The organism is Cupriavidus malaysiensis (genome assembly GCF_001854325.1).
GTDB lineage: Bacteria > Pseudomonadota > Gammaproteobacteria > Burkholderiales > Burkholderiaceae > Cupriavidus > Cupriavidus malaysiensis.
Map to the genome: position 1 here is coordinate 2,378,212 of NZ_CP017755.1, position 115,343 is coordinate 2,493,554.

Consider the following 115,343-nt stretch of genomic DNA (forward strand, 5'->3'; position numbering starts at 1 on the left):
TCATGGGTCAATGGCAAGAAGCAAGTCGAGCGAGCCGGCGGACAGCCGGCCGTCCTTCAGCGCGGGGAGGTAGTTCCAGCGCGACGCTGCCGTCGCGACGTTCCGGTCGACCCTGTGCGAGCCGCTGGTGCGTATGACGGCCACGCGGCTGGGCTCGCCCAAGCGGTCCAGCGTCATGCGCAGCTCAACCGATTTCCCATGCTCCGGACGCTCTGCGACGAGGCGTATCCAGGGAGAGAGACGCTCCATCGACGCAATCTCGACGCTGGCGGCCCTGGCCTGGAACTCCTGGGCCGTATCGATCGCCCGCACCAGGCTTTCCGCCGCCACGCCAAGCGTTTGCCAGCGCCCGTGCGGAAGCAGCGCCTCGCTGGCGGCCGGGGCGATCGGCAGGACCGAGGTTGCCTCGCGCGTGGGCCTCGAAGCGGCCTCGAATCGCGATGCGACGGCGTAATAGACGAGCGCCGCCGCCTCTCCTTCCGTGTTCCAGGCCGCCGCGGCCATGCCGTACCACGCCCGGTGGTCCAGCGGGCGTGCCCAGATGGCCTGTGTGAAGAACGCGCTTGCCGCCTGCGGCTCTCCGTGCGCGAGGTGGTACTTCCCGAGCGCCAGCGCGGCGTAGTGCGCGCGCGGCGCTCTCACCAGGCGGTCACGATACCGGTCGATCTCCGGATCGATCGATGCCGCGGCAGTGCCGGCGGTCCGCCCTTGCACCTTGCGGAGGTCGCGCGAATCCATGAAATCGGCGATATCGGCGGCATACCCCGCGACGTAGGCAGCGCTGTTCTCGCCTCCCGACAGCGCCTCGCCTTCATGCAGGCGCCGCAGGATCAGCTTCACGTCTTCATAGCGGCCACTGCTTGCCGCAGCGGCCACAGCGCGCACGTCCGCCCTCGCGGTAGCGAGTGCAATACCAGAAGTGAACTCGGCCTCGGACACATCGCGGCGCCACAGTACCTCCGGCTCGCGCGCATTCGCTCCCACCACCTGCGACGGGCCGTCGCTACGCTCGCTGTCGTCATGGGGCCACGCCAGCATCACCAGGACGATCGATGCGATGACCGCGACCGCTGCGAAGAAGATGTGCGTGACATTGTGCTGGGCTGCGGGCAACGGCAGGGATACCGGAGGCGGCAGCCTGGGCGACGGCGCGCTGCCGCCCGGCGCTGCTGACGCCTGTTTGCGAGCCCCCTTGCGTGCATTCCCCTTCCCAGTCATTGCTGCTGCTTTGGCGATCAAGGCCGCGCGCGCGCAGGCAGCGCAGGGAAAGCCCGCAAAATGCTGATGGGAGGCATCGGCGGCACAGGCCTGCAGCCCACCCGCGTCGCGCAGTGCGTAGCCGCGCAGCGCTTGTGCCCACTCCACCGCAGTGGGCCGTGCCTCCCCGGGACCGGCAAAGGCCCGGTCGAACATGCGCCGCAACTCGGCCGGCATCATGGTGTGCCCGCTGGTCGGATTGGGCGCGATACGCGGATTCGGCTGCACGCCGTACGCATAGCAGCCCTCGCGGATACGCCCGGCCAGCTCGGTCGGCACCTTGCCATCGACCGGCTTGCCGCTGAAAGGATGGATACCGAAATTCAGCAATTGGAAGACCACCACGGCGAGCGCGAAGCGGTCCTGGATCTCCTCGCCCGCTGCGACCGGGGCGCGCCCCTGCAATTCCGGGGCTAGGTAGTCGACCGTGAACTGCTGGGCGGGGAAGCGCTCGGCTTCGCCCTGGATGCTGAAACCGTCGCAATCCAGCATGGCGATGTAGAGCGAGTCGCGGTAGAAGCGCAGATTGACTGGCTTCAGATCGACGACATAGTGTCGCTGACGGTGCAAGGCGGCGATCACGGCGCTCAGATTCGCCGCCAGCGTGATCTTGGCGCCCAGCCCCGTCGGCAGCCCGGCGGCTCGCGCCTGCCGCTCGAGCAGGATCTCCTCGAGCTCGGCCGTGCGCTGTATGTCCAGCACCGGCATGACGAAGCCGATGAAATTGCCGCGCGCATCCCGGAGCGGCGCCTGCGGCCAGGCGATCTGCACATAGCGCTTGCCCTGCTCGACCTGGTCCGGAAGTTCGGGGCTCAGGCGCAGCATGGCATCGATCTTGCGCTGGCAGAGGCCCCGGTCCAGGTGCGCGTGGTAGAGCTTGGCGACCTGCTGCCGGGCATCGCTCAGCAGATATACGCTGCCGGCACCTCCGCTCTTGACCAGCCGGGCGAGCGTAAGGCTTTGCCCCGGGCCCAGCCACACTTTGCGTGCGCCACCGGATCGCCTCATTCGCGGTGTGCGATCAGCAGCGTCTTGTCGTCACCGGTGATGGCATGCGTACGGGGATCCGCCAGCGTGGCCGCGAGCGCCTGGCATCCCGCATGGCCGCTCGGCGCCTGGCGCAGGAAGCGCTCCACCGGCTCGATGAAGGGACCGTAAAGGCCGGAATTTCCCTTGCACATCGCAAAGGGCATGCTGCCATCGGACATCAGCAGCACGCTGGACGGATCCTGGCGGATCGCCGTGGTCCTGAGTCGACGACGCCAATCCGGCCCCGTGACGAAGAATGTCTCGTTGGCGTACTCGCCATTCAGCGGCAACGAAATATCCGGCCCCGCCGCAGCCAGCCGCGAGCAGGCCACGCCCACGCCATCGCCGATATGGAAGAAGCCGCCGCCGCGCGGATCCGCCACCACGCCGACCACTGTCGTCGCATAGTCATCGAGGCCCGCTCCCGCCGCGATGGCGATCTCCTGCAGCGCCTCGCGCACCCGGCCGATCACGGCCGCGATGGCCTGCTCGAACAAGGCCGGCTCCAGTTCGGGAAGCTCTTCGCCTTGCCTCAGCCGTGTAGCCAGCGCATGCACGGTGGATCGGGCAAAAAACTCGGCGCCCGCCTGGCTGTAGCGCGCGGAACCGGCGCCATCGCATACCGCGGCAACCAGGATCTCCCCGACCACCGCATGCGCGGACGCGTCCTGGCAAGGCAGCCCTTGGTCCAGGTGCGTCTTACCGGTCGCCGAAGCGGAGAATACTCGCCAGCCCATGCTCAAACCGCCACGGTCGACCAACTGTCCGTCGAAGGTAGCTGAGCCTGCGTACCCGGCGTCGACTGGGACACGGCCTGCATGCTGGCGCTGAGCCACAGGAAAAGCTCACGGAACTGCAAACCCTTGAGCTGCTTCACGCCCGGAGTCCCCTTGCTGCTGAATCTTCCCAGCACATCGACGCTGGCGCTCTCGCCCACCGCGATGGGAAACATCGCGACCTTGTTGGTCCGCTCGGCGTGACATGCCTGGCTGGCACTGGCGTCCCACGCGTCGGTCGGCACGCCGTCGGACATCAGGAAGAGCCATGGGCGCGTATACGCCACGCCTGCCTGCCGGAAGCGCTGCTTCTCCCGTTCGATTTCATCGAGCGCCAGGGCGACCGCCTGGCCCGTCGGCGTCGTCCCGCTGGCGACCAGGTCCGGTGCGCGGAAGTCCATCGCGTCGCACCACTCGCCAGCCACCTCGGCATCGTCGTTGCCACCGAGGCGGATCACCAGGATGCGGACCCGCTTGCTGGCGATGACGTCAGCTTTCAGTTCCTTCTCCAGCAATGCCAACCCCGCATTGAGTTCCTGCATCGGCCGCCCGGCCATGCTGCCGGAGCAGTCCAGCACCAGCGCCAACGGCGTACGCTGCTCGGTGTTGTCGACCAGTGCGACATCCGGTATCCCATTCGACGTCATGAAGATCCTGTGAAGAGTCGGCTCGGGACGCGGCACCTCGCCCCCCATGGGCTGTGGCGTCCCACCACGCCGTATGGCGCGTCGCATCCAAGCCCGTGGGTCATGGAGCGGCCCAGTCTAGCGGCAAGGACGAAGGGCGTGACACACGCCACGCCAAATCAGAATCCTCTCCCCTTCGGCAAGAAGCTCCCTGAAGAATCATCCGAATCCACGCCGTGACCGATGCTCGTCGAGCACTGCATCCTCTTGTCGGCGGCGGCAGGCCCGCCGTCAGCGCATCACGAAGGATTTCACCAGGGTCAACTCGCCAGGCTTGCGCATCGGCACGCGGAATACCTGCTGCCTTTCGTCGAGCGTGTTCTCGTCGGTGATCACGGCGACCTGGGCCACCGTGATGGCTTCGCGGCGGGCACCGCTGCCGTAGTAGTTCACGTAGACCAGGTAGGTGCCTGCCGGCGGGGTCGGATTGGAATAGATCTCCGGCCCGTAGCCGGTGGTGACATCCACGTCGAGCGCGCCGCCGTCCGCCACCACGCGATTGGCGTAGAAAGTGTGCTGCCCGTCGGGCGCCACCACGTGCAGGTCGAGGTCGGTACCGTCGCTGTCCCACGACAGCACCACGCGCAGGCGCGGGCGTGCCCTGCCCGGATAAGCCTCGTAGAACTGCACGCGCTTGGCGCTCCCCTGCGGCGTGCGCAGCTCCACGCCGTTGCTGCCGGCCGAGAAGGCGTAGGGACGGGAGAAGCGCCCGTCCTCCTCCACCCGCTGCGGCATCGCCACACCGTTGACCACCAGGGTGGCGACCCCGCCGGTGACGCCATCCGCCTGCCCGGCCGGTGCCGGCGCGCCGTTCGCCGCCTTGGGCGCGCCGCGGATGCGCCCGGCGATCAGCGCGCTGCCGGGCTGCCCCGGGCGCGTCGACACGGCTACCGCGGGATAGTGCACCTCCTGCGTATAGTCTGCCGCGTCGCGCCCGGCATGGCGCCAGCCGTTCAGCGGCGCGTCGAACGTCACGGCATCCGCGGCCCGCGCCTTGCTGCTGGCCGCGGGCAGCGCGGCCAGCAGCAAGGCGGGCAGCAGCGCCGTCAGCGCGGCGGCGCTGCTGCCAGGCAGGCGCGCGCGCCCGTCGCCGTTCGAGGCTTGCCTGTGGTTTCTCTGTGTTTCCATTCCAGCTCCCGCTCCAGGCCCGCCATCAGAGGCGCACCGATTTCATCAGGGCCAGTTCGCCCAGCTTGCGCAGCGGCATCACCAGCGTCTCCCGCTTTTCATTGAGCGTGTTCTCGTTGTAGATCAAGGTCAGCCTGGCGGTGATCAGGTCGCGCTCGTGCGCGCCGCCGTCGAAGTTGTAGCCGCTGGCGTCGAAGTTGCCCCAGTAATTGACGTAGAACAGCCATACCCCCGGGCGCGGCGCGGCGCTGGAGAAGATCTCCGGCCCTGCGCCGTCCACGCTGTCCACGTCGAGACCGCCGCCCTCGGGCAGCAGCGGACTGGCAAAGAAGGCGTGGCCGCCATCGGGCGAGATCACATGCAGGTCGACCTCGGCCTTGGGATCGTCCCAGGTCAACACGGCACGCAGCTTGGCCTGCACCTTGGTGGCATCGGCCTCGTAGAACTGCAGGCGCTGGCGCGTCCCGCCGTCCGCCGACACGATCTCGACGCTGTTGGAGCCGCGCCCGAAGGCCCACGGCCGCGCGAAGCGCCCCTGTTCGTCGGCGTACAAGGGCATGGCATTGCCGTTGACCACCAGCGTGGCCGGCTTGCGCCCGGCCTTTCCGGCCTGGCGCAGGCGGCCTTCGATCAGCGTGCGGTACTTCTGCGCGCCGCGCTCCACCGGCGGCTTGGGGTAGGCGGCCGTGTACTGCTCGAGCTCGCTGCTCAGCCCGCTGTGGCGCCATCCGCCCGCCGGGCCGTCGAGATCCGCGACCGGGCCGGCCATGGCAGCCAGCGGCGCCATGGCGCAGGCCAGCGCCAGCGCCAGCGCGTTGCGATAGCGGCGCCGGCACGGCACCGCGACGATGGATTCCTGACTCATCATGGGAATGGCGTGCGCACGAGCTTACGCGCCTGGGCTTCGATAAAGGACTCATCCTGCCCGCGCGGATGATGCGCAAAGGCGAGATGCAGGTACTCGTGGGCCAGCGCGATCTGGTCATCCTCGCTGGCCAGCCGGTGGATGTAGAGCCGGTTGCGGCGCGCGTCGGCGTAAGGCCGGCCCTCGCGCACCGCGCACACGGCGGGCAGCGGCGGCGTCTCGTAGCCGGATTCGGCGGCCAGCCGCCCCTGCCATTGCTTCGCGCGGCCGGCCAGCCACTGCCTCGCTCCGGCGATCTCCAGGCAATCGCCAGCCACCGGGCTCTGGAAGGAGGTCAGCGTGGCCTGCGGCCACCAGCGCGCCAGGATGGCGTCGAAGGCCAGGCCCTGGCCTGCCGCGCGCTTCGCTTCGGTCCAGTCCATGCGGCCCTTGCCGCCGGCATCGTGGTGATAGCGCACGGCCACGCCGCTCAGCACCAGCCCGTCGGTCTGGTCGGCGGCGTGCCGCGCCGCGGCGGCAGGAGCATGCGGCAGCACGCGTTGCGTGCGGCTGCTGTCCGCGATGCGGAAACAGCCCTGCGCGCGGGTGGCCTGCTGCACGAGGTAGCTGCGCGCGGCCACGGCCAGCGCGCGCGCCGCCTCCGGCTCGGCGGTGTCGCCCTCGCGCTCCACCACGCGCGCCACGTAGTCGTTCAGGCCGAAGCGGCCCACGATCCGGGCCGGTGCGCCGGGCGGCCGCAGCAGGCTCAGTTCGCCGCGGCTCTGCAGCCGCACGCTGTTGCCATTGGCAAAGACTGCCACGAAGCTGCCATCGAGCCGCCCCGCCGGCACCGCCCCTCCTGCCGGCACGGCCGTCGTTACCTCCCGCAGCGGATAGCGCTCGAACATGTCGACCAGCACGCAGGCGCCATCGTCCGGCACCGGCACGGTGGCGAGCATGGGGCGCAGCAGCGGTGCGGCGCGGCGCAGCACGTCCGCGCTGCCCCCCTGCCCGCCCAGCCAGGCCGGGCTGCCATCGGCCAGCCAGCCGGCGGCGCCGCCGATGGAAGCGCCTGGGCGCGCCGGGTCGGGCATGGTCCAGGTCTTGGCGCGCAGCAGGCTGCCATAGCTGGCCAGCGTGCCTTCGCCGCGGCCCACCGTCAGCACGGAAACCAGCGTGGCGGAGGCGGCCTGCTGCGCCGCGGGCGGCACGGCCTGCAGCGCAGCCAGCAATTCCGCCACCGGCACGGTGCGCTCCGCGCGCACGGCCTGCATGTCCTGCAGCCAGGCGGGCGCGCCCGCCGCCTGCCAGAAGCGGCGCCAGTCGGCGCCCGACAGGCCGAGCCGGCGCGGCTCGAAATAGCGTCCGCACGACTGCACCAGGGCGCGCTCTCGGTCGATCCGCCGGCCTGCCGCGCAGCAGTACGCCTCTTCCGGATCTCCTCCGCGGCAGGTGTAGTCCTGGCTGGCGGCATCGGTGCCCACCAGATAGCTGTAGACGAAGAGCTTCCACACACTGCCCAGCGGCGCGCGCAGGCCCGGCGGCAAGGGCGTCGCCACCGGCGCGCCGGGACCGAGCCGGTAGAGCCTGGCCTCGCCGTCGGCCAACCGGGCGAAGCGCACCGGCTCAGCCCCGCCAGGTTGCGCGGCGGCCGCTGCCGCCGCCGTGCCGGCGCCGCCGGGTGCCAGCGCCGACACCATGACTGACGCCAGCACCAGCAGGACGCCGCCTGCGCGCCGCATCGCGCCGAGGGTGGCAGGCACACCCATCGCCGCCTCACTCCACCGTCAGCGGGTAGGCCGCGGTCTTGCCGTCGCCCTGGAGCGCCTTGGCCTCGGGCTGGTACATGCGGAAGAAACGCGCCGGCGGCAAGCGGAATCGGCCGGGCAACGAGAAGCGCACCAGTTGCCGCAGCACCGCCGGATGCTCAAGCGCAATCACGGGCTGGTGGTAGGAGAGCATGCCCATCTCATAGGTGGTCGCGCGCTGGAAGGCCTGCAGTCCGCTCGCCTTGTTTTCCGGATCGGGAAGCCCGTCGATACGCAGGCCCCAGGTGGTGCCTTCCACCTCGCCACCCGGCGGCAGCGGCACCTCGAGCAGGCCATAGCGGTACGCACCCTGGCGCGGCGTCAGCACGATCTCGTCGACGTAGAGCGTATTGCTGTCGAGCTTGTCACCGGCCTTGACCGGCCTGGCCACGAAATCCAGGCCGGCCGTGCCGGGTGCGCTCCCGCCCGCTTCCTTGTCGTCCTTGGTACCCGCCACCGGCACCAGGCGGTAGAGCCTGCGCTCGATGCCGATGGGCAGGCTCGCCGCCTCGGCCATACGGCTGCGATAAGAGACCACTGCATTGATGTCGGTGGACCGCGAGGCCGCCTCGGCACGCTGCGGCACGCCCAGGGACAGGGTCGCCGGAGGTTGGGCGCCGGTCCAGCGCCACTCCGGCAGGCCCAGCGCGCCGCGCCCGGCCCGCCAGCCGCCTTGCGGCGGCCGCGGCACCGCCTGGGCCTGCGCGGCCAGGCCGCGGCTCAGCCCGCCACCCAGCGCCTTGTCGAGCCAGATCAGGGCCACGGCACGGTCGATGGTGGGGCTCGCAGCACTGGCGCGCGCCAGCAGTGCCTGCACATCCGCCGCGGCGGCACCCTTGCCGTCCATCCGCAGCAGGCTCTGCACCAGCGGCGCCGGGTCGGCCGCCAACGCCTCGCGCGCGGCGTCGGCCGCGCTGGACAGGCCTTCGGGCAAGGGCTGGCCGATCTGCCGGTAGAGCTGGGCGGCCAGCACCGTCGCCACGCGCCGGCCCTGCGGCGAATCGGGGGCGGCGAACACCAGGCTCTCGCCCGCTGCCGCGACTGCGGCAGCGGCCCCGCCGGCGGGACGGCTTAGCTCGGCGGCCACGCCACCGAGCTGGGTCGCCACCGGCAGTTCCATCTCGTGAATGAACCACAGCGCCAGCATGCGATGCAGCAGCGGCTCATTGTGCGCCTGCCGATAGGCGTCCAAGGTACGCTTCCAGTGCTCGGGAGGCAGGCTGATGCCGACGGCGCGGCTGGCCAGCCAATCGGCATAGTAGGCATAGGCGGTCAGCAGCGCGCTGTCGCCCACCTGGTCGCCCCACCAGCCGAACTGCCCGTTGACACCGGCCAGCAAAGCCAGGCGCTGGCGCTGCGTGCGCAGCAGCGCGTCGAGCCCCTGCGTCGTGTTGCCGGTGTCGGCACCGGCGGCGGCCAGGCTGCGCCGGGCCAGGGCCAGCGGGATCAGCCGGCTCGCGGTCTGCTCGGCACAGCCGTAGGGGTAGTCCAGCAGGTCGTCGGCGACACGGGCGAACTGGCTGGCGGCACTGTCGACCAGGCGCAGCCGCACGTCCTGGGCGTCGGCCGGCAGGTTCAGTGCCGCCTCCGCACCCGTCAGCGGCAGCACCAGTTCGCGCGGCGACAGCCAGCCGCTCGGCTCGACCCGCAGCGTGGTCTGCAGGCGGTCCACCGTACGGCCCTGCTGCTTCAGCTCGGCGCTGATCACGCCGCCCCGCAGGGCGCCGCCGGCCACCGGCAGGCGCAGGTAATTGGCACCGCGCTTGAGCGTGACACCCTGGCTGAGGTTGAGGCCCGCGCCCGTCACCACGAGATCGGCGACGGCGTCCCGGGCGCCCTGGTTGAACACGACCATGTCGATGCGGGGCGCATCCTCGCCGCGGTAGTGCCGCGGGCCGGTCCACTTGAGGTAGAGATCCTTGTCCGAGCGGATGCTCGCCGTGCGCTGGCCGACCATGCCATCGCCCGCCATCGCGCGCACGGTGATGCGCCAGCGCGTCAGCGAGTCCGGCATGGTGAAGGTCACGCGCGCGCGGCCGCTGGCATCGGTGCGCAGATCGGCCACCCAGGCCGCGGTGTCCTGTTCATCGCGGCGCGGGCGTTCCAGCACCTTGACGCCGCGTTCGTTGTAGCGGCCGCGCTCGGGACCTCCTGCCCCGGACAGGCCTGACGCGGCCAGATCGTAGCCGATGAAATTGAGGCTCGAGGTGGTGCGCACATTGTTGCGGCGCGGATGGTAGAAGAAGTCCACGATGCTGGGCGCGATCTCGGGCTGCAGCACATAGACCATCTCATCGACCACGCTGACGGTCAGGTTGGCCGGCACCGGCTTGCCGTCGAAGGCGCTGCCGAGGTCCAGCGTGACGGTCTCGCCCGGGGCGTAGACCGCCTTGTCGCTCTTGACGGTCAGCGCGATGGCGGGCTGAGCCACCGCGATGCCCGCATTCTGGAACACGTAGTCGCCGTCCTTCACGTACAGCACCGAGAAGGTCATGTTCGGGCTGAAGTCCCTGCCCACCTGGATGCGGGCGCGCCACTGCCGGTCCGTGACCTTCTGCAGCGAGAGCCAGTCGCCGCCCTTGGACAGCAGGCCGCGGCGCTCGACGCGGTCGCGCTCCAGCGTCAGCAGCGCATCCTCCACCGGCAACGGGAAGGTCACCAGCGCCTCGGCGGTATCGCCGACGTTGTAGCGGTCGCGGTCGAACACGATCTCGATATTCCCGGGCACGGTCTGCAGGCCGTCGCCGGCCACCCAGTGGCTGGCCGCGGCCAGCAGGTTGCCCGCGGCATCCTTGACGGAGAGCGTGTAGGAGCCCGGCTGTTCGAAGCGCACGGGGAAGGACAGCACGCCATTGGCAGCGGCCCCCAGCTTGCCCTCGGTGCGGCTGCGCGACTCCAGCCGCAGCAGTTCCCATTTGGCCGGCACCTGGGCCGGTCCCTGCGCCGCCCCGGTCGAGGCTGCCAGGGCCGCCAGTTCGAAGGTCACGCTCTGTCCGGCATTGGTGAAGTTGGCCGGCGCAGTGAGCTTGTAAGGCGTGGCGCCGCGTGCGATCAGCAGTTCGCGCGTGACCTTGACGCGATAGGCCGCGCCGTCGTTGGCGAACACCGTCAAGACATAGCGGCTCGGGTCCTTGGCCGGCGGCAGGGTCAGCGCGGCGTTGCCGCTGCCGTCGGTGACCAGTTCCTGCTGTTCCAGCTTGAGCGGGAACATGCCGGCATAGCGCAGTTCGCCCTCGACCATGGTCACCTGCTGCGCGCGCAGCGTGACAGACAAGCGCGCCGCCTTGACGGGCTTGCCATCGGGATAGCGCAGCTGGATCTTGCCCCTGACCGTCTCGCCGGTGGCGTAGTCAGCCTTGTCCAGTGCCAGGTTGATGTCGAAATGCGGCTTGATGTACTCGGCCACGCGGAAGGCGCCGCCATAGGTATTGCCGCCGTAGTCGAAGCGCAGCGTATAGCCGCCGGCCAGCGCATTGTCGGGCAGGGCGAAGCGCACATCGGCACCGCCGTCGCCGGTCAGGCGGGCGCCGAGCGTGGCGATCGGGGCGCCGTTGGGATCTAGCACCGCCAGCTTGATGTCGCCGGCCGCGGCCGGCGCCGACTCGTTCGCGCTGCGGAAATCGCGCCCCATGAACTTGACACGCACCTCGTCGCCCGGGCGATACAGCGGCCGGTCGGTGAAGGCGTACAGCTTGGTGTTGTAGATCTCGCTGTCGTAGTAAAAATTCTCCGAGATGAAAACGCCGCCATCGGCGTCCTGGCCCAGCAGGTAGCTGCGTTCGGGACTGGCGTGCTTGAGCTCGGCGATGCCGTCGGCCCCCGTGCCGGCGCTCTGCAGTACGCCCAGGCCATCGGACCAGGCCACGCTGGCACCGGCCACCGGGCGTCCGCTGCGGCGATCGGCGGCCCACACCAGCATGCCGCCGGCCGTGCTCTTGATGACGGCCACGGTGTCGGAAATGAACAGCAGGGTATGCGCGCGGTAGCTGCCGATGATGCCCTCGACGATGTACAGTCCGGGCTTGAGCCTGCCCAGCGGCACCATCACATTGCCGGCGTCGCGCGGCAGGAACTCGCTGCTGCTGCCCTCCAGCCTGGCACCCTTGGGCGGCTCGATCTCCTTGGCATCCCAGATCGGATAGCGGAAGCGCGACACCAGCGGGTATCCCTTGAGCGGCGCGAACTGCGGGTTGCTCTCGAAGCGGGTCGGCTGGGCGATCTGGTCGCCCATGCTGAACTGCGGCGCGTCTTCCACCGCCTGGCTGCGCGTGGCGAAGGACAGCACGCGCTGCCAGGCGCGCCGCGCCTTCTTGTACCAGTTGTCCCACAGGTAGGACAGCGTGTTGGCCATGCCCTCGCCGCGGTAATCGGCCTTGACGTCGAGGCGGTGCAGGTTCTTCTGCGCCTTCAGGAAGGCGAGCGGATTCTCCACGCGGTAGACCAGGATGTCCGCGCCACCGTATTGCTGCAGCTCAGCCTTGTACTCGCGGCCCGGCGCCTCCAGGCGCACCTGCGCCACCTGGTCGCTGCCGAAGCTGGCATCGGACAACAGGAAGAAGGACTGACCGCGCAGCGCCGTGTAGTTGCTCGACGGCACGGTCTCCAGCGTGGCGCCGCCGGCGGCAAAGGCTGACGGGCCGCCCGCCGCCACCGACAGCATCAGCAGCAGGCAGGCGAATCGGGCCCAGGCACGGGCAGCCGTGGCAAAGGCACCCGTGCGGGCGGAATCGGTGCGCTCTAGCGGTGCACGCGTGCGGAGCTTCACGACTGGCATCGTCGCTTACCTCGACAAGAAGGCGAATCGGAATACGCCGATGAAGTTGGGATTGGCATCCTGGGGCTGCCAGCGCGAATCGCTCCACTCCATCAGGCGTGCAAGGGTGACGGCGCGCAGGCCATTGTCCGACGGCGTCACCGTGCCGGTGTGATAGGCCACGTACCGGCCCATCCAGATCATCAGGTGCTGCTCGTCGCCCTGGTCGAAGAAGAGCAGGTCGCCCGGCTGCGCCTGGTTGACGCTACGCGCCACGAAGCGGCTGTTGCCCTGCACCAGCGCGAGCGCCGAGGCATAGGCGCCGGTACTGCCGTCGGCGCGCGTCCAGCGCTGGCCGAGCGTGCGCTGCGCCGGGCTCAGGCTCAGTTCCGGCGGCAGGCGACGCGCCGCGGCACCATCCTGCATGCCGTTGGCGCGCAGCCAGCGCGCATCGTGCACCTTGAGCGCCTCGCCTACGGCGAAGCGCACCAGGCCCGCGCAATCGCGCTGGTACCAGCGCGGCGTCGGGCCCTGGCGCAATTGCTCATCGACGATGCGCACGAACCAGGCACGGAAGGCGGCCGACTGCGCCGGGTCCAGGTCGTCCACGCTGGCGGCATCCGCCACCGGCGCCGACAAGGCCAGGGCCGGTGCGGTGCCGGCCAGCGGGAGGCCCGCGGCCAGTGCCGCCAGCACGATGCGGCGCCGGCCGATCACTGCTCGCCTTCCTGACCCGGCGGCCCGACCGGCGCGGCGGCCCCGGCCGGCGACGGGCCGGCCTGCCGCCACGCCACCGGCACCCAGCCGCGCTGCGCGGGCAGGCCGTCCGGCAGCACCAGCGATACGGCCGGATAGGCTGAAAGCATCTTGAGCTTGGGAAACAGGTGCGCGCGCGCCGCGTTCAGGAACACGGCCTCCTGCTCGGCGGGCAGCGCGTCGGTCGCCTCGCGGCGCGCCAGCGACGCCAGCGTCGATGGCGTGAATCCCAGCACGGTACGTGCCAGCAGTTCGCGCGGCATGCTGTCGGCGGCCGCCGGGAAGCGCTTGGCCGCCACCGCCAGCGCATCCTCGACCAGGGTTGCATCGGGCGAGAACAGCACGGTATCGCCGGCCAGTGCGAGCGTCACGGGAAAGTAGGCGCCGGCCGCGAGCTGGGTGGCAAAGGGGGATCCCTTGGTGCGTTGTGTGCCGTAGGGTGAGCTGACCGGGCGGGTCCACACGCTGGCGCCGGCCTCTTCGCGATGCTGCACCGGCAGCCGCCGGTAAGTGCCGTCGCCGCCGTCGGCCTTGGGTTCGTGGGCACCGATGACTTGCGCGAACAGCGCACCCAGCAACGGGCGCAGCGCGGCGGCCGCCTGCGGCGACTTCAGGCGTGCCGCGAACAGCGGCGCCGCAAGGCCCGACTTGCCGTACCAGCAGACCGCCGCCGGCCCCGAGAATGCCTCGCCTATCCGCGTAGCCAGCCCTTTTTCCTGGTTCTCCTCGCCGCGCTGCGCAGCCAGCCCCGCCTCACCGCCGATGGCCTGCAGCATCTTGCCTGCCGCCGGCCAATCGACCGGCAAGGTCGCACAGGCAGCGGGGTCGGCCGGCAGCGCCTGCCACAGCGCCGCCGTGTTCCAGCGCTCCGGCAGCCTGGCGCCATCGACCAGCGCCGCGCTATGCCAGTCGGCCCTGCCGCCCGGCTTGTTGTCCGCGCCGCCCGGGAAATCGAAGCGCAGGGCCTCGATGGCCGGAAAGAAGGTCTGGTAGCCGAAGGACAGGTAGTTCGTGCCGACCACCAGCCGGTGCCCGGAGAAGCGCGCCCCGGCTGGCTCCAGCGCGAAGGTGCGCGCGGGCGTCTCGCGCGCCCCGGCATCGTCGCCCAGCCAGGCTGCCACGGCGCCCGCGCGGGCACCGATCGGCTGGCTTTCCGCGTCCAGCAGCATGCCGGCCTCGGACAGCACTACCAGGCGCTCGCCCTTGCCCGCCACCAGCAGGCTGCGCGCGGCATTCAGGCGCAGCGCATACAGCGGCGCGCCGCCCACCTCGCCGACGCGGCTGAGCTGGCTGTCGCCCGGCGCCACCGTCGCCAGCGCCTGCAGCACCTTGGCCAGGCCGTTGCGCTGCATGGCCAGCGCCCAGTAGCGCAGCGTGCCATCCGGCCCGCGCCACAGCATCACCCGCGCGGGTTCGTCGAACGCGCGCTGGAGCAGCGCCTCGGTCCAGTCGAGATCATGTTCGAAGGCAATGCGCCGCAGCGCCCCGGCTACCGACAGCCGCCCCTCGTTGTCTTCGTAGTAGTTGACGAAGTCCTCGCTCAGCACGTCGCGCAGCAAGGGCACGCGCAACATGTCGCGTGGCAGGCGGGACAGGCTTTCGCTGTCGATCAGCGCGTCCGGCGCAGCGAAATCCAACGCCACCTGATGGGCCTGCCCCCTCCAGGGCCGCCCGCCGAATGGATGCCAGACCCATTGCACCACCGCCCCGGTGGCCACTACGAGGGCGGCCGCGCCAAGCACGACCTTCCTGCGCGTCAGTTTCATCGTTCCCGCCATCGAACATCTTCACAACGAAGCGGCTGCCTCTCACCGGGACTTCATTCCTCCCTGTGGCGGCATGCCGGCCGCATGCATCTTGCAAGAGGCGAGATGATCCACCGTTGCAGGCCCTCCGTTGCTCGGCCCCCACGCAATCCGCATGACGAATTGTCCGCAATTCCAGCCCAGGAAGAGAAGCGGACGACACACGACCACGCCCGGATCGTATCCCCGGCCATCCGCTGATCCGGCTGAATCTTGGGAACCCCCGCACAGGAACGGGCGGACGGGAACGCTGTCCGCCACGCCGGCCTCAGTCCAGCCGCGTGCAGCAGTAGGCCTCGGTCCGGTAGGGGAAGGCGACGGTCTCGCGCCCGGCCAGCTCGGGCGAGGTGGCGATCACCGCCTCGAGCTGCGCGCGCACCGCGTCCTGCCCGGCCGGCGGCAGCGAGGCGATGAAGCTCACCGACATCACGCGGTCGACGATGACCTGCTGCGGCGGCCCGACGTGCTCGTAGGGCAGGCTGGACAGTTCCAGCGGCCCGAAGCCCTCGGCCGGGAAGACGCGCTTCCAGTCGCCCTTGTAGAAGCGCGGCGCGTCCCCCTCGTGCGGGGTCATGATGGCGGTCAGGCGCGCCACCCAGTCGACCGCTTCGTCGCGCACGTTCCACACCAGGCCCAGCTTGCCGCCGGGGCGCAGCACGCGGCGGAACTCGGCCACCGCGGCCGGGTTGGCGAACCAGTGGAAGGCCTGGGCGCATACCACCGCGTCGACGCTGGCGTCGGCCAGCGGCAGCGCCTCGGCGGTGCCCTCGCGCGCCTCGGCCGACGGTACCGCCGCCACCAGCTGGGCGCGCATGGCGGCCACCGGCTCGACGGCGATCACATGGGCGCCGGTACGCGCCAGCAGGCGGCTGAACTTGCCGGTGCCCGCGCCGACGTCGGCGACGGTCTTGCCCGGCCCGAGGCCGAGCTGCGTGCGCAGCCAGCCGTCGAGCGCGGCGGGATAGTCGGGACGGCCCCGTGCATAGGTATCGGCCTGGCTGGCGAAGCCCTGGGCGGCGGCGTGGTGGATGCTGGACATGGCGGCAGGAGGAGAGGAAGTTGGCGGGTGGTTGGCTGGCAACGGCGCCGCGCGGCCAGCGGCCGGGACCGGCGCCGCGCTACCTTAGCCTGCCCGGCGGCGTCCCGCAAGCTGCCGCACGGCGGGTGCAGGCCAGCCCGGCTCTGCCCGCGGGACCGGCGCGCCGTCCCGCCGGCGGGTCCTCAGTGCTGCATGCCCCAGCGCCCGACCGTCAGGCGCTCCAGCGTGCGGAACACCAGGTTCTCGACCAGCAGGCCGATCAGGATCACCAGCGCAAGACCGGCGAACACGCGGTCCGTGTAAAGCTCGTTGCGGTTCTGGAAGATGAACCAGCCCAGCCCGCCCTGCCCCGACGAGGCGCCGAACACCAGTTCGGCGGCGATCAGCGTGCGCCAGGCGAAGGCCCAGCCGATCTTCAGCCCCGACAGGATGGCGGGCAGCGCCGCCGGCACCAGGATGTGCAGCACGTAGCGCAGGCCGCGCAGGCCATAGTTGCGGCCCGCCATGCGCAGGGTCTCCGGCACGCCGCGGAAGCCGGCGTAGGTATTGAGCGACAGCGGCCACAGCACCGAGTGGATCAGCACGAAGACCAGGCTCCTGGAGCCCAGCCCGAACCACAGCAGCGCCAGCGGCAGCAGCGCGATGGCCGGCAGCGGGTTGAACATCGCCGTCAGCGTTTCCAGCAGGTCGCGCCCGATCTCGGTGGACACCGCCAGCGTGGTCAGAGCGAAGGCCAGCAGGATGCCGGCCAGGTAGCCCTGCAGCAGCACCGCCAGCGATACCGCGGCCTTGGCCGGCAGCTCACCGCTGGCCATGCCGTCGAGGAAGGCGCGCGCGGTGGCGCTGAAGGTCGGCAACAGCAGCTCGTTGTCCTGCACGCGCGCCAGCACTTCCCACAGGCAGGCCAGCACCACCAGGATCAGCGTCTTGCGCAGCCAGCCCTGTTGCCACAGGCGGCGGTGCCAGGCGAGCGGGCGTGCCAGCGGCGCCGCGGTGAAAGGTGCGAGGGTCCGCTCGTACTCGGGGCGGACCGGGGGCGCGGCGGACACCGCGCCGGGGGATGGGAAAGACATGATGAGATCCTGTTGCGGCCGGTACCATCCCGGCCCTGCGCGGCGGTGCGCGACCCGCCGCGATGCCGCGCGCGGCGCTCAGCGCGCCTGCGCGGTCCTGGCGCTGGCGGTGGTGCCCTCGGCCCCGCCCGCCGTCCCGGTTTCGAACAGCAGCCGGTGGATGCGCTGCGCGGTCGCCTGGAACTCGGCGCCGCCCTGGCTGGCCAGGTCGAACTGGTGACTGTTGAGCTCGGCGCGCACGCGCCCCGGATGCGGCGACAGCAGCAGGATGCGGTTACCCACCACCAGCGCCTCCTCGATGGAATGCGTGACGAACAGCAGCGTGAAGGCGGCATCCTCCCACAGCGCCAGCAACTCCTCCTGCATGCGGCGCCGGGTCAGTGCGTCGAGGGCGGCGAAGGGTTCGTCCATCAGCAGCACCTTGGGCCGCATCGCCAGCGCCCGCGCGATCGCCACGCGCTGCTTCATGCCGCCCGACAGGGTGTGCGGATAGGCATCGGCGAAGCCGGCCAGGCCGACCTTGTCGAGATAGTGCAGCGCGCATTCCGAGGCTTGCGCGCGCGACATGCCACGTGCCTGGCGCAGCGGGAACATGATGTTCTGCCGCACGGTCTTCCACGGCGGCAACTGGTCGAACTCCTGGAACACCACCACGCGGTCGGGGCCCGGCGCGGCCACGCGCCGGCCTTCGAGGCGGATCTCGCCCTCGCTGGGCGCGACGAAGCCGGCCACCGCCTTCAGCAGCGTCGACTTGCCGCAGCCCGAAGGGCCCAGCAGCACGAAGCGATCGGCCGCGTGCACGTCGAAGCTGACCTGGTGGGTGGCGCGCACCACGCGCTGCCGCGTGCGGTACTCCAGCGAGACGCCGTCGACCTGCAGCAGCGGCGCCGGCGCGACCACGCGCAACGATTGCGGCGCGCCCATCTCAGCTCCCCTGCGCGGTGGCGGGATCCGCGAAGAAGTAGTCCTGCCACGACTGCGGCCGGTTGCGGATGGCCCCCACGCGATGCATGAAGTCGGCCAGCACGAAGGTGTTCTGCGGCGCCACCTTGAACTGCACCTGCGGGTTCTTCAGCAGCTTGACCAGCAGCGCGCGGTCGGTCTTCGACTTGCTGGCGCGCAGGTAGATGTCGGCCGCGCCCTCCGGATTGGCGGTGGCGAACTTCGCCGCCTCGGCCAGCGCGTCGACGAAGGCCCGGTAGGTCTTGGGGTTGTCCTGGCGGAACTTCTCGGTGGCGTAGAGCACGGTGGCCGAGCTAGGGCCGCCGAGCACATCATAGGAATTCAGCACGATGCGCGCGTTCGGATTGCCGGCCAGCTCCTGCTCCTGGAACGGCGGGTTGCCGAAGTGCCCGGTGATCTCGGTACCGCCGGCAATGATGGCGGCGGCGGCGTCCGGGTGCGGCACCGCCACGGTCCACTTGTCGAGGCGGTTGTATTCCTTGTCGCCCCACTGCTTGGCTGCGGCCAGCTGCAGCACGCGCGACTGCACCGACACGGTCACCGCCGGCAGGGCGATGCGGTCCTTGTCGGTGAAGTCGGCGATGCTCTTGACCTTGGCATTGTTGCTGACCAGGTAATAGGGGAAGTTGCCCAGCGAAGCCACGCCCTTGACGTTCTGCCTGCCGTGGGTGCGGTCCCACAGTGTCAGCAGCGGCCCCACGCCCGCGCCGGCGATGTCGATGGCGCCCGACAGCAGCGCGTCGTTGACGGCGGCGCCACCCGACAGCTGGGTCCACTCGACCTTGATGTCGACGCCCTGCTGCTTGCCGTGCTTTTCGATCAATTGCTGGTCGCGCGCCACGTTGAGCAGCAGGTAGACCACGCCGAACTGCTCGGCGATGCGCAGGCGGCCCTCGGCCATGGCGGCACCGGGCAAGGCCAGCGCCGCGGCCAGGGTCACGGCGACGGCGCGGCGGCGGGACAGGAAACGGAAGGAAAAGGCAGGCATGGCGGCTCCGGAAGTCTCTGGGCGGAATCAGTCGGGGCGGCACCGGGCCGCGCCGCGCGGCAGGCGGCGTGGCAGGTGGCGCGACAGGCAGCGTGCGGCGACGCGCAGGCAGCAGTACATGGGGCCGGGGCACCCGGACCCCGGGCGCATCCCGTGCGGCGGACAGGCAGGCGTCAGGCCGGCAGGTCGCCTTCGATGGTGGTGCGGTACATCACCCGGCGCTGCGCGTCCGGACAGCCGGCGGCGAGGTGCAGCAGCGAACGGTTGTCCCAGAACAGCAGGTCGTGCGGCTGCCAGCGGTGGCGGTAGATATGCTCGGGCCGGGTGCTGTGCGCGAACAGCTGCTCCAGCAGGTCGCGGCTCTCGTCCTCGGGCAGGCCCTCGATGCGGGTGGTGAAGTGCTCGCTGACGAAGAGCGCCTTGCGGCCGGTCTCCGGATGGGTGCGCACCACCGGCTGCAGCACCGGGCGCACCTGCGCGATCTGTTCGGGGCTCAGGTTGGGGCGCCACGGGCTGCGCCGCTGCAGCTCGGCGTACTTGGCCAGGTAGGTGTGCTCGGCCTTGCGGCCTTCCACCGCCTGGCGCAGGTGGGCGGGCAGCGTGTCCCAGGCCAGGTGCATGTTGGCGAACAGGGTGTCGCCGCCTTCGGCGGGCAGCTCCTGCGCGTGCAGCAGCGAACCCAGGCTGGGCTTTTCCTTGTACGAGAGGTCGGAGTGCCAGAAGTGTCCGGCGTCGCCCAGGCCGATCGGCCGGCCGTTCTCGATCACGTTCGAGACGACCAGGATCTCCTCGTGTCCCGGCAACTGGAACTGGTGCAGCACGTGGATCTGCAGCGGACCGAAGCGGCGGCTGAAGGCCACCTGCTGCGCGGGCGTGATGCGCTGGTCACGGAACACCACCACATGATGGTCGAGGTGGGCACGGTGGATGCGCGCGAACTCCGCGTCGCCGAGCGGCGCGGACAGGTCCAGGCCGATCACCTCGGCGCCCAGCGGCGCGTCGAAGGGACGGATCTCGACGGGGACGGCAGCCCCGGTGGTGGCGGTGGCGGTGGCGGTGGCAGTCGCGGCGGGGGCCGGCTCAGGCCGGGCGGCGCGCGGCGCGGTCTGGAATGCAGTCGTCATGGCAGGCTCGGAAACGGGGGGAGGCGTGCGCGCCGGGACATGTCCCACGCGCACGACCGTTCAAGCCTTGCACTCTAAAGACGGGGCGATGCTCCGACAACGAATGAAATCGCTCGCCCTTATCCGTTCAGCGCATATGGGGTGGCGCAGCCTGCGCCACCGCGCGCGCCAGCCGCGCCACGCCCTCGCCGATCTGCGCCGGGTCGGCACCGGCGAACGACAAGCGGAAGGCCGCGCGCGGGCGCCGCTCGGCATAGAAGCCCGCGCCGGGCACGAACAGCACCTTCTCGGCGATGGCGTGCGGCAGCAGCGCCGCCGCGTCCTCGATGCCGTCGACCGCCGCCCACAGGAACATGCCGCCGGCCGGCAGCGCGAAGCGGATGCGCGCGCCGAAGGCCTGGCGCAGCGCGTCCGCCAGGCGGTCGCGCTTGTCGCGGTAGGCCGCCACCTCGCGCGCCACCTGCGCCGGCAGGCGGCCGTCGTCCAGGTACTGCGCCGCCGTCAGCTGCAGCCAGGGCGGCGTGCACAGGTCCGACACCTGCTTGGCGATCACGGCGCGCCGCACGATCTCCGCCGGCCCCGCCAGCCAGCCCAGCCGCAGCCCGGGCGCCAGCGTCTTCGACAGGCTGGCCAGGTGCACCACCCACGGCCGCGCGGCCGGCACCTGCGCGCACAGCGACAGCAGCGACGGCGGCGGCGCGCCGTCGAAACTCAGCGCGCCATAGGGATCGTCCTCGACCAGCACCACCTGGTGGCGCGCCACCAGCTCCAGCAGGCGCAGGCGGCGCGGCAGCGACAGCGTGGCGCCGGTCGGGTTGGCGAAGGTCGGCACCACATACAGCAGGCGCGGCCGCTCGCCGGCTGCCGCGGCGGCCTCCAGCACCGCCTCCAGCGCCTCCACGTCGATGCCCTCGTGGTCGGCCGGGATGCCGCGCAGCGCGGCGCCGGCCAGCCGCAGCGCCTGCAGCGTCGCCGAGTAGGTCGGCTCCTCCACCAGCACCAGGCTGCCCGGCTCGACCAGGGCCTTGACCAGGAAGTCGAAGCCCTGCTGCGAGCCGGTCGTCACCAGCAACTCCTCCGGCGCCACCGTGGCGCCACGCTCGGCCATCAAGGCCGTCAGCGCGCGCCGCAGCGCCGGCGCGCCTTCGGTGGCGCCGTACTGCAGGCACTCGGCCGGCCGCTGCGCCAGCACCTGCGCCGACGCCGCGCCGATGCCCGGCGCATCGAACAACGCCGCCGACGGGTAGCCGCCGGCGAAGGAGATCATCTGCGGATCCGACAGGTACTTGAACAGCTCGCGGATCGGCGAACCCTCCGGTTCACGCAGCGCGGGGACGAAGGGATAGGCAGTGTTCATGGCGCTTTCTCGCAGTTTCGGGGGCGATCGGGGGCAATCGGGAAGGCGCGCTCAGCAGGCCGCGGCGGTCATCTTGAAGATGCCTTGCGCATTGCCGGCATCGAAGCCGAGGTCGGTACGGGTCACCGCCTGCGCCTCGTCGACGAAGGTGTCGCGCGTGATGAACTCATAGAACGAGCCCGGCACCTCGCGCCGCACCTCGGCGCCATCGGCGCCGACGAAGGCACGCTGCACCGGATCGGCGCGGAAGGCGGTCTGCTTGACACGGCCGCTGCGCGACACCTCGACCTTCTCCTTCATCGGGCGGCCGATCGCCTTCTGCTGCTCCGACAGCGCGAACACGTCCTCGACGCGGTCGGTGGCATGGTTGAAGGCATTGCCTTCGGTGGCGATCCACGCCATCTCGGCCGACTCCTGCAACAGGCGCTCGTAGTCCTCCAGGCGCGGGGCGCCATGCTGGCGCTCGAAGCAGCGCGCCAGCACGCCGATCAGCTCGGCCGCCTCCGCCTGCGGCAGCGCGCCGTCGCGCTCCAGCTCCCACAACAGCGACTGCGCGCGCGGCGTCAGCGGATCGGCCGAAGCACCGACGACGCGGCTCACCGCCTGCTGGAAGCCCTCGCTGAAGCGCTCCGGATGGAACTCGCTGACGAAGAACTGTGCGATCTCCTCGGGCGCATCCTCATGCGCGTACGAACGGCCGGTCATGCCGATGCGGTCGAGCGGATAGGTGCCGTTCAGGCGGTAGCCGAGCGGACGCAGGATGCGCGTGAAGGCTGCCTCGCCGCCGGGCAGCGCGCCGTTGTCGGCCCAGCGCACGGTGCGGATCGCGCCATGGTCGAACACCACCTTGCCGCCGGCGGCGGCGACGTCCTCGGTGTAGGCCTTGCCGGTCGGCACGCGCTCCAGGATGCCGGAGAACAGCACCAGGTTCAGCGCGTGGGCGATCTCGGCGCGGGCCGGGCGGCCGGGTTCGCCTGCCGGCAGGCCGGCGGGGGTGGCGACCAGCGCGGCCAGGCGTTCGGCGGTGGCGGGGCCGAGGTTGAGGGAGACTAGGGAGAGGATGTTGGTGTTCATGGCGATTTATTGGGTGTTGCTGGGAAAGATCTGGGGGTGCTTGCCGGGGGGCGGTGGCTGGCAGGCGGTATTGGGGGATCGAGGTGAATTGGTGTTTGGTGCTTGGTGTTTGGTGTTTGGTGCTTGGTGCTTGGTGCTTGGTGCTTGGTGCTTGGTGCTTGGTGCTTGGTGCTTGGTGTTTGGTGCTTGGTGTTTGGTGCTTGGATTCGGGCGGTGTTGGTCTGCGAGGCAACGGCCTGTTTCGACTCCCCTGCGGGGAGCCGACTCACTTTCTTTGTCTCGCCAAAGAAAGTAAGCAAAGAAAGGCGACCCGGGTGCGGCGAACCCCCCCTCGCGAATTGGCCCCGGCCGCCGCGCCCGTCCGAACTCGCGGCCTGCGGCCGCTCAAACAGCGGACGGGCTTCATCGGCGGCCGGGGCCAATTCGCGAGGCGCCGCACACGGGAGGGAAAGGCCAAACCATCGGTACGCGAACGGGCTCGCTTTCGCGTAGCGGCCAAGCTCGCTAAGGCTTTGTGTTCGGCCAGCTCGCTGGCCGAACATCTATCTCCGAAGCGCTGGACAGAGTGCAAAAGCAAAAGCCAAGCCATCGGTCTGCCAACGAGTTCGATATAGCGTGAAGGCTTGGTCTGCTGAGCTTTCGTGTTCGGCCAGCTTGCTGGCCGAACACCCCCCACCCGAAGCGAAGCGAGGCGGGGCTTCTTTTCCCTGCCGTGTGCGGCGCCTCGCGTGCTGGGGCAAAGAGCGGAAAAGAGGGCCCCCTGTCTGAGGATCGCCTTAAGGCGATCCGAGTTGGGGCCCGGCCGCTCTTTGCCCCAGCACGCGAGGGGGTTTTAAGCCGCACCCGGCGCGCCTTCTTTGCCTACTTTCTTGGGCAAGACCAAGAAAGTAGGTCGGCTCCCCGCAGGGGAGTCGAAACAGGCTTTTGCCTGGCAGACCAACAGCGCCCGAAAACAGGCTCTTGCCCCGCAGACCGACACCCTGATTCCAAGCATCCAACCATCGTCAATCGACCGACGCCCCCGACATCTTCACAATCTCCCCCCACTTCACCCGATCCTGCTTCAACACCTCGGCAAACGCCTCCGGCGTGGTCGGCGCAGGCTCTGCCCCCAGTTCGCGCATCTTGGCCTGCACGCCCGGCTCCCCGAGCACCTTCGCCAGGTCCTGGCTGATCTTCTGCGCCACCGCCGACGGCGTGCCGCGCGGTGCCAGCAGGCCGAACCAGGGGCTGGCGTCGAAACCGGGCACCGGGCCGCCGGCGGCTACCGTCGGCACATTGGGCAGCGCGGACGAGCGTGCCGGCGTGGTCACCGCCAGGGCCTTGAGCTTGCCCGAGCGGATGAAAGGCAGCGAGGCCGGCAGGTTGTCGAACATCACGTCGACGCTGCCGCCCATCAGGTCGGAGATGGCCGGGCTGCTGCCCTTGTAGGCCACGTGGCTCATCTCCGTGCCGGTCATGCGCTGGAACAGCTCACCGGCCAGGTGGGTCGAGGTGCCGTTGCCGGCCGAGGCCATGTTGACCTGCTTCGGATGCGACTTGGCGTAGGCGATGAACTCGGCCAGCGTCTGCACGCGGGCGCGCTCGGCGAAGGCCGGCGACAGCACCACCACGTTGGGCACGCGCGCCACCAGGGAGACCGGCGCGAAGTCGGCCGCCGCATCGTACGGCAGCTTCTTGTACAGCGTCGGATTGATGCCGAACTCGCCGACCGAGCCCATCAGCAGCGTATAGCCGTCCGCCGGCGACTTGGCCGCGGCGCCGGTGCCGACGATGCCGCCCGCGCCGGGGCGGTTGTCGACCAGCACCGGCTGCTTCCACAGCGCGGTGAGCTGGTCGCCTACCAGGCGCGCCACCATGTCGGTGGTGCCGCCCGGCGGGTACGGCACGATGATGCGGACCGGCTTGCCGGGAAAGTCGGCGGCGATGGCCAGGCCGGATACGGCCATGCCGACCGCCAGGCCGGTGCTGGCGAGGACGCTGGTGAAACCCTTCATCTTGTCTCCCTGTCTTTGTGTCTGAGTATCGTGGATGTGACGAGAAATCTGTTTCTTGCGGCGGGGCAGCCGCGTGAGACCGAATGATTTCTCATCAAGTCCAGGGTTTCAAGCGAGATTTCGGTATAGGATGATGATCTTTAGTCATCAAGTCGCCCACCGGTGACATCCTCCCCCGATGCGGCAACGCCTCCCCAGCCTGAGCAGCCTGCGCGCCTTCGAGGCCGCCGCGCTGCACCTGAACCTGCGCCGCGCCGCGGCCGACCTGTTCATCACCGAAAGCGCCGTCTCGCGGCAGATCGCCGCACTCGAAAGCCTGCTCGGCGTGCAGCTGTTCCACCGCGCCAACCAGCGCATCACGCTGACCGCGGCCGGCGCGCTGTACAGCCGCCAGGTACGCGAGCTGCTGCGCCAGCTCCAGCGCGACACGCTCGACATCATGGCGCACGAGGGTGCCGGCGGCAGCGTGGAACTGGCCTGCGTGCCCACGCTGGCGGTCGAGTGGCTGATCCCGCGGCTGCCGGCGTTCTACGCGCGCCATCCGCAGGTGGTGGTCAATATCAGCGCGCAATCCGATGTGTTCCTGTTCGACGGCACGCCCTACGACGCCGCCATCCACTTCGGCGAGGCCGCCTACCCCGGCGCGCGCGCCGAGCGCATGTTCGGCGAGGAATCGGTCGCGGTCTGCCACCCCGGCTTCTTCGGCGGCAAGCGGCGCATCACCGCGCTGGACGTGGCCCAGGCCCCGCGCCTGCACCTGGCCACGCGCCGCTTCGACTGGCAGCACTGGCTCGAATCGGCCGGCCTCGACGAGGTCAACGCCATGCGCGGGGCGCGCTTCGAGCATCACAGCATGGTGATCAGCGCGGCGCGCGCGGGACTGGGGGTGGGACTGGTGCCGCGCTTCCTGGTCGAAGAATACCTGGCGCGCGACCTGCTGGTGATCCCGGTCGCCCATTCGCTGCGCTCGACCAGCGCCTACTACCTGGTTTCGCCGGATTCGCGGCCGATGAGCGACGCCATGCTGCGGCTGCGGGAGTGGCTGCTGGAGGCGGCGGGGGCATTCGCGGACGGCCAGGGTTGAGGTGCGCGCCTGCGCCAGTACAACGCCCGCCGATCCAGCCCGCGCCGGAGCCAGCACACCCCGCCGGCACCAGGACTCCCCCCGGCAACCTTGAAAATCAATTTTTACCCGGGTATTATCCAGCACCCCGAATCGCACCGACACCACCGTGGCATACCCCCCCTCCTACACCGCCTTCGCCGGCCACCGCCTGCTCGCCTCGGGCTCGCTGGCCAGCGTCGCCCTGGCCGTCAGGCAAGCCCCTGAAGGCGACCCCGTCCTGATCTTCGATGACGGCACCGGCCGCCCGATCGACATCGACACCCGCGGCAGCGAGGCCGAGGTGCGCGCGCGCTTCGCGCCGGCAACGGATGCCGAAGCGCCAGCCGACGCCGGCGACGACAGCGCCTCGTCCCGGCCCAAGGGCCGCGGCCGCCCCAAGCTGGGCGTGGTGGCCCGCGAGGTGACGCTGTTGCCGCGGCACTGGGAATGGCTGGCGTCGCAGCCCGGCGGCGCCTCGGTCGCGCTGCGCAAGCTGGTCGACGAAGCGCGCCGCGCCCACGGCGAGCACGACCGCCTGCGGCGCGCGCAGGAGCGCGCCTACCACTTCATGTCGGCACTCGCCGGCGACCTGCCCGGCTTCGAAGAAGCCGCGCGCGCCCTGTTCGCCCACGATGCGGCGCGCTTCGCCGCGCAGATCGCCGGCTGGCCGGCCGACGTGCGCGACCATGCCGCGCGCCTCGCCAGCGGCGAGCTGCCGGCCGCCGGGCCGGAGGACTGAACGCCGCACGCTGCGCGCTGCCTGGCGGCAGCGAGTCCGCCGCTATGCCGTGCCCCGGACTAGGGTCGGGAAGCCGGCACGGCGGCGGACGCCGCCGAGGCCGCCGAGGCCGCTGAGGCCGCCGATGATGCGCAAGCCCGGGCCGGGCGCGCAGGTCCGGCCGCTGGCAGCGCGGCAGCATCCGCGGCATACGCCCGCACCGCCGCCACGATGGCGGCCACCATGCGCCGCTGGTTGGCCTCGTCGCTGACATAGGCTTCGTCGCCGGCATCGACGATCACGCCGGCCTCCAGCAATACCGCCGGCATCTCCGTCTTGCGCAACACCACCAGGTCGTCGAAGCGATAGATGCCGCGCGCGCGGTCCAGCAGTTCGCGGTTCTCGCCCGGGATCGGCTCGGCATGATGCAGGGCCGGAGGGCGGCCGAGCCGGCCCAAGGCGTCGCCCAGGCGCTCGGCAAGGGCGTAACTGCGCGCGAAACGCGCATTGCGCCCGGAGACGAAGAGCGAATAGCCGGCGATCGGCTGGCGCGTGCGATAGGCTTCCAGCGTGCCGGCCTGGATCCTCTCCAGGTACTGCGGCTGGGCGGAATCGTGATGGATGGCGAGGAACAGGTCGGCATGCCAGGCGTTGGCCAGCGCGGCGCGCTCGTCCAGGCCGATTTCCTGGTCCGGCGCGCGCGTCAGCCGCGCACGGAAGCCGGCGGCCTCCAGCGCCGCGCAGAGCCTGGCGGCGAGCGCATCGTTGTAGCGCACCTCGCGCAGTCCGCGGATGCCCAGCGCGCCGCCCTGCGCGGGCGTGTGGCCGGGATCGATGACGATGCGCAGCGGCGGCATGGCGCCGGCCTCGCCGGCCTCGCCGGCGTGGGCCGCCACCAGTCCGCCCAGGGCCCCAAGGCTGCCCAGGCCCGCCAGGCAGCGCAGCATGCGCCGCCGGCCATGTCCGCTCAGTTCCACGACTTGCCGGCGATCATGTCGTCGCGGCAGGTACCGGCCTTGCATTCGCGCAGGCGGTCGCGCAGGTACTCGGTGCGCGCGCGGTTGACGCGGTAGTTGCAATCCACGTTGATCGAGCCGGACGACTCGCAGGAGGCATCGCGGTACTTGATCCAATCGAGCTGCGTGTCCTTCAGCTTCTGCTTCGGCCCCTCCTTGATGACGCCGCGCAGTTCGCCGTAGACCGCGTTCAGCTCCTTGTCGGACTCCACGAACAGCTTGGCGAAGCAATAGGTCTTGTCGTAGCTGGTGCGGTACTTGTCGCACTCCCCTTCGGCATGCGCCGCGGCGGAGGCCAGTCCGAGCAATGCCAGGGTCAGGGCGGGGAGGATGGCTTTCATGGGATTCCTGTCTGCGATGAATGTCGGGAAAGATGGCGCCGGCATGCGAGCACGCGGCGGCGCCGCTATTCTAGTCGGCGCAATGACGAATTCGTCGACGGACTCCGCTGATGCGCCAAGCGACGCGCCGACCCAGGGCACCGGACCTGCGGCGCCGCGCCAGGCAGCCAGCATGGCGCATGGGCCGAAGCACCCCGCTATAATCGCGCCCAGCGCCATCCTGCCCGCGCCCCGCCCGATACCACCTATCTTCATCCGCGCCCAACGCATGCTCAAGGACCAGACGGAAATCCGGCCGACGCGCCGCTACGTCGAGAAGCAGGAAGCGGTGCTGGCCGCCGCATCCCGGCTCTTCAACCACAAGGGCGTGCGCGGCACCACGCTGTCCGACGTGGCACAGGAAGTGGGGCTCAGCACCAACAGCATCACCTACTACTACCGCAAGAAGGAAGACCTGGTCGTCGCCTGCCTGCTGCGCGCGATCGGCGAGATGGTGGAGATGGCCGGGCTCGCCGCGCGCGAAGCCACGCCACCCGAGCGGGTGCGCGCCTTCGTCGCCCGCTACTTCGAGCGCCTGGCCCGCACGGCCAGCGGCGAGCGCCCCGAGATGATGAGTTTCCGCGAGATCCGCGCGCTGCCCGACAGCCATGCGGCGACCGCGTTCGATGCCTACAACGACATGTTCCGCGGCATCCGCCGCCTGCTGCGCGACGGCGAGGCGGCCCCGCGCGGTGCCGCGGAGCGTGCCGCCCTCGGCGCCGCCGCCCACTTGCTGCTGTCGCTGACCACCGGCGCCGCGGCCTGGGCGGACCGCTATGAGCCGCAGGACTACCCCAGGGCGGCCGACACCATGGTCGACCTGCTGCTCAACGGCTTCGCCGCCCCCGGCACGCGCTGGCATGCGCCCGGCGCGCTGGCGCTGCCCGCGCTCGACATGCCGGACGGGACCCAGGAAGCCTTCCTGCGCGCCGCCACCGAGCTGCTCAATGAACAGGGCTACCGCGGCGCCTCGGCCGACCGCATCTCGGCGCGGCTGAACCTGACCAAGGGCGCCTTCTACCACCACCACGAGAACAAGGACGACCTGATCTCCGCCTGCTTCGAGCGCATGTTCACGGTGATCCGCACCACGCAGTCGCGCGTGGAGGCCGGCCCGGGCAGCGGCTGGGACAAGCTGTGCGCGGTCTCGCGCGCGCTGGTGGACTACCAGTTCTCCAGCCGGGGGCCGCTGCTGCGCCTGTCCATCTACGGCGCGCTGCCGGAGGACATGCGCCAGTCCCGCATGCAGACCATGGCGCGGCTGTCGGCGCGCTTCGCGCGCTTCCTGGTGCAGGGCATGCAGGACGGCTCGATCCGCCCGCTCGACCAGTCCGTCGGCGCCTCACTGGTCAACGGCATGATCAATGCCGCGGTGGAACTGCGGCGCTGGGTCGAGGATGCCTCGGCCGACAACGCGCCCGAGCTGTTCATCCGTCCCTTGCTGCTCGGCCTGTTCGCGCACGACTGAGCGCCCCCAAGCGCCGCAGCGCAGCGGCACCTGCAGCCTAGGCGGACACCGTCTCCTGCAAGTGGCAGGCCACCATGCGTCCGCTGCCACCGCGCGGCAGCAGGGCCGGGTCCTCGCTGCGGCAGCGCGCCATGGCCGCCGGACAGCGCGGATGGAAGCGGCAGCCCGTGGGCGGGTTGAGCGGACTCGGCACCTCGCCCTGCAACACGATGCGCGTGCGCTGGCGCTCGGCCTCGACGCTGGCCACCGGCACCGCCGACAGCAGCGCCCGCGTGTAGGGGTGCTGCGGATCGTCGTACAGCTCGTCGCGGCCGGCGATCTCGACGATGCGGCCGAGGTACATCACGGCGATGCGGTCGCTGATATGGCGCACCACCGCCAGGTCGTGCGCGATGAAGACATAGGTCAGGCCGAGGCGGCGCTGCAGCGCCATGAAGATGTTCACCACCTGGGCCTGGATCGACACGTCCAGCGCCGACACGGGTTCGTCGCAGACGATCAGGCTGGGCCCCGCCGCCAGCGCCCGCGCGATGCCGACGCGCTGCCGCTGGCCACCGGAGAACTCGTGCGGATAACGGTCCGCCATATAGGGCAGCAGCCCCACCATCTCCAGCAATTCCGCCACGCGCGCACGGTAGGCCGCCTTGTCGCGCGCCAGCCCGTGCACCTCGAGCGGCTCGCCGACGATGTCGCGCACCCGCATGCGCGGGTTCAGCGAGCCGAAGGGGTCCTGGTAGACCATCTGCACGCTGCGCCGGAAGCGGCGCTCGTCGGCCTTGTCGAAGCTGGCGAAGTCGGTGCCGTCGAAGACGATGCGCCCGGAAGTGGCGGCCAGCATCTTGATCAGGGCCAGCCCGGTGGTCGACTTGCCGCAGCCGCTCTCGCCGACCAGCCCGAGCGTCTCGCCGCGGCGCAGCGAGAAGGACACGCCATCGACCGCCTTGACCGAGCCGGCCTGGCGCCGCCACAGCGCGCCGCGGCTGACGGGAAAATGCACCTTGAGGTCTTCGACGCGCAGGATCTCGTCGCCACCGGAAGCCATGGCTGCGGGCGCCTGCCGCTGGGAGGAAGCACTGTCAACGTAGGTCATCGCGGATGCATGCCTTGAAATGTTGCTCGCCGACGGCGCGCAGCATCGGCCGCGCCGCCCCGCAGTCTGCCACCGCGCTGCGGCAGCGCGGCTGGAACGCGCAACCCGGCGGCAGCGCGGTCAGGTCCGGCGGCTGGCCGTCGATCGGTACCAGCGGCTGGCCGGCATCGCCGTCCAGCCGCGGCACCGAGGCCATCAGCCCGCGCGTGTACGGATGGGCGGGCCGGCCATAGAGCGCCGACGCGCTCGCCGTCTCGACCATGCGCCCGCCGTACATCACGCCCACCCGGTCGGCATAGCGCGCCACCACGCCGAGATCGTGCGTGATCAGGATCAGCGCCGTGCCGGCGGTCTCGGCCAGCGACTTGAGCAGGTCGAGGATCTGCGCCTGCACGGTCACGTCCAGCGCCGTGGTCGGCTCGTCGGCGATGATCAAGCGCGGCTGGCAGGCCAGCGCCATCGCGATCATGGCGCGCTGGCGCATGCCGCCCGAGAACTGGTGCGGATAGGAGCCGAGGCGGCTGGCCGGCTCGGGGATCTGCACCTTGCCCAGCAGTTCTCCGGCGATGCCCAGCGCCTGCTTCCACGGCAGCCCCTGGTGCAGGTGGATCGGCTCGGCGATCTGCTTGCCCACCGTCAGCGCCGGATTCAGCGAGGACATCGGCTCCTGGAAGATCATGGCGATGCGGTTGCCGCGGATGGCCCGCATCTGTGCCGGCTTGAGGCGCAGCAGGTCCTGTCCCTCGAACAGGATCTCGCCCCCCTCGATGCGGCCGGCCGGCGCCGGGATCAGCCCGAGCACGGAAAGCGCGGTGACGCTCTTGCCCGAGCCCGACTCGCCGACGATGGCCAGCGTCTCGCCGGGCTCGACCGCGAACGACACGCCGTCCACCGCCGTCACCACGCCACGGTCGGTGCGGAAGCGCGTGGTCAGATTGTTCACCTGCAGGATGGGCTGCGCCATGCGGAGCTCCTCTCGCCACCATCACCATCATCATCGCCATCGGCAGGCGGGCCGCCGCGGCGGCCCGCCCTCGCTTGCTCCGCCCCTGCGGAGCGGTCATCCCGGCTCAGAACCCCATCTTCTTCTTCATCTCCTGGTCGATCCACAGCCGCGCATAGATCGGTCCGGGCCGCACCGCGCCGGCGCGCAGCTCGCCCTCGTAGTTCTTCACCCAGGGCCACCAGGCGGTGTACTGGTACGGCGTCGGCAGCCAGATGTACGGCGCGTCCTCCAGCACCTCGCGCGTCAGCGCGCGCAGCGCTTCCTGGCGGCGTCCGACGTCGCGCAGGCGGAAGGCATCGTTGACACGCTGCTCGAACTTCGGGTTGCCCCACTGCGAGGCGTTCCACACCTGGCCGACCACGAAGCTCTTGCGGATCGTGGTGGTCGGATTGGTGTGGCCGTTGCTCATCAGGTAGCCCGGGGCATTGGTGCGCGTGGTCATCGCCGACAGGAAGGCACCGTACTCCATGGGCTGGATCTCGATGCGCACGCCCACCTGCTCCAGGTAGGCGCCAATCAGCGGCAGCAGCTCCATGTGGTTCGGATCGCAGGCGCAGACCTGCACCTTGAACGAGAAGCCCTTCGGGTAGCCGGCCTCGGCCAGCAGCTTGCGCGCCTTGTCGGGGTTGTAGGTGAACAGCTCCTTGACAGGCTCCGGCATGGCGCTGAGCGGCTCGAAGTAGCCGACGTAGTCCGGGTGCTGCGGGTAGGCGAACAGCTCCGCGTTGCCGCCGTAGAACTGCTTGACGATCTCCTGCTTGTTGACCGCCATATTGAGCGCGCGGCGCACGCGCAGGTCATTGAAGGGCTTGGCGTCGACGCGCATCGCCAGGTACTGGCCGTTGGTCGACAGCCAGCGCGACCACTTCAGCGCCGGCGCGCTCTTCTTCAGTTCCTCCACCGCGGTCCAGCGCACGTTCTCGGCGATGTCCAGCTTGCCGGTGCGCAGCATGGTGTTGCGCGTGGCCTCGTCCTTCACCGTGCGGATCACCAGCTTGTCGACAAAGGGCAGCTTGTAGTCCTTGCCGCCGATGCGCTCGCTGTCCCAGTACAGCGTGTTCTTCGTGTAGGTGCCGGCATTGCCCTGCACAAAGCTGCTCAGCACGAAGGGGCCGCTGCCGTTGACGTTCTTCCAGTTGCCGGCGCCGGCGGTCGCCACCTCCTTGGGCATGATGCCGGAGTAGTAGCCCCAGCCGAAGCGGTAGTCCCACTCGGCATTGAACTCCTTGAAGCGGAACAGCACCGTGTGCTTGTCGAGCGCCTCGACCTTGGCCACGTGGTCGAAGTAGGTGGGGATGCGCTTGGCGCTGCCGTTCTGGCGCTCGTAGCTGAACACCACATCCTCGGCCACCAGCTCACGCTCCGGCATCACCCCGGGCTTGGCCGGGAAGCGCACGCCCTTGCGCAGCTTGACTTCCAGCGTGAGCGGATCCAGCCATTTCCAGCTCTCGGCCAGTTCGCCGCGGATGGCGTCCTCGGGCAGCCAGGCGTCGGCCACGAAGGGGTACTTGCCGCCGTTGCGCCGGGCCTTGGACAGGTCGGCGACGAACAGCTGCTCGTAGACCTGGCCGGTATCGTAGTTCTGCTTCCAGTTCCAGTCCGCCAGGTCCCAGGAGAGCGCGGACACGGTCGGGTACATCGACCCCACCTCCACGCTGCCGCCGTACTTCGGCGCCTCGGCCTGCGCGCAGGCCGGGCCCGCCGCCCCTGCCAGCGCCAGCCCCGCCAGCGCCACCGATGCGATCCTCGCTGATGTGATCCAGTTCAAGCCGCGTCCCTCCTTCGTTGTCATGACTTCAAGGCGCCCGGCGCCGCGGCGCATGCCGCGGGACTAGCGCGAACCGCGCATGCGCGGATCGATCAGGTCGCGCAGGGCATCGCCGAACACATTGATGGCGTACACGACCACGGTCAGGCAGATGCCCGGCGCCAGCGCCAGCCACGGCCCCTCGAACATGAAGGTGCGGCCGTTGCCGGACAGCATGCCGCCCCAGGTCGGTGCCGGCGGCGGCACGCCCAGGCCGAGGAAGGACAGCCCGGACTCGGCCAGGATGGCGGTACCGACGCGCGTGGTGAACAGCACGATGACCGGCGGCATCACGTTGGGCAGCACGTGGCGCCACAGGATGCGGGGGGTCGACGCGCCCATCGACTGCGCCGCGTGCACGTACATGTTCTCGCGCACCGACACCACCGCGCTGCGGATGATGCGCGAGCCGCCGATGCCCAGCAGCAGCCCCATGGTCAGGATGATCTGCCAGCTCCCCGGCCCCAGCACCGAGACCACCACGATCAGGATCACCAGGTCCGGGAAACTCATCCACGCATCGACCATGCGCTGCACCACCAGGTCGAAGCGGCCGCCCAGGTAGCCGCTCAGGATGCCCAGCAGCACCGACACGGCGGTGGCCAGCGTGGCGGCCGACAGGCCGATCACCACCGACAGCCGCGCGCCGTACAGGCAGCGCGACAGCATGTCGCGGCCGAGGTTGTCGGTGCCGAAGGGATGGGCCCAGGAGGGTGGCTGCAGGCGCTGCATCATGTTGATCTGGTTGACGCCGTAGGGCGCCAGCCAGTCGGCGAAGACGCCGCAGAACAGGAACACGGCGCAGATCAGCGCGCCGGCGGCGCCCAGCGGCTTCTCGCGGCAGAGCCGGTGCAGCGGCGCGAAGGCCGCCACGGCTCGGTCGAAGGCGGCGGGCGCGTGGCGCGCGGCCGCCGGCATGGTGGCGTGGTTGGCTGCATGGGTGGCGGCCTGCGGAGCGGTATTGGCGGAACGGTCCATCAGCGGTGCCTCACTTTCGGATCGAACAGCCCGTAGCTCAGGTCCACGAGCAGGTTGATGAGCATCACGGCCGCGCCGACCACCAGGAACACGCCGGTGATGACGGGATAGTCGCGCTGGTTGACCGCCTCCAGCAGCAGCAGGCCCATGCCCGGCAGCGCGAAGATCTGCTCGATCACCACCGCGCCGCCGATCAGCAGCGGCGCCTGCAGGCCGACCAGCGTCACCACGGGAATCAAGGCATTGCGCAGCGCGTGGCGCAGGATCACCAGGCGCTCGTCCAGGCCCTTGGCCCAGGCGGTGCGGATATAGTCCTGGCGCAGCACCTCCAGCATCATGGTGCGCGTCATGCGCATGGTGATGGCCGACAGCGCCATGCCCAGGATGACGGCCGGCACCAGCATGTTCAGCACGTGGCGCAGCGGATCCTCCGAGAACGGCACGTAGCGGACCTCCGGCGACCAGCCCCACCACACTGACGGGAACACCATCACCATGGTGCCCATCCAGAAGCTGGGCACGGCCAGCATCAGCAGCGAGAAGGAACGCGCCGCATAGTCGGCCGCGGTGTCCTGCCGGATCGCCGACAGCACGCCGATCGGCAGCGCCACGCTGAGCGCGACCACCAGCGCCATCAGTCCCAGCGAGAAGGTGGCCGGCATGCGCGCCAGCACCATGCGCGCTACCGGCTCGCCTTGCCACAGCGAGTCGCCGAGGTCCCCGTGCAGCACGATATTGCCGATCCAGTGCAGGTACTGCCGCCACATCGGCTGGTCCAGGCCCAGCGCGCGGACCAGGTCGTCGCGGCTCTTGCTGTCGGCGCTGATGTCGTTCTGGCTCAGCATCAGGTCGACCACATCGCCCGGCACCATGCGCACGATGGCGAACACGATGACGCTGGCGAACAGCAGCGTCGGAACCAGCGCCAGCAGGCGGCGCAGCGCGTAGGCACCCATCGCGCTCACCCTGCCGACGCCCGGCGCGGCGCCCGGTCGTTCGATACCGAAAACACGATTACGGAAAATCCCCGACTCATGCTGCGCCTCCTGTCCCGTGCATCCACGCCAGGCCATGTTCTCCCTGCTTGCGCACAGGAGCATGAAATCAAGGCGAAATTCTCTGGAATCGAGCCGGCATGCAGGCGCATCGCGAGCGGCGCCAGCTGCCTCGAACAGCTTGCCGGGCCAGCATACCAATCTCACGAATTCAAGACAATCAGGAGGCGCCCCGAATGTCCTAGTGGTTTACCTTGGAAGCAGCGCGGCAACGCAGCGCATGCATGCGCTGCGCGTCGTCGGCATGGCGGGCGCACCGCACGCACCGATGCGGTGGTGCGCCAAGGACGAAGGATGCGGGCAGCAAAGGCATGCCGGGACACGGCGGCCCCGGCACGATGCAGCGCGGCAACGCGCCGCGCTGCAGCCGATCGGCTGCCGATCGATTGCCGATCGGTTGCCGATCGGAAGGAGCTCAGTAGCCGCGCAACGCCGCCCAGCGATCGGCATGGTAGTTGGCGTCGCCCAGCAGCACCTGCAGCGTGCGTGCGCGTTTCATGAAGAAGCCGATCTCGAAGGCGTCGGTCATGCCGATGCCGCCATGCATCTGCACGCCCTCCTGCACCGCCAGCGTGGCCGTGGTGCCGGCGCGCGCCTTGGCCGCGGCCACCAGCGCGCGCGGCGGCTCGGCATCCTCGTCCAGGCGCTGCTGGGTACGCAGCACCAGCGCGCGCGTGATCTCCAGGTCGGTGAACAGCTGCGCGGCGCGGTGCTGCAGCGCCTGGAACTCGCCGATCAGCTTGCCGAACTGGGGGCGCTCCTTCAGGTACTGCAAGGTCCGCGCGAAGGCCTCGTCGCCGACACCGAGCAGTTCCGAGGCCAGCGCCGCGCGCGCCAGGTCGAGCACCTCGCCGAGCGGCGCCGCGCCCTGGTCCACGCTGCCCAGCACGGCCTCCGCCGGCACCCGCACCCCGGCGAAGCGGATGCGCGCCGCATTGGTGGCGTCGGCCATCACGGTGCGCTCGACCTCCACGCCGGCGGCATCGCGCGGCACCAGGAACAGCGTGATGCCCTGCGCGTCGTCATCCGCGCCGGCCGTGCGCGCCACCACGATCAGGGTGTCGGCCACATGCCCGTCGACCACGAAGACCTTGCAGCCGTCGAGCACATAGCCGCCTTCGCCGGCGCTGGCGCGCAGCGACTGGCGCTCCGGCCGGTGGCTGCCGTGCTCGTCGATGGCGAGCGCGGTCAGGTGCCGCCCCTGCGCGATCGCCGGCAGCAGCCGCTCTTTCTGTGCCGCGCTGCCGAGGCGAGCCAGCAAGGCGGCGCCGACCAGCGCGGTGGAAAAGAAAGGCGATGGCGCCAGCGTGCGCCCGATCGCTTCCATGATGACGCCGGCCTCGACCGCGCCGAGGCCGCTGCCGCCGTACTGCTCGGGGACCAGCACGCCGGCGAAGCCGAGCTCGGCGAAGCCCGCCCACAGCTCGCGCGAGAAGCCCGTGGCGTCGCGCGCGTCGCGCAGCTTGCGCAGCGCGGCGATCGGCGCGCGCTCCTTCAGGAAGGCCAGCGCGCTGTCGCGCAGCATCTCCTGCGTTTCATTCAAGACGATTGCCATATGCGTTCCGATGTGCGTTCCGATGCGGAGAGCCGGCGCTTCAGGCGCCGGGCAGGCCGAGCAGCCGCTTGGCGACGATATTGAGCTGGACCTCGCTGGTGCCGCCCTCGATGGAGTTGGCCTTGCTGCGCAGCCAGGCCCGCGCGGCGGCGCCCTCCTGGCTGCGCTCGCTTTCCCATTCCAGCGCGTCGCTGCCGCCGACGGCCATCAGCAGCTCGTGGCGGCGCTTGTTGAGCTCCGCGCCGTAGTACTTGAGCACCGACGAGAAGGCGGCGATACCCTCGCCCTGGCGGGCCAGGTCCACCGCCCGCTCGCCGGCGCAGGCGAAGGCCGCCTCGTCGATCTCGAAGGCAGCGAGCTGGGCGCGCAGCACCGGCGCATCGAGCGCGCCGCGCGCGTCCACGCCGAGCGTCTCGGCGGCCAGCTGACCGAGCGGCTTGCGCGCGCCACGCCCGCCGATCGCGCTGATCATCTCGCGCTCGTGGGTCAGCAGGTACTTGGCGATCTCCCAACCGCCATTGGCTTCGCCGAGCAGATTGGCGCGCGGCACCTTGACGTCGTCGAAGAAGGTCTCGCAGAACGGCGACTTGCCCGAGATCAGCACGATCGGGCGGGTCGAGACCCCGGGCGTTTCCATGTCGAACAGCAGGAAGCTGATGCCGGTGTGCTTCTGCGCGGCGGCATCGGTACGCACCAGGCAGAAGATCCAGTCGGCCTTGTCGGCGTACGAGGTCCAGACCTTCTGGCCGTTGACCACGAAGTGGTCGTCGCGCTCCTCGGCGCGCGTCTGCAGCGCGGCCAGGTCGGAACCGGCATTGGGCTCCGAGTAGCCCTGGCACCAGCGGATCTCGCCGCGCGCGATGCGCGGCAGGTGCTCGCGCTTCTGCGCCTCGGTGCCGTACTTGAGCAGCGCCGGGCCCAGCATCGAGATGCCGAAGCTCTGCAGCGGCACGCGGCAGCCCAGCTCGGCCATCTGCTGGCGCAGCACCTTGGCCTGGGCGCGCGACAGGCCGCCGCCGCCGTAGGCCTGCGGCCACTCCGGCACGGTCCAGCCGCGCTCGGCCATGCGCGCCAGCCACTGGCGCTGTGCCTCGGACTGGAAGCGGAAGCGGCGCCCGCCCCAGCAGATGTCCTCTTCGCTGCGCATCGGTTGCCGCATCTCGGGCGGGCAATTGGCTTCCAGCCAGGCGCGCGTCGCCTGGCGAAAGGAATCGAGGTCTTCCACGCTTGTCTCCTGTCTTGTCCTGCGCTGCCTTGGCCGGCAGCCGGCGGCCACGCTCCGGCCCCGGATCCTTCTTTTTCGAAAACTCGGTATCGAGGGCACCGGCCTGTCGCGTTATACAAGCCGGCACTCGGCAGCGTCAATACCGCGCCGGCGCCCGGCTCGACGGCCGCAAAGCCCTTGGCGGCAGCCGGCGGCGCCCAGCCGATGCCAAGCAGGGCAAGGCGCATGACGAGAATTCATGAAGGCCAGAGGCAGGCTGCATGGCCGGCCGCCGGCCGCGCCATGCGCCGCCGGCGCGGAGCCGCGCCGCCTGCGCAGGACGAGCCGGCAAGCGGCCCTGCAGGCACCGCAGAAGCACAGCGGCCGCGCCGCCCGGCCCGCACGATGCAGTGCAATGTGATAGCATCGCCCGACAACATACCCGGTTTCCTAAAATGGCAGCCCAGGGCCGCCCGCACGGCGGTTTTGCACTGCAGTACGACAGAGAAGACAGGGAAGCCGGACAAGAGGAGGAGAGACAGTGAAGGCCGAAGCCACCAGCACGGCTTGCAGCGCCGGGAACGCCGGCGGCGCGGAGCACGCGACCGCGCCGGCGCGCCCGGCCGACCGCCCCACCTATCCCGGCGCACGGGCGCCGGACCGCCGCCGCAGCGTGGATGCCGGTGGCATCGGCCTCGCCGTCTACGAATGGGGCGCGCCCGACGCCACGCCCATCCTGCTGGTCCATGGCGCCCTCGACTTCGCCCGCACCTTCGACGGCTTCGCGCCGCTGCTGGCCGATGCCGGCTACCGCGTGGTCTCCTACGACCACCGCGGCCACGGCGATTCCGAGCATGCCGACCTGTACAGCTGGCTGGCCGACGAGCGCGACATGCTGGCGGTGGCCGATTCGATCACGCCCGAGCCCTGCATCGCCATCGGCCACAGCAAGGGCGGCTCGCTGCTGGTGCATGCCATCCAGGCCCTGCCGCACCGCTTCAGCCGTTTCGTCGCCATCGACGGCCTGCCCTTCCGCCGCCCCCAGACGGACAGCAGCACGCGCGAGAAGAAGACCATGAACGCCGAGTTCATCGTGCGCTGGCTGGATGCGCGCCGCACCTGCGGCGAGCGCGAGCGCAAGCCCGGCACGCTGGACGACCTGGCACGGCGGCGCGCGCGCATGAACCCGCGCCTGTCGCACGACTGGCTGTGCTACATCGCCTCGCACGGCGCGCGCCAGGATGCCGACGGCTGGCGCTGGAAGCTGGACCCCGCCATCGGCATGTCGGGCTTCGGCCCGATGCGCGCACGCTGGGTGCTGGAGCGCCTGCCCGGCTTCCCGGTGCCGATGCTCGCCATCTTCGGCACGGAAAAGGAGCCGATGGGCTGGGACGCCGGCGCGGACGACCTCGCGCCCTATTTCCCGCCATCGGCGCAGGTCCACGTGCTGCCCGACACCGGCCACTTCATCCACGTCGAGCGGCCGCGCGAAACCGCCGAGCGGATCCTGCCGTTCCTGCAACCGTGACGTCCAGCCCAGCGATGACCGCCCTGCCCCCACGCGCCGCCACGCCTCCCCTGCTGCTGCGCCACCACCGCCTGCACCTCGCCCTGCATACGCTCAAGCCCGGCCCCGGCCCGGCCCTGCTGCTGCTGCACGGCCTCGGCGAAGCCTCGCCCGGAGCCCTGCCGCCCGGGTACGCCGCCTGGCCCGGCGCCGTCCACGCACTGGACTTCACCGGACACGGAAAGTCCGACCTGCCGCGCGGCGGCGGCTACAGCTGCGAACACCTGATGGCCGACGCCGACATCGCACTGGCCCACCTGGGCAGCGCCACCCTGGCCGGGCGCGGCCTCGGCGGCTACGTCGGCCTGATGCTGGCCGGCGCGCGGCCGGCCCTGGTGCGCGGCGTCCTGGTACTCGACGGTCCCGGCCTGGCCGGCGGCGTGGCCGTCGACAGCAACCCGCACATCCCCGTGGTCGACACGGCGCGGCGCGGCGCCCCCGACCCCTACGCCATCGCCGACCTCGCCACCGAGATGCGCCCGCCGCGCTATGCCGTCAACTACGCCCGGCTGGCGGCACAACATGCGGCCCAGCAATCCGCACAGCAAGCCGCACCGGTACCGCCGCTGGCGGTCTGCTGCCGCGAGCATCCCGAATGGCTGCTTGCCGTGATGGCCGAACTCGGGCTGGCACCGACACCGCTGACCGAGGCGCTCGCCACCTATGCCACCTATGCCGTCCACGCCATGCAGCCGGCCGCACCCGGTAGCGTTGACGACGCGGGAGCGCGCGCATGAGCGCCAAGCTGGATGCCGGCGCGCTGCCCGGCACCGCCGCCCACGCGGAGCAGGCCGAGCACGGCTTCCTGGCCCATGTGCAGCAGCACCTGCCGCGCAACGCACGCGCCTTCCTGGTCCACGGCATGCTGGGCATGACCGGCTTCCGCCTGGTCACCGCACCCACCTTCGTGCCGGCCTACATCTACCTGTTGTCCGGCTCCAAGCTGGTGGTCGGCTGCGTGCTGTCGGCCCAGTATGCCGGCATGGCGCTGTCCTCGATCTGGGGCGCGACGCAGATCGAGCACCGGCAGCGCGTGATGCCGCTGATCTACCTGGTCGGCTGGATGGTACGCCTGCAGATCCTCGGGCTGGCGCTGTCTGCCTTCCTGCTGTCGGGCTTCCCGGCGCTGGCGGCGGCGGCCGCCTTCCTGCTGCTGTTCGGCCTGTTCAACGGCGTGCAGAACGTCACCTTCAACTACCTGACCTCGAAGATCATCCCGCTGGCCCGGCGTGGCGCGCTGACCGCGCGCCGCAACTTCCTCGGCGGCCTGACCGCCGCCGCGGTGGCCTGGCTCGGCGGCGAACTGCTGGTCGGCCGCAATGTGTTCGGCAACGGCTACGCCACCACCTTCCTGTGCGCGTTCATCCTGACCAGCCTGGGCATTTCGGCGCTGACGCGCATGCGCGAACCCGCGCTGCATGACGTGCATGCTCCCTCCGGCTTCGGCAAGCGGCTGCGCGAGCTGCCCGCCCTGCTGCGCCAGGACCCGGACTACGTGCGCTTCTTCCTGGCGCGCGCGCTGGTGGCCCTCAGCATGATGGCGGTGCCCTTCTACGCCATCTACGTCGGCACCCATATCCCGCTTTCGGGCGCCACCTTGGGCTACCTCAGCCTGGCCTACCTGATGGCCCAGACCACCAGCAACCTGGCCTGGGGCTGGCTGGCCGACCGGCGCGGCTACCGCGTGGTGTTCCTCGCCAGCATCGGCCTGTGGGCCGCCGCCACCGCCGCGCTGCTGCTGTGCGAGGCGCGCTGGGCCTTCCTGCTGGTGTTCTGCGGGCTGGGCGCCGGCTTCGGCGGCTACTTCCTCGCCTCGGACAATTTCGCGCTGGAATTCGGCCGGCGCAAGGACCGCCCGATGCTGCTCGCGGTGTCGGATACCGCGACCTACTCGATGATGGCGCTCGGCCCTGTGCTGGGCGGCCTGCTGGCGCAGCGCGCCGGGCTGCCGGCGGTGTTCCTGCTCGCCATCACCGTGCTGGGCGCGGCCTTCATGCTGGCGCGCCGGGTACGCGATCCGCGCCGGCGCGGGCAACCGCCCGGCGGCGACGGCGGCCTGCCGCGCGCGGCCTGACCTTCCCTCAGCTTCCCCCCAGAATCCCTGCACGCAGGCGCGGCAGGGCCGACCTCAGCAAGGAGACCACCCATGCGTGAAGCCGTCATCGTTTCGACCGCGCGCACCCCGATCGGCAAGGCGCACCGCGGCGCCTTCAACAACACGCAGGCGCAGGAGCTGGGCGCGCACGCCATCGCCCATGCGGTGCAGCGTGCCGGCATCGACCCTGCCCTGATCGAGGATGTGATCCTCGGCTGTGCCGTGCAGCAAGGCACCACCGGCGGCAACGTGGCGCGCCAGGCGCTGCTGCGCGCCGGCCTGCCGCAGACCATCGCCGGCATGTCGCTCGACCGCCAGTGCGCCTCCGGCCTGATGGCCATCGCCACCGCCGCCAAGCAGATCATCGTCGACGGCATGCAGGTGGCCGTGGGCGGCGGCCTCGAATCGATCTCCCTGGTGCAGAACGACAAGATCAACCGCTACCGCAGCCAGGATCCGCGGCTGGTGGAACAATTGCCCCAGATCTACATGACCATGCTGGAGACCGCCGAGATCGTGGCGCAACGCTACGGCGTCAGCCGCGAGGCGCAGGACGCCTACGCGCTGCAGTCGCAGCAGCGCACCGCCGCCGCCCAGCAGGCAGGGCGCCTCGACGCGGAGATCGTGCCGATCAGCACCACCATGCTGGTCACCGACAAGGCCACCGGCGCCGTCAGCGAGCAGCCGGTCACGCTGTCGCGCGACGAAGGCAACCGCCCGTCCACCACGCTGGCCGACCTGCAGGGCCTGAAGCCGGTCTTCAAGAACGGCCAGCGCGTGGCCGAGGGTGCCTACATCACCGCCGGCAATGCCTCGCAGCTCTCCGACGGCGCTTCGGCCATGGTGCTGATGGAGGCCAAGGAGGCCGAGCGCCGCGGCCTGCAGCCGCTCGGCGCCTACCGCGGCATGGCGGTGGCCGGCTGCGATCCGGACGAAATGGGCATCGGCCCGGTGTTCGCCATTCCCAAGCTGCTCAAGCAGCACGGCCTGAGCATCGGCGACATCGGCCTGTGGGAGCTGAACGAAGCCTTCGCCAGCCAGGTACTGCATTGCCGCGATACGCTCGGCATTCCCGACGAGCGCCTCAACGTCTCGGGCGGCGCGATCTCCATCGGCCATCCCTACGGCATGTCGGGCGCCCGCATGGCGGGCCACGTGCTGCTCGAAGGCAAGCGCCGCGGCGCCAGGTTCGGCGTGGTGACGATGTGCGTCGGCGGCGGCATGGGTGCCGCCGGCCTGTTCGAGATCTTCTGATCCCCGCCACATCCGTCCGCCAAGGCATCCGGCCACGACATCCAGGAGACAACGCATGACCGCCATCAACCCCGTCACCACCCTCGAGATCGAAGACGGCATCGCCGTGCTCACGCTCGATTCCCCGCCCGTCAACGCCCTCTCGGCCACGGTCCGCGCCGGCATCCGCGACGGCGTCGCGCAAGCCAGCGCCGACCCCGCCGTGCAGGGCATCGTGCTGATCTGCGCCGGCAAGACCTTCATCGCCGGCGCCGACATCACCGAGTTCGGCAAGCCCCCGGTCGGCCCGGCCCTGCAGGAAGTGCAGGCGCTGATCGAAGACGCGCCCAAGCCCGTGGTCGCCGCCATCCACGGCACCGCGCTGGGCGGCGGCCTGGAAGTGGCGCTGGTGTGCCACTACCGCGTGGCCACGCGCTCGGCCAAGTGCGGCCTGCCCGAGGTCAAGCTCGGCCTGCTGCCGGGCGCGGGCGGCACGCAGCGCCTGCCCCGCATCGTCGGTGCGGCGCGCGCGCTGGAGATGGTCACCTCGGGTGAGCACGTGCCGGCAGCGGCCGCCGCCGAAATGGGCCTGGTCGACGCCCTCACCGACGACGCCGCGCTGCGCGCCGACGCCATCGCCTTCACGCGCAAGGTGATCGCCGAAGGCCGCCCGCTGCGCAAGGTGCGCGACCTCAACGAGAAGGTGGAAGCCGCGCGCGGCCAGCCCGAACTGTTCGCCGAGTTCCGCCGCGCCAACGCGCGCCGCTTCCGCGGCTTCGACGCGCCCGAGTACAACATCCGCTGCATCGAGGCAGCGGTCAACCTGCCCTTCGACCAGGGCCTGGCCACCGAGCGCAAGCTGTTCCTGGAACTGATGCAGGGCACCCAGTCGGCCGCCCAGCGCTACTACTTCTTCGCCTCGCGCCAGGTGTGGAACCTGCCCGACGTGCCGGCCGACACGCCGCTGATCCCGGTCAAGCGCGTCGGCATCATCGGCGCCGGCACCATGGGCGGCGGCATCGCCATGAACTTCCTCAACGCAGGCATCCCGGTCACCATCGTCGAGACCGCGCAGCCCGCGCTCGAGCGCGGCGTGCGCACCATCCGCGCCAACTACGACAACACCGCCAGGAAGGGCCGCCTGAGCGCCGCCGCCGTCGAGCAGCGCATAGCCCTGCTCACGCCCACGCTGGACCTGGCGCAGCTCGCCGACGCCGACCTGGTGATCGAGGCTGTGTTCGAAGACATGGCGGTCAAGAAGGAAGTGTTCGGCAAGCTCGACAAGATCGCCAAGCCGGGCGCCATCCTCGCCACCAACACCTCCGCGCTCGACGTCAACGAGATCGCCGCCTCCACCTCGCGCCCGGAGTCGGTGATCGGCCTGCACTTCTTCTCGCCGGCCAACGTGATGAAGCTGCTGGAAGTGGTGCGCGGCGACCAGACCTCCAAGCCGGTGATCCGCACCTCGATGGAACTGGCGCGCAAGATCGGCAAGATCGCCGCGCTGGTAGGCGTGTGCCCCGGCTTCGTCGGCAACCGCATGCTGGCCCAGCGCCAGCGCGAGGCGCAGAAGCTGGTGCTGGAAGGCGCCCTGCCCTGGGACGTGGACCGCGTGCTGTACCAGTTCGGCTTCCCCATGGGCCCGTTCGCCATGAGCGACCTGGCCGGCCTGGACCTGGGCTGGACGCGCGAGAAATCCAGCAGCTCCACGCTGCGCGAGATCCTGTGCGAGATGGATCGCCGCGGCCAGAAGACCGGCGCCGGCTACTACGACTACGACGAAAAGCGCAACGCCAAGCCCTCGCCGGTGGTGGAACAGATCATCCGCGACTTCGCCGCCAGGCAGGGCAAGAGCAGCCGCACCGTGTCGGACCAGGAGATCCTGGAGCGCTGCATCTACCCGATGATCAACGAAGGCGCCAGGATCCTGCAGGAAGGCAAGGCCATCCGCGCCTCCGACATCGACGTGGTGTGGGTCAACGGCTACGGCTGGCCGGTCTACCGCGGCGGCCCGATGTGCTACGCCGACACCATCGGCCTGGACAAGGTGCTGGCCACGATGAAGCGCTTCGAGGCAGAGCTGGGCGCGGACTTCAAGCCGGCCAGGTTGCTGGAGGACCTGGTGGCGCAGGGCAAGCGGTTTGCGGACTTGAAGTAAAGACCGAGCGAGCACGCTCCCGTGCCTCTCGGCGCGGGAGCGCGGGCCATTCAATGCGCGCCGCGATGCGCCTCGGGCCGGCGTCCATCGTGGTAGTACCCCCGCCCTTTTTGCACCATCCACGCGCCATCTTCACGCTCTGCGCGGCGCTGCCGCGCGGACCCGCCCTTCGCCCAGATCCGACGGTATTGCCTGCCGCTCGAGAAGGACTGCCGGCCAGCCGCTGCTAGCGGCAAGCTTCCGATTTTTATGACGAATTTAAACCAACAAGAATAGGATTCGTCCAATATCCTGCGCTCGCTCGATGCGTGATTATCTTCCGTCGAATGCTGTCTTTTCGATAACGGAGATCACCGCATGGGCAACCGATCCGCACACTCCCCACCCAACGTCAAGGTATCCGGCCCCGCCTTACCGGAATTGCTCGGCCAGCCTACGCTGGTGTTCTCCCGCCTGAGCGGCACGGACAATCTCAATGCCTTGTTCGAGTATGAGCTGGAGTTGCGCACCCCGGACGAGCGCAGCCCGGTATTCGGCCCCGCGGCAAACCTGGACAAGAAGGCCCTGCAAGGCACTGCAGTCACCGTCGAAATCGCCCTGGACGGCGCTGGCGTCGGCCTGCAAGGCGGCATCGGGGCAGGCAAGCGCGAGATCACCGGACTGGTCACGCAAGTCCGCGGCCCCTACCCGGTTGGGCGGCAGATCGCATACCAGCTGACACTGCGGCCCTGGCTGTGGCTTGCAACGCTGCGCTCCGACTACAAGATCTTCCAGCACAAGACGGTCGTCGAGATTCTTGACGAACTGCTCGGCAACTACATCTTTCCCGTGGAAAAGCGCCTCGACGCGGGCCGGTACCCGAAGCGGGTGTTCCAGCAGCAATACGGGGAAACCGATTTCGACTTCTTCCAGCGGCTCACCCAGGAATGGGGGATATCTTGGTTCATCGATCACGCCAATGGCCGCCAGCGCCTGGTACTGACGGACGGCAACGGCGCATTCCAGCGCATCCCCAGCGCCGCTTACCACACAATCCGCTGGCAGCCGGCCGCCGACCGGATCGACGAAGAACATATCCACGAATTCGAACTCATCGACCGGCTCGTCTCAGGCGAATGGCGTGCGGGCGACTATGACTTCGTCAAGCCACGCGGCGATCTTTCCGTCTCCAGCGCCGATCCGCGCGACACCGCGCACGCAACGCAATCCATCTACGAATATCCTGGCGACCATGCCCAGCCCACCACCGGCAACGATCCCTGGGACGAGGGCCGCTTCATCGCCCGCATCCGCATGGAGGAGCTGCGCCAGCGTGGCGTCCGCGCCAAGGCTAAGGGCAACCTGCGAGCCATCGCACCCGGCCGCATCTTTACCCTGAAGAACTACATCGGCCGGGAAGCCAATCGTGACTACTTGATTTTCGCCACCAGACTGCGCCTCGAAGACGTTGGCGAAGCGAGCGGCACCGCGCTGCGGTGGCAATGCGAAGTGGAGTTCGAGGTGCAGCCGGCCAACGAGATATTCCGCCCGGTCCGCACACAGCCGAAGCCGATCATGCACGGACCGCTACAAGCGCGCGTCACAGGTCCGGCGGGCCACCCGATCCATACAGACGAGTACGGACGGATCAAGGTACAGATGCCGTATGACCTGTACGGCAGCAATGACGAGAACAGCTCCTGCTACCTGCGCGTATCGGACGCCTGGGGCGGGCATCGCTACGGCTCGACCCATCTGCCGCGTGTGGGAAGCGAAGTCCTGGTAGAAGCGCTGAACGGCGATCCGGACTCTCTGATCGTCACCTGCCGCGTCAATAACAGGCAGAACCTGCCGCCGTGGAACCTGCCCGACCAGCAGGCGATCTCCGGATTCCGCAGCGAGGAGCTGCCTGCTGCGGACGGCACGCCGGGCGCGCGCCACAACAAGATGCTGGCCGACGACACGGCGGGCGAACCGCAGGTACAGATCGGCTCCGACTACCGGCATTCGGAATTGGCGCTCGGCCATATCGTCGCGATTCCCGGCTGGGAAGGCCGCAAGGAGAAGCGCGGCGAGGGCTTCGAACTGCGCACCGATGCCTGGGGTGCCGTCCGCGCCGAATCCGGCCTGCTGATTTCCACCTGCAAGCGCGCTGGCGGCCATGCCCTGAGCATGGCTGAGATGGTGGACGATCTGCAGCGGGCCGAACAGCAGACCGCGCAGCTGGCCGACGCCGCGCGGAAGGTGGACGCGCAGGATGGCGAGCAGAAGGACGTGGCCGATGCCATCGGCCGCCAGCACGCTGCGCTCAAGGGCGACGGACCGCTCAAGGAACTTGCCGCGCCCCATCTGGCGCTCGCCAGCCCTGCCGGCATCGTGACGTCCACCCCCGGCCTCACCCACCTGCAAAGCGGCACCCACCTGGCGGTGACCACCGGCGAACACATGTCAGTGACCACCCATGGCGGGTTCTTCGCCAGCATCCGCAAGGCATGGCGCGTGTTCGTCTACGAGGCCGGCATGCGCTTCGTCGCCGCCGCCGGCAACATCGACATCCAGGCACTCAAGGACTCCATCAACCTGTTGGCGAAGCTCGAGATAACCGCCACTGCCGAACGCATCCGGATCAAGGCGAAGACGGAGCTGCTGCTGGACGGCGGCACCAGCTATCTCAAGCTGACCGAAGGTGGCATCGAGCACGGCACCAATGGCGCGTGGACCGTTCACGCCGCCAGCAAGAGCCTGACCGGACCCAGCAGCCTGCCGGTGGAACTCCAGCCTAAGCAAGTGTGCCTGGAATGCCTGCTGAAAGCCGCGCTGCGCAATGCCGCGGTGGTGCCGCGCTGATCGGCACACAGAACCATGCACGCACGGCGAGACACCTACTGAGACACTAGCTGAGGCCCACAAGGATCATGAAGGAAGACGAACAACCCGTTTCCATCTATGTGCTGGCGGACGGCGCGGCACACCCGGGCCGCATCGGCTCGCTGCTGCGCGAAGCCCACGTGGAATTCCGCAACGTATTCGCCGGCCTGCCCGAAGCCGACGCAGGCGATGCCAGCCTGCTCCTGGCCCGGGTGGACGACACTAAGGCGCCATGGCTGGCGCAGGTGGACGCGATGGATATGCAGGCGCCCTGCCTCACACTCATCTGGAGCCGTGTGGAGATCGACGCGCTCGCGCGGCACCTGCATCAGTTCCTTATCGCCGACATCGGCGAGGGCATGACGGCGCTGATCCGCTATTACGATCCGCGCAACCTGGTGGTGGCGATGGAAGTATGGGGCGACGACATAGCCGAGCGCCTCATGCAACCGATCGAACAATGGAAATACCGCGGCTACCACGAGGCGTGGCAGCGTCTCGAAGGGCCGATGGGAGGCACGCGCACCCAGGACACCGCGCTTGCCATCTCGCTCAGCCAGCAACAACTGGACCGCCTGACCGAACATTGCGAGCCGGACCAATTGCTGGCCACGCTTGTCGAGAACGGCACGGTCGCGCCGAGCGAGCCCTACCTGGAACGCTTCATGGCCTTCCTGCCGCGCTACCAGCGCGCCGCCGCCTGGGGGCTGACCGAACCCGCCGACCGGCTGAGATTCTGCGAGCTCAGCTACCAGTTTGGCGAAGCCTTCGACCAACACGAGCACGTCACAGCCGCACTGCGCCAACGTCAAGAGACCGGGACATCGATGGCTGCCTGCGAGCAGGCGATTCACCCCTCGGTATGGGAACAGCTTCAGGCTCGCCAGAAAGCGGCAGAGGGCAAGGCATGACCTCCCGACTTTTGGCAGCCGTCCTGCTGGCGGGCCTTGGCCTGCTGGCCGGCTGCGACGACCGGACCGGAACGGAGTCGAGAGACTCGGTGGAGAGCATCGATCCCGATGCCATGCGCGGGGGGGGCGTCAGCGGTCTGAACTACACCCCCTACTACATCGACTCGTTCGGCATCACGGGCGATAACGGCATCACCGGCGGCGGTCCCAATATCTTTCCCGCCACCCCGGAGCGCACGCCTTCCGGGGGGGGAAAGGAGTCCTGTTGCGCCTCCTTTCCAGCGAAATGGCGCCCGGGGTTGAAGGTGAAAATCCGTTGGCTGGTAGACAAGAAGCAGGATGGCGTGACCTATGGCTCCTGGTACCAGGCCGAAGCCGAACTTCCCCCCTACGGAAGAGCCACCTACGGCTTGTGGGCGATCTTCCTGCCGGGGGATCGCGTCAAGGTCATGGTCTGGGGTTCGCCAGAGGCGGGCTATACCAATGTCTGGACCAGACCGAGCGATGACGATCCTTACGTGGTGGTCGGCACCTTGGATGAGGCCGCCAACCGCGAAGCGGAGGCCAGGCGTGAAGTGCAACGGCAAAGGAAGGAGGCCTACGCCGTCGAAGTCGCCAACCGGGAGAAGACGCTACTGAGGCAACAGGAGAACGAACGATGAATCACGTCTTGCGTTGGCCGACCCAGATGCCGGACGGCGGGTTGCCGCCGATGGGAAAGAGAACCTATGACGACCACCCAGGCAAGGTGGCCGATCACGATGCGGCCGGTGCTGCGGCCCGGTACCGCCCCTCCCAGGCGGAACGCCACGGCCTGCCCGCGCGGCTTTTGGCAACCGTCCTGCTGGCAGGCCTTGGCCTGCTGGCCGGCTGCGACGACCGGACCGGAACGGAGTCGAGAGACTCGGTGGAGAGCATCGACCCCGATGCCATGCTCGGAGGAAGCGTCAGCGGTCTGAACTACACCCCCTACTACATCCACTCGTTCGGCATCACGGGAGAGAACGGCATCGCAGGCGGCGGCCCCAACATCTTTCCCGCCACCCCGGAGCGCACGCCTTCCGGGGGGGGGAAGGAGTCCTGCTGCGCCTCCTTCCCAGCGAAATGGCGACCGGGGTTGAAGGTGAACGTCCGTTGGCTGGTAGACAAGAAACAAGATGGCGTGACCTATGGCTCCTGGTACCAGGCGGAGACCGAACTCCCCCCCTACGGAAAAGCCACCTACGGCTTGTGGGCGATCTTCCTGCCGGGGGATCGCGTCAAGGTCATGGTCCGGGGCTCCGTTGAGGCGGGCTATACCAATGTCTGGACCAGACCGAGCGATGACGATCCCTACGTCGTGGTCGGCACCTTGGATGAGGCCGCCAACCGCGAAGCGGAGGCCAGGCGTGAAGTGCAACGGCAAAGGAAGGAGGCCTACGCCGTCGAAGTCGCCAACCGGGAGAAGAAGCTACTGAGGCAACAGGAGAACGAACGATGAATCACGTCTTGCGTTGGCCAACCCAGATGCCGGATGGCGGGCTGCTGCCGATGGGGAAGAGTATCTACGACACCCACAAAGGCAAGGTGGCCGATCACGATGCCGGCTGCGAACAGACCCTGCACATCAGCCTCTTCTTCGACGGCACCAACAATAACGATGACAAGAACAACCCCTTCCGCGATTCGTTGAGCCAGGCGCACACGAACGTGGCTCGCCTGTACAAGGCCGCAAGAGAAGAGCCCGAGAATGGCATCTACCCACACTATATGCCGGGGGTCGGCACGCCGTTCCCGGAGATCGGCGAATCGGTGTACTCGTCCATCGGCAAGGCCTTCGCCAAAGGCTATGGGCGGCGCTGCGTGTGGGGTTATACCCGTGTCCTCAATTCGATCTATGCCGCCATTGCCGGCCCCCAGGCCGGCAGGTTGATTGAAGACGACGAAGCAGACCGCCTGTGCAGAGCCAGTGCCGACGGCTACCGCCCCTTCGCCACCCTCTTCGACATGAAGCACAGACGGCTGGCCGGCATGCAGCGGGACCGCAAGCGCGACTGCCAGCGCAACAAGATGGTCAAGCAGGTCTGGATCAATGTGTTCGGCTTCTCGCGCGGCGCCGCCACCGCCCGTTCCTTCGTCGGCAAGCTGATGCGGGACTGGCCCCCCGGCGGCAGGATCGCCGGCGAGATCCCCTACCAGGTCAACTTCATGGGCCTGTTCGATACCGTGGCATCGGTGGGACCGCCCGATTCGGTGCGCGCGGCGCTCGATATCAGCACCTTCGACGGCCACTTCGCCTGGTCGAACAGCGGCCTGATGGACATCCCCAAGGAGGTGAAGCGCTGCGCGCACTTCTTCTCCATCCATGAGCAGCGCATGAGCTTTCCCCTCGATACCATCCGCGAGGGCAGCGTCTATCCCGGTGGCGCCGGCCAGCGGCTGGAGGTCGCGTATCCGGGCGTGCATTCCGATATCGGCGGCGGCTATCCCCCCGGCGACCAGGGCAAGGCGCGCGGTGGCGAGGACGACAAACTCAGCCAGATCCCGCTGCACCATATGTACATCGAGGCCCTGAAGCAAGGCGTTCCCCTGTTCGTCGGTGACGAGATTAAGAAGCGCCCCGCGATGCAGGACGACTTCGCCCTCGCCAAGCCGGTGATCGATGCCTTCAACCGTTGGCTGGACCGCACCATCCCGATCGAGCGCGTCGAGGATGCCTTGCGCTTCGGCATGCGGCAGAACCTGGCCTGGCGCGCCTTGCGCGCGCGCTGGCACACCGGCGACTACGTCTGCAACCAGCCCTTCTTCAAGGCCGCGCAGGAAGACGAACTGACGCCGCGCCAGCTGGAGCTGCGTGTCCAGAAGCAGATGGAATCCGATGCGGAAGTCCGCAGGCTCCGGGGCCGCATCGCGGAGCTGGCCGCGGCCCGCACGAATCTCGGGCTGGCCGGCGCCGCAGGCGGATACGTCAGCGCCGCCGACCGTGCGGCGCAGATGAAGGAGGCGCAAGCGCTGGACAAGCAGAGCCAGCAGGCCGCGGACGCGCTGCGCCGCCGCCGCGAGCAGTTGTACCAGCAGGCGGCGAAGAAGAAGGGCCCGACGCGGCCGGGCGAAGGCGCCGATGAAACCGTGACCAATGACCAGCACGACCTGCGCGAGGCGGCGGAAGAATTCCGCTTGCTGCTCGGCTTCCTGCACCCCGACCGGCAAACGGCGCTGGGCGTCGAGCAATCGCCCTTCACCGTCCGTCCGCCCGCGGCGGGCAGCTATCTCGTCAGTCCGATCGGTGTTGTCCTGGCCGCATATGCGACGTACCAGAATTCGGGCCGCCGGTTGTCCGTGCGGAGAGAGCGCAATGCGGACAGCGAGCGCGTGCAGCTGGTGCAGCGCGATGCGTACGTGCAGACCGCCGCGCTGGCGGACTTCGATGCGGAGAAATTCGACGTGCTGGTGCTGCCCCCGCGCGAAATGCTCGATCCGTTGCAGGCCTGGACCACGGCCGAGGTAGTGGACCGGTTCGCCCGGCAAGAGCTGGCCGCCGTCATCCTGTTCGATGACTACATCCACGACAGCCGCGCCTGGTTCCGCGTGCCCTCCTTTCATGAATACGCCCCGGGCGGCTACGGATGGGGACGCGCCTTCTTCATCGGCAAGGATCACTGCGTGCGCCACCTGGGCTTCGGCACCGATGCCATGGTCAAGAGCATCACCACGGCGCCCAGGCCCACCCCGGCCGAGATGGCGATGGGGGACTGACCCTGCCGCCGCCGGCTTCGTGCCGCGTCCGGCCCGGGAGCGGCGCTAGCCATCCGTGTCCAGGATGCGTCGATCGCTATTGTTTACAAGGAGAGCCCTATGTCCAGATCCATTATCGTCGTCGGTGATACCAATTCGAGCAGCGGAATCGTCATCACCGGCTCCTTCTCCGATGTGCTCGACGGCAAGCCGATCGCCCGGCTGGGCGATCTGGTGGACTGCCCGGCGAAGTATCCCGATGGACGTCCGCACGGCGTCAACCCGATCGTCGAAGGCGATGCGTCGATGCTGGTCAGCGGCAAGCCCGTGGCCCTGCACGGTCATCGCAGCGCGTGCGGATGTTCGCTGATCGGCAAGGCGGCTGCGTATGTCGGCGCGTAAGCCTGCCTCGAGAAAGGCGCCGGCATGGCTGCCCAAGGCCGGCCGCAAGCCGGCGGCGCCGGCGGCCAAGCCCAAGGGCGGCAAGCCGCATGCGCAAGACATCGACACCGCCCTCGACGGCAAGGACGGCGAGCCGGTCGTCGTCGCGCAGCATGACGAGGCTTACCTGGCCGCGCGCCTCAAGGCCATCCGGGAGGCATCCACTCCGATATGCGAGGCCGCGCACGAGCTGCTGCGAGCCCAGGCGGAGATACCACTGAGAAAGCGTCCGCTGCGGCGGCGGCAGGTGGAAACACTGCGGGCATTGCTGGAACAGGGGGTGCAGAACTTCGAAAGGCTGTGCGCGCAGGCCGACATCGAGCGCGACAAGATCACCGTGGCAAGCTATACCCTATGTGCCGCGCTGGACGAGGCAGTCATGCACACGGCATGGGGCGGCGGCACGGCCGAGAACGGGCTTTGGGCGCGCATGTCGCTTTCCAGCCAGTTCCACGGCGACCGCGACGGCGGCACGAAGGTCTATCGACTGATAGCGCGCGCCTCCGAAGACCCGCAGGGGCAGCACGACCTGATCCGGCTGTACTTCCGGGTCATGTGCCTTGGCTTCAAGGGATACTATCGGACGCAGCCGGATGGAGACCAGCAGCATCGTATGGCCTGCCGCAAGCTATACGACTTGCTGGCACCCTTCCAGCCGCCGGTACCGAAAGAGCTGTCCATCAACATAGCGCCAACACGTGAACGGAACTTCTATCCGATGCGGTTGATACCCTTCCCGCTAACGATCGCCGTCTATGCGCTGGCGCTGCTCGCTCTGTACGGCTACTTTCGGTATGAGCTGCACGTCAAAGAAAAAGCGTTACTGGAGCAGTTGGAACAGATCCGCGAGATGGTCGTCCCGCTGGCCTACGATTCGCCATTCTGGCAGGCTCAAGGCGGTGAAGCCGGTATGCCGCCTCAGGCAGAGCCGTCCTCGCAGCCCCCCGCGCAGCCGCCGGCAGGCAGCCCTGACCATGCCGGGAAGCCACGCGATTGAACACCGGCGCTGCCTCGCCGCGGAATGGGGACCGTACGGCAGCCGAGGCGCGCATCCGTGCCCGTCATCACTGTCGTCGGCGCCATGGCAAGGACGTTTTCCCCATGGCGCCGCGCGCTGGAAGCGTAACGCGCCACGCTCGCCGTCCAGCGCCGCGCGAACGCGTTGGCGGCCGGCTACCTGAAGGCGGTCAGCGAAGGTGTCGGCCGCAAAGGCCACGCCTCGGCCGCGAACTTCTCCGCCCTCGGCAAGGCCACCGAGGCGCTGACGCGCAGCGCGCAGGACGTCGTCACGCAGGCTGAGCAACTCGGCAAGCGCGACGCCGAACTGCAGGCGCAACCGGACGCCCTGCGCCGCGCGCACGGCAACGTCTCCGCCGGCACCTTCTACACGGCGCGCATCGCGGTCGCAGCGCCGCGTGGCGGCACGCTGCGCCTCAGCTAGACCGCCATCCTGCGTGCCGCACCGGCTTTCAGCCATGTCCCGGCGACCGGACAGGCAGACATCTATGCGTCATGAAGCGCACAGACAATCCATGCGGCATCGCCGCGTCCGGATGACGCGGCGGCCTGCGCCACCCGATCACGACAGAAGGGAAACACCATGGATCGCCGCCGGTTCCTCCAGTGGGGAAGCTTCCTCACAGTCTCCGTCGCCACCACCGGCCTTGCCGGCTGCGGTAGCGATGACGCGCCAGCCACTCCGGGCAGCCCGGCCGCGCCCGATGCCAAGACGGACGGCACCGCCCCTTTCGCCTTCGCGCAGGGCGTGGCATCCGGCGATCCGAAGCCGGACAGCATCGTGCTGTGGACCCGCGTCGGCGGCGCCGACGGCAAGCAGGCCGTGCCCGTGACCTTGCAGGTGTCCGCCACCGCCGACTTCGCCGCCCTGCTGGTCAATACGAAGCTGAGCGCCCTGCCCGACTGGGACTACACGGTGCGCAACAAGGTCACCGGGCTGGCCGCGGCCACCACCTACTATTACCGCTTCGTCGCCGGCAACGTCGCCAGCCCGGTCGGCCGCACGCGCACCGCGCCCGCACCCGGCACGCCGCTGGCGCAGCTCAAGTTCGCCTTCATCACCTGCCAGGACTGGAGCGTCAACCACTGGGCCGGCATGGAGGAACTGGCGGCACAGGACCTGGACTTCGTCATCCACCTGGGCGACTACATCTACGAAACGGTGGGCGCCACCTTCCAGACCGGCAAGGTCGAGTCGCGCCACGGCCAGCTCAAGCTGCCCGACGGCACCGCGCGCGCGGACGGCGCGCGCTATGCGACCACGGTCGGCGACTACCGCTACCTCTACCGCTCCTACCGCAGCGACGCACGCCTGCAGGCACTGCATGCGCGCTTCCCGGTGATCGCGATCTGGGACGACCACGAGTTCTCCGACGACTGCTGGCAGGACCACCAGGTCTACAGCGCGGACGACGACCAGACCCCGCGCACCGCGCGCCGGCGCGGCGCCAGCCAGGCCTGGTTCGAGTACATGCCGGCAGACGTCAGCATCGACCTCGCCAACCCGTCCTTCCGCAATATCCAGATCTATCGCGCCTTCACCTTCGGCCAGCTGGCCACGCTGGTGATGACCGACGAGCGCCTCTACCGCGCCGACCACGTGATCCCGGAGCAGGCCGCCGGCAGCGAGATCGGCAGCCGCTACTTCGTGCCCAAGGCCACGCTGTCCACGCTGGAGGCCAGGAAGATCAACGCCGCCGGCAATGCGCTGACGCCGGTGTCGCTGCTCGGCGACGCGCAGCGCGGCTGGTGGCAGGAACAGATGCGCGCTGCCGCCACCACCTGGAAGCTGTGGGGTAACGAGGTGTCGCTGCTGCGCATGCAGCTCGATGGCGTGCAGGCCGTGGCCGGCATGGTGGCCGCTGCGCTGGCCGGCGCCAACGCCGCGCTGGCGCCGCTGCAGCCGGCCATGACAGCGGCGCTGGCCGCCGACCTCGCGGCGGCCAAGGCGGACGGCAGCTATCCGCATCCCGCCTACGCCGCGCTCAAGGCCGTGCTGGCCGGCGCCGGCATCGACGGCGCCACCTTCGACGCGGCCCTGCGGGGACAGATCGACGCGCAGTTGCCGAACGCGGCGCTGCTCGACCAGTACCTCCTCAACGCCGACCAGTGGGATGGCTACAACGCCGAGCGCAAGTCGCTGATGGCCTTCCTGAAGGCGCAGGGCATCGCCAACGTGGTGGCGCTGACCGGCGACATCCACGCTATCTTCGCCGGCCCGGTGATGGACGACTACGATGCCGCCACGCCGGCACCGGTCATGGTCGACCTGGTCACCGCGGGGCTGTCGAGCAACTCCTTCCACAGCTACTTCAAGAGCGTGGTCGACAGCGACCCTGCCTTCTCCGCCGCCAGGGCCCTGGTCTACACCATGCAGAACGGCGCCATGGTCAACACCTTCAACAGCACCTTGAAGGCCTTCAACCCCTGGCTCAAGCTGGTCGATACCGATGCCCAGGGCTACGCCGTGGTCACCCTCACCACCACCAGGTTGAGCTGCACCTTCCACAAGCTCAAGCCACTGGTGGCGGGCAGCGCGCCGGCGCTGCCCGCCACCGCCAGCACATTGACGGTGGAGGTGCAAGCCGGCACAGCGGCGGTCAATGTCGTCTGACGAGCGGGGCAGCCGCTACGCTTGCCTGCACGCCCGCTCACGCTGCCGTTATTGCCTTGCCATCGGCATCCGATGGCAAGGATCCTCCATGAGTCCTAGAATGGAAAAACGACTCCACGAATTGCAGAGGAAGGAGTATTGCCAAGACAACATGGCCGACTGATGTTTCAACGAATCTATGAGTATCTCAAACAGCAATTTTCACGTCGTTTACGACGGCACACGTTGGGCGGTTGCCATTGAAGGCGAAGGCCGGGTGAGAGTGGGAGTCACTTATGCCCGCGCATTGGCCATTGCTACGTCACTGGCGACGCTAAGAGGTGCACTGCTCTATATACACAATGAAGACGGCACGGTGGCACAGAGGGTCAGCTTCTGCTGAACGCACCTGAACGCACCTGAAGGCACCTGAAGGCACCTGAGGGCAGCTGAAGGCACGACATCAGCGACCTGTCGCATCGCGCACGCGTGACTTGCCTTCACCCGCCGGCCGCAAGCCTCGTCACCGACTCCGGCACTGAGAAGAAAAGCCGCTCGCTGGCGGCCTTTCCGCTTTGAACGCGATGAGGATCTCGACCGCTATGCGGTTCTCGACACATCCCTCATGACGAGAGCGTTAACGAGGATCCTCAGCGCGTCGATATCCAATTCGCCGGATTGCATTGGCAGGCGGAAAAGCCGCAATCTCGGAAAGATGGTAGCCGCCACTTCATCGCACCGATCGAAAGTCTCGAACGGACCGAATTCCCACTTGACCGTGCCGAAGACTTCCACCAGGCGATTGCCACCAGTCAGCAGTGGATACGTTGCAATGAAATGCTCATGGAATTGTCTCATCGCTCCTCCTGATGCCTCGCATTCAAATTGCCCCCGTAGTTCATCTGCCGATTTCATCTTCAATCTTCATATTCCACCATAGCGATACCATCATCCGGAACCATTGAGCTTTACACCCTGTTGCACAGCCTGAAACTCGACTCGTTTCAATACTGCGCAAGAAAAAGAGTGCGCGATGCCCCGGCGCTATGGCCGGGCGCTCAACGCCGCAATGTCATCGCGGGCTTTCTTTTCGCCGTAACCCAGCGCTGCATCAGCGCTTCCGAAATAGTCGACGCCATCGATAAGATCGTATGAATGCACCTTAAGGAAATCCGCCCTGACCGGGTTGCCGTCGGTACGTGCGATGGAGTAGCGGACCACATAGCCCGATCGAAGGGGATCGTCGCCGTGGTCAGCCTCGATCGATACCTCATAGTCGCCAATCGTGATATGTCTCTGCATGTTCGCCTCCGCGTTGCGCGGCCTGGCACCTCGATCGCCAGCGAGCATTGCTTTCTCCGCCCGCGCGCAGGACGATGGCGCCGGGGACGATGAAAAGGATGGCGCGGTGCGATGTACCGCGGCTGCCCGCCTGGCAGTTGCAGAAAGCGAGCGGATTCCGCCACGGGCGCCCCGCGGGCTCCAAGGCGGGCCCGCCCGCGTCGGGTTCGGGGAAGGACGATCGGCAAAGCACGCGTGCCACCGGCGGGAACGGGAAGCGCTAGCCGGCGATGACGGCACGCCTCGCCAGTTCAAGCTCGGTCCGTTGATCGCCGACGCCGTAGATCACCAGAAGACCGGCTTGCTCCAAGGCCTTCTGCACACCGGCAGCTATCGCTTCCGCGCGTGACAGAAAGTAGAAGCGCTCACGTTCGAAGCTGTCGGATTGCACGGTCCATCGTCCGTCTTCAGCGAGCGTTACTCGAATAGTCGCGGTTGTCATGATCGCCTTCGATTTGGTGCCTGCGTATGTAATCTTTGTAGGCGAGCACGAATCGAAGCAGTATCAGACAATCTCCTACAGTGTTGCGTATGACCGCACAAGAGAAAAGACGGCAGGTCCGGTTGCCGTCTCGCTGACAGATGAGCCGATTCTCCGCACTTTTCGGTGCGTCCGCGTCCGGACCGGACCGGCTGGATCAGCGACCCGCGGAAATGCGGGCCGAGCGAAAAAATAACGAGCCCCCGGTCAGAGTTGGCCGGGGAACTCGATTCCCTGCCAAGTCCCCGTTCTTTCTCCCTCGTTACGCTCGGATTTTAGCCAATCCACCGAAGAAATGCGGGTTGTTCCCCTCGGCAAGGCTGTCCGGAATCCGCCCATTCCTTGCGGTCAGGGCCGGCAAGGAACGGCGGGGAGCCCGGCACCGCGGCACCGGACCATCAGGCAGCGAACGGCGTGATCGGTACGACCGGTACCGTCTCCAATCCTGCGGCACATGCTGGCGGCCGAAGTCCCGCAGAGGCGCAGGCCCGGCGCCGGTCGCTCACGCTTTCCACCCCGCTCTCCTGCACGGTGTCCAGGAAAGCCACCAGGTCTCGGTAGTAGTCGGCCTGCATGCGGGCATGCAAGAGGTGCTGCTCGGCTTGCAGCAACATCCGCCGCGCCTCCTGCAACTCCCTGGCCGCGGTCCTTTGCGGGCTCCTCGGCTTGAACCAGCTCGTCACCGAATCCATCGACATCCCCTCCTCGTTCCGCTTGCCCATGCAGCATCCCCGCGGACCGCACCCGGCGCGCGGCGTATGCCGCAGGCACGGCACAGCCTGCTTCAGGCCCGCACGTGCCCGCGGCTGGTCACTGCATGTGCTGGCCGCCGTTGATGGCGATGTTGGCACCGGTGACAAAGCCCGCTTCGCGTGAGCACAGGTACTGGACCAGTGCCGCGATCTCCTCCGGCTGCCCCAGCCGGCCGACCGGGATCTGGGGGATGATCCTGGTCTCCAGGATCTCCGCCGGTACCGCCGTGACCATCCTGGTAGCGATATAGCCCGGGGAAACCGTGTTGACGGTGACCCCGCGCTTGGCCACTTCGAGTGCCAGCGCCTTGGTGAAGCCGTGCATGCCCGCCTTGGCGGCCGCATAGTTGGCCTGGCCGAAGCCCCCCTTCGATCCGATGATGGAGGCGATATTGATGATGCGCCCCCAGCCACGCTCGACCATGCCGTCGCATACCTGCTTGGTCATATTGAAGAGCGAGTCGAGATCGGTACGCAGCACGGCATCCCAATCGATCTTGTTCAGCTTCTTGAAGCTGCTGTCGCGTGTGATACCGGCATTGTTGATCAGGATATCCACGCCCCCCACTTCGGCCCGGATCCTTGCCACGCACGCTTCGCAAGAAGCGTAATCGGCCACGTCCACGCCGTACGCGATGAAGTGCCGGCCGTCCTCGGCCATTCTCGCCAGCCAGGCACCCGCACCATCATTGCCTGGCGAGTGCGTGACCACCACGATGTAACCGGCATCCAGCAGCCTGACGCTGATGGCTTCGCCGATGCCTCCCATGCCACCTGTTACCAAGGCGATCTGCTTGCTCATGATCGGTTCTCTCTTGATCTGTTCCGATGGTTGCTGCGCTTGCGCTGCTTCTCCCGCAGACAGCGCGGCGGGCGCCAGGTCGAGCACCGGCGCCCGCAAGGCCGGCGTCGCCGCCGCGACGGCAACGGAGGCCCTTCCTGTCGGCCTCCCGTGGCGACCGCGCCTGTCGCAAGCCGTGTCAGCGCTTTGCCTCAGAACGCGCGGATTCTGCATTGGCCTTGCGCGCGGCGCTCGAGGCTGTCGCGGCCGCGTCGATCACCTGGTGCTCGGCCAGCTCGATGGCGTGCTGGGTGGCCTGCTGCATGGAGTCATAGAAGGCAGCCGTGGAGGCCAAGGTGGATTGCCAGGCGTTCCAAGTGCCATCGGTTCCGCTCGGCGCACCTTGGCTGGCCTTCTCCAGGGCCTGCTGCATGTTGCGCAGATTGGAATCGAACTGGGCTTGCGCGACCTTCTGGTATTCCGCACGGGTACCGGCGGCGATCTCGCACACACGTTGCACGTAGTTCCGCATTCTTTCCGTCGTGGGCTCGACCAGGCTCAGTTGCAGCGCGAAGAGTTCCGGTGCGTCCTTGACGGCGGAGGCCCTGAGCACATGCTTCTGGCTTTCCGACAGGCTTTCCCGGAACGTCTGCACGCCAAGCGCCGTGAGTTGCTGGCAGGCGTCCAGGGTCTTTGTGGTCAGGCCGAAGACGATATCGAAGCTGGCGGCTTGCATGGCCTTCAGCGGTTCCAGATTCAATGCTTGCATCATGCGCTCCTGTGTATGCTCCCGACGTACGGATGTGGCAGGGCCTCCTGCCGCTCTCGTGCCGGGATGCGTGGGGTGATCCGGGAAACTGCAGGGATGCCAGGTCATTCGCACGCGCCGCGCGCGGCTCCCGGCCAGGCCGGTCTGGCGCCGCCTTCTAGCCCGTTCTCGTGCCGGCTTCGTGCGGCTGCCTGGACGCCGGCGCTGACGCGCCTTGCCAGACCGGCTCGACGGTCGCCATCATCGGCAACGTCGATCGATTCAGCTCCGCGGCGACACCGAGCACCTGATCCTGGCAGACGTCGACGACGTCGATGACCAGGCTTTCCGCTCCGCGCACGGCATCCACATGAGCCGAAACGCCACCTATCTTGTCGGCATAGCGCGCCAGGCCCTGCCAGATGGCGACAACGTGCAGGGCGCCGCCCTTCGATTGCACGGTCAATCGTTGCGTGATGTTCATAAGGGCTCTGTGGAAGGATTGGGAGGGAGATTCAGCGTGTGATCCGCGCCCTCTCCACGGGAAGAACCAGCCTAATGAACTTTCGTGCAAAGAAACACCACGACCGCCTGTTCTGAATCGGCACCTTGCGGACACCCTTGGCTTGCTTGACTCAGCGGCCGCGAATCGCCAGACACAGACGAATAGCGAGCGCGACAGCCGCACCGGGGTGCTTCGCTGGTGACGTTCGGAGCCGCAACGGCCCCGCCGAAGTGGCGCCAGATCCGCACTGCAAGTCCTTCGGCGAGCGACCCGGCGCGGCTCGACTACTGCAGAGCTGTCCTAAAGTGTAGAATTTCGGACACTGAAGCGGATTCCGGATGGCACTCATGCGGTCGACGTTCATCTATTCGAATAGCGCACCGGACATGGATGCCATCGAGCACCAGTTGTCGGCAGCCGACCGCGCAGGCTATACCGTCGACCTGAGGCGTGCCTTCTGGGAGTGCGTGCCGCCCTTGGTAAGCGCGCTCGAACGCCCCCAGCTGCGCGCTCTCATGCAGCGCCTCGCCAACGGGGACGTGGTCGTGGCCATGCAGTTGTCCTGCCTCGGGCGCAGCGTCCAGGATGTGCTCGCGACCATCATGAGATTCCGCAAGCTCGGCGTCGGGCTGTACTGCGTGGAGCTGGGCCGCGCGGATCTGGCCCGCAGATCGCCCCCGATGGCCGTCACGCTGCTGCGCGCCATTGCCGCGATCGACGAGGCGACGCGCAGCGAGCGCATGCGCGCGAGCGCCGCCGAGGCCAAGGCCAACGGCAAGCAGCTGGGGCGGCGGCCCTCGCTCGGGAAGGCGGAGCGCAATGGGATCCTGCAGTCGCTGTCGGATGGAGCTTCGGTCAGCGAGGTGGCCCGGTCCTTCGGCACATCCCGGCAGACAGTGCTGCGCATCCGGACCGCCCATGCCGAACAGAACGGCCCGCTCAGCCCGTTGAAGCCGGCTGGCGGTGCGCCGCCCGACAACCTGGAAACCGAATCCCCGCCGCTCGCCGACAGGCCTGGGCGGGCATGACCGTCAACACTCTCCTTCCTAACGTCCCCATGGCTCCGTCCATTGCATCAGGGCTGTTCAGCAAGCTCAAGTTTCCGATCATCGGCCTCGGCGCTTCGGCGGGAGGCACCGAAGCCTTGCTCAGCTTCTTTGAAGAGATGCCTGCCGACAATGGCATGGCCTTTGTCATTGTCCTGCACCTCGCACCGGAGCAGTCCAGCCATCTTGCCGGCATCCTCCAGAACGTCACCGCGATGCCGGTGCAGCAGGTCACCACCACGACCGCGATCGAGAAGAACCACGTCTACGTCATCGCGCCGTCGTCCGACCTGCAGATGGTCGACGACTACCTGCAGGTCCGCAAGGCCGCGGCGCACGCCGGCCCGCAAGTCGCGATCGACCTGTTCTTCCGCACGCTCGCCGAATCGCAACGCGAGCGCGCCATCGGCATCATCCTGTCCGGCGTTGGCAGCGACGGCTCGGTGGGCCTGGCGCACGTCAAGGAAATGGGAGGCGTGACCCTGGCGCAGAGTCCGGACGATGCAAAGTTCGACGGCATGCCCAATAGTGCCATCGCGACAGGCAAGGTCGATATCGTGCTGCCCGCGGCGGAAATGCCGCAGCGCCTGATCGAGTTGCGCGACAACGCGCGCCTGATCCGGCTGCCGTCGGCGACCGAACTCGACCAGGAGAGCCAGTCGAGCGACACCCCTCTCGACCAGCAGGATGGAGAAAAAGCGCTGCAGGAAATCATGCTCATGCTGCGCACGCGCACCTCTCACGATTTCCGGCGCTACAAGCGGGCCACAGTCCTCAGGCGGCTCGAGCGGCGCCTGCAGGTCAACGGCATCCGCGACCTGGGCGCCTATCGCGAATTCCTGCAGCTGCATCCCGAGGAAACGCGCCTGCTGCTGGATGACATGCTGATCAGCGTCACGCACTTCTTCCGCGACAAAGACGCTTTCGAAGCCTTGCAGCGCGAGGTGATGCCGGCCCTGTTCGCCAATCGGGACGAAGACGGGGAACGCGTGCGCGTGTGGGCGCCCGGGGTTGCCACCGGGGAAGAGGCCTACTCGCTGGCCATGCTTCTGGAAGAGGCTTCCGGCTCGAGCCATGTCGTACCGCCGTTCCAGTTGTTTGCCACCGACATCGATGAAAAGGCGATCACCGCGGCACGGGCCGGGGTCTATCCGGAAACCATCGTCAGCGATGTCTCAGCGGAGCGGCTCCGGCAGTTCTTCACCAAGGACCAGTCGCACTTCCGCGTCAAGAAGAAGCTGCGCGAGCGCGTGCTGTTCGCCCTGCACAATGTGCTGAGCGATCCGCCATTCTCCCGGCTGGACCTGGTGTGCTGCCGCAACCTGATGATCTACCTCGACAGGGAGGCGCAGGCGGAAGTCCTGCGCACTTTCCACTTTTCGCTGCGTCCCGGCGGCTACCTGTTCCTCGGCAGTTCGGAGTCGGCCGATATCGCCTCCAAGTACTTCAGCGTCGTCGACAAGAAGCATCGAATCTACCGGGCCAGCACCGCGGCCCGCGTGGGCGGGGTATCGCCGGCGCTCGCGAGCGACATGCCCGGCCCGCGGCCGATTGCCGCTACCGTCGAGACCCCGGGCAAGCGCAAATCCTCGTATGGCGACCTGCATCAGCGCCTGCTCGAGCAGTTTGCGCCGCCCAGCGTGCTGATCAACCGCGATTCGGAGATCGTGCACCTGTCGGACCGGGCGGGCCGTTTCCTGCACTATGCCGGCGGCGAACCATCGCACAATGTCATCTCGGTGGTGCATCCGGCGCTGCGGCTTGAAATGCGTACGGCGATATTCCAGGCCCTGCAGGGCAACAGCAGCGTGGAATCGCGGCGCGTCCGCCTGGTGCGCGACGATCGCCCCTATTTCGTCAAGATGACGGTGCGCCCGGTGCATGACCCCGATGCATCCGATGACTTCCTGCTGGTGCTCTTCGACGAGGTCGAGGACACCATGGATGCGGAGAACAGCGCCCAGGGCGAAGGCAGCCGGGACCCCCTGGTGGCACAGCTCGAGCGCGAATTGCAGCGCACGCGCGACCAGCTGCAGGTGACCATCGAACAGTCGGAAACGTCCACGGAGGAGTTGACCGCATCGAACGAGGAGCTGCAGGCGATCAACGAAGAGTTGCGCTCGGCCACGGAAGAGCTCGAGACCAGCAAGGAGGAACTGCAGTCGATCAATGAGGAGCTGGTCACCGTCAATGCCGAACTGAAATCCAAGGTGGACGAGACCGCGAAGATCAACGACGACCTGCAGAACCTGATCACGGCCAACGACATCGGCACCATCTTCGTCGACCGGACCATGCGCATCAAGCGCTTCACCCCGCGCGCTGCCGACGTGTTCAGCATCATCCCGTCCGACGTCGGCCGCCCCCTCTTCGACATCACCCATCGGCTCGAATACGACGGACTCGCCGCCGATACGGCGGAGGCATTCGGTTCCCTGCGCCTGATCGAGCGCGAAGTGCGAAGCACGCATGGGCACTGGTATATCGCGCGCTTCATGCCATATCGGACCACGGAGGACCGCATCGACGGTGCAGTGCTGACCTTCATCGATATCACTGCGCGACGCGAAGCCGAGGAACGCCTGCACGAGGGCGAGCGGCGCATGCGCATCGTGGCGGAGAGCACGAAGGAGTACGCCATCATCACCATTGACGAGAGCGGGCTGGTGATGACCTGGAACACCGGCGCAGTGCGCATGTTCGGCTTCGAGGAAAGCGAGATCGTCGGGCAGCCGTTCGAACTGCTCTACCCGCCCGACGAGCGCGAGCACGGTGTGGCGGGCGAAGAACTGCGCAGGGCACGCGAGGAAGGACGTGTGGAGGAAGATCGATGGCACATACGGAAGGACGGCTCGCGCGTGTATTGCACCGGCGTCCTGATGCGTCTGAACGAGGATGGCCTGCGCGGCTTCGCCAAGATCGCCCGCGAGGTCAATGTCGACGAAGCCGAGCGCAAGCGCGACGAGTTCCTCGCGGCGGTATCGCACAAGCTCAAGAGCCCGCTCAACCTGATCTATGCCAACGCGGAATTGCTGGCACGCTCCCCCGAGGCACACCGGAGCCTGCAAGTGTCCCGTGCCGCCGACACGATCCGGCGCAGCGCCATCAGCCAGGCACGGCTGATTGATGACTTGCTGGATGTGTCGCGCCTGCGCACGGGGGAGTTGACCATCCACTACGCGGCGGTGGACTGGCGCGAGATCGTCGAGCGCATCTGCCTGGCCTTGGACGAGGAAGCGCGCAGCAAGGGCATCAAGCTCTCGCCGCACCTGCCGGAGAATCCGGTGATCATCCAGGCCGACCTGCCCCGCATGGAGCAAGTGGTATGGAACCTGGTCGCCAACGCGCTGCAGTCGCCGGGTGCCGGCCGGGTGAACGTTACGCTGGCGGACGATGGCGAAGCGGCGACGCTGCAGATCGAAGACGATGGCAGCGGCATCGAAGCGGAGCTGTTGCCGCACGTGTTCGACATGGTCGAACGCGGCCGCCCGTCGCTGGGCCGCGACGACAGGCTTGGGATCGGGCTCTACCTGGTCAAGGAACTGGTCGGCCTGCACGGCGGCTCGATCACGGTCGAATCCACCGGCATGGCATCCGGCGCCCGCTTTACGGTCGCCTTGCCATTGCGCCGCGACAATGCCAGGGAGACCGACGAGGGACGGTTCGAGGCCAAGCCATTGAAGGCAGTGCACGTCCTCATGGTGGATGAGGACACGTCGACCAACGATGCGTTCCAGGCGCTGCTCAGCACCGAAGGCGCACAGGTGACCTGCACGGACAGCAGCGAAGAGGCCATCCGGATAGTGGAAGACCAGGCCATCGATGTCGTGCTGTCCGGCTTGAACCTGGGCGGGCCGGAGCGCCTCGCTTTCCTTGCGGCCCTGCGCGCCAAGCCTGAGAACGCCCACCTGCCTGTCATCGCGCTCAGCGCCGTGGTGCAGCGCGGCGGCATGCAAGGCGCCATGCAGAATGGCTACTCCGCCTACCTGACCAAGCCGATCGTACTCGATGAACTGATGGCGGCAATCGCACGCGTACGCTCTCCCAGGGACGAATAGCCCTCCTTGATCGGGCCAAGGCGCGGTGGCAGCCGGGATGGCGGCCGCCGCGCCGGAAGCCCCGCATGCCCGACACGGACCGCAGCAAGCCGCTCCCGCGGCCGGTCACCACGCCGCGGGATCGATCCATCGATCCGTCGAGGCGCATAGCCCCCCTCCCCGCCGAGGCGCCCACCCGCAGCCGCCCGGTGCCGCATGGCGTTCTTCTCCCATGCGGATCCGCGAAAGTAGGACGCGCCCCGACGGCGCGATGCCTGCCGACCCGCTACAACTCAACAAGGAACCATAGCGAAATCCTCCTGCCTGGATTCCACGCCATCCCATTGGAGATCACCCGGCACGCCGCCACAGGATCGCGAGGATCGCGGACCGCGAGCAGGCCGACCCGCAGGATGTGCATGGCTCGCACAGCCTCCGGCCCCCGCGTGTGGCGCGGCCGCGGGCCGCCCCGGCCGATAAGGAAGGCGCGAAGGACGAATCCAGTGCGGATCTGCAAACTCGACCTCACCTCTGCCACGGAGCCGGATGCCTTGAGCAACGAGCTCCGGCGCATCGCCGCGCTCGGCTTCAGCCATGTGCTGTGCAGCGGCTGGCCGGCCCCGCTCGCGGATGACCGCGATGCGCTGGGCGCCACGGCCGCGCTCTGCGCCGCCTGCGAGCGCACCCGCCTGTCCCTCTTGCTGGACCTTTCGCTGGACCGCTGTCCGGTGCAGCAGACGCGTATCGATCCCGACTGGATCGATCGTGCTGCAACGGCCTCCGCCCCGCATGAAACCGACAGCCATCTCCCCGGCGCCCGCCTGCGCTGGCACGATGCAGGCGTCGCCGAAGCGTTGAGCGGCTGGTGGGCCGCGCAGCTCGGCGCGGCCTTCGCCGCCGGCGTGGCCGGGTTTTGCTTGCGCGCGCCGCATCGGGTGGCCGGCCGCCACTGGAAAAGCCTGACCGCTATGCTGCACGCCGCGGCCGGCGCGGCGCCGGATGGCCGGCATCCGCGCCTTCTGGTATGGACGCCCGGCCTTTCGCCCGCGCAGCTTGAAGATCTCGCGCAAGGGAGATTCGATGGCGCCTTCTGCTCCCTGCCGTGGTGGGACTTCCGCAGCAGCTGGCTGAGCGAGGAGATCGGGCGGCTGCGCCGCTTCGGGCGGGTGCTTGCCGCGACGTCGCTGACAGCCGCCGTCCAGGATGCACTGACGGCGCGTCGTGCGTTGTGGAGCGCGGCGGCCCTGTGCGACGGCATCCTGGTACCCGCCGGCTTCGAGACCGGTGGCAGGCAAGGCGGCGATCTGGCCGACGCCGCCCCATCTTTGAGCGCGGAATCCGGCCCGTGCCGTGCCGCCGGCTACGACATCACCGATGAACTGCTGCAAGCCAACACCTGGCTGGAGGCGCGCGGCAGCGAGCCGGCCTTGTCGGTACGGCAGCTGACGGGCAGCCATGCACCGCTCACGGCACTCTTGCGCCTGCCCCTGGCGGATGCGGACCGCGGCAGCGATGCGCTGCCCGGCCAGGACGTGCTCGCCGTGGTGATCAACCCGAGCGCGCGCGAACCGGGCAGTCTGGGCGCCGATCGCATCCTTGGCAGCTCACCCGATCCGGCCGCCCGCCTGGAGCCATCCCCGGGCAGTCCTGCGGGCGCGCGCGATGGCGCCGCCATGGATGCGCTGGATGCGCTGGCAGTCATCTCGCTGGCGGCAGGAGACATCCGCCTGTATCGCGCCGTACCCGTGCCCGCACGGCCGCCCGTCACCCGCGCGGCGCGCCAGGGCGAAGCCATCAGCGCGTCCGGCCTGGGCAGCGTGGTGGCCGCACTGGAGGCGCCGCGCATCGTCATCGAGCAGGTGGCTCCCTGCTGCGACGCCGGGCGCTTTGCCGTGCGCCGCGTGGTGGGCGAGCGCGTCGAGGTCAGCGCCGATATCTGGATGGACGGACACGCCCAGCTGGCGGCGTGCGTGCTGTGGCGCGCGCCCGGCGAGCAGGACTGGCACGAGGCACCGATGCGGCATGTGGTCAATGACCGCTGGCGCGGCGCCTTTCCCCTGGCGGCGCTCGGACGGCACGAGTTCACGGTGGAGGCCTGGCACGATACCTTTGCGAGCTGGCTCGACGAGATCGCGAAGAAGCTCGCCGCCGGCGTCGACATCACGCTGGAAATCGAGGAAGGCGCGCGGCTGGTGGCGGACGCCCTGCTGCCGCCCGGCGGCGAGCCGCCGCCGCCCGATGGCGCGCTGGCCGGCATCGTCGATGCGCTGGCCGCCAGTGCCGGCGACGACGCCCACCGGCTGGAGATCCTCCTCGCCGCAGCCACCGCCGCGGCCATGCGCGCGGCCATGCAGCATCCTTCGGGGCGGCCTTTCATCACGCGCCACCCGGTGCCGATGCCGGTCGAGGCCGAGCGGCTGGCCACCCGCTTCGCCAGCTGGTATGAGCTCTTCCCGCGCTCGCAGAGCGGCAGTGCCCGGCGGCACGGCACCTTCGACGATGTGATCGCCCGCCTGCCCGCCATTCGCGCCATGGGCTTCGACGTGCTCTACTTCCCACCCATCCATCCGATCGGCAGGACGCACCGCAAGGGACGCAACAACAGCCTGCGCTGCGAGCCGGGTGACCCTGGCAGCCCCTACGCGATCGGGGCGGAAGAAGGCGGGCACGATGCCCTGCACCCGGAACTCGGTACGTTCGAGGACTTTCACCGCCTGCGCGATGCCGCCGCGGCGGCCGGGCTGGAGCTGGCGCTGGACTTTGCCGTCCAGTGCTCGCTCGATCATCCCTGGCTGAAGGCGCACCCGGAGTGGTTCGCGCGTCGGCCCGATGGCTCACTGCGCTACGCGGAGAACCCGCCGAAGAAGTACGAGGACATCGTCAACCCGGACTTCTACGCCCCGGCTCCGGCGGCCACGGCGCTCTGGCAGGCCTTGCGCGACGTGGTCATGTTCTGGCTGGAACAGGGCGTGCGCATCTTCCGCGTCGACAACCCCCACACCAAGCCGCTGCCGTTCTGGGAGTGGATGATCGAGGACGTCCGCGCACACTATCCGGACGCCATCTTCCTGTCCGAGGCCTTTACGCGGCCCAAGATGATGGCGCGGCTCGCCAAGGTGGGCTTCAGCCAGTCCTATACCTACTTCACCTGGCGCAACACCAAGGCCGAGCTCATGGAGTACCTGACCGAGCTGACGCAAGGCCCGCTGCGTGAATACTTCCGCCCGCACTTCTTCGTCAATACGCCAGACATCAACCCCCCCTTCCTGCATGAAGGCGGGCGCCCTGCGTTCCTGATCCGCGCGGCGCTGGCCGCGTTGTTATCCGGCTTGTGGGGCATGTACAGCGGCTTCGAGCTGTGCGAGTCCGAGCCCCTCGTCGTGGACGGGAAGGTGCGGGAGGAGTATCTCGACTCGGAGAAGTATCAACTGCGCCCCCGCAACTGGCAGCAGCCCGGCAACATCGTCGCGGAGATCACGCGCCTGAACCTGCTCCGCCTGCAGCATCCCGCCCTGCAGAGCCATCTGGGGCTGCGCTTCTACCATGCCGGCAACGATGCCATCCTGTATTTCGCGCGCTTCGTGCCGGGCGAGGAAACATTGTTCGGGGATGACGTCCTGCTCGTCGCCATCAACCTCGATCCGCGCCACGCGCAGGAGGCCTCCATCGAGATTCCACTATGGGAATGGGGCCTGCCTGACCAGGCAGGCGTGTCCGTGCAGGACCTGATGAGCGGCCACCACTTCAAGCTGAACGGCAAGCAGCAGCACATCCGGCTGGATCCGGCCCATGTGCCGTTCGCGCTCTGGCAGGTCACCCCCATCGGCGGCGCCCGCCGCGCCGCAGCCGCCCCGGCTGAGGGCGGCGGGGCCGGTGCCTGACGGCTGCTCGGCCGGGCGCATGCGGACCGGCACGAGGGGACATGGGGGACATGGGGGACATTGAGGGGACATTGAGGAGACTCTAAGGAGACATGGATGAAGCGCCTCAGCGAACGTGCACATAGCGCCCTGCTGAACGCCGACCCGCTTTGGTACAAGGACGCCGTGATCTACCAGTTGCACATCAAGTCCTTCTTCGATGGCAATGGCGACGGCGTGGGCGATTTCTCGGGCCTGCTGGCCAAGCTGGACTACCTGGTCGACCTTGGCGTCGACACCGTCTGGCTGCTGCCGTTCTACCCTTCGCCCCGCCTCGACGACGGCTACGACATCGCGGACTACCGCAATGTGCATCCGGAGTACGGCACGCTGTCCGAAGCGCGGCGCTTCATCCATGCCGCGCACGCGCATGGCATCCGCGTCATCACCGAACTGGTCATCAACCACACCTCCGACCAGCACCCCTGGTTCCAGCGCTCGCGCAGGGCCAAACCCGGCTCGGCGGCCCACAACTACTATGTGTGGTCCGACGACGACCAGGCCTACGCCGGCACGCGCATCATCTTCTGCGACACCGAGAAGTCCAACTGGAGCTGGGACCCGGTGGCCGGCGCCTACTTCTGGCACCGCTTCTATGCGCACCAGCCCGACCTGAACTTCGACAATCCGCACGTGCTCAGCGAGGTGCTGTCCGTCATGCGCTTCTGGCTCGACATCGGCGTGGACGGGCTGCGGCTGGACGCGGTGCCCTACCTGGTGGAACGCGAAGGCACCAGCAACGAGAACCTGCCGGAGACCCACGCCATCATCCGCAAGATCCGCGCCCACCTCGACGCGCGCTATCCGGGCCGCATGCTGCTGGCCGAAGCCAATATGTGGCCGGAAGACGCGCAGCAGTACTTCGGCATCGACGGCGCGGCCGCGGACGGCAGGGGCGAGGAATGCCACATGGCCTTCCACTTCCCGCTGATGCCGCGCATGTACATGGCCATCGCGCGCGAAGACCGCTTCCCGATCACCGACATCATGCGCCAGACCCCGGAAGTCCCGGTCGACTGCCAGTGGGCCATCTTCCTGCGCAACCACGATGAGCTGACGCTCGAGATGGTCACCAGCAGCGAGCGCGACTACCTGTGGGAGGTCTACGCGTCCGAGCGGCGCGCCCGCATCAATCTCGGCATCCGCCGGCGGCTGGCGCCGCTGATGGAACGCGACCGTCGCCGCATCGAGCTGATGAACAGCCTGCTGTTCTCCATGCCGGGCACCCCGGTCATCTACTACGGTGACGAGATCGGCATGGGCGACAACATCCACCTGGGCGACCGGGACGGCGTGCGCACGCCGATGCAGTGGTCGCCCGACCGCAACGGCGGCTTCTCGCGCGCCGACCCGGAACGGCTGGTACTGCCGCCGCTGCAGGGGCCGCTGTACGGCTATGAAGCGGTCAACGTGGAAGCGCAGGAACGCGACCCGCATTCGCTGCTGAACTGGATGCGGCGGATGCTGGCGCTGCGCCGCAAGCACCGCGCCTTCGGCCGGGGCACGCTGCGCTTCCTGTTCCCGGGCAACCGCAAGATCCTGGCCTACCTGCGTGAGTACGACGACGTGCACATCCTGTGCGTGGCCAATCTCTCGCGCGCCCCGCAGGCGGTGGAGCTGGACCTGTCCGCCTTCAATGGCCGGGTTCCCGTGGAGATGATGGGCGCCACGCCCTTCCCCGCCATCGGCACGCTGACTTACCTGCTCACCTTGCCTCCCTATGGCTTCTACTGGTTCGTGCTGAGCGATGAGGCACAGCCGCCGCCCTGGCACATGGAGACTCCCGAACAGATGCCCGACCAGGTCACGCTCGTGCTGCAGAACAGGGGGCGCCCGGAGTTGACCGAAGCGTCCCGGCGCCTGCTCGACGAGGAAGTACTGCCCCCCTACCTTCGCCGCCGCCGCTGGTTCGGCGCGAAGGGCGAGACCATCCGCCGCGCATCGCTGGCCTATATGCTGCCTTTCGCGCGCGGCGACGGTGGCGAGGAGACCTGGCTCGGTGAAGTGGAGGTGGTCCTGGCCGGCGGCCGCACCGAGCGCTACCAGCTTCCCGTGGGCCTGCTGTGGGACCGCGACAACCCCGACGGGATACCGCCGCTCGCCCACGGCCTGTCGATGGCGCGCGTGCGGCAGGGCAGCCGGGTCGGGCTGGCCACCGACGGCTTCACCTCGGAACTGTTCGCGCGCGAGATCGTGCAGGCCCTGCGTGCCGGCAGCGAACTGCGCGGCCCGCGGGAAACCATCCGCTTCAAGGCCGAGCCTGGATTGGCGGCCATGCACCCCGAGCGGGAAGAGATCCAGTGGATGTCGGCCGAGCAATCCAACAGCTCGCTCGCCTACGGCAACACGGCGGTGCTGAAGCTGGTCCGCCGGCTGTCCGGCGGGTGCCACCCCGAGGTCGAAGTGACACGCTACCTGACCAGCCAGGGCTACCCGCATTGCGCCCCGCTGCTGGGCGAAGCGGTGCGCATCGGCGCCGATGGCGAGCCACACACGCTGATGCTGCTGCAAGGCTACATCCCCAACCAGGGCAACGGCTGGGACTGGACCCTGGACTACCTGGCCCGCGCGATCGACGATGCCTTGCCGGCGAAGGAAAGCGAGGACGAGTTCATCGAGGCCATGTCCGGCTATGCCGCCATGGCCACCACCCTGGGCCGCAGGCTGGCCGAACTGCACGAGGTGCTGGCACGCTCCAGCGAGGATCCCGCCTTCGCCCCCGAGCCCGCCGGCGCGGCCGAGAGCGAGCAGTGGGCACGGCAGGCCCTGGCCCGGCTCACGCACGCCCTGGACCTGCTGGAGATCTGCCCCATCGATACCTCGCAGCCCGCGCAGGAGCGGCTCGGCGAGGATGTGCAGTTGCTGCTGCAGGCACGCCAGGCCTTGCCCGCGCTGGTCGAGCGGCTCGCCGCCGCGGCGCCCGGCGGCCTGCAGACCCGTATCCATGGGGATTTTCACCTGGGCCAGGTGCTGATCGCGCAGAACGACGCCTACCTGGTGGACTTCGAGGGCGAGCCCGGCCAGCCGCTGGCCTGGCGCCGGCGCAAGACCTCGCCGCTGCGGGATGTCGCCGGCCTGCTGCGCTCGCTCGACTATGCCGCAGCCACCGTCGGCACCGACCGGCAGGAGCGCACCCATGCCGAACTGCCCCCCGCGCTGGCGCAACGCCGCGGAGAACTGCTGGAGCGCTTCCGCGCCACCGCCACGGAGGCCGTCCTCGGCGGCTATCGCGAGCACCTCGAAGCCTGCGCTACGCCATGGGTGCAGGCCGGGCAGCTCCAGCCGCTGCTGGACCTGTTCCTGCTGGAAAGGGCCGCCTACGAAGTCGAGTACGAGGCGGCCAATCGCGTGGCATGGATCGACCTGCCCGCCAGCGGCCTGGCAAGGCTGGTGGGCCAGCTGCTGGCGGACGACACGGAGGCCCGATGAACCACACCGAAGACAGCACCGGCACGCGCCATGACAGCGCGCTCCCGGCGCAGGAGCTGCAGGCCCTGCTGTCCGCCCGCCATCGCGATCCCTTCTCGGTGCTCGGCCCCCACGCCGTCGGCGCGGACGGCGCGGACGGCGTGGTGATCCGGGCCTGCCTGCCGGGCGCCGGCTCGGTGGGACTTGTCGACGCCGGGGGCAAGGAACTGGCCCCGATGGAAGTGCTGCACGCGGGCGGGATCTTCGCCGCCCGCCTCGGCGCGCGCGCGCCGGGCTACCGCTTGCGCATCCGCTGGCGGGACGGCAGCGAACAATGCAGCGCCGACCCCTACGCCTTCGGCCTGCTGCTGGGCGAGATGGACCTGTACCTGATCGCGGAAGGCCGCCATCTCGAACTGGGCAGCTGCCTCGGCGCGCAATGGCGGCGGGTGGACAGCGTGCAGGGCGTACGCTTCGCGGTGTGGGCGCCCAATGCCCAGCGCGTTTCGGTGATCGGCGACTTCAACGGCTGGCTGGCGGCACGCCACCCCATGCGCCTGCGCCACCCGAGCGGCGTCTGGGAACTCTTCGTGCCGGCCGAGATGGGCGCGCGGCCGGGTTGCCGCTACAAGTTCGACCTGCTCGATCCGGCCGGACACGCCTTGCCGGACAAGGCGGACCCGGTGGCGCTCGCCACCGAGGCGCCACCGGCCACGGCCTCGGTGATCGCCGCGCCCGGCCTCGGCGCGCCGCCTTTCGCCTGGCACGACAAGGACTGGATGCAGCGGCGCGCCGAGGCCGACCGCTACGCCACCCCCATGTCCGTCTACGAAGTCCACGCCGCTTCCTGGCTGGGTGCCGCCAACGACCCGGCCTCCGGCTGGCAGACGCTCGCGCAGCGGCTGGTCCCCTACGTGGCGGAGCTGGGCTTCACGCATATCGAGTTCCTGCCCGTGATGGAGCACCCCTTCGGCGGCTCCTGGGGCTACCAGCCCCTCTCGCTCTATGCCCCCACCGCCCGCCTCGGCCCGCCGCAAGCCTTCGCCGCCTTCATCGACCGTTGCCACCAGGCCGGCATCGGCGTGATCCTCGACTGGGTGCCGGCGCACTTCCCGACCGACCCGCACGGGCTGGGCCGCTTCGACGGCACCGCGCTGTACGAGCACCAGGATCCACGCGAGGGCCTGCACCAGGACTGGAACACGCTGATCTACAACCTGGGCCGGCACGAGGTGCGCGGCTTCCTGCTGTCAGGTGCCTTGCACTGGCTGGAGCACTTCCACGCCGACGGGCTGCGTGTCGACGCGGTGGCATCGATGCTGTACCGCGACTACAGCCGCGCAGCCGGGCAGTGGGTGCCCAATCGCTTCGGCGGCCGCGAGAACCTGGAGGCGGTGAGCTTCCTGCGCGAGCTCAACACCGTGGTCCACGAGCGCTGCCCGGGCGCGCTCACCATCGCCGAGGAATCCACCGCCTGGCAGGGCGTGACCGCCAGCACCGCGAGCGGAGGACTGGGCTTCGACTTCAAGTGGAACATGGGATGGATGCACGACACCCTGCGCTACCTGTCCCATGACCCGATACACCGCGCCTGGCACCACCAGGACATGACCTTCGGCCTGGTCTATGCCTGGTCCGAGGCCTTTCTGCTGCCGCTGTCGCACGACGAAGTCGTGTACGGCAAGGGCGCCATGATCGGCAAGTGCCCGGGCGACGCTTGGCAGCGCTTCGCCGGCCTGCGCGCCTACTACGGGTTCATGTGGATGCATCCGGGCAAGAAGCTGCTGTTCATGGGCGGAGAACTGGCCCAGTGGCGGGAATGGAACCACGACGGCGAACTCGACTGGGCCCTGCTCGAGCACCCCATGCACCGTGGCGTGCAGGCCCTGGTGCGCGATCTCAATGCCTTGTACCGCGAACTCCCCGCCCTGCACGCCCTCGACCACAGCCCGGAAGGATTCCAGTGGGTGGTGGGCGACGATCATCAGAACAGCGTGTTCGCCTGGCTGCGCCGCGCCGCCCCGGGCAGCGACGAGGTCGTCCTGGTGGTGGTCAATATGACGCCGGTGCCGCGCCACGGTTACCGCGTGGGCGCGCCGCTCGCCGGCTGCTGGCGGGAGCGGCTGAACACCGACGCAGCCTGCTACGGCGGCAGCAACGTCGGCAATGGCGGCACCGTGATGACCGAGGCGCGGCCCTCGCACGGACAGCCGGCATCCCTCAGCCTGACGCTGCCGCCACTGGCCACGCTGGTGCTGCAATACGCCGGCGCACGCGAGTGATCATGCCCCTGCCTGTCGCCGACCGTCTCCTGCCCGGCAAGCCCTACCCGCTCGGCGCCCACTGGGATGGACTCGGCGTCAATTTCGCGGTGTTCTCGGCCAATGCCTCGCGCATCGATATCTGCCTGTTCTCGACGAACGGGCGCAAGGAAGTGGCGCGCATGCCGCTGCCGGAATGCACTGACGAGATCTGGCATGGCTACCTGCCCAATGTCGCGCTCGGCTCGCTGTACGGCTTCCGCGCCTTCGGCCCCTACCAACCGGCGCGCGGCCACCGCTTCAATCCCCACAAGCTGCTGCTGGATCCGTATGCGCGCCAGCTGAGCGGCCCGGTGCGCTGGTCCGACGCCCTGTTCGGCTACCGGCTGCAGAGCGCCCGCGCCGACCTGATACCCGATCGCCGCGACAGCGCGCCGACCATGCCCAAGGCCGTGGTGGTGGATGAGAGCTTCCATTGGGGCAATGACCGCCCGCCCGACGTACCCTGGCAGGAAACCGTCATCTACGAAGCACACCTGCGCGGGCTTTCGATGCTGCGTGACGACGTGCTGCCGAACCTGCGCGGCACCTTCGCCGCGCTGTGCGACCCGCGCTGGCTCGATCACCTGCTGCGCCTGGGCGTGACCGCCGTGGAGCTGCTGCCGGTGCATGCCATCCTGCAGGACCGCTTCCTGCTGGAGCGGGGACTGCGCAACTACTGGGGCTACAACACCCTGGCGTACTTCGCGCCGGAGCCCTCCTACCTCGCCAGCGGCCAGTTGCAGGAAATCAAGGTGGCGGTGCGGCGCCTGCATGCCGCCGGCATCGAAATCATCCTCGACGTGGTCTACAACCACACCTGCGAAGGCAACGAGCTGGGGCCCACGGTCTCCTGGCGCGGACTGGACAATGCGTCCTACTACCGCCTGGTAGCAGGCGACGAGCGCCGCTACGTCAATCACACCGGCTGCGGCAACACCCTCGCCTTGTCGCATCCGCGCGTGCTGCAGATGGTGCTGGACTCCCTGCGATACTGGGTCGAGTGCTACCACGTGGACGGCTTCCGCTTCGACCTCGGCAGCGTGCTGGGGCGCGAGCGCGATGGCTTCGACGCCGGCTCGGCCTTCTTTGACGCCCTGCTGCAGGACCCGGTCCTGGCCCATGTCAAGCTGATCTCCGAACCCTGGGATCTCGGCCCCGACGGCTACCAGCTCGGCAACCACCCCCCCGGCTTCGCCGAATGGAACGACAAGTTCCGCGACACGGTACGCCGCTTCTGGCGCGGCGATGCGGGCCAGCGCGGCGAACTGGCGGCGAGGCTGTCGGGCTCGGCCGACCTGTTCGACCGGCGCCACCGGCGTCCGTGGGCGAGCATCAACTACATCACCGCGCATGACGGTTTCACGCTGGCCGACCTGGTCAGCTACCAGGCCAAGCACAACGAAGCGAACGGCGAAGACAACCGCGACGGCACCGACGACAACGCCAGTTCCAACTGGAGTACCGACGGCAGCCTGGAGGGACCGACCGACGATCCGGCCACGCTGGCACGGCGTGCCCGCGTAGCGCGCGCCTTGATGGCCACCCTGCTGCTGGCGCAGGGCACGCCCATGCTCACCGCCGGCGATGAATGGGGCCGCAGCCAGCAAGGGAACAACAACGCCTATTGCCAGGACAATGGGCTGTCGTGGCTGGACTGGAAGCAGGCGCAGAGTGCCGCGGCGCAGCCCTTGCTGGGCGTCGTGGGCCGCCTGCTGGCATTGCGCCGGCGCCTGCAGGCGCGCGCCGCCAACCGATTCGCCCACGGCCAGCTTGCGCCGTCGCCGGGACTGGCGGACATCGCCTGGTTCGACCTCGACGGCCGCCCCCCCAGCCCCGAGTCCTGGGCGGATCCCGGGATCCGCACGCTGGCGCTGCGGCGTGCCGCCACCCTGCTTCAGCCCGGCCGTTCAGAGCCGCTGCGCCAGCCTGCGCAGCCGGCCGGCGGCGAGACGGTGCAAGTGACCCTGCTGCTGCTGAACGCCGGCGACACCGATGCGGTCTTCCATCTCCCGGAGCCGCCACTGCCATGGCAACTGGCCTTCGACAGCAGCCGCCCGGACGCCGGCGCGGCGGACCGGCCGCTCCCGGACACCACGCTGCAGGCGGTGCCAGCCCATTCCCTGGTGCTGCTGGAGGCACAGGCGCCACCGGCGGTGCAGGCAGACGCGCCACCATCACCCATGTCCCTCGCCGCACCGGAGCCCACCGCATGAACGTCGCCACCGCCCGCCCGGCGCCGCCGGCCACGCCTCTGCAGGCACTGGCCATGCGGGCCGGCGTGCAGCCGCTCTGGCTGGACGCCTGGGACCGGCCGTGCACGGTAGCGGACGATGTCCTGCGCCGGGTGCTGGCCGGGCTCGGGCTCGCCTGTGCGACGGACAGCCAGTGCGAGGCCTCGCGCGCGTGGCTCGATGCCGACGACGCCACCCAGCCACTGCCGCCTCTGCTGACCGCGGACCAGGAGGCGGTCGTCCACCTGCCCTGGCGGCCGGGCCCCGATCCGCGCTACCGGCTGGAGCTGGAGGACGGCCGCCATGTCGCCGGCACGGCGGCGCGCGAGGATGCGTACACCCTGAAGCTGCCGCCGGTCGGCACCTGCGGCTATCACCGTCTGTCCATCGGCGACGCGGAAACGACACTGGCCGTCGCTCCCAGCCGCTGCTACCTGCCCGAAGACGCCCTGCGCGAGGCGGGACGCCGGGCCCGCCGCGCGTGGGGCGTGGCGGTGCAACTCTACAGCCTGCGCCGCGGCGCGCCGGCCGGCCTGGGCGACCTCACCGCGCTGGCCATTTGCTGCCAGGCCGCCGCGCGCAAGCATGCCGATGCGGTTGCCATCACGCCCCTGCATGCCGGCTTCTCCGCGTTGCCGGAGCGCTTCAGCCCCTACGCGCCGTCCAGCCGCCTGTTCCGCAACCCGCTCTACGTGGATCCGTGCGCGTTGTTCGGACAAGGTGCCGTGGACAGCGCGGTAGCCGCCCTCGGCATCGGTCCGTTGCTGGCACGGCACGAGCGCCGCGCCAGGATCGACTGGGCCGCGCTATCGCCGCTGCGCTATGCCGTGCTGCGCTGGCTGTGGCAGCGCAGCGAACAGCTGCTGGCACCAGGCATGCTGCGCGCCTGCGCGGCCTTCCGCTCGCGTGGCGGCAGCGCCCTGCACGCCCATGCCTGCTACGAGGCCATCCAGGCCCGGCGCATGGCCGAAGCCGCAAACCGCATGCACACGCATGAGGCCGCCGACTGGCGTTGCTGGCCGGTGCCGCTGCGCTCGCCGGCAGATCCGGCGGTCACCGCCTTCGCCTCGGCCCACGCGGAAGAGATCGCCTACCACAGCTTCCTGCAATGGCTGGCCTGCGACGGCCTGGCGCGTGCCCAGCATGCCGCGCGCGAGGCCGGCATGGCCATCGGCATCATCGCCGACCTGGCCGTCGGCACCGATCCAGGCGGCAGCCACGCCTGGTCGCACCAGCAGGAGTTCCTCACCGGCTTTCACGCCGGTGCGCCGCCGGACCGGTATAACCCGCAGGGCCAGGACTGGGGCGGCGCGGTGTTCTCGCCGCGCCAGCTGCGCCGCCACGGCTATGCCGCGTTCATCGACACGCTGCGCGCCAACCTGGCCCATGCCGGCGGCCTGCGTATCGACCACGTGCTGGGACTGGCCCGCGTCTGGCTCGTGCCGGCCGGCGCCTCCGCCCGGGAAGGCGCCTACTTCAGCTTTCCGCTGCAGGACCTGCTGCGCCTGGTGGTGCTCGAATCGTGGCGGCATCGCGCCATCATCGTCGGTGAGAACCTGGGCACGGTGCCGGCCGAGTTCGACACCATGCTGTCGGCACATGGCGTGCTGGGTATCGGTGTGCTCTGGTTCGAGCGCGTGCCCTCCGACGCTCCCCCCGCCCCGGCGGAGTCGACCGCGACTACTGCGACTACCGCGACTACTGCGGGCACTGCGGGCACTGCGACCACAGCGGACATCGCGGACACTGAAGCAACCGCCCCCCCGGCCTTCCTGCCCCCCGCGCTCTGGCCGGTGCAGGCCGTCGCGACTTCCTCGACGCATGACCTGCCCACCATCGCTGGCTGGTGGTGGGGACGCGATCTGGCATGGCGTGCGCGGCTCGGCCTGCTCGCCCCGGGCGAGTCGCTCCCCGCGGCACAAGGTATCCGCGCGCTCGAACGCACCGCGCTATGGCAGGCGCTGTGCGCGGCAGACCTGGCCGGCGGCGCCGAGCCCGCCCGCGCGCAGGCGCCGGTCGAGGCGGTGCTGGCGTGGCTGGGGCGCACGCCAGCGGCGCTGCGCCTGGTCCCGCTGGAAGACCTGCTGGGCCTGCGCGAACAGCCCAATCTGCCTGGCACCACGAGCGGCCATCCCAACTGGCAGCGCCGGCTGGACGCCGACGTGCGCGACCTGTTCGACGCGCCCGCGATCCGCGCGCGCGCCGCCGCCCTGCGCAGCGGCCGCCTGCGGGGCGCGCCGCCGCCCCTGCCAGGAACCCGCCCAACCGGAGCCAGCCCATGACGGAAGCCATCCGCAACGGACATGCGGACGAAACCCGCACGGCGATGTCCTGCGCCATCATCCGGCGCGCCTTCCTGGACCATGTCTTCCATACGCAAGGCAAGCTGCCCGGGCACGCCGGACCGAACGATCTCTATCAAGCGCTTGCGCATACCGTGCGCGACCGCCTGGTCCAGCGCTGGATCAGCACGTCGGAAGCCTATCTCGGCCAGCCCTCGCGCACCGTCGCCTATCTATCGGCGGAGTTCCTGGTGGGGCCTCACCTGGGCAACAACCTGGTCAACCTGGGCATCTACGACGAGGTGCAGGCGGCCATGCATTCGCTCGGCCTGGATCTCGACGACATCCTCCGGCAGGAGGACGAGCCGGGCCTGGGAAATGGCGGCCTGGGGCGGCTGGCGGCATGCTTCATGGACTCTCTCGCCACGCTGGAGATCCCCGCGCTGGGCTACGGCATCCGCTACGAGTACGGCATCTTCCACCAGGCCATCGTCGATGGCGTGCAGGTCGAGCAGACCGACAGCTGGCTGCGCCGCGGCAACCCGTGGGAGATCCAGCGCGCGGAATGGACGGTGGAGGTCCGCCTGGGCGGCCATACCGAGCACTATACCGATGAACATGGCTGCTACCGTGTGCGCTGGGTCCCGGCCAAGACGGTGGCCGGCGTGCCGTTCGACTCGCCGATCCTCGGCTACCGCGTCAACACGGTGAACACGCTGCGCCTGTGGCGCGCCGAGGCCACCGAGGCATTCGACTTCCCCACCTTCAACCGCGGCGATTACCTGGGCGCGGTGAGCAAGAAGGTGACCTCGGAGAACCTGACCAAGGTGCTTTACCCCAATGACGAAACGCAGCAAGGCAAGGAACTGCGCCTGGAGCAGCAGTACTTCTTCGTGGCGTGCTCGCTGCGGGACATGCTGCGCCTGCTGGCGGCCGACGGCATGCCGGTGCGGAGGTTCCACGAGAAATTCGCCATCCAGCTCAACGACACCCATCCGGCCATCGGCATCGCCGAGCTGATGCGCCTGCTGGTGGACGAGCACGACGTGCCATGGGACGAGGCCTGGGCGATCACCTGCCAGTCCTTTGCCTACACCAATCACACGCTGCTTCCCGAGGCATTGGAACAGTGGCCGCTGCCGCTCTTCTCCCGCGTGCTGCCGCGGCACCTGGAGATCCTGCTCGAGATCAACGCCCGCTTCCTCGACGAGGTGCGCATCCGCTTCTACGGCGACAGCGCCCGCCTGACGCGGCTGTCGCTGATCGACGAGCACGGCGAGCGCCACGTGCGCATGACCAACCTGGCCTGCGTGGGCAGCCATGCCATCAATGGCGTGGCGGCGCTGCATTCGCGCCTGATGCGCGAAGACGTGCTGAAGGACTTCTTCGACATGTGGCCGGAGAAATTCACCAGCATCACCAACGGCGTGACGCCGCGGCGCTGGCTGGCGCTATCCAACCCGCGCCTGTCGAAACTGGTGTGCGAGGCGATCGGCAAGGACTGGATCTCGGACGCGGAGCGCCTGCATGCGCTGGAGCCGCTTGCCGACGACGCCGGCTTCCGCCATCTGTGGCAGGCGGTGCGGCGGGAGAACAAGCTCGACCTTGCGCAACTGGTGCGCCAGAGCACGGGCATGGTGGTGGATCCGGCATCGATGTTCGATGTGATGGTCAAGCGCATCCACGAATACAAGCGCCAGCACCTGGCCGTGCTGCATATCATCGCGCTCTATCACCGCATCAAGTGCGATCCGGACGCCGACATCGTGCCGCGCACCTTCCTCTTCGGCGGCAAGGCGGCGCCTGGCTACCAATACGCCAAGCTGATGATCCGCTTCATCACCAGCGTGGCCGATGTCGTCAATCGCGACCCCCAGGTGCGCGACCGGCTCAAGGTCGTGTTCCTGCCGAATTTCAACGTCACCTGCGGACAACGCATCTATCCGGCCGCCGACCTGTCGGAGCAGATCTCGCTGGCGGGCAAGGAGGCCTCCGGCACCGGCAACATGAAGTTCGCCATGAACGGCGCGCTTACCATCGGCACCTTGGACGGTGCCAATATCGAGTTGCGCGATGCCATCGGCGCCGACAACTTCTTCGACTTCGGGCTCAGCGTCCCGCAGGTACAGGCTTTGCGCGAAGATGGCTACGACGCCAGTGCGTGCTACCGTGGCAACGCGGAGCTGCGGGCCGTCATGGACCTGATCCGCCAGGGATTCTTCTCACACGGCGACGCGACACGATTCGACCTCCTGTTCGACGAACAGCTGCGGCACGATCCCTATTTCCTGCTGGCGGACTTCGCTTCCTACGTGGATTGCCAGCGGCAGGCCAGCGCCGCCTTCAGCGATCCGGCGCGCTGGCAGCGCATGTCGGTGCTGTCATGCGCGCGCTCGGGGTGGTTCTCCTCCGACCGCGCCATCCGGGAATACTGCGATCGGATCTGGAAGGTGAAAGCCGTGCCGGTGCGCTTGCTGCATCGCGCCAGCGGGGCACCGCGGCATGCGGAAGCCGCGGCACACGCGGGAGGGAAGCCATGACGGATTCCGGATGCCAACGCCGCGGTGGCGCTTTCGGCAGCGATTCCACCTCGACCGCCCCTTGCGGGCCGGCCGCGAGCGCCGCGCATGGCCACAGCGCCGGCGGCGCGCCGGCTGCAACCCACGCGCCGCATGACTATGCCTTTGGTCCGGCCTGGCTCCCCGACGGCCAGGTGCTGTTCCGCCTGTGGGCACCCGACGCGCAGCGCCAGGGCCGGGCAGTCGCGCTGGAACTGGCCGGCACGGAGCGGATCCGCATGGCACCGGGCGATGACGGCTGGTTCCGCGCGCTGGCGCCCTGCCGCGACGGCACGCGTTACCGGTTCCGGCTGGACGACGGCACCGCCGTGCCCGACCCGGCTTCGCGCTGGCAGCCCGACGATGTGCGCGGAGCGAGCGTCGCCTGCCTGCCCGAGGCGGTCCGCGCCTATCCCTGGCAACGTCCCGACTGGCACGGGCGCCCCTGGCACGAAGCCATCCTCTACGAAATGCACGTCGGCCTGTGCGGCGGCTATGCGGGCGCCACGGCGCAACTGGAGCGCCTGGCGGCAATGGGCTTCACCGCAGTGGAACTGATGCCGCTGGCCGAATTCCCGGGCCGGCGCAACTGGGGCTACGACGGCGTGCTCCTGTTCGCGCCGGAATCCAGCTACGGCACGCCGGATGCATTGCGCGCGCTGGTGGACCGCGCGCACTGCCTGGGCATGATGGTACTGCTGGACGTGGTCTACAACCATTTCGGCCCGGAAGGCAACTACCTGCCGCGCTACGCCGCCTCCTTCTTCCGCGCCGACCGGCACACGCCGTGGGGCGCCGCCATCGATTTCAGGCAGCCCGAGGTACGGCGGTTCTTTACCGAGAACGCGCGCTATTGGCTGGATGAATTCCGTTTCGATGGCCTGCGTCTCGATGCCGCGCATGCCATCGAGGACGAAGGCTGGCTGGCCGAGCTGCCGGCCGCGTTGCGCGCCAGCCTGCCAGGCGCGCGCACACCGCGCCGCCGCATCCACCTGATCCTGGAGAACGACCACAACGATGCCGGCCTGCTGCACGCCGGCTACGATGCACAATGGAACGATGACGCCCACCACGCGCTGCACGTCCTGCTGACCGGCGAAACGGCGGGCCACTACCACGATTACACGGCAGCCGCCGGCACGGCTGGCACGGACCGCAGCGAGATCGTCGATGGGCAAGCCGCCGGCAGCCCGCCGCTGCGGCACCTGGCGCGCGTGCTGAGCCAGGGCTTCGCCTGGCAAGGCGAGGTTTCGCCCTACCGAACGCGGCTGCGCGGCGGCGCGGCGGGGCAGGCGGTGGCGCCGGTACGGCGCGGCCGGCCCAGCGCGCAGCTCCCGCCCACCGCCTTCGTCTGCTTCCTGCAGAACCACGATCAGGTCGGCAATCGCGCCCTGGGCGAGCGGCTGACCACGCTGGCGGGCGACGACGCGCTGCGCGCCGCGGTGGCCCTGCAACTGCTTTGTCCGCAGATCCCGCTGGTCTTCATGGGCGAGGAAGGAGGCGCGAGCACACCGTTCCTTTACTTCACCGATCACCCGCCGCCACTGGCCGCAGCCATCCGCGCGGGACGCCGCCGCGAGTTCGCCGCCACCGCGCCGCGCGGAGACGACGCTCGCCTCGCCGCCGTGCCGGACCCGAACGACCCCGCCGCGTTCGAGGCATCGCGCCCCTGCCTGGAGCCGGAAAGCGAGTGGACGCACTACTATCGCACCCTGCTCGCGATCCGCCGCCGGCAGCTGTTGCCTCGTCTGGCGGGATGCCGCAGCGCGGGGGTCGATATCCTCGGCACGGCCGCCCTTTGCGCACGCTGGCGGCTCGGCGACGGCACCTGCCTCACGCTCTGGCTGAACCTCGGCGGCGCACCGGTGCCTTGCGGCACGCTGCCCGCCGAAGCCATCCTGCTGCACGAAAGCGGCGCCGGACGGGCCGCGGCGCTCGAGCGCGGCATCTTGATGCCCTGCAGCGCCATTGCCACGCTTTGCGCGCAGGTGGCGGCGCATGATCATGTACACAGCACCCGCACGACCTGACCTGCCGGCCGGCTCCCCGCTCCCCCGCGTGCCGATGCCGCCGCGCGCCACCGCCCGCCTGCAACTGCAGCCGGGCTTCACGCTCGACGATGCCGGCGGGGTGGTCGGCTACTATGCGGCCCTCGGCGTGAGCCATCTCTACCTGTCGCCGGTGTTCGGCGCACGGCCCGGCTCGACGCACGGCTACGACGTCACGGACTACACCCGCGTGCGTGACGAACTCGGCGGGGATGCGGCCTTGGCCACGCTGGCACGCCGCGCGCGCGCGGCCGGGCTGGGCCTGATCCTGGACATCGTGCCCAATCACATGGCGGCGGACGCGACCCACAATGCGTGGTGGCGCGACGTGCTGGCCAACGGCCCCGAGAGCGAGTTCGCCGGCTTCTTCGACATCAATTGGAAGGCGCACGATCCCGGCCTGCGCGGCAAGGTGCTGGTACCCATCCTGCGCCACACCTACTGGGAGTCGCTGACGCGAGGCGACGTCGAGCTGGTGCCGGCGGGCCCGCACGGCCCCGCCTTCCTGCGTTATTTCGAACAAGAGATGCCACTGGCGCCGGGCAGCCTCGATGCGCGATCGGCTGCGGATCCGGCCTGGTTCGATGCCGCGCGCGAAGGCGGCCGTGAGCGCCTGCATGCGCTGCTCGAACGCCAGCACTATCGCCTGGCCTGGTGGCGCACGGCCGCCACGGCGCTGAACTGGCGGCGCTTTTTCGAGATCAGCGATCTCGTGGGCCTGCGCCAGGAGCACCGTCCGGCGTTCGACGCCACGCACGCGCTGGTCTTCCGCTTGCTGCGGGAAGGCCATATCGATGGGGTACGCGTCGATCATGTCGACGGCCTGGCCGACCCGGCCGCGTACTGCCGGCGCCTGCGCGCGGAACTGGCGGTCCATGCGCAGCGCCGCCCCGCCTCCATGCCGCTGCGGCATCCGTGGCTCGTGGTGGAGAAGATCCTGGCGTCCGGCGAGGCCCTGCCGCAGGACTGGCAGGTCGACGGCACCACCGGCTATGACTTCATGGACCAGGTGTCCGCGGTACTGCATGATCCGGCCGGCGCGGCGCCGCTGGATGGCTTGTGGCGGCGCATCGCCGGGGAGCGGGAGGACTACGCGCGCGTGCTGGCGACGGCGCGCCGCCAGATCCTGACGCGCCATCTGGTCGCCGAGTATGAGTCCGCCCGCATCGGGCTGCATGCCTGGGCGGCATCCAATCCCGCCACCCGCGACCTGAGCGGGGCGGCGCTGGGCGCCGCACTGTCGGCGCTGCTGGTCGCCATACCGGTCTACCGTTGCTATTTCGACGGCCACCTGGCAGGACGCGATGACGAGGCCGCCAGCGCCGAAGCCACGATGCTGCGCCGGGCCGCGCGGCGCGCGCGCGCCGGGCTGGCGCCGGAGGAATCCACTGCGCTGGACTTCATCCTGGGCTGCCTGCGCGCACCGTATCCGTCCAGGGCGAACGGCAGCGCTGTCGCGCAGATCCGCCGGCAACTGCAACAACTGATGCCTGCCCTGGCGGCCAAGGCCGGGGAAGACACGGCGTTCTACCGCTATGGCCGGCTGCTGTCCCGCAATGAAGTCGGCAGCCTGCCCGCGACGCTCGCCACGGCGCCCATGCACTTCCACGCCGAGATGGCCGCGCGGCACCTCGCCTTTCCGCATGCGATGCTGGCCACTGCCACGCATGACCACAAGCGCGGCGAGGATGCCCGCATGCGCCTGGCGGTGCTGAGCGAACTGAGCCCGGAATGGACGGAAGCCGTGACCGCGTGGGAGCGCGCGTGCGAACCGCTGCTGGCGACCCTGCCGCAGCAACCGGACCCGACCGACCGGCTGATGCTGTACCAGTCCCTGATTGGTGCCTGGCCGATGCCGCCGGATGCGCTGGCCCACCATGGCGAGCCCGGCATCTTCCTGCAGCGCATCGGCGAGTGGCAACGCAAGGCCATCCGTGAAGCGAAACTGCACGGTAACTGGACCCGGCCCGACCTGAACTATGAAGCCGCATGCGAGGCATTCCTCCGCGGCCTGGCGCTCGACTGGCCCGGGTCGGGCGTGCTGGTCCGCATCGGCCAATTCGCGCGGCGCCTGGCACCGGCCGGCGCGCTCAACAGCCTGGCGCAGGCCTTGATCCAGCTCACGGCACCAGGCGTTCCCGACCGCTATCAAGGGTGCGAAGGCTGGGATCTCAGCCTGGTCGATCCCGACAACCGGCGCATGCCGGACTTCGCTCGCCAGACGGCGCAATTGCACGATGCCGCAGGCTGGGCACACTGGCTCGACCACTGGCAGGATGGACGCGTCAAGCAGCAATTGATCCATCATGCCCTGGCAGCCAGGCGCGAGTCCGAACCCTTGTTCTCGCAGGGCCGTTACCAGCCCCTGACCGCCGACGGACCGCTGGCGTCGCAGGTGCTCGCCTTTGCGCGCACGTCCGGCGCCAGCCGTGCCGTCACGATCGCCACCCGCCTGTCGGCACGGCTGGTCGACCGCGCCCTGCCGCGTATCCCGCCGGGCTGCTGGACCCATACCGCACTCGATATGCGCGCGCCGCACGGCAGCCGATGGAGGGATGCCCTCACCGGGCAGCACCTGGTTGCGACCGACGGCACGCTGCCGATGAGCGAGATACTCATGCTGCTGCCGGTGGCCCTGCTGTTCCGTCAATCATGAACATCGATGGCGTCGGTCCTACGTACTGCACGTACTGCACGTACTGCGCGCACCGCAGCGTGACCGTCCCGGCCGGCCACGACGCCTTCGCACGCGCCGGACAGCGGGCGCCCGGTATCGCCGGAACCATCATCGCGAAGCCGGATTCCAATTATGGAGCGCTGGCGCCGGCCTGGCGGAACAGCGTTGTACCACTCAGCCGGGCGGTCTTGCGCCCCGCACGCCTGCGCAGATGCAGCGCATGAGATCCAGGATCGCGCGTTGCGCGTGGAATCTCGCCTTGGCGGCCGCACCGCCCTGCTCGACGGAGGATTGCCCATGCCAGCGGCCATCGAAGACTATGCCCTGATCGGGAATTGCGAAACGGCCGCACTGGTCAGCCGCAGAGGCAGCCTGGACTGGCTATGCCTGCCGCGCTTCGACGCGCCGGCCTGCCTGGCCGCGCTGCTGGGGACCCGCGAGCAAGGCCGCTGGCGCCTGGCCCCGGCCGCGCCGGGCGCCAGCATGCGGCAGCACTATCATCCCGGCAGCCTGGTACTGGAAACGGTCTTCGATCAAGGCGATGGCGAAGCCGCCTTGATCGACTTCATGCCGCTGCGCCGGAACGGTACGCCGCACGGTACGCGTTCCGATGTGATCCGCATCGTGCGCGGCCTGCGCGGCACGGTACGCATGCGGATGGACCTGACCTTGCGCTTCGACTACGGCGCCACCGTTCCCTGGGTCACACGGCTTGCGCACGAACCGGGCCTGCAAGCCGTAGCCGGCCCGGACATGGTGATATTGCGCACGCCGATACCGCTGCAAGGCCGGGGGCTGGCCACCATTGGCGAATTCTCCGTCGAGGCCGGCCAGGACGTACCGTTCCTCTTCACCTGTTCGCCCTCGCACCTGGCCTTGCCCGTCGCGCTCGATGCGCTGCGCGAGCTTGAACGGACGGATCGCTGGTGGCAGCGCTGGTCCGACCGCTGTACGGTCGGCGGAATCTGGCAGGAACCCGTCCGTCGTTCGCTGCTCACGCTCAAGGCGCTGACGTACCGTCCGACCGGAGGCGTGGTCGCGGCACCGACCACTTCCCTGCCGGAAGTGCCCGGCGGCGTGCGTAACTGGGACTACCGCTACTGCTGGTTGCGCGATGCCACGCGCACCTTGCTGGCGCTGATGTCCGCCGGCTACTACGAGGAAGCCGAGGCCTGGCGCAACTGGCTGACCCGTACCGTGGCCGGCAGCCCTGGCCAGGCTCAGATCATGTATGGCCTCGGCGGCGAGCGCCATCTGTGGGAGAGGGAACTGGACTGGCTTCCCGGTTACCGCGGCGCGCGCCCGGTGCGGGTGGGCAATCTTGCCGCGACCCAGCTCCAGCTGGACGTGTATGGCGAAGTCATGGATGCCCTGTACCACGCACGGCTGGGCGGCCTGCGCCACGACCCGGCCTCCTGGGCACTGCAGCGAGCGCTGATCGGCCATCTGGAATCGATCTGGACGCTACCGGACCAGGGAATCTGGGAAGTACGCAGCGGCGGTCATCCTTTCACCTTCTCCAAGGCCATGGCCTGGGTGGCACTGGACCGGGCCATCAAGACCGTGGAGATGCACGACTGGCCAGGCCCGGTGTCCCGCTGGCGTGCGCTGCGGGCGGCGATCCGGTCCGACGTTCTCGCCCACGGATACAATGCCGCGCGCCGCTGCTTCGTCCAATGCTACGGCGGCGACGCCACCGACGCCAGCCTGCTGCTGCTGCCGATGCTGGGCTTCATCGAGGGCGACGACCCCCGCATGCTCGGCACCATCGAGGCGGTCGAACGGGACCTGATGGCGCACGGCCTGGTGCGCCGCTATACCAGTGAGGCGGCGCCGGACGGTCTGCCGGGAGACGAGGGAGCCTTCCTGGCCTGCAGCTTCTGGCTGGCCGATGCCTATGCCCTGGCCGGGCGCCTGCAACAGGCGCGCGAGCTGTTCGAACGCATGCTCCGCTTGTGCAACGGGGTGGGCCTGCTGGCCGAAGAGTTCGATCCGCGCAGGCGCCATATGGCTGGAAACTTTCCGCAGGCCTTGTCGCACATCGCCTTGGTCAATACGGCGCTCCTGCTCGACAGGCTGGGCGCATCGTCTTGACCCCTGCACGGCGGCTCCGGTGGCACTGGCGAATCGGCCACGGCCGGCGCAATGGTGCCACGCGTGCCCCGGCAGCGGCACCCTGCCAGCTTCGATCCGCCTCGAACTCCATCGGCGGCCTTGCGCCCATGTCCCGACTTCCAGCGTCAGGCAATAACGCCTTGACGCTTCACAACTAGCGCCCGTACCGCCCCACGATGCTCATGGCGCTGAGCGTATGGCCCTTGAGGGCCGCGAACAGCTCATCCCGGGTCAACCCGGGCGGCAACGCATCGGGCTCCAGCCTGGTCGCGATCACGGTGATCGTGTAATGGTGCGGCAGGTCGCCGACGGTCGGGCATGGGCCGCGATACGCGGCTTCGTCGCCGACGTTCTTGCCGAGCGTGATGCCATGTCCGCCGCCCTTGCCATCGCCCTCCTTCAACTGCCCGCGTTCCGGTGCGACGTTGTAGGCAACCCAGTGCGAGACGCCCATCCCGCCCGCGCCATCGGGATCCCACATCATGATGGCCAGGGACCTGGTACCGGCTGGCAGGTTGGCCCAGGACAACTGGGGCGAGACCCCCTTGCCGCCACAGGCAGCGCCGCCGCTGTCGGCGCCGTCATTGGCATAGCGGGAGGCGATGGTGCCCGCGTCGGCAAACGACGTGGAAGATATCTGCATGCCGGCCGCGTGGGCGGTGGCGCCGCCCAGCAGGAGCAGCGCGCCGGCGACCGGCGCGCAGAGATGTCTGGTGAGTATCATGCGTATCCTCCGGTGAGGTGCGGACGCTGCGGGCAAGGCGTGCGATCCCGCCGCGGCGGCTGCATGCCCGCAGCGCGCGACGACGGCAGCGCAGACGGCATGGCCATTTTCGCTTGCAGCGCAATCATGCGTTGGACCCTTTGGCCCAAGGGAAAATCCCGATCGCAGCGTATCGCAGACGCCCATCGCCCGGGGGCGCACCAGCGTGGCATCGTCGCCCCGCCACGGGATGTGACGCAGCGGCCGGCTACTCGCACCGTGGGCGCGCAAGGCGCCCCGGGGCCATTCATCCGGCCAGGCCCTTGTTCGGGTTGATCAGGAACTTCTCCCCCGTCGCGCGCTTGTTGTAGACGGCGATGACGTCCAGGTCCAGCACCTCGGCCAGCGAGATCTCCTTCGAGTAGTGGCTGGCAAAGGTGGTCTTCAGTTCCGCCACCACGCGTTGCTTCAGCGCGTTGGCCCGCTCGCGCCCGATCTTCTGCAGGAACGGGAACAGCAGCCAGCCGCCCATGCCCCAGGCCATGCCGAAGTTGCGGCTGAACTCGGTCGGGCTGGTGTCCAGGCCGCCGTAGAGGTAGACCTGCTTGTGGGTGGTCGAGCCATAGCGGCTGTACTCTCTGGCCGTCCTGTTCAAGGCCGCTTCCATGCAGGTGAGGATCTGGCCGCCGAGCTTGCCGCCGCCCGTGGCATCGAAGGCGGTGGTCGCGCCCGTGGCGACGAGTGCCTCGGTGAGGTCCTGCATGAAGGTGGGCGACGCGGCGTTGCAGACGTAGACCGCACCTTGCGCCTTGAGCAGGTCCGCCTGCTCCTGCTTGCGCACGATGTTCACCAGCTGGATGCCATCCTTGAGACAGATCCGGTTGAGCATCTGGCCCAGGTTGGAGGCCGCGGCGGTGTGCACCAGGGCGCTATGCCCCTCGAGCCGCATGGTCTCGACCATGCCCAGCGCGGTGAGCGGGTTGACGAATGACGACGCGCCATCCGCCGCCGTGGCGCCTTCGGGCAGGACCAGGCACTGGTCGACGGGAACGCAGCGGTACTGCGAGTACATCGCACCGCCGATGGCGGCCACGGTCTTGCCGATCAAGGCTTGCGCCGCAGGGGACGAGCCGGCCTCGACGACCACGCCCGCGCCCTCGTTGCCAACCGGCATGGAGGCATCCAGGCGGCCCGCCATGCTGCGCATCGCGGCTTCCGGCACGCGCGCGGTGACGACGGGGCGCTCGGCCGTGCCGCTGGCCTTGGCCGTGCTCATGTCGGCTGCACCGAACAGCAGGCCCAGATCCGACGGGTTGAGGGGTGAGGCTTCCATGCGGATGAGCACTTCATCCGGGCCGGGCTGCGGCACGTCGATGCTGTCCAGCGACAGCTGGAGTTCGCCGCTGCGCTGGATCTGCGAACGAAGTTGAAGTGCGGTGGGCATTCGATGTCTCCTTGGCCTGTCGGTTTGTGGTGAACGGGGCGGCAGCGGGGGCTGTCTTCGCCGGCAGTCAGCAATGTAGCAAGTTCCGGCAAACCCCGTACTGGGCCGGAAAATCAGGCCATGCGTCAGCCGACAGGCCCTCATGCACCGCACTGATAGTGGGAATAGTGGGGATAGTGGTGGATCGATCGATCCGCCGGCGGTCAGCCGTCCGGCCATCCCCCCCCCCGAGAACGTTGCCGCAGCACAGGTGCTTGTGTTCGCCACCTCTCCGGCTAGACTGGAAAGTACGGACGAAGGCTGCCTGTGCGGCAGCCGGCCCTCGCGCATCGTGCTTCGCGCCTCGCGCGGCTGGCCGACGAGCGCGCGGGCCGCTCCGGCAAGGAGACGGCATGGAGCGCTCCATGGCGAGACTCGAACAAGGCGTTGCATCCAGACTGGCGCGGAGCATGGCGGCCGGCGCGGTCATGCTCGCGGCGGCCGCCTTCGTCGCGTCGGCCGATGCCCAGCCCGTCGTCACAGGGCCGCTCAGCATCAACGGGTCGCTCCTCGTCCTCGGGCCGGTGACCGTCGATGGCTCGCTGACGGTGGCCGGGGACATCTATGCGCGCGGCCCGGTCACGGCGGCATGGATCGAACGGATTCCTCGCGGCGAACCCGCTGCACGCAGGTTCTGGGGCGACAACACGATTCGCGGCCCGCTGACCGTGCACGGTCCGCTGGTCGTGCACGGCGATCTGGAGGCGCATGGCCCGATCACCGTCGATGGCCCCATCGGGGCCGTCGGACGCGTGGGCGCGGAGGGCCCGGTTACCGAGCGCCGCTGAATGCGCGCCGGGCGGAGCGTCTGCGGGTCTGCACCGTTCCTCAGGGGACACCCGGGCGAGACCCGCCGTGCGGCCGCCTGCAGTCGAGTTTCTTGGTTGCTGGACGAACCTCGTCAAACGACCACGACGGAATCGAGACTCGTCGTCGCATCCGCAGGCACCGGTCAAGCTGTCGAGGCCTTCACACGCCGCGCCAGGTCGGCAAGGCGTACCTGCGCGAGGCGCCGCAGCAGGGCCTCCTCCGCCGCACCCAGCGCATCCTCGAGGACCTGATTGACAGCGGATTCCACCGGGCAGGCCGGATTGTCATTCGCCGCACCGAGCGCGAACGCACTCTTATGCGCGATCGCGGCATAGATGTCCCGCACCGTCAGTTCGCCGAGCCCACGGCAAAGAGCCCAGCCCCCCTTCGGGCCGGCAATCGACTCGACATAACCGGCTTCGCGCAGCGCCGCCATGGTGCGCCGAACCAGTGACGGCTGGGTGTGCAGCATTTGGGCGATCGTGTCGGAGGTGGTCATACCGCCGCGCAGGTGCATATGAATGAGCACGTGCAGAAGCCGGGCCAGCCGCGTATCTCGTTGCATTCTCTTGAGGTAGTGGATCCGTGACATTTGATGTTACGATTTCGCGTGAGATTAAGCAAACTATCGGAGCGTGATCGTGCCGGCATTCACCCAGTCCTTGATCGAAACCAACGGCGTCCGCCTGCACGTTGCCTCCCAGGGCGCCGGGCCGCTGGTACTGCTGCTCCACGGGTTCCCCGAGACGTCGTACGCGTGGCGGCATCAGCTGGCGGCCTTGTCCAATGCCGGATTCCACGCCGTTGCCCCCGATCTGCGCGGCTACGGCGCCAGCGACTGTCCGATGAACCCACAGCAGTACTCGACCCTGGACATCGTCGGCGACCTCGTGGGAATCCTGGACACGCTCGGACAAGCCAACGCGACGGTGGTCGGCAACGATTGGGGGGCAACCGTCGCCTGGCAAGCCGCACAACTGCGCCCCGATCGCTTCCGCGCCGTTGCGGCGCTCGGCGTCCCCATGATGGCCCGGGCCCCGCTGGCGCCAAGCCGGCTTTTTCCGCTGACCGGGCAGGCGTGGTTCTACACGCATTACTTTGCCCAGGCTGGGCAGGCCGAGCGCGAGTTCGAGCAGGATGTCGCCACTACCCTGCGAAGGATCTATTTCTGGGCATCGGGCGAGGCCGGTCCGCGCGACGCCCAGACCCCCAATCCCTTCGGACTGGTTGCGCGCGGGGCGGGGCTCCTCGATGCCCTGCCCGACCCCGCCTCGCTACCCGGCTGGCTCGACGGCGCTGACTTCGATGCCTTGGTGAGCGCGTTCCAGGCGTCCGGGTTTCGCGGCGGCCTGAGCTATTACCGTAACCTGGATCGGAACTGGGATCTGCAAGCGGCCTTCAACGGCCTGCTCGTCCAGGTTCCTGCCCTGTATCTTGTCGGCGAGCGGGACCCCGGCCTGGCGATTCCGGGCATGCGCGACATCATCGGCGCCATGCCGAAGCTCGTCCCCGATCTGCGCGATTCCCGCATCATTCCGCGCGCGGGCCACTGGCTGCAGCAGGAAGCCCCCGGCCATGTCAACGACGCCTTGATCGCGTTCCTGCGCAGTCTGTAGCAGCCGCTCGCCGCGGATGGAAACGGGAGTGATGCCGGCCTGGCGCTTGATGCCTGCAGGTGCACCGGCCAGACAGGCAGCCCGCCGCAGCCGCTTCAGGCCTGTGGCACCAGCCTTCCTCGCCGGGCCTTCGCCGTGCCATCTTGCAGGACCCTCACCACATCGGGACCCCGGGCAAAGTCCTCCCGGATCGATCGACCCAGTGCGAGCGCGGCAGCAGAAGCCGGGCCACCGGCGACATGAAGATGGATCGCGAAGGCCGGCAGCTCCGGCAGCCCGCATTCCGGCGCCAGGATGTCGAACTCCGACGGCACGGTTGAAGCCAGGGATGCCGTCACGGCGAGATCGGCCCGCACCGTGGCGGCGGTCGCGTCGATGCTGCCGCTCTCGAACACGGTCCGCCAGGGCCGTCCACACTTGCGCAGCGCATCGAGCACCGCCGGCCGGAACACGCACGCTTCGTCGACCAGGGAAACCGGCAGCCGGCTCCTGCGGAAAGCGGTGCCCCCTCTTGCCCCGACCCATACCAGGCGCTCCACGGCCAGGCATTCGCCGCGCGCGGCCCCAGGTAGCTCCTCGACCAGCGCGATGTCGACCTCCCCCCGCTTGAGGGTTCTCAGCAATTCCGTCGACGTGGCGCAGACAAGGGTCAGTTCGACGCGGGGATGATCCAGCGAAAACCCCTTCAGGATCGGACCGAGCCTGGCAGCAACGAGATCCTGCGGCGCGCCCAGGCGCACTGATCCTTCAATCGTGCCTCCCTTCATCTCGTCCCGCAGCGCGTCATGGACCGCCAGCAGGTGCCGGGACGGGCCGAGCCATCGCTCCCCCTCCGTGGTGAGGCGCAAGGCACGATGATCCCGCGCGAATAGCGGACCGGCCTGCGCTTCGAGCCGCCCGATCTGCTGGCTGATGGCGCCTTGCGTCAAGTGCAGCATGCGGCCAGCGGCTGTCATGCTGCCGTGGTCGGCCACGGCAACGAAGGCCCGAAGCAGGGCGATGTCGAGGTTGCGTGTCATTTCATCATTAGAGAGCCTAATGGAAAGCATCAGACAGTTTCGCTTTCGTAATGCCAAGTATGCGCGTAAAAAGAGGATTCCGAACAGCAGAAAGAGGCCATCCCGTGCCGATCCGAGACTACCTGCCATTGCTCGTCTTCGTCATGGTCGCCACCGCCACGCCGGGTGGCGCCACGACGCTGGCAACGGCATCGGGAGCCCATTTCGGCTATCGGCGCTCCTTGCCCTACATGACCGGCATCGCGGCCGGACTCGGCTCGATGGCGGCGGCGGCCGCCGCCGGCCTGGGCGCCGTCATGCTCGCCAGCCCGGCCCTGCAGATGGCCCTGAAGCTGGTCGGCTCGATCTATCTCGTCTGGCTGGCCTGGCGCATCGGACGCAGTTCATCTCCCCATGTCGGCTCGCCGCTACGCAAACCGGCCGGCTTCGCCAGCGGCGTCTGGATGCTCTGGCACAACCCCAAAGGCTGGACCATGACGCTCGGCGCCGCGGCCTCGTTCGCGACCATGGCCCACAGTCCGCTGCAACTCGGCGCGCTGCTCGGGCTTTCCTTCGCCGCGGCCGCCATGGTTTCGCTCTCGCTATGGTGCTGGGCAGGCCAGGCCTTCGCCCGCCTCCTGCGCAGCGAAGCGCAATGGCGTTGTCTCAACGGGACCTTGGCGCTGCTCCTTGCGCTGTCGATCGTCGCGATGTGGCTGCCCTAGACAGGGATCACGTGGGCTCCAATGGCGGCGGTAGGCACGCAGCGGACCTTGGCGCACCATCGGGATGCGCGCAGGCGGTAAGATGGGCGCTCCCTCCCCTCCATTGGAAATCCCACGATGCAAGTACTGGTTGACGCAGACGCCTGCCCGGTTGTCGTCAAGGAAATGCTGTACCGGGCCGCGCAGCGTGTCGAAGTGCCCGTCACGCTGGTCGCCAACAAGTATCTGCGCACGCCGCCTTCCCGCTTTATCAAGGCACTGCAGGTGCCGGCGGGATTCGACGCCGCCGATGACCGCATCGTCGAACTGGCCGGCAGCGGCGACCTCGTGATCACCGCGGATATCCCCCTGGCCGCCGCCGCCCTCGACAAGGGCGCCCACGTGCTCGACCCGAGAGGCACCTGGTTCAGCCGCGAGAACATCCAGGAGCGCCTGACCATGCGCGAGGTGATGGACCAGCTGCGCGCCTCGGGCATCGATACCGGCGGCCCGGCCCCCTACACCCCACAGGATGGCAAGGCCTTCGCCAGCCAGCTGGACCGCTTCCTGGCACGCCGCACGCCGCCAGGGTCGCCCGCCTGAGGCGTGGCTGGCACCGCCATGCGAGCGTGGGCCGGCTCGCATGGCGGTGCGATCGACGGTTGCTTGCCGGCCGGCTACAGTCCGCCGGAGCGTTGGGCCAGGACGAAAACCAGGACGTCGTCCATTGCCTGCCTCGCCCAGGAGAAAGCAGATCTCCGGGACCGCCAATGGCGCAGATCGAGCGAGCAATGGCGCCGTTTGCATGCCGGAATCGACCCGCGATCCCTGGTGAAGCGGTTCGCGATGTTGCGGGCCAGCCGCCCGGTGAACGCCCTCGTCAGAACGGTGCGTCTTGCGTCAGGGCTGAGGAGCTTTTCCCGATGCGCGGGGCTGGCACCTGACTCGTCGCACGCCAGGAATGCCGTTCCGATCTGGACACCCTGCGCCCCGAGCGCCAGCGCGGCCACGATGCCGCGGCCATCCGCCACGCCGCCGGCGGCGATGACGGGAATCTTGACGCGATCGGCAATCTGCGGCACCAGGGCGAAGACGCCGGTCAGGGATGCCTCGGGAGTACGCAGGAACGAGCCCCGATGGCCGCCGGCCTCGAAGCCGCTGGCAACGATGCAATCCAAACCCGCCGCCTCCAGCAGGATCGCTTCGTCCACGGTGGTCGCCGTGCCCACGGTGACGATATTCCGCCGCTGGCACGCGCGCAGGATCGCGGGAGACGGGAGGCCGAAGACGAAGCTCAGTACTGGCGGCCGCGCCTCGAGAACGGCTTCGATCTGCTGCGCGTAGTCGTGGCCGAAACGGGTCGGGAGAGCGGGGATGGCAGCGCCGAGCTCCCGATAGTAGGGGCGCAGCGGCGCAAGGAAGCGATCGAAGGCAGCGGCATCGAGCACGGGATCGCGGTCGGATTCGGGAATCCACAGATTGAAGGCAAAGGGCTGATCGGTGGCCGCGCGGATCTTGCTCGCGAGGTCCTGGATGGCATCCGGGGCTGTCGTATGCAGACCATACGATCCCAGCCCACCGGCGTTCGAGACGGCCGCCACAAGCGCGACGGACGACAGCCCGCCGCCGAATGGGCCCTGGATGATCGGATAGCGGATGGCGAGCTTCCGGCTGACATCGGTTTCATTCCACATGATCGGGTTTCCCGGGCATCAGAGATCGGAAGCCGCACGCACGGGCCGACGGGCACGTTGGCGCAGGTAGATGTTGTTCAAGACCAGCGCGGCACCGGTCATGCACGCCCCGGCAATCTGCATATCGGTCGGCACGATGCCTTCCATGGCCGATACGAGAAAGGTCGTGATCGGCACGACATCCATGAACAGGACGCCGTTCAGCGGCGTGAGGATGCGGTTGCCGAGATTCCAGCAGAGAATGCCGACGAATCCGGCGACGGGTCCCATGTAGAGAAGATGGGGCAGGATGGCGAGCAGGTCGGCCTTGCCGGGGACGGGAATGACGTGCCGGGCCAACAGGACGCCGTTGATCGAGACGATGCTCAGAAGCCCGAGCCCGGTGGTGATGGTCGTGTATTTCAAGGCCGACCAGCGGGTGAAGAAGCTCGCGCTGAAGGTGTAGATCACCCAGCACAGGGCGCCGAGCACGATGAGCACGTTCGCGGCGTAGCTCTGCGGTTCGCCGAGAAGGCCGGCGATATCGCCTTTGGTGACAACCAGGATCACGCCGCAGAAGGACAGCAGGATAAACAGCAGCGAAAAGCGCGGCGGCAGAACGCGCCGGCCGATCGAGTTCACGACCAGGCCGAGCATCGGTTGGGTCGCCATCATGATCGAGGCAGTCAGGGCGCCATCCCTGCCGGCAATCTGCTGGCCGAGGAACACCAGAAAGCCGAAGCCGGCGAAGCCCACCGTCCCCAGGAACCAGGCCAGCAGCATCGACTGCCCGTCGGCGTGGAGCGCGGAGCGTCCCTCGGTCGAGACCAGCAGTACAAGGAATGCCATGCCGGCCGTCAAATAGCGCAGCGACGTGAAGGTGAACGGATCGATCCGCGTCAGCGCGCTGGACATGACGGGAAACATGATCCCGAAGGAGAGCGTCGCGACAACGCAGCACAGCACGCCTTTGGCATAGCCGCCGGAGGGCAGGCGGGACGCTCCTTGCCGCCTTGCGGAATCTGTTCCCGCCGACGGCGGGCGGGAAGCCAGGCGCCCGGGGCTGGCAGCGGCTGCGACGGTTTCCGATGGTTCCACGGACATGGGATTTTCTACCTCCTCGTATCGGGAGAGCGTCGGCCGGCTGGCTCGCTCCTCCATTGCTCGGATGGTAGGAGTTCCCTATCATTAAGAAAATTGGATATTTCTTATCGAACAGTTTCGAAGAACTGAACTATGATCCGGCCCAATCTCGACATGGATATCCTGCGCACCCTGGTGGCCGCACAGGACCTCGGCAGCTTCAATCGCGCAGCCGACCACATCGGCCGCTCGCAGTCGGCGGTGAGCCAGCAGATCCGCAAGCTCGAGGAACAGATCGGCGAGCCCTTGTTCCGCAAGGAGGGACGGGGGCTCGCACCGACCGAAGCGGGAGACGTGATCCTCAGCTACGCGCGGCGGATTCTCGACCTGAACGACGAGGCGGTCTCGGCCGTGCGCGGGATGTCGGTCGCGGGTGCGGTGCGCTTCGGCGTGCCGAGCGATCTCGCCGAGACGTGGCTGCCGAAGGTGCTGGGTCAGTTCAAGCGGGCCCACCCCGCCGTCCTGATCGAGGCCATCGTAGAACGCAATGCGCTGCTGCTCGAACGCCTGGACAAGGGCCAGCTCGACCTTGCCCTGGCGTTCGGCGGGGACGCGCGGCACGACGGCGAGCTGCTTGCCACCTTGCCGATGACCTGGATCGGTCCTGCCGCGGGCCAGGCGGAGTTCAAGCCTGGACAGCCGTTGTCGCTGGTCGTGTATGCGGCCCCCTGCTTCTTCCGCCAGGCCTGCATCGAGGCGCTCGACAAGGCGGGAGTCGCCTGGCACACCGCTTTCACCAGCTCCAGCCTCCATGGGCTCTGGGCCGCTGTCGACGCAGGCCTGGGCATTACCTTGCGCACGGCGCTGGGGCTGCCGCGCTCGTTGACCGTACTGGACGCAAGCTCCGGCCTTCCGCCCGTTCCGACCATACGACTGGCCCTGCATGACGCAGGCCGCGCGCTATCGCCCGCCGCCGAGCGGCTGAAGACCATCCTGGTCCAGACGTTGTCCGAGAGCCTGCCGCCTCCCGGCTATTGAATGCCAGAGGCGCTGGCGTCGGTGAAGGATCCCGCCGCGCCGGTCCGGAACGGGCCGACGGCGATCCCCCGTCAGAACGGCCAGAAGAAGAAGTGCCGCTGCTGCTTGCGCGGATGGGTCACGCGCGGCGGCCGAGACTCCGGCCCGAGCCGCGCGCCCGCGTCGATCACCCGCGCGCGCAGCGCCATGTCGTAGAAGGCGCCAACCATCGGCAGGGCGCTGTGCGCGCCCTGCCCCCAGTAGTCGCCGAGCGTCACGCGTCCATCGTCGAATCCCACCCAGGCGCCCGCGACCAGTTGCGGATGCATCAGGATGAACCAGCTATCCGCATTGTCCTGCGTCGTGCCGGTCTTGCCGGCCACATCCGCGTAGATCCGGAAGCGCGACCGGATGCCGTTGCCCGTGCCACGGCTGATCACGTCGCGCATGACGTCGACGAGCACCTGGGCCGCACCGGCAGGCAGCGCCCGTTCGGGCACGGCGCTCGGGAATTCGGCGAGCACCTGGCCGTCATGATTCTCGATGCGCGTGACCATGCGCGGTTCAATATAGGCGCCGCGGTTCGCGATGGTGCTGTACGCCGAGACCATTTCCTTCAGCGTGACCGGGCTCGTGCCGAGCGCGAGCGACGGTACGGCTTCGAGCGAACTCTCGCGCACGCCCATCGCGCGCGCGAGCTGCGCGACCTTCTCGGGGCGCTCCTTCTGCATGAGCTGGGCGGTGATGCGATTGCGCGAGTAAGCCAGCGCGTCACGCAGCGTCATCGGCCGGCCGCTGGGCGGTTCCGCGTCGGCCGGCCGCCAGACCGCATGCCCGCTCAATGGAATGGCGACATCCCGGTCGACGAAGGTATCGCTCGGCCGTGCGCCATCCGCGAAGGCCGCGCCGTAGAGGAAGGGCTTGAAGGTCGAACCGGGCTGGCGCCGGGCCTGTTGCACATGATCGAACGGCACTTCGCGGAAATCGCGGCTGCCGACCCAGGCCTTGATGTCGCCGTTGCGCGGATCGATCGCGACGAAGCCCGCCTGGACCTGCGTCTTGCTCCGGCACAGCGCGCGGACGAATGCAGGATTCGCCGCGAGCCTCCTCAGCGCGGCCTGGTCCGTCTGCCCCCCGTCGCGCGCGGCGCGGTACTCCGCCGTCTGCCGCATGAAGGCCTGGAACAGCTCATTGCCCGGCCAGCATCCCGTCCGCTCATCCCACGCCTCGTTGGCGATCGCTTGCAACTGATTGGTCTGCCAGGCCATCGCCTGCGTGGCCATCCCCTGCAGGCGGGAATCGATGGTGGTGCGCACCACCAGTCCGTCGGCATAGATGTTGTAGCCGTTCCGCCCGGCCCATGCGCTCAACCACTTGCGCAGTTGGGCCGAGAAATGCGGGGCGACGCCCGGTGGTGCGCTCTGCGGCTCGAAATCGACGTTGAGTGGTTGCCGCACCAGCCATGCGTAGCCACCGGGCTTGAGCTTGCCGTACTTGTCCATCTGCCCCAGCACCGTATTGCGCCGCTGCAAGGCGCGCTCGGGATTCAGCACGGGGTTGTAGGTGCTGTTGGCCTTCAGCATGCCGACCAGGGTCGCGCTTTCGAGAACGTCGAGCCGATCGGCGGATTTGCCGAAGTAGGTGCGTGCGGCCATTTCCACGCCGTAGGCGTTGTACAGGAACGGCACCGTGTTCAGGTAGGTCTCGAGGATCTGGTCCTTGCTGTACACGGATTCGATCTTGAACGCCGTGATCGCTTCCTTGAGCTTGCGCGTGAGGGTCGGCGCGCGGCCGATCTCGTCCGGATACAGGTTGCGAGCCAGCTGCTGGGTGATCGATGAGCCGCCCTGCCGGTCGCCCGAGAACGTATGCAATGCTGCCGACGCGGTACGCCTCCAGTCGATGCCATGGTGCTCGTAGAAGCGGCGGTCCTCGGTCGCGACCAAGGCGTCGACCATATAGGGTGAGATCCGCCTGAGCGGCACCCACTCGCGATTGACCGGCTTGAACTGGTCGAGCAGCCGGCCGTCGGCCGACACAATCAACGCCGGCCGGTCGATGCGGGCCTTGCGGATGTCGCCCATGCCCGGCGTGTACGGCACGAGCGCCAGCACGAACGCCACGAACAGCGCTGGCACGGCAAGGAGTGCAAGCACGATGCCGCGCCGCGTCGGGTGACGCAGGCGGCGCAGTGCGCTGCTGACAGCACGCCCGGCCGCTGCGCTGCCGGCGGCGAGCAACGGCCGGATGCGGGCGAGCAAGCGGGCGCAGTGCTCTCGAAGCAACGATACATAGCGGCTATTCACTGGGGCGGGGGCGCTGGCGGAAAGGGCCGGATCGTACCAAAGCGCAAGCGCGTTGCCGTTGTCAGGTTGCGACTGCAGCGCGCCGCATTTACAGACGATTACATTTGTTTCGCGTTGACAACAAGAGGCGAGCCTTATGCCGCAGGACTTCTTTTTTTCCGCAAGAAGCGCGGCCGGTTCAACGCTTGCCGACCCGGTCGCGGAGCGTCCCCGCGCTGGTGTCGAACGTCCTCAATAGATGCCCGCCGACCTCAATGCATCGACGGCCATGTGCATGCCCAGCACACCCAGGACAAGGCCCATCGCCCAGCGTTGGGCCAGCAGGAGTCCCGGGCGGCGCGACAGGAGCGTCGCCATGCTGCCGGAGCAGACCGCCACCAGGCCATTGACCGTGGCGAACACGACGATCAGCGACGATCCCAGCGCCAGCGATTGCCTGAGAACGCTGCCGTTCTGATAGTCGATGAACTGCGGCAGCAGGGACAGGAAGATCATCGCGAGCTTGGGATTCAACAGACTGGTCGTTGCCCCCATCACCAGCAGCCGGCGCGGCCGTTCGCGCGGCAGGTCGCGCACCTCCAGGGGAGAGCGGCCACCCGGCTTCACGGCCTGCCACGCCAGATAGAACAGATAGAGCGCGCCCACGGCACCCAAGGCACTGCCCGCATAAGGCACGCCGAGGAAGAACGCCGTGATGCCGAACGCGGCCCCGAACATATAGAAGAGATATCCGAACATGACGCCCGCGAGCGATATCATCCCCGCCATGCGGCCTTGCGCGATCGAGCGCGACATCACGTAGACCATGTTCGGCCCAGGGGTTACAGCGAGCATTCCGGCAACCGCCAGGAATCCGTAGATCGACGCCGTACTATGCATTTTCGTGGGCTCATCCAAGTGATCGTCGCTGCTAGTATCCGGCTGCCATACACTCCAGTAAAACGAATTAAACTGAACCCATTACTCAGCTTTTCTGATCAAAATGAAGAAGCTCGACCTGGACGTGCTTGAGATGCTGGTGGCGGTTGCCGAGACGGGTTCGTTCGCGCGCGGGGCAGAGTCCGTGCATCGGTCGCCGTCGGCAGTGAGCATGCAGATCAAGGGACTTGAAGAAGCGCTGGGAAAACCGCTCTTCGTGCGAAGCACCCGCAATGTCGCGATTACCGCGGAGGGCAAGACGCTATTGGACTATGGCCGCCGAATGCTGGCGATGCGAGAGGAAGCCTGGGCGTCGATCGTGCGTCCGGAGATCAAGGGCCGCGTCACCATCGGCGTTCCCGACGACTACGCCTCGTCGTTGCTGCCACAGGTCCTGGGCAAGTTCGCGGTCGCTCATCCGCGCGTCGAGATCCGGGTGATCGGCCTGCCCAGCAGCGCGCTCGTTCCCTTGCTCAAGGACAACACGCTGGACCTGGCCTGCATCACGAAAGCGAAGGGCATTGCGGGAGAGTTCATCCGGTACGAGCCGATGGTGTGGGCCGGGTCGCCGGCAAGAAAAGTGTGGCAGGAGCGCCCGCTTCCACTCGCTGTGTTCGCACAGGGCAGTACTGCACGCGCCAATGCCATCCATGCGCTGCAGCGGGAGAACATCAGGTTTCGCATGTCCTACGAGAGCCCAAGCCTGTTGGGCGTGCTCAGCATGGTCGAAGCGGGGCTCGCCATCGCGCCGCTGGCGCGATGCAGCGTGCCGGGGCACCTGGTCCAGCTATCGCAGAACGAAGGGCTGCCGCCCCTGGATGATCTCGAGGTCGTTCTGGCCCGCAGCGCCCGCTCCGCACGGCCGCCTTGCGATTTCCTCGCTGAACAGATCCTGGCTGAGATGCGCGTTTGAGCGGCTTGGGCTTCAGCGATGCGCCGAGATCCCGTGGTAGCGTAAGCGTTGCTTGGTCCGCCCGACTGCGAACGCACCACGAACGCCCCACGAACGCACCACGAACGCACCACGCACACGCCAGCCCCCCCAACGTAGAACAACCGTGAGAATCCACATGACGCCAATGAGACAAGCCGAACACGCCCCCCAGGCGTTTCAGACCGCCTGGAACAGCCATGACATGGAGTCCCTCGGAGCGTTGTTCCACGAGGATGCGACGTTCGTAAACCGGTTCGGGCACTACGTGCGCGGCGTGGCGGCAATTATCGAAATGCATGCGCCCATCCATGCCACCATCTACAGCGATTCCACGCTGGAGAACGAGCTGATCGACGTGGTCGCCATCCATGACGACGCGGCCGTCGTGCACTTCTGGAGCCGGCTCACGGTCGGCACCGCGCATCCGGCGGGTCCGCACGCGGTCGACACGCTGATCCTCGCCGTGCTGACGCGCAAGGCTGGCACGTGGCGGATCCAGGCGCTCGAGAACGTCACCCTGACGAATCCCCGTACGGGAGAAGCTATCTTGAGAGATAGCCGAGGTCTCTGATCGAACACCTGGATGTTGGCGCGCGGCTGGCCGGCAGTGCATGCCGCCGGCGGTACCTCATCTTGCGCCCATCGAGCGTTGTCCCGGCTCCAGAAGGCCGAAAGGCGGCCACTAGCCGGCCACTAGCCGGCCACGCGCATCGTTCGGTCCGCCACCATCGGCCGGCCATGTGTTCCCCCGCTCGCTTGCGCGATGGCATGGATGAGCTATTGCTTGTTCATACATCCCCCTCTTGGAGCAAGGTCATGGATGAACCCAGCGCATTGCAAGCCACCGTGGACCATCTGGTGCAAGCGGGTAAGGGCCTGCTGGCCGCGGACGAAAGCGGGCCGACGATCGCCAAGCGGTTCCAGCGCATCGGCGTGGAATCGAACGAGGAGAGCCGGCGGGCGTGGCGCACCCTGCTCTTGTCGACACCCGGCCTTGGCGAATTCATCAGCGGAGTGATCCTCTACGAGGAGACACTGGGCCAGTGCGCCGACGATGGCACGCCGCTGCCGGAACTGGCCGCGCGCCAGGGCATCGTGCCTGGCATCAAGGTGGACAAGGGCAAGCTCGCGCTCGCCCGTGCCCCCGGGGACGAGATCACCGAAGGCCTCGACGGGCTGGCCAGGCGGCTGGCCGGTTATCGCCAGCAAGGTGCGCGCTTCGCCAAGTGGCGCGCGGTATTCAATGTGTCGGACCAGCTGCCCGGCCGGCTCGCCATCGAGGCCAATGCGCAGGCGCTGGCCAGCTATGCCGCGATCTGCCAGGAGTCTGGCATCGTGCCCATCGTCGAACCCGAGGTGCTGATGGATGGCGCACACTCCATGGCCCGCTGCGCCGACGTCACCGAGTGCGTGCTGCACGAGGTCTTCCACGCCTTGCACCGGCATGCGGTGACGCTCGAACATATGCTGCTGAAGCCCAGCATGGTGCTCCCCGGCAAGGAGGCGGCACCGGCCGCTCCGGCCGAGGTTGCCGCGCAGACCGTGCAGGTGCTCAGGCGCACGGTGCCGGCGGCGGTGCCGGGCATCTTCTTCCTCTCCGGCGGCCAGACGCCGACCGAGGCCACCGCCAATCTCGATGCCATGAACCGGCTCGGCCCGATGCCCTGGCGCCTGAGTTTCTCCTACGGACGCGCCTTGCAGGAGCCGCCGCTGCTGGCCTGGCACGGCGAGGCCGCGAATGCCGCGCCAGCGCAACGGGCGCTGCTGCTGCGCGCAAGGCTGAATGGCATGGCGTGCTTGGGGCAGTACCAGCCGGCGCTGGAGGAGGGAGCGGGCTGAGCGTACGACGGGCAAGGCCTCCGGGAGGCGCCCCGGCCATCCATCCGGACGGCGGGGTTCCTATGCCGCCGGCGGGCGGCTCGCCTTCGGCGGCATCACTCCGGCGGCACTGTGCCTGCGGTTGCACGGCGGTGCCGGGGCGAGGAGGCGGGTCAGGAATGCCCGGGGGAACGCCGCCGGAACAGGTGACCGGCGAGTTCGCGCACCGCGGCGCAAAGCATGTGCTACGTGCTCGGATGACGGGCACGCTCGTCCCGCGCGGAGGCCTGGCGATGTGCCCGCGTGGCAGATCCGAACGCGACCAGGCTGAGCAGCGCCAAGGCCCAGGCACAGATCATGCCGTACCGCATCACAAGGTCGAAGCCGTGTACGAGCGCTGCACGAACGATGACGCCGTGCGGATCGGCAATCGCAAGCTCCGCGCCATGCTGCGTGAGTTGCGCAATACTGCCTGCGGCGACCTTTTCCGCGAGCCAGCGCAGCGGCGTGGTTTCGCCAATGCCAGGAAGCGCGTGCGCAAGATAGGACAGCACGCCTTCGAGGAGTATGAAACCCATCAGCGCGATATTGATGGCCAGGCTGATCATTCTCGCGCTCATATCGATGCCTGAAGCCATGCCCGCGCGGTTCGGCGACACGGCGCCCGTCGCGGTATTGGTGACCGGCGTATTGGTCAGACCCAGCCCCGTTCCGCACAACAGGCAACCCGGCAGCATCGTGAGCCAACTGGCCTGCTCCATGCCGGCGCCGAACCTCATCAGCAGGAAACCGAGACCGATGGTGAACATGCCAAGCGGAATGACCCTGCGCGCGTCGAACCTGAGAGCGAGCCGCTCGGCAAGCGGCGGGACGACCAGCGTCGGCAGCGTGTAAGCGAGCAGTGACAGTCCGGTATTCACACTGGTATAACCGAGCGCGCCTTGAAAATAGATCGGCAGGTAGATCATGAACGGCCAGTAGCTGAAGTTCATGCCCACCGACCCGCACAGCGCCCCCGAGAACGGGCGGATCCGGAAGACGGAAAAATCGAACATCGGCCGGGGACTGCGCTTCTCGACAAAGATGAACACGATGAAACTCAGCACCGTCGCCGCGACAATGCTTAACGCGGCGGGGCTGCCCAAGCCGAGATCCGGTCCTTGCGTAATGAAGTAGACAAGGCCGAAGCACGACAAAGAGAGCGTGAGGATGCCGGCAACGTCGAGGTATTGCGCATGGGGGTCGCGCGACTCCCGCACGCCGGCGAAGACGAGACCCAGTGCCACGATCGAGATCAGTGCGTGGACGAGAAAGACCCATTGCCAGTTGGCGACCGCGACGATCATGCCTCCGATGATCGGGCCGAAGCCGAGGCCGATGCCGAAGATGATTCCCCAGACGCCAAACGCCCGGCTGCGTTCACGTCCCTCCTGAAACTGATGCGAGAGCACCGCCACCTGGCAGATCAGCATCGCTCCGCCGCCCATTCCTTGAAAAAAGCGGCTGACGATCAGGACAGGCGCGCTTTGCGCGAGCCCGCAGATCAGGGAGGTGACGGCGAACATCACGATGCTGGCCACATAGATACGTTTGCGTCCGAATCGGTCCGCCAGCGCCCCGGTCGCCATCAGCACGGTGGTGCATGCAAGCGTGTAGGCGTTCATGATCCATTGGATCTCCTTGAAATCCGCGCGCAGCACGCTTTCCAGGATGGGGAGTACCGTCGGGACACTGGATATCTCGAGGCCGAACATCAACGAAGTCAAGCAGACTGCGGCCAGCGCGAGGGCGTTTCTTGGCGGGTGGGAAAGTGTCATGGATATCGCAGTGGAATGCGTTTGCGTTTGCGTTTGCGTTTGCGTTTGCGTTTGCGTTTGCGTGAACACGTCCGGTGTACACGCCGGGAGCGGCCCGATCAGCATCTCGTCGGATGTACTATATCGGGAATAAATTTCCCCATTGACGCAAATAATTCCCATGAATTACTCCCACGAGGCCCCAATGTGATGGACAAACTGGATGGCGTGGCGGTCTTTGTGCAGGTCGTCGAAGCCGGCAGCTTTACGCTTGCAGCCGAGCGCATGCGGCTGACGCGCTCGGCCATTGGCAAGGTGATTGCGCGGCTCGAGGGTCGCCTTGGCGTGCGCCTGCTCCAGCGCACGACGCGCAGCCAGACACTGACGGAGGCCGGGCAGGCCTATTACGATCGATGCGTCCGGGCGCTGGCCGAACTGGAAGCCGCCGAGGTGGAACTCGAGAGCGGACACAGCGAGCCGCGCGGCCGCCTGCGGGTCAGCGTGCCGCTCGCGTTCGGCCACCATTGCGTCGCGCCGGTGCTGTTCGGGCTCGCACGCAAGCACCCCGATCTCCAGATCGATATCTCGTTTACAGACCGGGCAGTGGATCTCGTCGAAGAGAACATCGATCTTGCGGTGCGCATCGGCGCATTGCGTGACAGCACGAGCCTGGCGGCACGCCGCCTCGGGGTCCAGGACCTGAGCATCGGAGCCGCGCCGTCGTATCTGGCGCGGCATGGCACGCCTGTCGCGATCGATGAATTCGAGGGGCATGCGGGGATCGCTTACTCGCGCGCCGGCGTGATGTCGCCATGGCGCGTGCTCGACACGGACGGCATGGAGCGGGAGTTGCTGGTCAAGCCGCAATTGAGCCTGGACGATATCCAGGCGATTGCCGGGGCAGGCGTCGCCGGGCTGGGGCTCGTGCAGTTGCCGTGCTGGTTGCTGACGCGATATGTGGCGGCAGGTGAGCTCATCGCCGTGAGGGAGCGCTGCGGCGTGCGACTGCAGGAAATCCATGCGGTGTGGCCGAAGACACCCTATCTGCCGTTGAAGACCCGTTGTGCGATCGATGCACTGGTTGCCGAGATTCCGCTGATGAACCTCGGCTGACCTCGGCTGACCTCGGCTGAGGGCAAGGCTCGCCAGCGCCGGTACGTGAGCGCAAGTCGAGTGCCGGCAGTACACCTGCGACGCGGCGTACAAGGTCGATGTCGCGAGCGCGGCCCGGCCAGCCGGCCAGAAACAAACCTACACTCATCCATAGACTCATCCCCATCCGTGCCCCCCGGATTCTGGCCGCCACACTGGTCCGCCGAATCATTGAGACCGGAGGTGAAGGACATGTCATGCGGGAATCGGCGCCAGGCACCGAGCGCAGCCATGGCCCGGCGCTGGCGAGCCATGGCAACGACGCGATCAGCCCGCACGGCATGGCAGGCAGCGACCGATTTCAGGGATCCAGTGGACCAGGTCGGCCGGGGCGCGGGCGGGCCTATCCGCTCCCCAAGCGAGTTCCTCTTCACGCCGCGCATCGCGGCAAAGGAGATGCCATGGAAAAGCCTCTCGCCACCACGGCCCTGTTCATCGCGGGCTTCGGCCCCATCGTCCAGGATGCCCGGGCAAGCCGGGACCTCTACTGCCGGACCCTCGCCATCCCGTTCCGGGAAGAGCACGGCGGCTATCTCCATACGGAGCGCCTGGCAGGCGCTAACACCTTTGCCTTGTGGCCACTCTCCCAGGCGGCGCAATCGTGCTTCGGCGCGGAGGAGTGGCCCGGCGACGTGCCCATCCCGCAAGCCTGGATCGAGTTCGACGTCGAGCGCGTCGAAGCGGCGACGGCGGAACTCGAATCGCGAGGGTATCGGCTGCTGGTCAGGAACCGGCAGGAACCATGGGGCCAGACCGTCAGCCGTTTCATCGGACCGGAAGGGTTGCTGGTGGGCATCACCTTTACACCGACGATGCGGGCAGCCGGGTGATCGGCGCCGGGCGCGGCATGGCAGCGCGCGCTCACGGATGCGGCCGGGATGCGGCCGGGATGCGGCCGGCCCGGCCCCGCCTCTGCCGTTTCCGCCCCGCACCGCCGGTACCATCCCGCCGCCGGATCGGGAACACCACTGGCGCAAGCCCCGGCTTCGCCGTGGGTCCGGCCCCCGGGCCCGGCCCGTCAACACCCATAGCCCGCATCTATATATTTATTGAATTTTTCAACTTCACTCATCAGGCAGGCTCCTCGATACTCGTCCCCAGCCGCCGCTCAGAGCGGCATCCTTCCTATCGAGGAGACCACGCGATGATCCGCAGCGCCGCCGCAAGCCGGTTCCCCGGCATGGCCCGTTCCGCCAGCCATGCCTCCCCCGAAACCTGCAGGCGCCGTGGCTGGCCGCTGGCGGTCGCTGCGGTGCTGTCCGTGGCCTGCGGGACGTTCTCGTCGGCCCTGCAGGCCGAGAACGCCTATCCGTCCAGGCCCGTGCGCATCGTCTGGCCCTTCTCGGCCGGCGGCGACGTCGATGGCGTGCTGCGCGCGATGGCCCAGGTCCTGCAGCAGTCGACCGGACAGGCTTACGTGGTAGAGAACAAGACCGGCGCCGCCGGCGTGCTGGCGATGCAGGCCACGCTGTCGGCGCCGGCGGATGGCTACACGCTGCTGGCCGCGCCGGTCGGGGTCATGGCGGTCGCGCCGCAGGTACGCAAGTCGCCGATCGATCCCTTGACGGCGTTCGCGCCGGTCTGCCGTTTCGCCGAGACCTCCGGCTATGTCTTCGTCGGCAACCATGTCAAGGCCAGGACCTTCAAGGAGCTGATCGACTATGCGAAGGCCAATCCCGGCAAGCTGAGCTATGGCAGCGGCGGCATCGGCACGCAGCTCCACCTGACCGGCACGATGGTCGAGCGCACCTACGGCATCAAGCTGCTGCACGTGCCCTACAAGGGCGCCTCCGACAGCGTGGCGGACATCCTCGCGGGCCGCCTCGATATCATGTTCGACCCGACGCTGATCCCCTATGCCAAGAGCGGCAAGGTCCGCCCGCTCGCCTACCTGTCGCCCAAGGCGCCGGAAGACTTCCCCAACGTGCCGAACCGCGACCAGGCCGGCCTGCCCGCCATGCCCGGAGCCTGGTTCGGGCTGTTCGTGCCGAAGGACACGCCGCAGCCGGTCATCGACAAGGCGGCGCAGGAATGCGAGAAGGTACTGCAGAGCAAGGACCTGCTGGAGCGCATGAAGACCTTCGCGATGTGGCCGTCCTACGCCGGCCCCAAGGCGTTCGGCGAGCTTTACCAGCGGGACTACAAGACCTTCGGCGAGATCATCCGCAGCGCCGGCATCAGCCTCGAGTGACGGCCGGCGGGCGATGGCCGGGCGGCCGCCCGTCCGCCCCCCGCGCCTGCACCGCCTCCAGCCCGCCGCCGTGCGGGCCGCATCGCTTCCGCAAGGATCTTCCCCATGACCCAGGCAGATTGCCCAGCCCCCTCCTATCGCTTCGTCTACACGACGCCGGACGACCCGCTCGCCGAACCGCTGCTGGCCGGGCTGAGCGAGGAATACGCGAGCCGCTACCGGGAGCTGGCGGCGCAGCGCACCGAACCGCACGAGATGGAAAAGTACGCGCCGGCATTGTTTTCCCCCGCTGCGGGCGGCAACTTCCTGCTGCTGCTCGACCAGGGCCAGGCGATCGCCGGTGGCGCCTTCAAGCGCCATGCGGATGCGGACACCGCGGAGATCAAGCGGGTATGGACCCACCCGCAACGCCGGCGCCAGGGGCTGGCCGCGCGCGTGATGCACGAGCTGGAACGGCAGGCCGCGCGGCAAGGCTACCGCCACCTCTACCTGACCACCGGCTCACGGCAGCCCGAGGCCATCCAGCTCTACCTGAATCTCGGCTATACGGCCCTGGAAGACCTGGCGGCCGTCACCACGGTCCGCATCGGCCTGCCCTTCGTCAAGCGCCTCCCCGCTGCGGATGCGGCGCACGCCGGTGCGGCCGCGGCTCAGGCCTGGATCGGCGAGCGCGCATAGCCGTCGAGCAGGATCTGCCGGAAGCGCTGCGCGGCCGGCGACAGTTCGCGCCCGGCAAGGCTGACCAGCGAGATCGGACGGGCCACCTGCGGATCGACCAGCGGGCGGCAGACCAGGTCCTCGCCGGCCATCAGTTGCGCGGACAGGCCGGACATGATGCCCAGCCCCAGTCCGGCCCTGACCAGCCCGGCGGCGGTCACCAGTTGCCCCACCCGGTAGGTGCGCTGCAGGCGCAGGTCGGCCTGGTACAGGAGCTGGTCGAAGTAAACGCTCATCGGGCCTTTGGCGTTGAGGGCCACGATCGGCTCGCGCACCAGGTCGGCACAGCGGATCGCCGCCGCGGCCGCCATCGGATGCGCGGCCGGCAACAGCACGGCGATGGTCTGGGTGCCGATGGCGACGGGCTCGAGCTCCGCGTCGGCCGCCACCTGCGTGATCAGGGCCAGGTCCAGGCGATGGCTCTTCAGCAGGTCGACCGAGCACTCGGTACGCAGGTCATGGATTTCCAGTTCGATGTTCGGGCAGGCCTGGCGGAACTCCGCGATCGCCTGCTGCAGGACCTCGGAGCCGAACAGCACCGGCAACGCCCCGAAGCGCACCCGTCCACGCCCCCCGACCAGGAATTGCTTCAGGTCGTGCTGCGCGCGCTCGACCTCGTCCAGCACCCGCTTGGCGATGGCGAGGAACTCCTCGCCGACCGGCGTCATGGCCACGTTGCGCGTATCGCGGTCGAACAGCTTGGCCTCGACCAGCCCTTCCAGCGTGCGGATGGTGGCGCTCAAGGTGGGCTGCGTCACATGCAGCCGCGTCGCCGAGGTACTGAAGCTGCGGGTTTCCGCCACCGACACGAAGGCACGCAGTTGGGACAGGCTGAATTTCATCGAGTCACTCTATCAATGAATAGAACATTTCTATTTCACATATAAGTTACCTTATTCAATACTCGGGCTCAACCACGCTCCGCCGCGGCCTCCGGCGACGGCCCAGGCGGTACCGCATGTGCCAACGACATATGCCAACGACACCATGAGGAACACGCCGACATGAGCCTGGATACGATCGCAACCATCCTCAACCCGCGCGCGGTGGCAATCGTCGGCGCCTCCGACGAATTGCAGAAATGGGGCGGTAGCATGCTCGCCCTGCTGCGGAAATTCCACTACGGCGGGCAGATCTACCCCGTCAATCCCAAAAGCCAGGAGGTCCAGGGCCTGCCGGCCTTCGCCAGCGTGCGCGCTATCGCCGCCCCGGTCGACGTGGCGCTGGTGGCGGTGCCCAACGAGCGCGTGCTCGACGCGATCCGGGACTGCGCCGGCGCCGGGGTCAAGGCCGTGCTGATGGTCACCTCGCAGTTCGCCGAGGCCGGCGAGCAGGGCCGTGCTCTGCAGGAGCAGGTGGTGGCGATCGCCCGCGCGGCCGGCACGCGCATCATCGGCCCCAACTGCATGGGCTACTTCAGCAGCCATGCCTCGCTCTGCCTGTTGAACTCGCAGGCGCTGATGCGCAATGCAAGCCTGCCCGCGGGCAGCATCGCGCTGGTCAGCCAGAGCGGCGCGCTGGCCGGCACCATGCTGGCGCGCGCCTACGACCTGGGCGCCGGCTTCAGCTTCTGCGTCTCGCTCGGCAACCAGGCCGACCTGGAGGTCTGCGATTTCCTCGAATACGCCATCGCGGATGCGCACACCCGCGTCATCTCCCTCTATGTCGAGGGGCTGAAGGATCCGCTGCGCTTCCTGGACCTGCTGCGCCGCGCGCGGGCCGCCGGCAAGCCGGTGCTGCTGACCAAGGCGGGGCGTACCGATTCCGGCCAGCGCGCGGTGCAATCGCATACCGCCAGCATGGCGGGTGCCTACCGCACCTTCGAGGCATGCGTGCGCCACGCCGGCGCGGTCATCGTCGACGATCCGCTCGAACTGGTGGTGCAGGCCGCGGCCTGGGCCAGCCTGCCCGCTCCCGCGAAGCGGGGCGTCGCGGTCTTCTCCGGCTCCGGCGGCGGCGGCGCGGTGGCATCCGACCTGGTCGACGAGGCCGGCCTGCGCGCCGCCACCTTGTCCGGCGCCACGGTGCAGGCGCTGGCCGCGCTGATGCCGGCGGCCTCCGCCCACCTGCCCTTCGACCTCGGCTCGGTTCCTGCCGCCGACCGCCTCCGGCGGCCCGACTGGCTGAAGCGGGTATTGGCCACGATGATGGCGGATGACCATGTCGGCGCGGGCCTGTTCGTCATGACCACGCAGCCCGACATGGTCGGCGCGGCCGAGACCGTGATTGCCTGCCAGCGCGATGCCGGCAAGCCGCTGCTGTTCGTCAACGCCGCCAGCAGTTGCGGCGATGCCGCCGTGGCCAGGCTGCGGGAGGCCGGCCTGCCCCACTTCGCTTCCGTCAAGGAGGCCACCCGCTTCCTCGTCAACCGCCTCGCGGATGCCCGCGCTGCCGGCACGGACGAAACGCCGGCGGCGCAGCCGCCGTTCTCCCGGGCCGAGGTCGACGCGGCCTGCCGCCAACTGCGCGCCGGGCTCGTGCCCGAGCACCAGGCCAAGCAGCTGCTGTGCGCGGCCGGCATCGCCACCACCGGCGGCGAGGTCGCCGCATCCGCCGGGGAGGCCGTCGAGCTGGCGCGCCGGCTCGGTTTCCCCCTGGCGATGAAGGTCGTATCGCCGCAGATCAGCCACAAGAGCGATATCGGCGGCGTGGCCCTCGACATCGCCGACGAGGCGATGGTAGCCAGCCGCTTCGCCGACCTGCGGGCGGCGGCGGGCAAGGTTCCCGGGGCGGTGTTCGAGGGCTGCCTGCTGCAGCGGATGGCGCGCGCCGACGCCGAGTTGCTGGTCGGCACCCACTGGGATGCCCAGTTCGGCGCGATGCTGACGTTCGGCTTCGGCGGCACGCTGGTCGAACTGCAGCGCGACACCGCCCTGCTGCCCGCCACGGTGTCGCGCCCGGCCATCGCGCGGGCGCTGTCGGCACTGCGCCAGTATCCGCTGCTGAACGGATACCGCGGGCGGCCGCCGGCTCGGGTGGACAGCATCGTCGAACTCATCCACCGGATGGGACAGCTTGCCGCCCACCTGGGCGAACGCCTGGCGGAATGCGAGGCCAATCCGGTCATGGTCCACGGCGACACGATCCTGGTAGCGGACGCACGCGCCGTCTGGAAGGAGGAACAATGAGCCTGGTCACTTACGAACGATGCGGGCATCTGGCCTTGATCACCCTGCGCCGCAGTGAGCGGCGCAATGCCATCAACGCCGAGATGACCGCCCTGCTGCACGAAGCCTGGCAGCGCTTCGCCAGCAGCGACGAGCGCGTTGCCGTGCTCAGCGCCGACGGCGACCATTTCTGCGCCGGGGTGGATGTGCAGGACGCCTCCAAGGAAGCCTGGAAAGGCGTGCCCAATGTCGGCGTCAAGCTCGACAAGCCCCTGATCAGCGCGGTATCCGGATGGGCGGTGGGCGCGGGCTTCACGCTGACCATGATGAGCGACCTGTGCGTGGTCGACGAGACGGCGCAGTTCCTGTTTCCCGAAGCCAGGCTGGGCCTGTTCGGCGGCATCACCGCCAGCCTGGTGGCGCGCATCCCGCACAAGATCGCCATGGAATTCCTGATGCTGGGCGACCCGCTGGGCGCGCGGCGCGCCTATGAGGTCGGCCTGGTCAACCAGGTGACGGAGGCGGGCCGGCACCGCGAGCGCGCGCTCGAGATCGCCGAGCGGCTGGCCGGCTATGCGCCGCTGGTGCTGCAGACGATCAAGCGCTCGGCGCAGGAGACCTTGCCGAAATCGCCCGCCGAACTGGCCTACCCGCAGATGGGCCATCTCA

The 115,343-nt window shown here is 68.6% G+C and carries 86 protein-coding genes (1 of these 86 running past the window's edge); 43 read left to right on the top strand and 43 right to left on the bottom strand.

Annotation, left to right across the window (positions count from 1 at the left end):
* The 17 genes from BKK80_RS30040 to BKK80_RS30120 form a co-directional block, all read right to left on the bottom strand.
* The gene (locus BKK80_RS30040) at positions 1-2,265 is read right to left on the bottom strand and encodes an energy transducer TonB (protein ID WP_157903369.1); all 2,265 of its coding nucleotides are present in this window, start codon (positions 2,263-2,265) and stop codon (positions 1-3) included.
* The gene (locus BKK80_RS30045; RefSeq protein ID WP_156811451.1) at positions 2,262-3,122 is read right to left on the bottom strand and encodes a PP2C family serine/threonine-protein phosphatase; all 861 of its coding nucleotides are present in this window, start codon (positions 3,120-3,122) and stop codon (positions 2,262-2,264) included. The genes BKK80_RS30040 and BKK80_RS30045 overlap by 4 nt, the downstream gene beginning before the upstream one ends.
* Complete coding sequence (locus tag BKK80_RS30050; protein WP_071038632.1) at positions 3,026-3,709, bottom strand: vWA domain-containing protein; 684 nt, start codon at positions 3,707-3,709, stop codon at positions 3,026-3,028. Before BKK80_RS30050 ends, BKK80_RS30045 begins: the two co-directional genes overlap by 97 nt.
* Before the next feature lie 270 nt (positions 3,710-3,979).
* Entirely contained in the window at positions 3,980-4,876 is an 897-nt protein-coding gene (locus BKK80_RS30055; RefSeq protein WP_084084981.1) for a YfaP family protein, read from the bottom strand.
* A 25-nt stretch (positions 4,877-4,901) separates the two neighbouring features.
* Positions 4,902-5,663, bottom strand: a complete 762-nt coding sequence (locus tag BKK80_RS30060) for a YfaP family protein (RefSeq protein ID WP_071073425.1) — start codon at positions 5,661-5,663, stop codon at positions 4,902-4,904.
* A gap of 77 nt (positions 5,664-5,740) precedes the next feature.
* On the bottom strand, positions 5,741-7,420 hold the full coding sequence (locus tag BKK80_RS30065) for a DUF2300 domain-containing protein (RefSeq protein ID WP_236904000.1): 1,680 nt from the start codon (positions 7,418-7,420) through the stop codon (positions 5,741-5,743).
* Between the two features lie 76 nt (positions 7,421-7,496).
* Positions 7,497-12,188 carry an alpha-2-macroglobulin family protein gene (locus BKK80_RS30070; RefSeq protein ID WP_071073429.1) on the bottom strand — a complete coding sequence of 1,564 codons (4,692 nt, stop codon included), beginning with the start codon at positions 12,186-12,188 and terminating at the stop codon, positions 7,497-7,499.
* A 120-nt stretch (positions 12,189-12,308) separates the two neighbouring features.
* Complete coding sequence (locus BKK80_RS30075) at positions 12,309-12,998, bottom strand: DUF1175 domain-containing protein (RefSeq protein WP_071072451.1); 690 nt, start codon at positions 12,996-12,998, stop codon at positions 12,309-12,311.
* Entirely contained in the window at positions 12,995-14,803 is a 1,809-nt protein-coding gene (locus BKK80_RS30080; RefSeq protein WP_071072453.1) for a DUF2138 domain-containing protein, read from the bottom strand. Before BKK80_RS30080 ends, BKK80_RS30075 begins: the two co-directional genes overlap by 4 nt.
* A 307-nt stretch (positions 14,804-15,110) precedes the next feature.
* A complete protein-coding gene (locus BKK80_RS30085; RefSeq protein WP_071018986.1) occupies positions 15,111-15,881 on the bottom strand; it encodes a class I SAM-dependent methyltransferase in 771 nt (256 codons plus the stop codon).
* A 182-nt stretch (positions 15,882-16,063) separates the two neighbouring features.
* Positions 16,064-16,954: an ABC transporter permease gene (locus BKK80_RS30090; RefSeq protein WP_071018984.1), complete on the bottom strand. Its 891-nt coding sequence runs from the start codon at positions 16,952-16,954 to the stop codon at positions 16,064-16,066.
* Between the two features lie 78 nt (positions 16,955-17,032).
* Positions 17,033-17,878 carry an ABC transporter ATP-binding protein gene (locus tag BKK80_RS30095; protein WP_071018983.1) on the bottom strand — a complete coding sequence of 282 codons (846 nt, stop codon included), beginning with the start codon at positions 17,876-17,878 and terminating at the stop codon, positions 17,033-17,035.
* A gap of 1 nt (position 17,879) precedes the next feature.
* A complete protein-coding gene (locus BKK80_RS30100; protein WP_071072455.1) occupies positions 17,880-18,905 on the bottom strand; it encodes an ABC transporter substrate-binding protein in 1,026 nt (341 codons plus the stop codon).
* Positions 18,906-19,078: 173 nt separating this feature from the next.
* Entirely contained in the window at positions 19,079-20,029 is a 951-nt protein-coding gene (locus BKK80_RS30105) for a TauD/TfdA dioxygenase family protein (protein WP_071038636.1), read from the bottom strand.
* 127 nt (positions 20,030-20,156) lie between these two features.
* Positions 20,157-21,386: an aminotransferase-like domain-containing protein gene (locus tag BKK80_RS30110; RefSeq protein WP_071018977.1), complete on the bottom strand. Its 1,230-nt coding sequence runs from the start codon at positions 21,384-21,386 to the stop codon at positions 20,157-20,159.
* Positions 21,387-21,437: 51 nt separating this feature from the next.
* On the bottom strand, positions 21,438-22,460 hold the full coding sequence (locus BKK80_RS30115; protein WP_071038637.1) for a DUF1338 domain-containing protein: 1,023 nt from the start codon (positions 22,458-22,460) through the stop codon (positions 21,438-21,440).
* Positions 22,461-23,464: 1,004 nt separating this feature from the next.
* On the bottom strand, positions 23,465-24,457 hold the full coding sequence (locus BKK80_RS30120) for a Bug family tripartite tricarboxylate transporter substrate binding protein (RefSeq protein WP_071018974.1): 993 nt from the start codon (positions 24,455-24,457) through the stop codon (positions 23,465-23,467).
* A 178-nt stretch (positions 24,458-24,635) separates the two neighbouring features.
* Between BKK80_RS30120 and BKK80_RS30125 the strand changes: the two genes are divergently transcribed.
* Both BKK80_RS30125 and BKK80_RS30130 read left to right on the top strand, forming a co-directional pair.
* Entirely contained in the window at positions 24,636-25,541 is a 906-nt protein-coding gene (locus BKK80_RS30125; protein ID WP_071018972.1) for a LysR substrate-binding domain-containing protein, read from the top strand.
* 148 nt (positions 25,542-25,689) lie between these two features.
* A complete protein-coding gene (locus BKK80_RS30130) occupies positions 25,690-26,301 on the top strand; it encodes a DUF2239 family protein (protein ID WP_071072457.1) in 612 nt (203 codons plus the stop codon).
* A 59-nt stretch (positions 26,302-26,360) separates the two neighbouring features.
* On the opposite strand, the gene BKK80_RS30135 is transcribed toward BKK80_RS30130, so the two are convergent.
* Positions 26,361-27,227: an N-acetylmuramoyl-L-alanine amidase family protein gene (locus BKK80_RS30135; protein ID WP_071072460.1), complete on the bottom strand. Its 867-nt coding sequence runs from the start codon at positions 27,225-27,227 to the stop codon at positions 26,361-26,363.
* A gap of 20 nt (positions 27,228-27,247) precedes the next feature.
* Positions 27,248-27,637, bottom strand: coding sequence for a lysozyme inhibitor LprI family protein (locus tag BKK80_RS30140; protein WP_071018967.1), 390 nt, complete (start codon positions 27,635-27,637; stop codon positions 27,248-27,250).
* 268 nt (positions 27,638-27,905) lie between these two features.
* Between BKK80_RS30140 and BKK80_RS30145 the strand changes: the two genes are divergently transcribed.
* Entirely contained in the window at positions 27,906-29,144 is a 1,239-nt protein-coding gene (locus BKK80_RS30145; RefSeq protein ID WP_071038640.1) for a TetR/AcrR family transcriptional regulator, read from the top strand.
* 37 nt (positions 29,145-29,181) lie between these two features.
* On the opposite strand, the gene BKK80_RS30150 is transcribed toward BKK80_RS30145, so the two are convergent.
* The 7 genes from BKK80_RS30150 to BKK80_RS30180 all read right to left on the bottom strand — a co-directional run bounded on the left by BKK80_RS30150 (position 29,182) and on the right by BKK80_RS30180 (position 37,860).
* Positions 29,182-30,234, bottom strand: a complete 1,053-nt coding sequence (locus BKK80_RS30150; protein WP_472321999.1) for an ABC transporter ATP-binding protein — start codon at positions 30,232-30,234, stop codon at positions 29,182-29,184.
* Complete coding sequence (locus tag BKK80_RS30155) at positions 30,221-31,198, bottom strand: ABC transporter ATP-binding protein (RefSeq protein WP_071018961.1); 978 nt, start codon at positions 31,196-31,198, stop codon at positions 30,221-30,223. The genes BKK80_RS30150 and BKK80_RS30155 overlap by 14 nt, the downstream gene beginning before the upstream one ends.
* A gap of 106 nt (positions 31,199-31,304) precedes the next feature.
* Complete coding sequence (locus tag BKK80_RS30160) at positions 31,305-33,008, bottom strand: ABC transporter substrate-binding protein (protein ID WP_236903835.1); 1,704 nt, start codon at positions 33,006-33,008, stop codon at positions 31,305-31,307.
* 63 nt (positions 33,009-33,071) lie between these two features.
* On the bottom strand, positions 33,072-34,025 hold the full coding sequence (locus BKK80_RS30165; RefSeq protein ID WP_231908091.1) for an ABC transporter permease: 954 nt from the start codon (positions 34,023-34,025) through the stop codon (positions 33,072-33,074).
* Positions 34,025-34,981 carry an ABC transporter permease gene (locus BKK80_RS30170; RefSeq protein WP_071038642.1) on the bottom strand — a complete coding sequence of 319 codons (957 nt, stop codon included), beginning with the start codon at positions 34,979-34,981 and terminating at the stop codon, positions 34,025-34,027. The genes BKK80_RS30165 and BKK80_RS30170 overlap by 1 nt, the downstream gene beginning before the upstream one ends.
* A 514-nt stretch (positions 34,982-35,495) precedes the next feature.
* Positions 35,496-36,635, bottom strand: a complete 1,140-nt coding sequence (locus BKK80_RS30175; RefSeq protein ID WP_071072464.1) for an acyl-CoA dehydrogenase family protein — start codon at positions 36,633-36,635, stop codon at positions 35,496-35,498.
* A gap of 40 nt (positions 36,636-36,675) precedes the next feature.
* Entirely contained in the window at positions 36,676-37,860 is a 1,185-nt protein-coding gene (locus BKK80_RS30180; protein ID WP_071018957.1) for an acyl-CoA dehydrogenase family protein, read from the bottom strand.
* A 520-nt stretch (positions 37,861-38,380) separates the two neighbouring features.
* On the opposite strand from BKK80_RS30180, the gene BKK80_RS30185 reads away from it, so the two are divergent.
* From BKK80_RS30185 to BKK80_RS38045, 15 genes are all read left to right on the top strand, one after another.
* On the top strand, positions 38,381-39,367 hold the full coding sequence (locus BKK80_RS30185; protein WP_084545815.1) for an alpha/beta fold hydrolase: 987 nt from the start codon (positions 38,381-38,383) through the stop codon (positions 39,365-39,367).
* A gap of 14 nt (positions 39,368-39,381) precedes the next feature.
* Positions 39,382-40,143, top strand: a complete 762-nt coding sequence (locus BKK80_RS30190) for an alpha/beta fold hydrolase (RefSeq protein ID WP_071072467.1) — start codon at positions 39,382-39,384, stop codon at positions 40,141-40,143.
* Positions 40,140-41,480 (top strand): MFS transporter, encoded by a 1,341-nt coding sequence (locus tag BKK80_RS30195; protein WP_071038644.1) that lies wholly within the window; start codon positions 40,140-40,142, stop codon positions 41,478-41,480. Before BKK80_RS30190 ends, BKK80_RS30195 begins: the two co-directional genes overlap by 4 nt.
* A 72-nt stretch (positions 41,481-41,552) precedes the next feature.
* Positions 41,553-42,755 carry an acetyl-CoA C-acyltransferase gene (locus BKK80_RS30200; RefSeq protein ID WP_071018952.1) on the top strand — a complete coding sequence of 401 codons (1,203 nt, stop codon included), beginning with the start codon at positions 41,553-41,555 and terminating at the stop codon, positions 42,753-42,755.
* Between the two features lie 55 nt (positions 42,756-42,810).
* Complete coding sequence (locus BKK80_RS30205) at positions 42,811-44,892, top strand: 3-hydroxyacyl-CoA dehydrogenase NAD-binding domain-containing protein (RefSeq protein ID WP_071072469.1); 2,082 nt, start codon at positions 42,811-42,813, stop codon at positions 44,890-44,892.
* 357 nt (positions 44,893-45,249) lie between these two features.
* Positions 45,250-47,718: a type VI secretion system Vgr family protein gene (locus tag BKK80_RS30210; protein ID WP_071072471.1), complete on the top strand. Its 2,469-nt coding sequence runs from the start codon at positions 45,250-45,252 to the stop codon at positions 47,716-47,718.
* A gap of 68 nt (positions 47,719-47,786) precedes the next feature.
* Positions 47,787-48,650, top strand: a complete 864-nt coding sequence (locus tag BKK80_RS30215) for a DUF4123 domain-containing protein (RefSeq protein ID WP_071072473.1) — start codon at positions 47,787-47,789, stop codon at positions 48,648-48,650.
* Positions 48,647-49,312 (top strand): DUF3304 domain-containing protein, encoded by a 666-nt coding sequence (locus tag BKK80_RS30220; RefSeq protein WP_071072475.1) that lies wholly within the window; start codon positions 48,647-48,649, stop codon positions 49,310-49,312. The genes BKK80_RS30215 and BKK80_RS30220 overlap by 4 nt, the downstream gene beginning before the upstream one ends.
* Positions 49,309-50,130, top strand: a complete 822-nt coding sequence (locus BKK80_RS30225) for a DUF3304 domain-containing protein (RefSeq protein WP_335582961.1) — start codon at positions 49,309-49,311, stop codon at positions 50,128-50,130. Before BKK80_RS30220 ends, BKK80_RS30225 begins: the two co-directional genes overlap by 4 nt.
* Positions 50,127-52,385 (top strand): phospholipase effector Tle1 domain-containing protein, encoded by a 2,259-nt coding sequence (locus tag BKK80_RS30230; protein ID WP_071072478.1) that lies wholly within the window; start codon positions 50,127-50,129, stop codon positions 52,383-52,385. Before BKK80_RS30225 ends, BKK80_RS30230 begins: the two co-directional genes overlap by 4 nt.
* A gap of 99 nt (positions 52,386-52,484) precedes the next feature.
* The gene (locus BKK80_RS30235) at positions 52,485-52,766 is read left to right on the top strand and encodes a PAAR domain-containing protein (RefSeq protein WP_071038651.1); all 282 of its coding nucleotides are present in this window, start codon (positions 52,485-52,487) and stop codon (positions 52,764-52,766) included.
* Positions 52,753-53,802, top strand: coding sequence for a type IVB secretion system protein IcmH/DotU (gene icmH / locus BKK80_RS30240; RefSeq protein WP_071072480.1), 1,050 nt, complete (start codon positions 52,753-52,755; stop codon positions 53,800-53,802). The genes BKK80_RS30235 and icmH overlap by 14 nt, the downstream gene beginning before the upstream one ends.
* Before the next feature lie 165 nt (positions 53,803-53,967).
* Complete coding sequence (locus BKK80_RS30245) at positions 53,968-54,246, top strand: hypothetical protein (protein ID WP_071072482.1); 279 nt, start codon at positions 53,968-53,970, stop codon at positions 54,244-54,246.
* Between the two features lie 159 nt (positions 54,247-54,405).
* Positions 54,406-56,436 (top strand): alkaline phosphatase D family protein, encoded by a 2,031-nt coding sequence (locus tag BKK80_RS30250; protein WP_071072484.1) that lies wholly within the window; start codon positions 54,406-54,408, stop codon positions 56,434-56,436.
* Positions 56,437-56,614: 178 nt separating this feature from the next.
* Positions 56,615-56,818 carry a DUF2188 domain-containing protein gene (locus BKK80_RS38045; RefSeq protein WP_083384452.1) on the top strand — a complete coding sequence of 68 codons (204 nt, stop codon included), beginning with the start codon at positions 56,615-56,617 and terminating at the stop codon, positions 56,816-56,818.
* 197 nt (positions 56,819-57,015) lie between these two features.
* On the opposite strand, the gene BKK80_RS30255 is transcribed toward BKK80_RS38045, so the two are convergent.
* The 7 genes from BKK80_RS30255 to BKK80_RS30285 all read right to left on the bottom strand — a co-directional run bounded on the left by BKK80_RS30255 (position 57,016) and on the right by BKK80_RS30285 (position 61,002).
* The gene (locus BKK80_RS30255) at positions 57,016-57,330 is read right to left on the bottom strand and encodes a hypothetical protein (protein WP_156811449.1); all 315 of its coding nucleotides are present in this window, start codon (positions 57,328-57,330) and stop codon (positions 57,016-57,018) included.
* Between the two features lie 129 nt (positions 57,331-57,459).
* Positions 57,460-57,765: a hypothetical protein gene (locus BKK80_RS30260; RefSeq protein ID WP_231908088.1), complete on the bottom strand. Its 306-nt coding sequence runs from the start codon at positions 57,763-57,765 to the stop codon at positions 57,460-57,462.
* A 211-nt stretch (positions 57,766-57,976) separates the two neighbouring features.
* Positions 57,977-58,198: a DUF2188 domain-containing protein gene (locus tag BKK80_RS30265; protein WP_071018944.1), complete on the bottom strand. Its 222-nt coding sequence runs from the start codon at positions 58,196-58,198 to the stop codon at positions 57,977-57,979.
* A gap of 437 nt (positions 58,199-58,635) precedes the next feature.
* A complete protein-coding gene (locus tag BKK80_RS30270) occupies positions 58,636-58,959 on the bottom strand; it encodes a hypothetical protein (RefSeq protein ID WP_232346416.1) in 324 nt (107 codons plus the stop codon).
* 88 nt (positions 58,960-59,047) lie between these two features.
* Complete coding sequence (gene phbB / locus BKK80_RS30275) at positions 59,048-59,791, bottom strand: acetoacetyl-CoA reductase (RefSeq protein WP_071022357.1); 744 nt, start codon at positions 59,789-59,791, stop codon at positions 59,048-59,050.
* 178 nt (positions 59,792-59,969) lie between these two features.
* Positions 59,970-60,542, bottom strand: coding sequence for a phasin family protein (locus BKK80_RS30280; RefSeq protein ID WP_157903370.1), 573 nt, complete (start codon positions 60,540-60,542; stop codon positions 59,970-59,972).
* A 154-nt stretch (positions 60,543-60,696) separates the two neighbouring features.
* The gene (locus BKK80_RS30285) at positions 60,697-61,002 is read right to left on the bottom strand and encodes a hypothetical protein (RefSeq protein ID WP_071038656.1); all 306 of its coding nucleotides are present in this window, start codon (positions 61,000-61,002) and stop codon (positions 60,697-60,699) included.
* A 368-nt stretch (positions 61,003-61,370) separates the two neighbouring features.
* On the opposite strand from BKK80_RS30285, the gene BKK80_RS30290 reads away from it, so the two are divergent.
* The 11 genes from BKK80_RS30290 to BKK80_RS30340 all read left to right on the top strand — a co-directional run bounded on the left by BKK80_RS30290 (position 61,371) and on the right by BKK80_RS30340 (position 89,627).
* The gene (locus BKK80_RS30290; protein WP_084545929.1) at positions 61,371-62,051 is read left to right on the top strand and encodes a recombinase family protein; all 681 of its coding nucleotides are present in this window, start codon (positions 61,371-61,373) and stop codon (positions 62,049-62,051) included.
* 29 nt (positions 62,052-62,080) lie between these two features.
* On the top strand, positions 62,081-66,127 hold the full coding sequence (locus BKK80_RS30295) for a CheR family methyltransferase (RefSeq protein ID WP_071072488.1): 4,047 nt from the start codon (positions 62,081-62,083) through the stop codon (positions 66,125-66,127).
* A gap of 482 nt (positions 66,128-66,609) precedes the next feature.
* Positions 66,610-69,987: an alpha-1,4-glucan--maltose-1-phosphate maltosyltransferase gene (locus BKK80_RS30300; protein ID WP_071072491.1), complete on the top strand. Its 3,378-nt coding sequence runs from the start codon at positions 66,610-66,612 to the stop codon at positions 69,985-69,987.
* A gap of 96 nt (positions 69,988-70,083) precedes the next feature.
* Entirely contained in the window at positions 70,084-73,455 is a 3,372-nt protein-coding gene (gene treS / locus BKK80_RS30305; RefSeq protein WP_071072493.1) for a maltose alpha-D-glucosyltransferase, read from the top strand.
* Positions 73,452-75,716 carry a 1,4-alpha-glucan branching protein GlgB gene (gene glgB / locus BKK80_RS30310; protein WP_071072495.1) on the top strand — a complete coding sequence of 755 codons (2,265 nt, stop codon included), beginning with the start codon at positions 73,452-73,454 and terminating at the stop codon, positions 75,714-75,716. Before treS ends, glgB begins: the two co-directional genes overlap by 4 nt.
* Positions 75,717-75,718: 2 nt before the next feature.
* A complete protein-coding gene (gene glgX, locus BKK80_RS30315; RefSeq protein WP_071072497.1) occupies positions 75,719-77,950 on the top strand; it encodes a glycogen debranching protein GlgX in 2,232 nt (743 codons plus the stop codon).
* Positions 77,947-80,250: a 4-alpha-glucanotransferase gene (malQ, locus tag BKK80_RS30320; protein ID WP_071072499.1), complete on the top strand. Its 2,304-nt coding sequence runs from the start codon at positions 77,947-77,949 to the stop codon at positions 80,248-80,250. Before glgX ends, malQ begins: the two co-directional genes overlap by 4 nt.
* Positions 80,247-82,790 (top strand): glycogen/starch/alpha-glucan phosphorylase, encoded by a 2,544-nt coding sequence (locus tag BKK80_RS30325; RefSeq protein WP_071038664.1) that lies wholly within the window; start codon positions 80,247-80,249, stop codon positions 82,788-82,790. Before malQ ends, BKK80_RS30325 begins: the two co-directional genes overlap by 4 nt.
* A complete protein-coding gene (gene treZ, locus BKK80_RS30330; protein WP_084545816.1) occupies positions 82,787-84,838 on the top strand; it encodes a malto-oligosyltrehalose trehalohydrolase in 2,052 nt (683 codons plus the stop codon). The genes BKK80_RS30325 and treZ overlap by 4 nt, the downstream gene beginning before the upstream one ends.
* A complete protein-coding gene (gene treY / locus BKK80_RS30335; protein ID WP_418235903.1) occupies positions 84,813-87,512 on the top strand; it encodes a malto-oligosyltrehalose synthase in 2,700 nt (899 codons plus the stop codon). Before treZ ends, treY begins: the two co-directional genes overlap by 26 nt.
* A 318-nt stretch (positions 87,513-87,830) precedes the next feature.
* Positions 87,831-89,627: a glycoside hydrolase family 15 protein gene (locus BKK80_RS30340; RefSeq protein ID WP_071018923.1), complete on the top strand. Its 1,797-nt coding sequence runs from the start codon at positions 87,831-87,833 to the stop codon at positions 89,625-89,627.
* A 175-nt stretch (positions 89,628-89,802) separates the two neighbouring features.
* Here BKK80_RS30340 and BKK80_RS30345 read toward each other — a convergent pair whose 3' ends face one another.
* Both BKK80_RS30345 and BKK80_RS30350 read right to left on the bottom strand, forming a co-directional pair.
* A complete protein-coding gene (locus BKK80_RS30345; RefSeq protein ID WP_071038666.1) occupies positions 89,803-90,372 on the bottom strand; it encodes a YbhB/YbcL family Raf kinase inhibitor-like protein in 570 nt (189 codons plus the stop codon).
* A 286-nt stretch (positions 90,373-90,658) separates the two neighbouring features.
* A complete protein-coding gene (locus tag BKK80_RS30350; protein ID WP_071072500.1) occupies positions 90,659-91,795 on the bottom strand; it encodes a zinc-binding dehydrogenase in 1,137 nt (378 codons plus the stop codon).
* A gap of 392 nt (positions 91,796-92,187) precedes the next feature.
* On the opposite strand from BKK80_RS30350, the gene BKK80_RS30355 reads away from it, so the two are divergent.
* Positions 92,188-92,622 carry a hypothetical protein gene (locus BKK80_RS30355; protein ID WP_071072502.1) on the top strand — a complete coding sequence of 145 codons (435 nt, stop codon included), beginning with the start codon at positions 92,188-92,190 and terminating at the stop codon, positions 92,620-92,622.
* Positions 92,623-92,786: 164 nt separating this feature from the next.
* Here the strand turns inward: BKK80_RS30355 and BKK80_RS30360 are convergent, their stop codons facing one another.
* Complete coding sequence (locus tag BKK80_RS30360; RefSeq protein WP_335582962.1) at positions 92,787-93,236, bottom strand: Rrf2 family transcriptional regulator; 450 nt, start codon at positions 93,234-93,236, stop codon at positions 92,787-92,789.
* A gap of 49 nt (positions 93,237-93,285) precedes the next feature.
* Here BKK80_RS30360 and BKK80_RS30365 point away from each other — a divergent pair, with 49 nt between their 5' ends.
* Positions 93,286-94,260, top strand: a complete 975-nt coding sequence (locus BKK80_RS30365) for an alpha/beta fold hydrolase (protein WP_157903371.1) — start codon at positions 93,286-93,288, stop codon at positions 94,258-94,260.
* 95 nt (positions 94,261-94,355) lie between these two features.
* On the opposite strand, the gene BKK80_RS30370 is transcribed toward BKK80_RS30365, so the two are convergent.
* Positions 94,356-95,279 (bottom strand): LysR family transcriptional regulator, encoded by a 924-nt coding sequence (locus tag BKK80_RS30370; protein ID WP_071018916.1) that lies wholly within the window; start codon positions 95,277-95,279, stop codon positions 94,356-94,358.
* Between the two features lie 50 nt (positions 95,280-95,329).
* Here BKK80_RS30370 and BKK80_RS30375 point away from each other — a divergent pair, with 50 nt between their 5' ends.
* Both BKK80_RS30375 and BKK80_RS30380 read left to right on the top strand, forming a co-directional pair.
* On the top strand, positions 95,330-95,983 hold the full coding sequence (locus BKK80_RS30375; RefSeq protein WP_084545817.1) for a LysE family translocator: 654 nt from the start codon (positions 95,330-95,332) through the stop codon (positions 95,981-95,983).
* Between the two features lie 117 nt (positions 95,984-96,100).
* Positions 96,101-96,565, top strand: a complete 465-nt coding sequence (locus BKK80_RS30380; protein ID WP_071072512.1) for a YaiI/YqxD family protein — start codon at positions 96,101-96,103, stop codon at positions 96,563-96,565.
* Between the two features lie 74 nt (positions 96,566-96,639).
* Here BKK80_RS30380 and BKK80_RS30385 read toward each other — a convergent pair whose 3' ends face one another.
* Together BKK80_RS30385 and BKK80_RS30390 are read right to left on the bottom strand one after the other, a co-directional pair.
* Entirely contained in the window at positions 96,640-97,656 is a 1,017-nt protein-coding gene (locus BKK80_RS30385; protein WP_071072514.1) for an NAD(P)H-dependent flavin oxidoreductase, read from the bottom strand.
* An 18-nt stretch (positions 97,657-97,674) separates the two neighbouring features.
* Positions 97,675-98,739: a DMT family transporter gene (locus BKK80_RS30390; RefSeq protein ID WP_083384448.1), complete on the bottom strand. Its 1,065-nt coding sequence runs from the start codon at positions 98,737-98,739 to the stop codon at positions 97,675-97,677.
* Positions 98,740-98,871: 132 nt separating this feature from the next.
* On the opposite strand from BKK80_RS30390, the gene BKK80_RS30395 reads away from it, so the two are divergent.
* The gene (locus BKK80_RS30395; protein ID WP_071072516.1) at positions 98,872-99,756 is read left to right on the top strand and encodes a LysR substrate-binding domain-containing protein; all 885 of its coding nucleotides are present in this window, start codon (positions 98,872-98,874) and stop codon (positions 99,754-99,756) included.
* Between the two features lie 71 nt (positions 99,757-99,827).
* Here BKK80_RS30395 and BKK80_RS30400 read toward each other — a convergent pair whose 3' ends face one another.
* Entirely contained in the window at positions 99,828-101,996 is a 2,169-nt protein-coding gene (locus tag BKK80_RS30400; protein WP_418235905.1) for a penicillin-binding protein 1A, read from the bottom strand.
* A gap of 276 nt (positions 101,997-102,272) precedes the next feature.
* The gene (locus tag BKK80_RS30405; RefSeq protein ID WP_071018903.1) at positions 102,273-102,920 is read right to left on the bottom strand and encodes a LysE family translocator; all 648 of its coding nucleotides are present in this window, start codon (positions 102,918-102,920) and stop codon (positions 102,273-102,275) included.
* Between the two features lie 103 nt (positions 102,921-103,023).
* Between BKK80_RS30405 and BKK80_RS30410 the strand changes: the two genes are divergently transcribed.
* The 3 genes from BKK80_RS30410 (at position 103,024) to BKK80_RS30420 (ending at position 105,732) form a co-directional block, all read left to right on the top strand.
* The gene (locus tag BKK80_RS30410) at positions 103,024-103,872 is read left to right on the top strand and encodes a LysR substrate-binding domain-containing protein (RefSeq protein ID WP_071038721.1); all 849 of its coding nucleotides are present in this window, start codon (positions 103,024-103,026) and stop codon (positions 103,870-103,872) included.
* 166 nt (positions 103,873-104,038) lie between these two features.
* A complete protein-coding gene (locus tag BKK80_RS30415; RefSeq protein ID WP_071040276.1) occupies positions 104,039-104,464 on the top strand; it encodes an SgcJ/EcaC family oxidoreductase in 426 nt (141 codons plus the stop codon).
* 245 nt (positions 104,465-104,709) lie between these two features.
* Positions 104,710-105,732, top strand: a complete 1,023-nt coding sequence (locus BKK80_RS30420) for a class I fructose-bisphosphate aldolase (RefSeq protein ID WP_071018899.1) — start codon at positions 104,710-104,712, stop codon at positions 105,730-105,732.
* Positions 105,733-105,956: 224 nt separating this feature from the next.
* Here the strand turns inward: BKK80_RS30420 and BKK80_RS30425 are convergent, their stop codons facing one another.
* Entirely contained in the window at positions 105,957-107,528 is a 1,572-nt protein-coding gene (locus BKK80_RS30425; RefSeq protein ID WP_071072520.1) for an MFS transporter, read from the bottom strand.
* Positions 107,529-107,714: 186 nt separating this feature from the next.
* Between BKK80_RS30425 and BKK80_RS30430 the strand changes: the two genes are divergently transcribed.
* The 4 genes from BKK80_RS30430 (at position 107,715) to BKK80_RS30445 (ending at position 111,528) form a co-directional block, all read left to right on the top strand.
* Complete coding sequence (locus BKK80_RS30430; protein WP_071018893.1) at positions 107,715-108,620, top strand: LysR family transcriptional regulator; 906 nt, start codon at positions 107,715-107,717, stop codon at positions 108,618-108,620.
* 440 nt (positions 108,621-109,060) lie between these two features.
* A complete protein-coding gene (locus BKK80_RS30435; protein ID WP_071018892.1) occupies positions 109,061-109,489 on the top strand; it encodes a VOC family protein in 429 nt (142 codons plus the stop codon).
* A 314-nt stretch (positions 109,490-109,803) separates the two neighbouring features.
* Positions 109,804-110,850 carry a Bug family tripartite tricarboxylate transporter substrate binding protein gene (locus BKK80_RS30440; RefSeq protein ID WP_071072522.1) on the top strand — a complete coding sequence of 349 codons (1,047 nt, stop codon included), beginning with the start codon at positions 109,804-109,806 and terminating at the stop codon, positions 110,848-110,850.
* A 105-nt stretch (positions 110,851-110,955) separates the two neighbouring features.
* Positions 110,956-111,528, top strand: a complete 573-nt coding sequence (locus tag BKK80_RS30445) for a GNAT family N-acetyltransferase (protein WP_071018888.1) — start codon at positions 110,956-110,958, stop codon at positions 111,526-111,528.
* Here BKK80_RS30445 and BKK80_RS30450 read toward each other — a convergent pair.
* The gene (locus BKK80_RS30450; RefSeq protein WP_071018886.1) at positions 111,501-112,409 is read right to left on the bottom strand and encodes a LysR family transcriptional regulator; all 909 of its coding nucleotides are present in this window, start codon (positions 112,407-112,409) and stop codon (positions 111,501-111,503) included. The two genes, BKK80_RS30445 and BKK80_RS30450, sit on opposite strands and share 28 nt — an antisense overlap.
* Before the next feature lie 162 nt (positions 112,410-112,571).
* Between BKK80_RS30450 and BKK80_RS30455 the strand changes: the two genes are divergently transcribed.
* The gene (locus tag BKK80_RS30455; RefSeq protein WP_071072524.1) at positions 112,572-114,695 is read left to right on the top strand and encodes an acetate--CoA ligase family protein; all 2,124 of its coding nucleotides are present in this window, start codon (positions 112,572-112,574) and stop codon (positions 114,693-114,695) included.
* A protein-coding gene (locus tag BKK80_RS30460) for an enoyl-CoA hydratase/isomerase family protein (protein WP_071018883.1) crosses the window boundary here: on the top strand, positions 114,692-115,343 show its 5' portion. The gene runs 83 nt beyond the window's last position; 652 of the gene's 735 nt are visible here — the first part of the coding sequence; its start codon is at positions 114,692-114,694; the stop codon falls past the right edge of the window. The genes BKK80_RS30455 and BKK80_RS30460 overlap by 4 nt, the downstream gene beginning before the upstream one ends.

Bases quoted from the DNA above. Each gene is read 5' to 3' on its own strand.
- BKK80_RS30270 (WP_232346416.1), bottom strand. From the start codon at position 58,959: ATGGGCAAGCGGAACGAGGAGGGGATGTCGATGGATTCGGTGACGAGC.
- BKK80_RS30255 (WP_156811449.1), bottom strand. From the start codon at position 57,330: ATGAAATCGGCAGATGAACTACGGGGGCAATTTGAATGCGAGGCATCA.
- BKK80_RS30455 (WP_071072524.1), top strand. From the start codon at position 112,572: ATGAGCCTGGATACGATCGCAACCATCCTCAACCCGCGCGCGGTGGCA.
- BKK80_RS30040 (WP_157903369.1), bottom strand. From the start codon at position 2,265: ATGAGGCGATCCGGTGGCGCACGCAAAGTGTGGCTGGGCCCGGGGCAA.
- BKK80_RS30050 (WP_071038632.1), bottom strand. From the start codon at position 3,709: ATGACGTCGAATGGGATACCGGATGTCGCACTGGTCGACAACACCGAG.
- BKK80_RS30140 (WP_071018967.1), bottom strand. From the start codon at position 27,637: ATGAAAGCCATCCTCCCCGCCCTGACCCTGGCATTGCTCGGACTGGCC.
- BKK80_RS30145 (WP_071038640.1), top strand. From the start codon at position 27,906: ATGCTCAAGGACCAGACGGAAATCCGGCCGACGCGCCGCTACGTCGAG.
- BKK80_RS30135 (WP_071072460.1), bottom strand. From the start codon at position 27,227: ATGCTGCGCTGCCTGGCGGGCCTGGGCAGCCTTGGGGCCCTGGGCGGA.
- BKK80_RS30230 (WP_071072478.1), top strand. From the start codon at position 50,127: ATGAATCACGTCTTGCGTTGGCCAACCCAGATGCCGGATGGCGGGCTG.
- BKK80_RS30420 (WP_071018899.1), top strand. From the start codon at position 104,710: ATGGATGAACCCAGCGCATTGCAAGCCACCGTGGACCATCTGGTGCAA.
- BKK80_RS30360 (WP_335582962.1), bottom strand. From the start codon at position 93,236: ATGTCACGGATCCACTACCTCAAGAGAATGCAACGAGATACGCGGCTG.
- BKK80_RS38045 (WP_083384452.1), top strand. From the start codon at position 56,615: ATGAGTATCTCAAACAGCAATTTTCACGTCGTTTACGACGGCACACGT.
- BKK80_RS30115 (WP_071038637.1), bottom strand. From the start codon at position 22,460: ATGAACACCAACATCCTCTCCCTAGTCTCCCTCAACCTCGGCCCCGCC.
- BKK80_RS30105 (WP_071038636.1), bottom strand. From the start codon at position 20,029: ATGACGACTGCATTCCAGACCGCGCCGCGCGCCGCCCGGCCTGAGCCG.
- BKK80_RS30210 (WP_071072471.1), top strand. From the start codon at position 45,250: ATGGGCAACCGATCCGCACACTCCCCACCCAACGTCAAGGTATCCGGC.
- BKK80_RS30290 (WP_084545929.1), top strand. From the start codon at position 61,371: ATGCGGTCGACGTTCATCTATTCGAATAGCGCACCGGACATGGATGCC.
- BKK80_RS30425 (WP_071072520.1), bottom strand. From the start codon at position 107,528: ATGACACTTTCCCACCCGCCAAGAAACGCCCTCGCGCTGGCCGCAGTC.
- BKK80_RS30440 (WP_071072522.1), top strand. From the start codon at position 109,804: ATGATCCGCAGCGCCGCCGCAAGCCGGTTCCCCGGCATGGCCCGTTCC.
- BKK80_RS30200 (WP_071018952.1), top strand. From the start codon at position 41,553: ATGCGTGAAGCCGTCATCGTTTCGACCGCGCGCACCCCGATCGGCAAG.
- BKK80_RS30340 (WP_071018923.1), top strand. From the start codon at position 87,831: ATGCCAGCGGCCATCGAAGACTATGCCCTGATCGGGAATTGCGAAACG.
- BKK80_RS30375 (WP_084545817.1), top strand. From the start codon at position 95,330: ATGCCAAGTATGCGCGTAAAAAGAGGATTCCGAACAGCAGAAAGAGGC.
- malQ (WP_071072499.1), top strand. From the start codon at position 77,947: ATGAACGTCGCCACCGCCCGCCCGGCGCCGCCGGCCACGCCTCTGCAG.
- BKK80_RS30225 (WP_335582961.1), top strand. From the start codon at position 49,309: ATGAATCACGTCTTGCGTTGGCCGACCCAGATGCCGGACGGCGGGTTG.
- BKK80_RS30350 (WP_071072500.1), bottom strand. From the start codon at position 91,795: ATGCCCACCGCACTTCAACTTCGTTCGCAGATCCAGCGCAGCGGCGAA.
- BKK80_RS30260 (WP_231908088.1), bottom strand. From the start codon at position 57,765: ATGCTCGCTGGCGATCGAGGTGCCAGGCCGCGCAACGCGGAGGCGAAC.
- BKK80_RS30355 (WP_071072502.1), top strand. From the start codon at position 92,188: ATGGAGCGCTCCATGGCGAGACTCGAACAAGGCGTTGCATCCAGACTG.
- treY (WP_418235903.1), top strand. From the start codon at position 84,813: ATGTACACAGCACCCGCACGACCTGACCTGCCGGCCGGCTCCCCGCTC.
- BKK80_RS30415 (WP_071040276.1), top strand. From the start codon at position 104,039: ATGAGACAAGCCGAACACGCCCCCCAGGCGTTTCAGACCGCCTGGAAC.
- BKK80_RS30445 (WP_071018888.1), top strand. From the start codon at position 110,956: ATGACCCAGGCAGATTGCCCAGCCCCCTCCTATCGCTTCGTCTACACG.
- BKK80_RS30085 (WP_071018986.1), bottom strand. From the start codon at position 15,881: ATGTCCAGCATCCACCACGCCGCCGCCCAGGGCTTCGCCAGCCAGGCC.
- BKK80_RS30175 (WP_071072464.1), bottom strand. From the start codon at position 36,635: ATGGCAATCGTCTTGAATGAAACGCAGGAGATGCTGCGCGACAGCGCG.
- BKK80_RS30195 (WP_071038644.1), top strand. From the start codon at position 40,140: ATGAGCGCCAAGCTGGATGCCGGCGCGCTGCCCGGCACCGCCGCCCAC.
- BKK80_RS30170 (WP_071038642.1), bottom strand. From the start codon at position 34,981: ATGGGTGCCTACGCGCTGCGCCGCCTGCTGGCGCTGGTTCCGACGCTG.
- BKK80_RS30370 (WP_071018916.1), bottom strand. From the start codon at position 95,279: ATGACACGCAACCTCGACATCGCCCTGCTTCGGGCCTTCGTTGCCGTG.
- BKK80_RS30345 (WP_071038666.1), bottom strand. From the start codon at position 90,372: ATGATACTCACCAGACATCTCTGCGCGCCGGTCGCCGGCGCGCTGCTC.
- BKK80_RS30280 (WP_157903370.1), bottom strand. From the start codon at position 60,542: ATGATGCAAGCATTGAATCTGGAACCGCTGAAGGCCATGCAAGCCGCC.
- BKK80_RS30235 (WP_071038651.1), top strand. From the start codon at position 52,485: ATGTCCAGATCCATTATCGTCGTCGGTGATACCAATTCGAGCAGCGGA.
- BKK80_RS30215 (WP_071072473.1), top strand. From the start codon at position 47,787: ATGAAGGAAGACGAACAACCCGTTTCCATCTATGTGCTGGCGGACGGC.
- treZ (WP_084545816.1), top strand. From the start codon at position 82,787: ATGACGGATTCCGGATGCCAACGCCGCGGTGGCGCTTTCGGCAGCGAT.
- BKK80_RS30435 (WP_071018892.1), top strand. From the start codon at position 109,061: ATGGAAAAGCCTCTCGCCACCACGGCCCTGTTCATCGCGGGCTTCGGC.
- BKK80_RS30395 (WP_071072516.1), top strand. From the start codon at position 98,872: ATGATCCGGCCCAATCTCGACATGGATATCCTGCGCACCCTGGTGGCC.
- BKK80_RS30065 (WP_236904000.1), bottom strand. From the start codon at position 7,420: ATGGTGTCGGCGCTGGCACCCGGCGGCGCCGGCACGGCGGCGGCAGCG.
- BKK80_RS30095 (WP_071018983.1), bottom strand. From the start codon at position 17,878: ATGGGCGCGCCGCAATCGTTGCGCGTGGTCGCGCCGGCGCCGCTGCTG.
- BKK80_RS30265 (WP_071018944.1), bottom strand. From the start codon at position 58,198: ATGACAACCGCGACTATTCGAGTAACGCTCGCTGAAGACGGACGATGG.
- BKK80_RS30070 (WP_071073429.1), bottom strand. From the start codon at position 12,188: ATGCTGTCGGTGGCGGCGGGCGGCCCGTCAGCCTTTGCCGCCGGCGGC.
- BKK80_RS30165 (WP_231908091.1), bottom strand. From the start codon at position 34,025: ATGGACCGTTCCGCCAATACCGCTCCGCAGGCCGCCACCCATGCAGCC.
- glgB (WP_071072495.1), top strand. From the start codon at position 73,452: ATGAACCACACCGAAGACAGCACCGGCACGCGCCATGACAGCGCGCTC.
- BKK80_RS30285 (WP_071038656.1), bottom strand. From the start codon at position 61,002: ATGAACATCACGCAACGATTGACCGTGCAATCGAAGGGCGGCGCCCTG.
- BKK80_RS30120 (WP_071018974.1), bottom strand. From the start codon at position 24,457: ATGAAGGGTTTCACCAGCGTCCTCGCCAGCACCGGCCTGGCGGTCGGC.
- BKK80_RS30220 (WP_071072475.1), top strand. From the start codon at position 48,647: ATGACCTCCCGACTTTTGGCAGCCGTCCTGCTGGCGGGCCTTGGCCTG.
- BKK80_RS30410 (WP_071038721.1), top strand. From the start codon at position 103,024: ATGAAGAAGCTCGACCTGGACGTGCTTGAGATGCTGGTGGCGGTTGCC.
- BKK80_RS30090 (WP_071018984.1), bottom strand. From the start codon at position 16,954: ATGTCTTTCCCATCCCCCGGCGCGGTGTCCGCCGCGCCCCCGGTCCGC.
- BKK80_RS30385 (WP_071072514.1), bottom strand. From the start codon at position 97,656: ATGTGGAATGAAACCGATGTCAGCCGGAAGCTCGCCATCCGCTATCCG.
- BKK80_RS30060 (WP_071073425.1), bottom strand. From the start codon at position 5,663: ATGGCGCCGCTGGCTGCCATGGCCGGCCCGGTCGCGGATCTCGACGGC.
- BKK80_RS30155 (WP_071018961.1), bottom strand. From the start codon at position 31,198: ATGGCGCAGCCCATCCTGCAGGTGAACAATCTGACCACGCGCTTCCGC.
- BKK80_RS30205 (WP_071072469.1), top strand. From the start codon at position 42,811: ATGACCGCCATCAACCCCGTCACCACCCTCGAGATCGAAGACGGCATC.
- BKK80_RS30100 (WP_071072455.1), bottom strand. From the start codon at position 18,905: ATGCCTGCCTTTTCCTTCCGTTTCCTGTCCCGCCGCCGCGCCGTCGCC.
- BKK80_RS30450 (WP_071018886.1), bottom strand. From the start codon at position 112,409: ATGAAATTCAGCCTGTCCCAACTGCGTGCCTTCGTGTCGGTGGCGGAA.
- BKK80_RS30055 (WP_084084981.1), bottom strand. From the start codon at position 4,876: ATGGAAACACAGAGAAACCACAGGCAAGCCTCGAACGGCGACGGGCGC.
- BKK80_RS30390 (WP_083384448.1), bottom strand. From the start codon at position 98,739: ATGTCCGTGGAACCATCGGAAACCGTCGCAGCCGCTGCCAGCCCCGGG.
- BKK80_RS30150 (WP_472321999.1), bottom strand. From the start codon at position 30,234: ATGACCTACGTTGACAGTGCTTCCTCCCAGCGGCAGGCGCCCGCAGCC.
- icmH (WP_071072480.1), top strand. From the start codon at position 52,753: ATGTCGGCGCGTAAGCCTGCCTCGAGAAAGGCGCCGGCATGGCTGCCC.
- BKK80_RS30110 (WP_071018977.1), bottom strand. From the start codon at position 21,386: ATGAACACTGCCTATCCCTTCGTCCCCGCGCTGCGTGAACCGGAGGGT.
- BKK80_RS30190 (WP_071072467.1), top strand. From the start codon at position 39,382: ATGACCGCCCTGCCCCCACGCGCCGCCACGCCTCCCCTGCTGCTGCGC.
- BKK80_RS30325 (WP_071038664.1), top strand. From the start codon at position 80,247: ATGACGGAAGCCATCCGCAACGGACATGCGGACGAAACCCGCACGGCG.
- BKK80_RS30125 (WP_071018972.1), top strand. From the start codon at position 24,636: ATGCGGCAACGCCTCCCCAGCCTGAGCAGCCTGCGCGCCTTCGAGGCC.
- glgX (WP_071072497.1), top strand. From the start codon at position 75,719: ATGCCCCTGCCTGTCGCCGACCGTCTCCTGCCCGGCAAGCCCTACCCG.
- BKK80_RS30405 (WP_071018903.1), bottom strand. From the start codon at position 102,920: ATGCATAGTACGGCGTCGATCTACGGATTCCTGGCGGTTGCCGGAATG.
- BKK80_RS30380 (WP_071072512.1), top strand. From the start codon at position 96,101: ATGCAAGTACTGGTTGACGCAGACGCCTGCCCGGTTGTCGTCAAGGAA.
- treS (WP_071072493.1), top strand. From the start codon at position 70,084: ATGAAGCGCCTCAGCGAACGTGCACATAGCGCCCTGCTGAACGCCGAC.
- BKK80_RS30250 (WP_071072484.1), top strand. From the start codon at position 54,406: ATGGATCGCCGCCGGTTCCTCCAGTGGGGAAGCTTCCTCACAGTCTCC.
- BKK80_RS30080 (WP_071072453.1), bottom strand. From the start codon at position 14,803: ATGAAACTGACGCGCAGGAAGGTCGTGCTTGGCGCGGCCGCCCTCGTA.
- BKK80_RS30295 (WP_071072488.1), top strand. From the start codon at position 62,081: ATGGCTCCGTCCATTGCATCAGGGCTGTTCAGCAAGCTCAAGTTTCCG.
- phbB (WP_071022357.1), bottom strand. From the start codon at position 59,791: ATGAGCAAGCAGATCGCCTTGGTAACAGGTGGCATGGGAGGCATCGGC.